The sequence below is a fragment of the Bacteroidales bacterium genome (assembly GCA_035342335.1).
In the GTDB taxonomy this organism is placed as follows: Bacteria; Bacteroidota; Bacteroidia; order Bacteroidales; family JAGONC01; genus JAGONC01.
In genome coordinates, this window is the sequence record DAOQWY010000004.1 from 115,343 (window position 1) to 205,900 (window position 90,558).

64 protein-coding genes and 1 tRNA gene (1 of these 65 running past the window's edge) are annotated in these 90,558 nt (G+C 49.8%); 36 read left to right on the forward strand and 29 right to left on the reverse strand.

The annotated features are described in order from the left end of the window. On the reverse strand, window positions 1–2,331 hold the 5' portion of the coding sequence (locus PKI34_03410) for a PEP/pyruvate-binding domain-containing protein (protein ID HNS16851.1). It extends 1,785 nt beyond the left edge of the window; only the first 2,331 of its 4,116 coding nucleotides appear in the window; it begins with the start codon at window positions 2,329–2,331; its stop codon lies beyond the left edge, outside the window. 183 nt (window positions 2,332–2,514) lie between these two features. Beyond that, a complete protein-coding gene (locus PKI34_03415; GenBank protein HNS16852.1) occupies window positions 2,515–2,913 on the reverse strand; it encodes a hypothetical protein in 399 nt (132 codons plus the stop codon). Between the two features lie 215 nt (window positions 2,914–3,128). On the opposite strand from PKI34_03415, the gene PKI34_03420 reads away from it, so the two are divergent. Further along, window positions 3,129–3,743 carry a hypothetical protein gene (locus PKI34_03420; GenBank protein ID HNS16853.1) on the forward strand — a complete coding sequence of 205 codons (615 nt, stop codon included), beginning with the start codon at window positions 3,129–3,131 and terminating at the stop codon, window positions 3,741–3,743. A gap of 297 nt (window positions 3,744–4,040) precedes the next feature. Here the strand turns inward: PKI34_03420 and PKI34_03425 are convergent, their stop codons facing one another. The 4 genes from PKI34_03425 to PKI34_03440 form a co-directional block, all read right to left on the reverse strand. After that, window positions 4,041–6,098: a tetratricopeptide repeat protein gene (locus tag PKI34_03425; protein ID HNS16854.1), complete on the reverse strand. Its 2,058-nt coding sequence runs from the start codon at window positions 6,096–6,098 to the stop codon at window positions 4,041–4,043. A gap of 113 nt (window positions 6,099–6,211) precedes the next feature. Next, window positions 6,212–6,967 carry a LytTR family DNA-binding domain-containing protein gene (locus tag PKI34_03430; protein ID HNS16855.1) on the reverse strand — a complete coding sequence of 252 codons (756 nt, stop codon included), beginning with the start codon at window positions 6,965–6,967 and terminating at the stop codon, window positions 6,212–6,214. 206 nt (window positions 6,968–7,173) lie between these two features. Further along, window positions 7,174–9,966 carry a T9SS type A sorting domain-containing protein gene (locus PKI34_03435; protein HNS16856.1) on the reverse strand — a complete coding sequence of 931 codons (2,793 nt, stop codon included), beginning with the start codon at window positions 9,964–9,966 and terminating at the stop codon, window positions 7,174–7,176. Between the two features lie 637 nt (window positions 9,967–10,603). Beyond that, complete coding sequence (locus tag PKI34_03440; protein ID HNS16857.1) at window positions 10,604–11,965, reverse strand: ATP-binding protein; 1,362 nt, start codon at window positions 11,963–11,965, stop codon at window positions 10,604–10,606. Window positions 11,966–12,765: 800 nt separating this feature from the next. Between PKI34_03440 and gap the strand changes: the two genes are divergently transcribed. The 16 genes from gap to PKI34_03520 all read left to right on the forward strand — a co-directional run bounded on the left by gap (window position 12,766) and on the right by PKI34_03520 (window position 30,738). Next, window positions 12,766–13,770 carry a type I glyceraldehyde-3-phosphate dehydrogenase gene (gap, locus tag PKI34_03445; GenBank protein ID HNS16858.1) on the forward strand — a complete coding sequence of 335 codons (1,005 nt, stop codon included), beginning with the start codon at window positions 12,766–12,768 and terminating at the stop codon, window positions 13,768–13,770. A 131-nt stretch (window positions 13,771–13,901) separates the two neighbouring features. Continuing rightward, entirely contained in the window at window positions 13,902–15,935 is a 2,034-nt protein-coding gene (locus tag PKI34_03450; protein HNS16859.1) for a Cache 3/Cache 2 fusion domain-containing protein, read from the forward strand. A gap of 1 nt (window position 15,936) precedes the next feature. Beyond that, window positions 15,937–16,575 carry a response regulator transcription factor gene (locus PKI34_03455; protein ID HNS16860.1) on the forward strand — a complete coding sequence of 213 codons (639 nt, stop codon included), beginning with the start codon at window positions 15,937–15,939 and terminating at the stop codon, window positions 16,573–16,575. Between the two features lie 369 nt (window positions 16,576–16,944). Continuing rightward, window positions 16,945–17,457 (forward strand): response regulator, encoded by a 513-nt coding sequence (locus PKI34_03460; protein HNS16861.1) that lies wholly within the window; start codon window positions 16,945–16,947, stop codon window positions 17,455–17,457. A gap of 54 nt (window positions 17,458–17,511) precedes the next feature. After that, window positions 17,512–17,982 (forward strand): NADH-quinone oxidoreductase subunit NuoE, encoded by a 471-nt coding sequence (nuoE, locus tag PKI34_03465; protein ID HNS16862.1) that lies wholly within the window; start codon window positions 17,512–17,514, stop codon window positions 17,980–17,982. An 11-nt stretch (window positions 17,983–17,993) separates the two neighbouring features. After that, on the forward strand, window positions 17,994–19,928 hold the full coding sequence (locus PKI34_03470) for an NADH-ubiquinone oxidoreductase-F iron-sulfur binding region domain-containing protein (protein HNS16863.1): 1,935 nt from the start codon (window positions 17,994–17,996) through the stop codon (window positions 19,926–19,928). Window positions 19,929–19,953: 25 nt separating this feature from the next. After that, window positions 19,954–21,678: an NADH-dependent [FeFe] hydrogenase, group A6 gene (locus PKI34_03475; GenBank protein HNS16864.1), complete on the forward strand. Its 1,725-nt coding sequence runs from the start codon at window positions 19,954–19,956 to the stop codon at window positions 21,676–21,678. A gap of 32 nt (window positions 21,679–21,710) precedes the next feature. After that, window positions 21,711–23,705: a [Fe-Fe] hydrogenase large subunit C-terminal domain-containing protein gene (locus tag PKI34_03480; GenBank protein HNS16865.1), complete on the forward strand. Its 1,995-nt coding sequence runs from the start codon at window positions 21,711–21,713 to the stop codon at window positions 23,703–23,705. Window positions 23,706–23,714: 9 nt separating this feature from the next. Further along, entirely contained in the window at window positions 23,715–24,101 is a 387-nt protein-coding gene (locus PKI34_03485) for a response regulator (protein ID HNS16866.1), read from the forward strand. Between the two features lie 18 nt (window positions 24,102–24,119). After that, the gene (locus PKI34_03490; protein ID HNS16867.1) at window positions 24,120–25,271 is read left to right on the forward strand and encodes a hybrid sensor histidine kinase/response regulator; all 1,152 of its coding nucleotides are present in this window, start codon (window positions 24,120–24,122) and stop codon (window positions 25,269–25,271) included. After that, window positions 25,268–26,698: a [FeFe] hydrogenase H-cluster radical SAM maturase HydG gene (gene hydG / locus PKI34_03495; GenBank protein HNS16868.1), complete on the forward strand. Its 1,431-nt coding sequence runs from the start codon at window positions 25,268–25,270 to the stop codon at window positions 26,696–26,698. The genes PKI34_03490 and hydG overlap by 4 nt, the downstream gene beginning before the upstream one ends. Window positions 26,699–26,807: 109 nt before the next feature. Then, window positions 26,808–28,028 carry a [FeFe] hydrogenase H-cluster maturation GTPase HydF gene (hydF, locus tag PKI34_03500; GenBank protein ID HNS16869.1) on the forward strand — a complete coding sequence of 407 codons (1,221 nt, stop codon included), beginning with the start codon at window positions 26,808–26,810 and terminating at the stop codon, window positions 28,026–28,028. Beyond that, window positions 28,012–29,094: a [FeFe] hydrogenase H-cluster radical SAM maturase HydE gene (gene hydE / locus PKI34_03505; protein HNS16870.1), complete on the forward strand. Its 1,083-nt coding sequence runs from the start codon at window positions 28,012–28,014 to the stop codon at window positions 29,092–29,094. The genes hydF and hydE overlap by 17 nt, the downstream gene beginning before the upstream one ends. A gap of 75 nt (window positions 29,095–29,169) precedes the next feature. Beyond that, the gene (locus tag PKI34_03510) at window positions 29,170–29,331 is read left to right on the forward strand and encodes a hypothetical protein (GenBank protein HNS16871.1); all 162 of its coding nucleotides are present in this window, start codon (window positions 29,170–29,172) and stop codon (window positions 29,329–29,331) included. A 46-nt stretch (window positions 29,332–29,377) separates the two neighbouring features. Next, window positions 29,378–30,139, forward strand: coding sequence for a class I SAM-dependent methyltransferase (locus tag PKI34_03515; protein HNS16872.1), 762 nt, complete (start codon window positions 29,378–29,380; stop codon window positions 30,137–30,139). Window positions 30,140–30,165: 26 nt separating this feature from the next. Further along, entirely contained in the window at window positions 30,166–30,738 is a 573-nt protein-coding gene (locus PKI34_03520; GenBank protein ID HNS16873.1) for a DUF4126 domain-containing protein, read from the forward strand. Window positions 30,739–30,965: 227 nt separating this feature from the next. Here PKI34_03520 and PKI34_03525 read toward each other — a convergent pair whose 3' ends face one another. Further along, window positions 30,966–33,563, reverse strand: a complete 2,598-nt coding sequence (locus PKI34_03525) for a gliding motility-associated C-terminal domain-containing protein (protein HNS16874.1) — start codon at window positions 33,561–33,563, stop codon at window positions 30,966–30,968. 141 nt (window positions 33,564–33,704) lie between these two features. Between PKI34_03525 and PKI34_03530 the strand changes: the two genes are divergently transcribed. The 3 genes from PKI34_03530 (at window position 33,705) to PKI34_03540 (ending at window position 37,806) form a co-directional block, all read left to right on the forward strand. Beyond that, on the forward strand, window positions 33,705–35,963 hold the full coding sequence (locus tag PKI34_03530) for a RelA/SpoT family protein (protein ID HNS16875.1): 2,259 nt from the start codon (window positions 33,705–33,707) through the stop codon (window positions 35,961–35,963). A 68-nt stretch (window positions 35,964–36,031) separates the two neighbouring features. Further along, window positions 36,032–36,478 (forward strand): transcriptional repressor, encoded by a 447-nt coding sequence (locus PKI34_03535; GenBank protein HNS16876.1) that lies wholly within the window; start codon window positions 36,032–36,034, stop codon window positions 36,476–36,478. Between the two features lie 23 nt (window positions 36,479–36,501). Continuing rightward, a complete protein-coding gene (locus PKI34_03540) occupies window positions 36,502–37,806 on the forward strand; it encodes an adenylosuccinate synthase (protein HNS16877.1) in 1,305 nt (434 codons plus the stop codon). Here the strand turns inward: PKI34_03540 and infB are convergent. The 4 genes from infB to PKI34_03560 all read right to left on the reverse strand — a co-directional run bounded on the left by infB (window position 37,801) and on the right by PKI34_03560 (window position 42,867). After that, on the reverse strand, window positions 37,801–40,869 hold the full coding sequence (gene infB / locus PKI34_03545) for a translation initiation factor IF-2 (GenBank protein ID HNS16878.1): 3,069 nt from the start codon (window positions 40,867–40,869) through the stop codon (window positions 37,801–37,803). The genes PKI34_03540 and infB overlap by 6 nt on opposite strands. 114 nt (window positions 40,870–40,983) lie before the next feature. Beyond that, window positions 40,984–42,222: a transcription termination factor NusA gene (nusA, locus tag PKI34_03550; protein ID HNS16879.1), complete on the reverse strand. Its 1,239-nt coding sequence runs from the start codon at window positions 42,220–42,222 to the stop codon at window positions 40,984–40,986. Window positions 42,223–42,236: 14 nt separating this feature from the next. Then, window positions 42,237–42,716: a ribosome assembly cofactor RimP gene (rimP, locus tag PKI34_03555; GenBank protein HNS16880.1), complete on the reverse strand. Its 480-nt coding sequence runs from the start codon at window positions 42,714–42,716 to the stop codon at window positions 42,237–42,239. 78 nt (window positions 42,717–42,794) lie between these two features. After that, window positions 42,795–42,867: transfer RNA gene (locus PKI34_03560), tRNA-Gln, on the reverse strand. A 207-nt stretch (window positions 42,868–43,074) separates the two neighbouring features. Between PKI34_03560 and PKI34_03565 the strand changes: the two genes are divergently transcribed. Next, entirely contained in the window at window positions 43,075–46,299 is a 3,225-nt protein-coding gene (locus tag PKI34_03565) for a DUF2723 domain-containing protein (GenBank protein HNS16881.1), read from the forward strand. Here the strand turns inward: PKI34_03565 and lgt are convergent. Further along, entirely contained in the window at window positions 46,292–47,086 is a 795-nt protein-coding gene (lgt, locus tag PKI34_03570) for a prolipoprotein diacylglyceryl transferase (protein HNS16882.1), read from the reverse strand. The two genes, PKI34_03565 and lgt, sit on opposite strands and share 8 nt — an antisense overlap. Window positions 47,087–47,203: 117 nt before the next feature. On the opposite strand from lgt, the gene dprA reads away from it, so the two are divergent. From dprA to dtd, 3 genes are read left to right on the forward strand one after another with little or no spacing between them, the layout of a single operon-like run. Continuing rightward, window positions 47,204–48,304, forward strand: coding sequence for a DNA-processing protein DprA (dprA, locus tag PKI34_03575; protein HNS16883.1), 1,101 nt, complete (start codon window positions 47,204–47,206; stop codon window positions 48,302–48,304). Window positions 48,305–48,352: 48 nt separating this feature from the next. Further along, window positions 48,353–49,279, forward strand: a complete 927-nt coding sequence (gene rsgA / locus PKI34_03580) for a ribosome small subunit-dependent GTPase A (protein ID HNS16884.1) — start codon at window positions 48,353–48,355, stop codon at window positions 49,277–49,279. An 11-nt stretch (window positions 49,280–49,290) separates the two neighbouring features. Continuing rightward, window positions 49,291–49,743: a D-aminoacyl-tRNA deacylase gene (gene dtd / locus PKI34_03585; protein ID HNS16885.1), complete on the forward strand. Its 453-nt coding sequence runs from the start codon at window positions 49,291–49,293 to the stop codon at window positions 49,741–49,743. A 9-nt stretch (window positions 49,744–49,752) separates the two neighbouring features. Here dtd and PKI34_03590 read toward each other — a convergent pair whose 3' ends face one another. Continuing rightward, window positions 49,753–52,077, reverse strand: coding sequence for a TonB-dependent receptor (locus PKI34_03590; GenBank protein HNS16886.1), 2,325 nt, complete (start codon window positions 52,075–52,077; stop codon window positions 49,753–49,755). A gap of 170 nt (window positions 52,078–52,247) precedes the next feature. Here PKI34_03590 and icd point away from each other — a divergent pair, with 170 nt between their 5' ends. Together icd and PKI34_03600 are read left to right on the forward strand one after the other, a co-directional pair. Continuing rightward, a complete protein-coding gene (gene icd, locus PKI34_03595) occupies window positions 52,248–53,618 on the forward strand; it encodes an NADP-dependent isocitrate dehydrogenase (protein ID HNS16887.1) in 1,371 nt (456 codons plus the stop codon). A 38-nt stretch (window positions 53,619–53,656) separates the two neighbouring features. Beyond that, window positions 53,657–54,994, forward strand: coding sequence for a citrate (Si)-synthase (locus tag PKI34_03600; GenBank protein HNS16888.1), 1,338 nt, complete (start codon window positions 53,657–53,659; stop codon window positions 54,992–54,994). Between the two features lie 209 nt (window positions 54,995–55,203). Here PKI34_03600 and PKI34_03605 read toward each other — a convergent pair whose 3' ends face one another. Continuing rightward, a complete protein-coding gene (locus tag PKI34_03605) occupies window positions 55,204–55,821 on the reverse strand; it encodes an ACP phosphodiesterase (GenBank protein ID HNS16889.1) in 618 nt (205 codons plus the stop codon). 156 nt (window positions 55,822–55,977) lie between these two features. Between PKI34_03605 and PKI34_03610 the strand changes: the two genes are divergently transcribed. The 3 genes from PKI34_03610 to PKI34_03620 all read left to right on the forward strand — a co-directional run bounded on the left by PKI34_03610 (window position 55,978) and on the right by PKI34_03620 (window position 59,716). Then, on the forward strand, window positions 55,978–57,606 hold the full coding sequence (locus PKI34_03610) for a thiamine pyrophosphate-dependent enzyme (protein HNS16890.1): 1,629 nt from the start codon (window positions 55,978–55,980) through the stop codon (window positions 57,604–57,606). Beyond that, window positions 57,603–58,196 carry an indolepyruvate oxidoreductase subunit beta gene (locus PKI34_03615; GenBank protein HNS16891.1) on the forward strand — a complete coding sequence of 198 codons (594 nt, stop codon included), beginning with the start codon at window positions 57,603–57,605 and terminating at the stop codon, window positions 58,194–58,196. Before PKI34_03610 ends, PKI34_03615 begins: the two co-directional genes overlap by 4 nt. Before the next feature lie 269 nt (window positions 58,197–58,465). Continuing rightward, complete coding sequence (locus tag PKI34_03620; protein HNS16892.1) at window positions 58,466–59,716, forward strand: peptidoglycan DD-metalloendopeptidase family protein; 1,251 nt, start codon at window positions 58,466–58,468, stop codon at window positions 59,714–59,716. A gap of 166 nt (window positions 59,717–59,882) precedes the next feature. Here the strand turns inward: PKI34_03620 and PKI34_03625 are convergent, their stop codons facing one another. From PKI34_03625 to PKI34_03670, 10 genes are all read right to left on the reverse strand, one after another. Beyond that, the gene (locus tag PKI34_03625) at window positions 59,883–61,316 is read right to left on the reverse strand and encodes a SusD/RagB family nutrient-binding outer membrane lipoprotein (GenBank protein HNS16893.1); all 1,434 of its coding nucleotides are present in this window, start codon (window positions 61,314–61,316) and stop codon (window positions 59,883–59,885) included. A 19-nt stretch (window positions 61,317–61,335) separates the two neighbouring features. After that, window positions 61,336–64,629 carry a SusC/RagA family TonB-linked outer membrane protein gene (locus tag PKI34_03630; protein ID HNS16894.1) on the reverse strand — a complete coding sequence of 1,098 codons (3,294 nt, stop codon included), beginning with the start codon at window positions 64,627–64,629 and terminating at the stop codon, window positions 61,336–61,338. A gap of 282 nt (window positions 64,630–64,911) precedes the next feature. Beyond that, window positions 64,912–66,384: a SusD/RagB family nutrient-binding outer membrane lipoprotein gene (locus tag PKI34_03635; GenBank protein HNS16895.1), complete on the reverse strand. Its 1,473-nt coding sequence runs from the start codon at window positions 66,382–66,384 to the stop codon at window positions 64,912–64,914. Window positions 66,385–66,433: 49 nt separating this feature from the next. Then, window positions 66,434–69,694: a SusC/RagA family TonB-linked outer membrane protein gene (locus tag PKI34_03640; protein HNS16896.1), complete on the reverse strand. Its 3,261-nt coding sequence runs from the start codon at window positions 69,692–69,694 to the stop codon at window positions 66,434–66,436. Between the two features lie 250 nt (window positions 69,695–69,944). Beyond that, window positions 69,945–71,471 carry an aromatic amino acid ammonia-lyase gene (locus tag PKI34_03645; GenBank protein HNS16897.1) on the reverse strand — a complete coding sequence of 509 codons (1,527 nt, stop codon included), beginning with the start codon at window positions 71,469–71,471 and terminating at the stop codon, window positions 69,945–69,947. A gap of 266 nt (window positions 71,472–71,737) precedes the next feature. Then, the gene (gene hisS / locus PKI34_03650) at window positions 71,738–73,105 is read right to left on the reverse strand and encodes a histidine--tRNA ligase (protein ID HNS16898.1); all 1,368 of its coding nucleotides are present in this window, start codon (window positions 73,103–73,105) and stop codon (window positions 71,738–71,740) included. Window positions 73,106–73,113: 8 nt separating this feature from the next. Continuing rightward, complete coding sequence (locus PKI34_03655; protein ID HNS16899.1) at window positions 73,114–73,470, reverse strand: DUF4870 domain-containing protein; 357 nt, start codon at window positions 73,468–73,470, stop codon at window positions 73,114–73,116. Between the two features lie 55 nt (window positions 73,471–73,525). Continuing rightward, window positions 73,526–74,752, reverse strand: a complete 1,227-nt coding sequence (locus tag PKI34_03660) for a glycosyltransferase (protein HNS16900.1) — start codon at window positions 74,750–74,752, stop codon at window positions 73,526–73,528. Window positions 74,753–74,830: 78 nt separating this feature from the next. After that, window positions 74,831–76,036, reverse strand: coding sequence for a glycosyltransferase family 4 protein (locus tag PKI34_03665; protein HNS16901.1), 1,206 nt, complete (start codon window positions 76,034–76,036; stop codon window positions 74,831–74,833). Further along, a complete protein-coding gene (locus tag PKI34_03670; protein ID HNS16902.1) occupies window positions 76,033–77,481 on the reverse strand; it encodes an LptF/LptG family permease in 1,449 nt (482 codons plus the stop codon). Before PKI34_03670 ends, PKI34_03665 begins: the two co-directional genes overlap by 4 nt. 418 nt (window positions 77,482–77,899) lie before the next feature. On the opposite strand from PKI34_03670, the gene PKI34_03675 reads away from it, so the two are divergent. Then, window positions 77,900–79,915, forward strand: a complete 2,016-nt coding sequence (locus tag PKI34_03675; GenBank protein HNS16903.1) for a T9SS type A sorting domain-containing protein — start codon at window positions 77,900–77,902, stop codon at window positions 79,913–79,915. Between the two features lie 121 nt (window positions 79,916–80,036). Here the strand turns inward: PKI34_03675 and PKI34_03680 are convergent, their stop codons facing one another. Next, window positions 80,037–81,614, reverse strand: coding sequence for a pyruvate kinase (locus PKI34_03680; GenBank protein ID HNS16904.1), 1,578 nt, complete (start codon window positions 81,612–81,614; stop codon window positions 80,037–80,039). Window positions 81,615–81,771: 157 nt separating this feature from the next. On the opposite strand from PKI34_03680, the gene PKI34_03685 reads away from it, so the two are divergent. Both PKI34_03685 and PKI34_03690 read left to right on the forward strand, forming a co-directional pair. Next, a complete protein-coding gene (locus PKI34_03685; protein HNS16905.1) occupies window positions 81,772–82,236 on the forward strand; it encodes a hypothetical protein in 465 nt (154 codons plus the stop codon). After that, entirely contained in the window at window positions 82,233–83,459 is a 1,227-nt protein-coding gene (locus tag PKI34_03690; protein HNS16906.1) for a pitrilysin family protein, read from the forward strand. The genes PKI34_03685 and PKI34_03690 overlap by 4 nt, the downstream gene beginning before the upstream one ends. A gap of 56 nt (window positions 83,460–83,515) precedes the next feature. Here the strand turns inward: PKI34_03690 and purE are convergent, their stop codons facing one another. After that, window positions 83,516–84,037: a 5-(carboxyamino)imidazole ribonucleotide mutase gene (gene purE / locus PKI34_03695; protein ID HNS16907.1), complete on the reverse strand. Its 522-nt coding sequence runs from the start codon at window positions 84,035–84,037 to the stop codon at window positions 83,516–83,518. A 107-nt stretch (window positions 84,038–84,144) separates the two neighbouring features. On the opposite strand from purE, the gene PKI34_03700 reads away from it, so the two are divergent. The 4 genes from PKI34_03700 (at window position 84,145) to PKI34_03715 (ending at window position 87,156) form a co-directional block, all read left to right on the forward strand. Then, entirely contained in the window at window positions 84,145–84,687 is a 543-nt protein-coding gene (locus tag PKI34_03700; GenBank protein HNS16908.1) for a phosphoribosyltransferase family protein, read from the forward strand. A 118-nt stretch (window positions 84,688–84,805) separates the two neighbouring features. Continuing rightward, window positions 84,806–85,387, forward strand: a complete 582-nt coding sequence (locus tag PKI34_03705) for an adenylate kinase (protein ID HNS16909.1) — start codon at window positions 84,806–84,808, stop codon at window positions 85,385–85,387. 66 nt (window positions 85,388–85,453) lie between these two features. Further along, window positions 85,454–86,449, forward strand: a complete 996-nt coding sequence (gene obgE, locus PKI34_03710) for a GTPase ObgE (protein HNS16910.1) — start codon at window positions 85,454–85,456, stop codon at window positions 86,447–86,449. A gap of 128 nt (window positions 86,450–86,577) precedes the next feature. Beyond that, the gene (locus PKI34_03715) at window positions 86,578–87,156 is read left to right on the forward strand and encodes a phosphatase PAP2 family protein (GenBank protein ID HNS16911.1); all 579 of its coding nucleotides are present in this window, start codon (window positions 86,578–86,580) and stop codon (window positions 87,154–87,156) included. On the opposite strand, the gene PKI34_03720 is transcribed toward PKI34_03715, so the two are convergent. The 3 genes from PKI34_03720 to PKI34_03730 all read right to left on the reverse strand — a co-directional run. Continuing rightward, window positions 87,153–87,614: a pyridoxamine 5'-phosphate oxidase family protein gene (locus tag PKI34_03720; GenBank protein HNS16912.1), complete on the reverse strand. Its 462-nt coding sequence runs from the start codon at window positions 87,612–87,614 to the stop codon at window positions 87,153–87,155. The two genes, PKI34_03715 and PKI34_03720, sit on opposite strands and share 4 nt — an antisense overlap. After that, a complete protein-coding gene (locus tag PKI34_03725; protein ID HNS16913.1) occupies window positions 87,611–88,003 on the reverse strand; it encodes a phage holin family protein in 393 nt (130 codons plus the stop codon). Before PKI34_03725 ends, PKI34_03720 begins: the two co-directional genes overlap by 4 nt. Next, the coding region (locus PKI34_03730) for a hypothetical protein (GenBank protein ID HNS16914.1) at window positions 88,000–90,558 on the reverse strand (2,559 nt) is incomplete at its 5' end. The genes PKI34_03725 and PKI34_03730, both read right to left, overlap by 4 nt.

Below are 90,558 nucleotides of genomic sequence, written 5' to 3' on the forward strand. Positions count from 1 at the left end.
CTTGTCGATGGTTCCTTTGACATCCTCCGCAATGAACTGGAAGATATTGATGTACTGATCCAGGGAAAAGCTTCGGGAAGTCAGGCTGTACCGCAGCATCTGGAGATTGGAGTTAAAACCCTGGCTGTGAACGCCATCCAGTTCCATGCCTTCCCTGAAGTACTCCAGGATGGCGTGAATCCGTAACAGGGTGGTGGCTGAAATGTAGTCAAGGTTGATGTTGTCAACCACTTTTTCCATCAGCCGCGTGGCCACTTTTTCCAGCCGGAATGTAAGCCCCAGCGCTTCAAATTTGCTTTCACGGTAGACTCCGTACATCGAGGGAATACCGATGGCAATGTGGCGCTTGTGGTAGATGTTCTCCCATCCTTCACTGGGCTCAGGGTTAAAGATGATTTGCTTGAGCTTTTCCATGAAGCCGTAAATCATCTTGAGTGACCGTTCGGTGTTGGTGCTTTTCAGGGCCTTTCCAAATTTTTCGATCTCTTTGGCTTCGAGAAAGGAATAACGTTTGAGGATGGCGACAATGTCGACCGTGTCGAATGAATACTTCTCTTTCAGTAAAAAATAGAGCTGATGAAGGTACTTGATCCGTTCCTTATCCCTCTGGTTTTTGCCTGCAGCTTCATCGATCAACTGGTAGAAATGGGTGGTTTCAAGGTCCAGAAGGTCATGGTAATCACAAGAGACAATGGTACAGGCTTTTTGGATGATCGCATGGACAGGAGCGAAATATTCTCCCTGCAGGTCGATCGATTCATAGACATCCCCGGGAAGGATAGGCTCAAGTGCCTTCAGGTCGCCATCATACCAGAAATTAAAGATCTTGTGGGCCAGGTCAATGAGCGTATTGTTGCTTTCGGTATGTACCTGTTTCCTGAGAAAATGGATCAGCCGATCCTGCCGTTTGGTAAGCTCATCCATGGAGGTCGTCACGTTGCGGATCTCGCCTTCAGCACCGATTTCATTGAAGAACACCGGGAAAATCCGGGTGAGCTGTTTGACCTTTTTAAAGAAAGGGGAGATGTTTGAGTTGAGGATACGGGTGATATCCCGTTGAAACAGGTCCGTATCATTGATGAATATTCCACCAAGCTTCAGGTTGACGATCAGTGTCGAAAGCAGGTTCTCCAGAATGGTATGCGGATATTCGATCAGCTCCAGCCATACCCGGATGTTCTTGATATGATTTTCATTTACGTTGATCTGCCAGTCCTGGTCGACGAAGACGATCCCGGGGTTTTCAAATCCGAAGTTGATCAGGTGGGTTTCAAAATTGCTCACCAGGTGCTGGTCTTCCGAATTGTCGATGTCGATCAGCCGTTTTCCGAGTGTCAGCAGGCAATCCAGAACCGATGAGACATGATCTTCCTTTAGCTGTGCGGCAAGTTCGAAGATGTTATCGGTGAAGTCCCTCAGGTCGTGGGAAGGGACCTCGTCGACGGCGTTGCGCATCAGTTTGTTGATGTTCCAGATCAGCCGCTCTTTCTGTTGCGACATACCCGGAAGGTTCAGCAGGTAGAACGAATAGTAAAATTTTGCTATGAATGTTTCCCAATGATCAATGAATCGGATGTGCAGGTCGGCAATGTCGTCATAGGTTGGGATACGTTCGGTCAGCTCCCTGAGGGTGGAGATCTGCTGAATTTTAGCTTTCAGATCGTTGAAGTACGAACGCCCGATCGCGTCAAGTTCACTGCTGTAGTCCCTGTTGAAAGCATTCTGACGACTTTGGTACCATTCTTCAATTCCGGATGTTCGCTCCCAGAAGTTTACGGTCCGGCTCAGGACATTGCGGACCAGGTGGAAGATTTGTTCATGGAAGGCTTCATCCTGGGCAGGGTCACTTAAATGCCGGATCAGGAATTTTGAACATTCGATATAACTTATCTCATTTGCAGGCAGGTTCCGGTCAAGGGTCTCCAGGGTGCGGTGGATCGTATGGGAGGGCTTTGTCTGCTGTTTGTTCAGCTGTTCGATGAATTCAGCCATCGTCTGAACGATCTGCACATCCAGTTCCTTTTTCAGCTCAGCGGCCAGGAGGGTGTCGAGTACGTTCAGGATGATCTCCCAGGCCTTTTCAGCCTCCGGCAGGGCAGCGTAGAACCACAGGTCACCCAGCAGGATCTGGCGCAGTTCTTCGATCACGAACTTACGGTTGGAGAAAGGATGGGAATACTCGATCAGGCATTCACTGGCCCTTTTGTTGATGCCATAATAGGAAGAGGAGAGCTGGATGAAGTTCTGGTGCTCTTCCGGGATCACGATATTTTTATAGCGTGTCTCCGCCAGGTTGGCCTCCAGGGCTTTGGATACGAATTGCTGGTCCATAAGGGTAGATTCTTAGCACAAAATTAAGCGATTTTCGCTAAAGAGGGTCAAATCCCAAATCCCAAGGTCCAAAATCCAAACAAATCCCAACATTCAAATTCCAACGCCAGGTTGCAGGTTACAGGTTGCAGGTTTTCATTGCCAACTGCCAACTGCCAATTGCCAACTTTATTAAAATGGTGCTTACTCTTTTATGAACCACTCCGGATCTATGTATTTCCGGGCACATTCCCCGTAAGATTCTACAGCTTTTCCATCCTCGATCTTGAAGGTGGCTTTTTCTCCGTACATTCGTGAAATGACGATTTTCGATTCGTTACCTGATTCGTCGATCCGGATGTAATATGCAAAATGGATACCACGTCTTGTATTCAGACTCTTATGGCACAGGGGACAGAAAAAATCAACGATATCCCCCGGCTCCACAACGAGTGTGGCACTAAAGCTGGATTTATAATTGCCCAAGTCCTCATGCAGCAACACAAGCCCGGTATTTTTTCTTTTTTTTCTTGCTGCCAGTATGATATTTTCAAGCGCATTGATCGCACCGCGGCAGTGCGGGCATAAATAGTTCACATTCATGGTGATTTATTTACTAAGGGCAGTTATATTCAGTTAAATGTTCTTCTGGTAATTGCACACCAGGATATTCAAAGATACGATAAATCAATTAAGTTTGAAATCAGAGATTTTGGAGATTAGGATTTTTTTCTATATTAGCCCACTGTAAATTATTGCCTCTAGTTATGAAATCTGGTATGTTTCTTTGCATATTTATTTTATTTTTTTCTGTGACAATGCGAGCGCAGGAGGATACGACTGCGCTGCAGAGAGGCACAATCTATCCCGGGTATATCATCACACAGGATAACGATACTGTGGAAGGCTGGCTCCTGAACATCAACTGCTGGCTCAACCAGCACCAGACTTTTTTTTACGATGATCCGGATAATCACAAGGGGCGGATTAAATACACGGCAAATGAACTCAAGGAGTACAAGGTCGGCAACAGGATTTACGAAAGTATCCGGTTTGAAGGACAATATAGTTCGCACAAGGACAACTTTTTCATGCGCATTATCACCGGTCCGATCTCCTATTACCTGTGGTACTATGATCCGGACAGAAGCAAGCTTTCACCGGTCAGCATGACGCTGAACGACATTTCTGATGCCTTGCTCTTTGAAGAGAATGAACTCAGCACTCAGGATCTCATCCGGAAGCTGGACGGAGAGATGACCAACCTGGGCCAGCTGAAATACCTGGTCAACTTTGATAAGAGTATGAGCAAACTGGTGAGCGATTACCCCGAGCTGGCTGAAAAGATCAAGAATAAAGAAGATGGCTACCAGTGGATCGACAAAGAAAAGATCATCCGGGAGTTCAACCAGTGGTACCTCGATAATCACTGAGCCATCTCCAAGAAAGATTTCATAAATTTTTATTTCTGATCCTTATCACTTATCTTACCGGGTGCACAGCCTAAGGAAAATACTACCTTGCCACAGGTATAGTGAAGACCTTGACTTTTTGTGAATGCCGATCCGGATCATTTGACCTCAGTACTAAAAAAGGTGGCTGATGACTTCCGGCTTGGACGGGTTAATTCTATGGGATTTGGGAAGCCAGACCTGGAAAAAGCAACACCGGAATTTTTATTGTAGCTGATAGTTAGCGGTCGGCGGTCAGCGGTCAACGGAATTTGGGATTTATACCGGTATCCCAAACCTCACCAGCGTCCCCCTTGCATTACCTTCATCATCTGCAAGATCCACGATCTCCAGCGTGATCTTTTGTTTCGCCCTGCGGTTCATCGCCGCGATCCGCTCCCGCGTGATTGCGGTGGCCAGCGATTTGTGGTCTTTATCCTGCTGCATCAGTATCTCCTGCGCCCGCTTTCGCCCAACTCCATCATCCTCCACTTCGAATATCGCTAAATCGTTACATCGCCTACATCGAATATCAATCCTCCCTTTCCCTTCCTTATGCTTTATTCCATGCTCGATGGCATTCTCGATCATGGGCTGCGCCAGCATCGGGGGGATCATCATGCTTTCCGTGTCAATGCCAGGATCGATATTGATCGTATAATCAAACAGATCTCCGTAGCGGACCTTTTGAAGCTCCAGGTAATTTTCAACGGTATCGATTTCTTCTTCCAGGGGAACGAACTCCCTGAACGAGCTGTCGAGTATGCTCCGCACCAGCTTTGAGAACCTCGACAGGTATTTTCCCGCTATCGCCGGCTTCTGGTTGAAGATGAAATTCTGGATGCTGACCAGGGAATTGAAGATGAAATGGGGGTTCATCTGGGAGCGCAGCAGTTTTTGTTGCAGGATCAACCTGTTCTGCCGTTCCCGCAGCCGGAACATGTAGAGGATGACCACGGCAAGACCAACGGTCAGGATCACCAGCCCGGCAAGACTGAACAACATGATCCGGGTCTGGTTGAGCCTGTAGGTCTTGAATTCATTTTCCCTTTCCAGGGAAGTGATCTGTTTCTCCTTCTGTTCGGTTTCATAGCGGGTCTGCAGTTCGATCATCGCCATGCTTTGCTCCAACCGGTTCAACGTATCCAAAGCATCCGTATGAGCAATATAGTATTTCAGCGCTTCATCCGATCTCTTTTTTGCTTCATAGAGCCTGTAAAGCATGTAATACATAGTGCTCCCATCCCCCCAGATCAGCATTTTCCATTGACTGGGCGACATTGGATAAAACAGTTCAAGGCCAAAGGTGACAATATGTTTCACTGAATCATGGGCATAAGATGAGTTTTTCAGCATGATTTCATTAAAAAATCCTTCCGCCTGCTTCAGGTATATTTCAGACCTGGCAATCTCATTTTTTTTGAAGTGAACCCATCCGATTTCCATAGCCATTTCACAGGCCCAGTATAACATCCCATGGTCCTTGTACCAGCTGAAGGCTTTCTGATAATAAAACAGGGCAGAATCCCACCTCCCTTCATACCTGTACATTTGTCCAAGCGTGAGCTCTGTGCGGGCCTTGATCCCCTGGACATTCAGGTTCTCATCAGGGAATGCAAGGGTCCTGTACATGTAGGTCCTGGCACTGTCCATTTCGTCTATACTCCAATAATCATATCCAATGGACCAGGTAATTATAGCATCGACAGCATGATCAAAGGGATTCTGCCGCATCAGATCCAATACCATCCTGAACATGCTGACTGCTTTCCCGGAATTGCCTGTCAGACGATAGGCCAAAGCCAATCCGCAATATGTCATTATAGTGTCTCTTGCATTTCCCACTGTTAAATTTCCACCGATACGCTCCCTGAAAACAGCCAGGGCCTTATATCCATATTCGATTGTTTTTTGACAATTTGCTGCCAGATAATGTGCCCTGGCAAGATCATAGTAAATCCATCCGATGGTGTGTTTATCATCTAACATTTCATAAATTGAAAAGGATTCCAGGAAATTATCCAGTGCTTTTGGGAAATTTCCCTGGTGTTGATAGATATACCCCCGGTTCCTGTACGCATCCGCGATCCCCCTTTCGTAATCCAGTTCCTGTGCCAGATCTATCGCCTCCTCCTCATAAGCCCTACTTCCGGCGGTGTCATTATAAAAAAGCATGACCGCCAGCCGGTTCAGAGTATTGACCTGCTCTTCTCCCCGCTGGTATGGCAACATCTGCCTGAGGCTGTCGACATTGTAATAAGGAAGGGTAAGGTATCTCTGAGGAAAGCAGGGTGTAGCAAGTAGTACAGCGAAGAGAAATGTTGGGGCAATTTTCATCCATTCATTGTTCTATTGTTCAATTGTCAAATTGTTATTCATTGACCAATTGTTCTATTGCCAACTGCCAACTGCTAACTGCCAACTACAAACTGCTGACTGCTGACTACTGACTATCCCCCCAGCCGATCGAACAGCTCCATCAGCTGCTCCCTCTTTCGGGAGGCTACCGGTACCCGGAAATTGCCCGTAAGAATGACTATTCCACCCTCTTTCTTGTCGAACCGGGAGATGTGACGCAGGTTGATCAGGTACGATTTATGCACCCTGAAAAATCCGAATTCGCCCAGCAGTTCTTCGTATTCCTTCAACCGGTTCGATACCAGGATCTTCTCACGATTCACAAGATAAAATTCAGTATAGCTGCTCTCTGTCGACTCGCAGTATATGATATCGCGGGTGTTGACCAGGTGGACGCTTTCGAAGGTCCGCAGCACGATCTTTTTCCCCATTTTATCACCGGGGGCCATATTGTCCTCGAGGGTGTCGAGCTGGATCTGGAGTTCCTGAGCGATCAGTTTCCTTGCTTTTGTCACTGCCTCGGCCAGTTCGTCCTCATCCACGGGTTTCAGCAGATATTCCAGGGCGCTGAACTTGAATGCCTTGACTGCGTACTGGTCGTATGCTGTAATAAAGATCACCTTGAAGTCGATGGGCTCCAGCAGTTTCAGCAGATCGAAGCCGGTGCCGTCGCCCATTTTGATATCCAGGAATACGAGGTCGGGGTGATTTCGCCGGATCGCTTCCACGCCGGTTCGTACCCCATCGGCCATGGCAGCGAGCTTTACGTTGGGGCATGCCGTTTTCAGCATCGTTTCCAGCGTTTGCCGCATCGGGGCTTCATCGTCGATTATGACCGCACGAAGCATCTCTGAGGGAAAATTTTTCCTAAAGATACGCATAGCGGGGCAAAATCCAAATAACAAAATCCAAAATTCTTAATTGGCTGCAAGCTACAAGCTACAAGCTGCAAGCTTTTGGTTTCAAGTTGCAGGTTACAGGTTGCAGGTTTTTATTGCCAACTGCCAACTGCCAACTGCCAACTGCCAACTGCCAACTGCCAACTGCCAACTGCCTACCGCATCACCACCATCTTCACCGTTTCCGTTTGCTCTCCAGCCTGCAGTCGGACCAGGTAGATCCCTGCGGGCAAATCAGATCCACCCAAACGGACCACATATTCACCTGCCTGTTGTTTTTCATGCACCAGATTCCTGACCATTTGCCCCTGAACATCATAGATCTCAAGTGTAACATATCTGATATCTGATATCTGATATCTGATATCTGATATTCCGGAGGTCGGATTGGGAAATACCTTCACTATCTTATTCGCAGATGGTTCAAAATCTTCAGTCCCGGTAGATAATCCCCATGTTTCATAACAACCCATGTCAATTTCGGATTGCATTATTCTATCATTGCCACAAAGGCATGCAGGTGGAATACTATAATTTTGAGGCAGGTATGTTGTATTTTGTGTTCCAACATTGTGACAGCAGGAGGTTGAATCCAATACGAACAGAAATCCATTCATTGGAATAAAAACAGGATCACAATTGATATTATGGAGGTACTCTCCCTGGAATCCAGGGGTAATTCCATTCATTCCATCCTCAACATCACTGTAATATATATTTAATACAGGAAGCGGGTTTAGTGTCAAAATACTGATCTGGTTAGCTTCAATATCTGCCGTATTTGCCCAGAATATACAATTGGTGAAAGTTGTTGTACCTCCGAATTCCAGTTCATAGGCTCCACCTTCACTCACAGAATGATTATCGGCAAAAGTGCAGTTCACGAAATGAGGGTTGCTGTTATCCCAGGATAATCCGGCGCCCCCACCTCCTCCTGCGTAAGTGGATTCGTTGTCATAGAACAGGCAATTATCAACAACAGGATTTGAATTGGTTCCTATCATGATGGCGCCGCCCCAGCTTGATGAATTATCATGGAAAATGCAGTGGGAAATATGAATGGAGCAATCGAACATGGCAAGCGCTCCCCCGGCCGGGTTATTCGTGGTGAATTTATCGGCGCTGTTGTATCTGAAAACACAATGACTGATATCAATGTTATTCACTAAATTAATACGAATAGCCCCGCCGCAGTTATAGCCAGTTTCCAGGCCATAAGCATAGCTGTATTCAAAAATACAATGCTTTAAAACCGAATTCGGGTTCGTTGCCGGTGTCTGATCCCAGACCATTCCACCCCATTTGACATCCGGGTCGCAGGCAGTAAACAATATTGGAAGCGCTTCGGTTCCTTCGGCATGCAGGCATCCCTGGATATCGAACCGCTCGGCTGAACTGAACTTAACTTCAACACCGGGTTCAATGGTCAATGTTTCACCATCGGGGATTTTGATATAGCCCATGATGATATAGGGCGAACCTGCCAAAGTCCAGGTGCCGCTGACTTCATTGTCCCAGATAAGAGTTTCGTCGGATAGCACCGGTTTGAGTTCTCCCAAGGTAATTTCATGAAAAACGCCGTCCCGTCCATTGGTAGTTATATTACCACTCACCCCCTGCCCTTCCATATAGGTTCTCATGGAATGGCCTGCCAGGTCTTTCAGAAATGAAGCGGCCACATGCCGGGCATTGGCCGTGGCATTTGCCGAAATATCGGTAAGGGTTGAAGGACTTGACTGGCTCGACCAGGTGTAATTTATTGTTCCCACATCGCGGGTTCCGTAATTCGTGTCGATCACGTATTCAAGGATAGGCTCACCTGCGATTTCCAAAGTAACTGCATTTCCGTAATGATGATACCAGTGCGTACTGCCATTCAGCCCCCAGTCAATGCCTTCGATGTTATTGCCAAGCGTGGAAAGTCCGGATTTTATTTTAAGCTGGTCAATGGTATATCCCTTGTATTCCAGTTGTGCGTTAAGGTTGGGAAATCCTGTTCCTGCACCTGTGAAGTGGCATAGCGCTGCTTCGGGATCCGGGTCAATGTTGTCGTAATCGCGCGAAGTAATATAATACGCCATCCACCAGTTGATACCATTGTATGTAAAGGTATGGCCATACGCCTGGGGCTCGGGACCCGAACCATCGGCATCCCATGCGACAACGCCTTCATGGTCTGTCACCAGACCGGTAAACGGAAGTATGGGAAAACCCTTTTCGAGGTATCCGTCAATCACATCGAAATATAATCCGTCAATCCTGCTGTTACCCGAAAAAAACACACCTGTTGAAGTCAGTTTACCTACCAGCCTCAGCTCCCAACCATCCATGTCCTGTAAAAAGGCTGCTGCAACCTCCTGCACTGGAATGGAACTGTTTTGAGAATGATCAAACGGACGGGTAAAACTGGTTTCAAACTGCCAGATGCCAGGATTGGAATGATCATAAGCAGTGAAGACATTTTTGCAATAAAACAAGATCATTGGTTCGCCATCCAGTTCAATGTAGCAATAACCGTCATATCTGTTCAAATAATGCTTGTTGCCGTCGGTAAACCAGTCCTCGCCTTCAATATCATTCCCTTCAATAAGCAACCCATGTTTTATTTTAACCTGTCCGGGCAAAAAGCCATAGCTGGACAGCGCTTGCTCAAAAAGCGGGAATCCGGTCATTCCTGGCAAAAAATGACAAAATGCCGCATTCGGTTCGGGATCGATGTCATCGTAATCCCTTGAAGCGCTATAGTAGCGTGAGCTGCCATAGCCGAAAGGATGAGGATGGCCTGCAGCGGCAGGTTCAGGGCCTGTGCCGTCGGCATCCCAAACGGCAATGCCTTCGTGATCTGCCGATAATCCCTCGAACGGGATCTGGGCATTTGAATACAGAATGGTCAGCACGATCATCGCAATGGCTAACCCTGTTGTTTGAAGTAATGTATTAGTTTTCATAAGAACCTCCTTTTTTTTGAGACCTTTTCATATGTTAAATTGTTAAACTGCTAATTGCTGATCCTTCGGGCTTCGCCCTCAGGACATGCTGCCAACTGCCTATTATCAGGCTGCCAGTATAAAATTACTGCACCAAAAAAGTGAAAATGAAACAGATGCATTGTCGCGCGGGAGAGATACAGGACCGGTGGGGATGGATACTTAAACGCTGGAAGCTAAAGCAAATCCTAAATTCCAAGCAAGTGATTGCCCTATTAAGATCCTGATTCATTCCTCCCTCCCTTACCCGTAGGGCATATCGTATTGTAGCAGGTAGGTGGCCGAATTCCCCTCCCTTGCCCGTAGGGCAAGCAGTATTGTACCATAATGGCATGAAATGATTCAATACCCCGTAGGGGTTCCAGATTTATGTTTATCCCCTACGGGGAATAAAATCATTGGATGATCCCATTGAGCTACAATTCTTTAACCGCTACGCGGTAAAATACAAATAAAGGAGTACAGATCAGTGTTTTACTGCATACAGTTTATTTGATAAGATGATATTTCTTCCGGGATTTGTTTTTGATTTGGATCTTGTGATTTGTTTGGATTTTGGAAGTTGGGATTTGGAATTTTTTTATGTGGTTGTTCGGATTTACCTTGCTAACATATCCGAAGGTGTAAAAACGTGGAATCCGGGAAGCGCTTTACCGGGTCTTTCTTTAAGAAATAACGCTTTAATGACAGATTTGCTTTCAACAAACGGGAATGCCGCAATTTTACTGTCAATTGAAGAGGCCAGTTCCCCGACAGGTACCTTATCCGACCATTTCACTTCCCCGACAAGCAAGCTGCTTCTATCCAGAGATTCTGATAAAAGGTCAATTTCCATCGCTTTTTTATCTGTTCCGGTACCCCACCAGCGGGAAGCCGGATTAAATTTTTTACCGTCGATGACCATCTCATGTATCATTTTTCTGCATAAATCTTCCCATAAACCCGACAGATATGAATTATACTTCGCATCAATCCCCTGCCAGACCTCTTCGATCATACCAGATTCGAGCCTGCTTTTATTGGGGATAAGGAAATTGAAGTAGAAATTCAGGAAGGGATCATCAATCTTATAAAGGCTTCGTTTGGCGGATCTCCCAGATTCTCCGAAGGGTACTTCACGACGAATGTATCCCTGGTTGATAAGGAATCCAAAAAGACGCGACAGCTGAGTCACCGGTTTTCCTAATCTTCTGGCAATTTCGGATGGTTTGTGCACACCGGAGCCGATCAGGCTCATTACGGAAAAAGCCTGCACGGATGTCCTCATCTCATCGGAAAATAGACGTTCAGGTTCCTCGTAAAGGATACCGTTTTGATCGAGTATGCTTTTTTTTACAGCTTCTGTAAAATCCTTGTATTCTTTCCTGATTTCCCAGTATCTGGGGACGCCACCCCAGGCACCATATTCCATGACAGCTTCTTCCGGACGGAGTGACAAGAAAGTATGCATCTCTTTTATTCCCATGGGTTTTACCCGGATGATTTCATCACATCGTCCATAGAGTGGTGAGCTGCTGTCCAGGACCATACTGTACATCATTTGCTGGGAGGATCCGCAGAGGATCAGATGAAAATTCCTCTTATCAGATTCTTCTGTTATTTTTTGTAAAATTGAAGGCAACTCCGGGCTGTTTTTAACCAGGTAGGGAAATTCGTCAATACAAATAATTGTCCTTGATTTCAGGACAGAATTCAGACTATGGAACAAACTTTCCCAGTCGGGATAGACAGGTCTGGAAAAACCGGGTGCAAGGGCATCCACCTGTTTTGCAAGCGCCAGGATCTGGAGGGGTGGTTCTCTTAAATCCGCAGAAAAATATAGGGCATGAGGGGGAAGCACCCGATGCAACAATGTCGACTTTCCACACCTGCGCCGGCCATAGACAACGATCAGCTGTGGTTTTTCCTTAACGAAAGCATTCTGCAGCCTTTCAATTTCCTTCTCTCTGTTGACAAACATATGACTATTCATTTTGAAAATTATGTTTGACAAAAATAATGCTTTTCAAGCATAAATGATGACGTTTCCTGTTATTTTTTCTTACAAAATCCTACAGGGAATAAATCCCAAATCCCAAGGTCCAAAATCCAAACAAATCCCAAATTCCAGGATCCAAATTACAAACACTGTGATTGCCCTATTTAAATCCTGATTCATTCCCCCTTCCCTTGCCCATAGGGCATATCGTATTGTAGCAGGTAGGTGACCGAATTCCCTTTCCTTGCCCGCAGGGCATATAGTATTGTAGCATCATGGCATGAAATGATTCAATACCCCGTAGGGGTTCCAGATTTATGTTTATCCCCTACGGGGAATAAAATCATTGGATGATCCCATTGAGCTACAATTCTTTAACCGCTACGCGGTAAAATACAAATAAAGGAGTACAGATCAGTGTTTTACTGCATACAGTTTATTTGATAAGGTGATTTGTTTGTGATTTGGATCTTGTGATATGTTTGGAATTTGGATGTTGGGATTTGGGATTTGCCTGGATTATGGTGCCTGGGATTTGGGATTTGCGAAAAGCTTGAAGATCCCGCCTTGCGGTGGGATCTTTGTGGAGTTTACCCCGCAGAATGCGGGGCTTCGACTTGCTGCTTGAAGCTATTAACCTGCAACATGTACCTTGCAACATGCAACACACGTCATAAAATCAACTTTCCCGCGTTAATAATCCAAATAAACCCTATTTTTGCACCCGCAAAGTTGTAGAGTGAATTTAATATTAAATAATTGAAAATCAAAATAGTAAGACTATGAACAAGATTAAAGTCGGCATCAACGGTTTTGGAAGGATTGGAAGAAACGTAATGAAAATAGCACTCGAGCGCGGCAACATCGAGATCATCGGCATCAATGACCTGACCAGCACAAGTGTCCTGGCTCATCTGTTAAAGTACGATTCCACCCAGGGAAAATTCAACGGAACGGTTTCCTTTGATGATACGAATCTTATCATTAACGGGGTCAGGATCCCTGTAACGGCCGAAAGAAGCCCGATCAACATCCGCTGGGCCACATCACCGGATGTTGTTGTGGAATCTACCGGTGTGTTCCGCTCCAAAGAGAGTGCAAAGGGAGGGTACGGCGACCACCTGAAGAACGGTGCAAAGAAAGTGATCCTAACCGTTCCTGCAAAGGACGACATTGACCGCATGATCGTCATCGGAGTGAACGACAATGACCTGAAAGAGACCGATCAGTGCATTTCCAATGCTTCTTGCACGACGAACTGCCTGGCACCGGTCGCCAAGGTGCTCAACGACCGGTTCGGCATCGAAAATGGCTTCATGACAACCATCCATTCCTATACGAATGATCAAGTGATCCTTGACGGACCTCATACCGATCTGCGCCGGGCGCGCTCCGCTGCCATCTCGCAGATCCCGACCACAACGGGCGCTGCCCGGGCAGTCGGCAAGGTAATCCCTGCCCTCAAGGGAAAACTGGATGGAATGGCTATCCGCGTCCCCACCCCTACAGGGTCCGTTGTCGACCTGGTAGTCAACCTGAAGGTGGAAGTGACTAAAGATGAAGTCAACAAGGCGATCAAGGAAGCTGCCGAAGGCCCGATGAAGGGGATCCTCGAATATACCGAAGACCCGATCGTATCGGTCGATATCATCCATAACCCTCATTCATCGATTTTTGATGCACTGAGCACCATGGTCATGGGCAAAACGGTCAAGATCCTTTCGTGGTACGACAATGAATGGGGCTACTCGGTGAGGGTCGTCGACCTCATTGAGAGAGCATTTTAATGATTTCAGGATAAGAAAAATTGGTGTAGCTTTGTGGCTGCACATTTTACCCGATGTCCTTTTTCTCACGCCGAATCCCGGTAAAAACGCGCTTTTACGTTCCTATTGTGACCGGTATCATCATTATGGCGATGATCATCACCATCATCACCATCGCGATGGTACGGCGTAATATTTACCGTTCCCTGGAACGTAATCTGTCGACGGAGGTCCAGACGATCGTTAAAATGTTTGAGCGTGAAAGAGCACTGAAACTGGACAAGGTCCATCGTGACCTGAAAGTCGCGCACGAGTTGTTTTACCAGGATTCACTGGTGATAGGACAAGAAACCTTCGAGGTTCCTGTCCTTAATCAGGTTTCCGGCACTCTGCATCAGGCCGGGCTTCAAAAGTGGTACCTGGCCGGCAAAGAACTTTATCAGAATTACGATTTCATCGATCGTGTTCATTTTCTTACCGATGCGACCGTTACACTTTTTCAGAAGATCGACAGCGGTTTTGTGAGGATCTCCACCAACGTGTTGAAGGAAGACAGCAGCCGGGCCATCGGGACATTTATTCCCCTGGACTCCAGCGTGGCAGACACGATCAACCGAATGAAAACTTTTTTCGGGCGTGCCTTTGTCGTGAATGACTGGTATATTACTGCTTATGAACCCATCCTGTCACAAGGGGAAATCGTGGGCATGCTTTATGTCGGGGATAAGGAAAAAGACCTGGACAAACTACGCGAAGTCCTTCGTGACCTTAAAATCGGGAAATCAGGATTTCCCTTTGTCATGGATGATCAGGGCACCCTGATCATTCACCCGGCACTCCAGGGAGAAAAATACGGTGACGATGACCTGTTTGAAAAGATTGCCCGAATGAAGGAAGGACTGATCATCAGCAGGGGTGGTCCGGGACGGGAGAAGAACATGATCGCCTTTGATTACTATGAGGACTTTAGGTTTTACATTGGCGTAACCCTGCCCGTCAAGGAAGAAACCGCCCAGATCCTGAACAAGATCATTCTCAATTCCCTGATCCTTTCCCTTATCATCATCCTGGCCTTTTCCATCTTTGTTTATTATCTCACGATTGAAAATGTCAGAAAATTCCTGGGAGAACTTGAAGTTTCACAGGCTCAGCTTGACAGTACCAAAAGTGCACTGGCTCAGTCGGAACAGCATTTCAAGACCCTGTTCAACAACAGCAGCGATGATATTTTTGTACTGGATATGGAGGGAAACTTCCTGGAGGTGAATCAGGTGGCCTGCGATAACCTTGGGTACAGCCCCGAAGAATTCAAACGGATGAACTTCAGGGATATCAAGACACCGAAATTCCTGGATAAAGTTGACCGAAACCTGGAAACCATCCGTATGCTTGGCAAATACCGTTATGAGTCGGAGAATGTGGCAACAAGCGGCAGGGTGATCCCGGTGGAAATGAACAGCAGGATCATTGAATACAGGGGAAAGAAAGTCATCCTGACCATTGCCAGGGATATTACGGAGCGCAAGGAGGTTGAAGAAAAGATCCTGCGAACGATCATCCAGACCGAAGAGCGGGAGCGAAAACGGTTCGTTGCCGACCTGCACGACGGGCTGGCACCTATTCTGTCGACCATCAAGCTTTATACGGATATCCTGAAGAAGGGCAACTTTAAAAAGATCGATAAAGGGGAAGCGATTGCCAACGTGGAAGAGCTGGTGGACATGGCCATCAAGTCAACACGGGAGATCTCCAACAACATCCGGCCTTCGCTGCTACAGGATTTTGGCCTGGCAGCTGCCATCCACGAATTCACCTCCTATGTCAAGGCAACGCACGCCGTTGACATTGAGGTGAATACACAGCAATACACGATCGATCACCGTGGAATCGAGGAAACCATCCTCTACCAATCCGTTCAGGAACTGATCAACAACACCCTGAAGCATTCAAAAGCGGATCATATCAAGATCGACCTGAAGAGCTTCGACAATCAGATCATCCTGTACTACCGCGATAACGGGATTGGTTTTGACCTCACTGCGGAACTGAAGAAAAATACCGGATACGGTCTCAACAATATCATCAATAAAATGAAAACCATCAAGGGATCCTGCGATATCAACACCGAAGTGGGGAAAGGGATGTTTTTGATCGCCTCGGTAAGGATCCCGGAAAACAATGCCTGACATGGATATCATCAAAGTCATGATCGTGGATGATCACATCATCTTTCGTAAAGGATTGCGGACCATACTCAATGAGATCGATGAACTGAAGGTGGTGGCGGAGGCTTCCAACGGCGTCGAACTGATGGATGCCCTGAAAAAAATCCAGACCGATGTTATCTTCATGGACATCCGGATGCCCATGATGGATGGGATCGAGGCCACTAAAAAAGTCACTGCGAAATACCCGGATGTCAAAATAATCGCACTGACCATGTTCGAGGAAGTGAGTTACTTCAACGAGATGATCGAGGCCGGAGCCGCTGGGTTCCTGCTGAAAAAGACCACAACGAAGGAACTCAAAACGGCCATTGATGCCGTTCTCCGCGACGATACCTACTTTTCTGAGGAATTTATCGCTTCTGCCAGCAAGTATCAGAGGATCAAGCCCAAAGGACCCGATGTCAGGCTCTCCGACCGCGAGTTGGAGGTGCTTGAACTGATCTGCAAAGGAAACTCCAATGCAGAGATTGCCAAATTATTAGGGGTCAGCCAGCGAACCGTGGACGGACACCGTGCCCACCTCTTCGAAAAAACCGGTGCCAGAAATGCCCCCAACCTGGTGCTCTATGCGGTGAAACATGGACTGATCAGGACCTGATGGCACATCACAGACCCCGGAACGGATAAATCCCAGCCAGATTCCGGGTGAGTGACGGAGTTTTACACTGTCTCCGGACGAAAATCCAATGTGTAAAACACCTATACCTCAAAAAATAATCTTTTTTTTTAATTTTTTTCTGTTTGCCGGTGGGTCATTTCCAATGCTTTCAGTCGAAGGATCCCGATGGAGTTCAGTTCTGCTTAGTGACTTTAAGTATTTGAAAAACAATATTATAACTATTGAAATATAGGTGTTTCCACCTGTTTTCCGCGTGCACCTTCCACTCTTGCAGGGTCTGTGTTCCCGCTCTAATTTTGCGACTGAATCGAAATAGCAGGTACCATCTTTATTTTAATAAGACAATTTATGGAAGCACAGAAAATTTTAATTGTAGATGACGACGTTGATGTGATCAATGTCATCACGACTATCCTCGAAAATGAAGGATATGAAGTTATTTCAGCCTTTGATAAGGATGAGGGGCTGCAGCTGGCCCGTGATAAAAAGCCTGATCTGGCTATTCTTGATGTGATGATGACAACCCATTATGAGGGATTTGAGATGGCCAAGGAATTGAGTGAAGATCGCACCTTCCGGACGATGCCCGTATTGATGCAAACTTCCATCGATGTTCTGGTAACCACCAAGGAAAGTGTCAGGGAAATGGCCCGGGAGTTCAGAGCCGATCCTCATTACAGTGAATTGCAGGTGATCCTGGTCCGGGATGTGGTTTCAGGTAACTGCGGGGTGGATTACCTTACGGAAGACGGACGCTCGATCTGGTTACCGGTGAACGGTTTTCTCAGAAAACCCGTGGATGCCCGGAAATTGCTCTACGAGATCAAAGCTCAGCTTGAGAAGCAGGCAGCACATTCTTAAACCTATCCAACTGCCACTGAGGGAATCCACGGAAACTTAATTAACCAGAGGATAATGAAAACAGATGTTAAAGAGGTACTGGAAAATCATCAGCAGGGTGGTCGCGACAGTCTGATACCCATCTTGCAGGAAATTCAGGAAAGAGAGGGTTATCTTTCGGAAGAAGCTGTGGTTGCTGTTGGAAAGCATTTGCATATTCCTTCAAGCCGCATTTATGGGGTAGCCACCTTTTATAATCAGTTCAGGTTTCAGCCTACCGGCAAATACCATATCCAGGTCTGCCGTGGCACCGCCTGTCACGTGCTTGGATCGGCCACGGTGCTGGCGCACCTGGAAAAGTTGCTGAACATCAAAGCAGGGCAGACCACGCGCGACGGATTGTTCAGCATTGAGATCGTTGCATGCATTGGCGCCTGTGGACTGGCACCGGTCATCAACATCAGCGGCGAGTTTCATGCAAGGGTTGACGAGGCCAGGGTAGCCGCCATTATTGAGGAATACAGAAAAAGGGAGGAAACGTTATGATCACTGAAACGATGACTGACGTAAGGCAAATACTGATGGAAAAGCTCCTCAACGGGGAGACGGAACCACATTCTCACTCTTCGGGGGATCTGCTTCGGGCATTGCGCCGGGAAACTCTTCTGAAACCGGTGATCTATATTGGATCCGGAACGTGCGGACTGGGTGCGGGCGCGGATAAGACACAGCAGGCTGTGAACCGTTACCTGGATGAAAAAGGTATTGATGCCGACATTGTTCAGGTTGGTTGTATTGGCATGTGTTCGGCTGAGCCGCTGCTGGATGTCCAGTTGCCGGGCAGGAACCGTCTTTGCTTCCAGAAGGTCACCGCGGATAAGGTTGTTAGTCTTCTGGATTCCGCTCTCAAGGGGGAGCCTTCCGAGGAAGACATCCTGGGGCAGTTTCGCAACGGGCATACCAGCGCATGGGACAGGATTCCCTTTTTGGATGAGCACCCGTTTTTTGCCCGGCAGACACGGATTGTTTTGAAAAACTGTGGGATCATTGATCCTGTCAGCATCCGGGAATACATTGCCCATGGCGGTTATCAGAGCCTGCTCACGGTTTTGCAGACCTGCACGTCCCTTGATGTATGCAACAAGGTGGAGATCAGTGGTTTACGTGGACGTGGTGGTGGTGGGTTCCCTACCGGAAAGAAATGGAAGTTTGCCAACCAAACGGAAGCAGATCAGAAGTATCTGATCTGCAATGCAGATGAGGGAGATCCCGGAGCATTCATGGACAGAGCAGTGATCGAGGGAGACCCTTACCGTTTGATCGAGGGGATGACCATTGCAGCCTATGGTATTGGCGCTTCCAAAGGATATGTGTACATCCGTGCCGAGTACCCGCTGGCCATCCAAAGGTTACGCATCGCGATGGATCAGGCCCGTAGCTATGGATTGCTGGGAAAAGACCTTGCAGGATCGGGATTCGATTTTGACATCACGGTCAAGATGGGGGCCGGTGCTTTTGTCTGCGGGGAAGAAACAGCCCTGATGCACAGCATCGAGGGAAAGCGCGGGATGCCGCGTCCCAGGCCTCCTTTTCCGGCTGTCAGTGGCCTTTTTGGCAAACCTACTGTCATCAATAATGTGGAAACCCTGGCCAATTTACCGGTCATCTTTGAAAAGGGTGAAGCCTGGTTCAGTTCAATGGGAACGGCCACCAGCAAGGGTACCAAGGTGTTTGCCCTGTCGGGCAAGATCAGTCGTACAGGTCTTGTGGAGATCCCGATGGGTACTCCGCTGCGGGATATCATCTTCACTATGGCGGGTGGCATACGCAACGGCAAGAAATTCAAGGCCGTGCAGATCGGAGGCCCCTCCGGCGGCTGCATAACCGAAGCAAACCTGGATATTCAGATCGACTATGAGTCGCTGATCAGGGCAGGGGCCATGATGGGAAGCGGAGGACTGGTGGTGATGGACGAGGATACCTGCATGGTGGATGTGGCCAAATTCTTCATGGACTTCATCCAGCGCGAAAGCTGTGGTAAATGTATTCCCTGCCGGGAAGGAACCCGAAGAATGCTGGAGATCCTGGAGAGCATCACTTCCAAACCAGTCAATACAGGAAATCAATCCCTGACACGCTTCAGGGGAATCATTCAACTGGAGAAACTGGCAAAAGTGATCAGGGAAACCTCTTTGTGCGGACTGGGCCAAACGGCTCCCAATCCGGTACTGAGCACGCTCCGCTGGTTCAGGGACGAGTATGAATCGCATATCTACGAACGGAAGTGCCCGGCGGGTGTCTGTACGGATCTGAGAACGTTCCGCATCGATGTGGACAAATGCACCGGATGTACGGTTTGCGCAAAGAAATGTCCTACCGGTGCCATCATCGGTGCCAGGAAAACAGCGCATTTCATTGTGGAGGAGAAATGCATCGGTTGCGGCAGCTGTGAGGAAGCCTGTAAATTCGGTGCTATTTTTATAAGGGAGTAATGCTCCGATAAAAAACCAAGGAACTATGGATTGTATGATAGAAGTCAATAACAAGAAGATTGAGGCAACGAAGGGAGAATTACTGATCGATGTCCTTTCAAGGAATGGCATCAGGGTCCCGACGCTCTGCCACATGAAAAATTATCTGCCCTCCGGCTCATGCCGGATGTGTGTGGTGGAAAACCTGGCGAATGGGAAACTGATCACCTCCTGTTCCTATCCTGTGGAGGAGGGTATGAAAATTCAGACCCACTCCCAGCGGGTGGTCGAATCCCGTAAGGTGATCGTGGAACTCCTGTTGTCAAATCATCCTGATGATTGCCTGTACTGTGTGCGTAACGGCAAGTGCACCCTGCAGGATCTGGCCGGTGAGCACAATGTGACTGAACGACGGATCAGCGGAAAGAAAAATGATTATCACAAGGATCTATCCAGTGCGAGTATTGTCCGCGATCCGGACAAATGCATCCTTTGCGGCAGATGTGTCAGGGTTTGTGAAGAGGTGATGGATGTGTCGGCCATTGATTACATCAACCGCGGAAGCAGATCCGTCATCGGAACGGCTTTCAACAAGGGACTGAACGTCTCCAGTTGTGTGAACTGCGGGCAGTGCATCCTGGTATGTCCAACCGGAGCCCTTTCCGAAAGGCCCCATATCAATGAAGTGCAGATGGCTTTGAACGACCGGGATCAGATGGTGATCGTGCAGTACGCGCCTGCGGTAACGGTATCCATTGCCGAAGAGTTTGGTCTTGAACCGGGCGCCGACCTGAATGGCCTGCTGAATGCAGCCCTTCGGAAGATAGGTTTTGACCGGGTTTTTGATACATCGTTCTCAGCTGATTTAACGATCATGGAAGAGTCGGCCGAGTTGATCCATCGCATCCAAAACAACGGTGTTCTGCCTATGATCACCAGTTGCTGTCCGGCCTGGATCAAGTTTGCGGAGGAATTTGCCCACGACATGCTCCCGAATCTTTCCACGTGCAAATCGCCACAGCAGATGCTGGGAGCCGTCATCAAGAGCTATATCAGCGAAAGGGAACACAAGGATCCGCACCAGATCTACTCGGTATCGGTGATGCCCTGTGTGGCCAAGAAATTTGAGGCGCAGCGGGAGAACATGACCCACCGGGGCATTACGGATGTTGACGCGGTATTGTCGACCCGGGAACTCATCCAGCTGATCCGCCTGTACGGTATTGAAATTGATAAACTTGAACCCCAGACAGCGGATTCTCCGCTGGGTGTGCGAAGCTCTGCCGGAAAGCTTTTTGGCAACACGGGGGGAGTGATGGAAGCTGCCATTCGTACAGCCTACTTCAAACTTACCGGAAAAGATCTGGTCAGTTTCAGGGTCCCTGAAATCAGGGGACTCAAAGGAAGGAAGGAAACGCGTATCCGGATCGGTGACCTGGAGCTGGGGGTGGCTGTGGTGAGTGGTTTAAAAAATGCCCGCCTGTTGCTGGATGAGATCCGCAACGGCAGAAACGACATTCATTTCATTGAAGTGATGGCCTGTCCGGGTGGGTGTGTGGCCGGAGGAGGGCAGCGCGTGGGATGCGGAGAATCAGATATTCTGGCCCGAATGCGGACGCTCTATGCCATCGACGATCAGGAAACGATAAAAATGTCGCACAAAAATCCCGAGGTTATTGAGCTGTACCAGGAATTCCTGGGAGAGCCTCTCGGGCACAAGAGTCATGAATTGCTTCATACAAGCTATATTGAACGTGATGTGATGTTGTAGCAATGAAGGAAGTAACAGAAAACAGTTAACCTATGCGTGGTTCGGTCAGGGATAAGTTGGTCTATACGGTCAAGGACAGATGCAGGGTGTGCTATACCTGTGTGAGAGAATGTCCTGTGAAGGCGATCAGGATCATCAACGGGCAGGCCGAGGTGATCAGTGAGCGCTGCATCGGTTGTGGGAATTGTGTGGTAGTGTGCAGCCAGCAGGCGAAAATGTATGTCACCCAGGTCGATTCGGTTCAGGAACTGCTTTCTTCTTCCGAAAAGGTCGTTGCCCTTGTTGCTCCCAGTTTTCCGGCTGAATTTACCGAATTCAGTGATTTCAGAGTTTTTGTGGGAAAACTTCGTGCACTGGGCTTTGACCACGTGATGGAAGTGGCTTTCGGGGCTGATCTTGTTGCAGGGGAATACGCCAGGTTGATCGACGAGGAGCACGTTCCCTCCATGATCAGTTCCGATTGCCCTGCCATCGTGTACTACATCCGTCACTATCATCCTGAGCTGGTTCCGTACCTGGCCCCCGTGGTGTCTCCCATGGAAGCTGCGGCCCGCGTAGCGAAAAAGAAATATGGCGGGCACGTCAAGCTGGTCTTTATTGGTCCCTGTATCGCTAAGAAGGCCGAATCGGATGAAGTGGACGAAATCATCACGTTTGAGGAACTCCGGCAGCTTTTTACACAGCATGACTCTGATCTGCAGGATGTGGCTCCCTCCGACTTTGATCCTCCCCACGCGGGAAAAGGAGCCATTTTCCCATTGAGCAGAGGACTGCTGCAGTCGATGAATAAAACGGATGACCTGTGCGATGGCAACATTCTCATCGCCGAAGGAAAACCCTTGTTTAAGGAAGCTATCCGCCAGTTCTCAAAAGAGTTGAAGGGAACCCATCATCTTCAATTGCTGTGCTGTGAAGGGTGCATCATGGGACCGGGGATGTCGAGGGACGGGCAACGGTATATCCGCCGGAATTTGATCAGCCGTTATGCCAGCAAAAAAATGTCGGATAACCGGCATTCACAATGGGTGTTGGACATGGATGCATTTAAGGACATTCCACTGAGTAAATCCTTTAAACCAGCCGACAGGCGTATTCCGCTCCCGAACCTGGAAGAAATTGACCAGGTGCTGCTCCGGATGGGCAAAAAGAGCCCGAGCGATCACCTCAACTGCGGGGCCTGTGGCTACGACACCTGCGAAGAACACGCCATTGCCATCCTGGAAGGATTGGCGGAAACGGAAATGTGCCTGCCGTATACCATTGAAAAATTACACAAGTCGATTGAAGAACTGAATTTCTCCAACGAAAAGCTCGCATCAGCACAGCAGGCATTGAAACAATCCGAGAAAATGGCCACCATGGGACAACTGTCGGCAGGCATTGCCCACGAGCTCAACAATCCTCTTGGCGTGATCACCATGTACAGCAATATCCTGATCGATGAATCCAAACCCGGTGACCCGATCCGGAAGGACCTGGAACTGATCGCCGAACAGGCAAGCCGGTGCAAGGGCATCGTCGGCGGATTGCTCAATTTTGCCCGCAAAAACCAGGTGAAACTGGAACTTACGAACATGAAAAGTTTCATCGAAAAGAGCTTCCAGTCCATCCTAAAAAACGATTCGGTATCCGTTTCGTTCGAATGCACAGCAAAGGATACGGAAGCCATGATCGACCAGGACCAGATGATGCAGGTTTTGACCAACCTGGAAAAGAACGCCGTGGAAGCCATGCCTGATGGCGGAAACCTGAAGATCATCCTGTCGGGCGATGATGAAAGCATTGAAATCAAGGTGGCTGATACAGGAACGGGCATCTCCCGGGAAAACATGGAAAAAATTTTCACGCCCTTCTTTACCACAAAACAAATTGGAAGAGGAACCGGACTGGGATTGCCCCTGATCTATGGAATCGTCAAAATGCACCGTGGACAGATCAATGTCACATCCAACGCTGATCCGGCAGAGGGACCGACAGGGACCGCTTTTACAATGAAACTGCCACGTGTAATAAACCAATTAAATTAACCAAATGCCATGACAAAAAAAGTATTGATTGTGGATGATGACCCCGATTACCTGAGTCTGCTGAAATTCCATGTGGAGGGTTTGGGATTTGAAACCATTACCGCTGAAAGCCAGAAGGAGGGAGAGGAGATCATGCAACAAATGAAACCCGATCTGGCTATCTTCGACCTGATGATGGAAAACAAAGACAGCGGATTTATTCTCAGCTATAAATTCAAGAAGAAATACCCTGATGTTCCTGTCATCATCGCTACCGCCGTAACGGCGGAAACAGGAATGATCTTCGGACTGGATACTGAAGAGGAAAAGAGCTGGATCAAAGCGGATCTCTACCTGGAGAAGGGCCTCAGACCCGATCAGCTCCACCGTGAGATCAATAAATTATTGCAACTATAATCAGGAAAGCTGTTATAAATGGAAAAACTTAAGGTACTTATCGTGGATGATGAACCCGGAATCCGATCAGGGATCAACAGGATCCTGCGAAACTATTCCGTAGGATTCCCCTTTATGGAAGAGGATTTCCAGTTCGAACTCATCGACGCAGAAACAGGTGAAAAAGCCATTGAGATCATTGAGTCAAGCCCGGTCGACATCATTTTGCTGGACAATAAATTACCGGGTATCAACGGGATTGACGTTTTGGAGTACATCAGCAAACAGAAGTATGATGTTCAGGTCATGATGATCACTTCGTATGCCTCCCTGGACCTGGCCGTAAAGGCCACCAATATCGGGGCATATAATTTCATTCCCAAACCCTTCACTCCTGATGAGTTAAAGACGGCCATGGAAGGGATCACCAAGCATCTTTACCTGAAACGAATGACACGTCAGCTTCACAAAGAGGGGAAAGAGATCCGGTTTCAGTTCCTTTCCGTGCTTTCACACGAGCTCAAGTCACCCATCAATGCCATCGAAGGTTACCTTCAGATCATGAAAGAAAAGCAGGTGGGTGACAAGATTGATGATTATGGTGTCATGATCAGCAGATCCATCGAGCGTTTAAAAGGAATGCGGACCCTGATCATGGACCTGCTGGATCTCACCAGGCTTGAGTCAGGAAAGAAACAACGGGAATTAAAGAAGACCGATCTGTCGGAAATAGCCAAAATGGCGATCCATTCCATGGAACCGCTGGCCATCCAGAAAAACGTCAGCATTTATTATGACAACGGAGAACCCTGTTATCTGAACGGTGACAGCGCCGAGATCGAGATCATCATGAACAACCTGCTGTCGAATGCCGTCAAATATAATAAAGAGGGCGGGCAGATCTATGTTCATATCAAAGGTTCCGACGATAAGGTAGTCATCAAGGTGGAAGATACAGGCATTGGGATGAGCGTGGAAGACCAGGAAAAGCTGTTCCGGGAATTTGTAAGGATCAAGAACGTCAAAACCAAGAACATCACAGGCAGCGGCCTGGGATTGTCCATCATAAAAAAACTTGTGGATCTGTACGCCGGTGACATAAAGGTTTCCAGCAAACCCGATGTGGGATCCACCTTTACCGTCACCCTGATGAAAAATGCCGATACAACGAATACCCTTCTGTTACAATGAAATTCACACCCGAAAAATACCGTATTGAAGATGTGTCAGGAACGCCCTTCATCGATCCCGGGGAGATCTGGAATTATTTGGATCATGCGCAGCCGACCATGGACCGGGTCAGGCAGATCATCGACCGGTCGCTGAGCAAGAACAGGTTGTCGCTGGAAGAGGTTGCCGTGCTGATCAAAGCCGATGACCCTGCGATGATCAGTGCCATTAAGGAAGGTGCACGGAAACTGAAAGAGATAGTCTACGGACAGCGCATCGTGCTTTTTGCTCCGCTGTATGTGGGCAATTCGTGCATTAATAACTGCAAATACTGTGGTTTCAAGGCATCCAACCGGCAGGCCGTCCGGCGAACCCTTACCCAGGAGGAGCTGATCGGGAATGTCAAAGCCCTGGAGGACCAGGGGCAGAAACGCCTCATCCTGGTTTATGGGGAACATCCTTCGTACACTCCGGAGTACATCGCCGGCACGGTTCGCACGGTGTATCAGGTGAAGAAAGGCAACGGGGAGATCCGAAGGGTGAACATCAACGCGGCGCCTATGGATGTGGAGGGATTCCGGACCATCAAACAGGCGGGCATCGGGACCTACCAGATCTTCCAGGAAACCTACCACCCGGAAGCCTACACCTGGTATCACCCCAGCGGCCGGAAGAAGGACTATGCTTACCGGCTCGTATCGCTCGACCGCGCCCAGGAGGCCGGTATCGACGATGTGGGCATAGGTGCGTTGCTGGGACTGTACGACTGGCGCTTTGAGGTAATGGCCCTTGTGAGGCATACCAGCCACCTGGAGGCCTGTTTCAATGTGGGCCCGCATACCATTTCTTTCCCAAGAGTGCAGGATGCATCGGATTACCAGATCGATGAGCGATACAAGGTTACGGATGAAGATTTTGTCAGGCTCATTGCCATCCTCCGCCTGGCTGTCCCCTATACGGGTATGATCCTGACAGCCCGGGAGCCTTCCTTTATCAGGGATGAAGTACTCCAGTTTGGTTGCTCCCAGATCGACGGCGGTACACGCCTGGAATTGGGTGCCTATGCGGAAGAGGATCGGAAAAAATTACAGAATTTAAACCTTGAACAATTCCTGATCAATGATAATCGCTCACTGAATGAAGTGATCGATGAGCTGATCCATCAGGGATATATCCCATCCTTTTGCACGGCCTGCTACCGCAAAGGCCGTACTGGTGAGCATTTTATGGAATTTTCGGTACCGGGATTCATCAAGCGGTTCTGTACCCCGAATGCCCTGCTGACACTGGCTGAATACCTGTGTGACTACGCGCCTGCTGCCACACGGGAAAAAGGCTGGGCACTGATTGAAAAGAACCTGGGTGAGATGGAAAAGTCGGCCGGCAAGGATGCCCTGCTCGAACGCATGGAAAGAATCAAAAAGGGGGAAAGGGACCTGTATTTTTAATAGTCGGCGGTCAGCAGCGGAGCGAAGCGACGTCCCGACGGAAGCCAGGATCAGCAGCCAGCAATTTGACAATTTGACAATTTAACAATTTATCATATACGATTTTAAGATGTCCAAAGGCATAGAGACCAAACCCCATATCGGGATCTTCGGACGTAGAAATACCGGAAAGAGCTCCTTTATCAACAGGCTGGTGAACCAGCAGGTTGCCATCGTCTCGGAACAGGCGGGAACCACCACCGATCCCGTCAGAAAGTCCATCGAGATCTTTGGGATTGGTCCGGCCATCGTCATCGACACGGCCGGTATCGACGATGTGGGTGAACTGGGAGCGATGAGGATCAACAGGACGATGGAAGTGCTCAGAACAGTTGATTGCGGCGTACTGCTGATCACCGGTAACGGGTTCGGCGAAGAGGAAGAAAGACTGATCCAGGGATTCAGGGAATGGGACATACCCTATCTGATTGTCCATAACAAAGAAGATCTGGAGCAGCTTCGCCCTGAAACGGAGAAAGCCCTGAGAGAAGGGTACGGATCGACGGTGATCAGGTTCAGTGCGGTTTTGAGCAATGATCTGCAGGAAGTGACCGAAGCCCTGAAGGATATCATTCCTGACACGGCCTACCGGTACGCAACGTTGATCGGCGATATTGTTCACAAAGACGACTACGTCGTTCTCATCACACCCATCGATCAGGAAGCGCCCGAGGGCCGAATGATCCTGCCGCAGATCATGGTGATCAGGGATGTGCTGGATAATGATGGCATCAACATCGTACTAAAGGAAAACCAGGTTACGTCATTCTTTCAGACATCGGGTATCCGACCATCACTGGTCATCACCGACAGCCAGGTATTTCACAAGGTCAAAGACCTGGTGCCGGAAACGGTTCCCCTGACCAGCTTCAGTATCGTTCTGGCACGCAGAAAGGGTAATTTTGAGCATTATCTCAAAGGTACACCCCATCTTGAAAACCTAAACAATGGCGACAGGGTACTGATCCTGGAATCGTGCACGCACCAGGTGAATTGCGACGACATTGGCCGGAATAAGCTGCCCCGCTGGATCCGCGAATTCACCGGAAAATCGGTTGAAGTGGATGTTGTGGCAGGACTTGATCCGGTTCCCGCAGATATCCGTGCCTACAGCCTGGTCATCCAGTGCGGAGGTTGCATGATCACCCGCAAACAGCTTCAAAACCGCCTGAAATTCGCCATCAATGCCGGGATACCGGTATCCAACTACGGACTCGCCATTGCCTATATGAATGGCATATTTGAAAGGGTGACCGCTCCTTTTATGACAAGCGATGGATCCAATCAATGACATTCTGCTGCAGCCCAGCCTGGACCGTGCCCAGATCATCAGGTTGCTTTCGGCTGAATCAGACACTGAAAAAGAACAAATTTTTGCCAGGGCCTGTGAGGTCAAAAAGGCCCATATGGGGGAACAGATTTTCGTCAGGGGCCTGATCGAATTATCCAATGTCTGCAGAAAGAATTGCCTTTACTGCGGTGTCAGGAGAGGCATCAGGGATGTCCACAGGTACGACATCCCCGATGATGAGGTGAATGAAGTGGTGCGGCAGGCACTGGAGCAGGGGTACACTTCGCTGGTCATCCAGTCGGGGGAACGGACCGACAGGAGCTTCATCGACCGGATCGGGCGGATGCTGAAAAAAATACAGAGCATCTCCAACCAGGGGATGAGGGTCACGTTATCGTGCGGTGAACAAAGCCTGGAAACCTACCGTTGCTGGGCTGACAGCGGCGCTCACCGATATTTGCTGAGGATCGAGACCACCAACCGTGATCTTTACCGCAGGATCCATCCGGCCGACGACCTCCATCGTTACGACAACCGGATCAGAGCACTGCAACATCTGAAAGAAGCCGGTTATCTTGTCGGAACCGGCGTCATGATTGGCCTTCCCGGTCAATCCGTGGAGGATCTTGCCGATGATCTGCTGTTTCTGAGTGACATCCAGGTGGATATGGTTGGGATGGGTCCCTATATCGAGCATGAGAAGACACCTCTTTTTAAAGAAAAAGACCGGCTATGGTCAACGCAGGAACGGCTGGAGAAAAGTCTTTTAATGATCGCCGTATTGCGCCTTCTTCTGAAAGACATCAACATTGCATCAGCCACTGCATTGGATGTGCTGAGCCCGGAGGGAAGAACACTGGCGTTCCATGCAGGGGCCAGCGTGCTGATGCCCAACATCACCCCTGTCCGTTACCGTGAGGACTACCTGATCTACAAGGATAAGCCGGTACTCCTGGAAGCAACGGATCTCATTAAAAGGATCAGCTCAGGTTTGCCGTCAGGAATGAAAATAGACCTGGCGGCGTGGGGGGATCAAAATAAAGGATTGTCCTCTGAGAAAGCCTGATCCCCAGACAGCCGGCTGCTCATACATGCGTATGCGCGGATATTTATTGTACCTTTGGCATCAAATACATTCCAAATGAAAGGTATCGGTAACAGGCAAAACAAATCGCAGCCTTCCAGGGTCCGAAAGAATTCTTTTTCCGGCCAGATCAAAGGAAAGGGAAGCACATCCGCCTCCTTCACCCGTCAGGCGAAAAGAATGAATACAGGCACCAAAAGAATGCAAGGCTCGAAATAGTGCATTCAAGCAGCACAATTCCAATGGTTCTTAAAACTCCAATGCCATGAAACAATGGTACGAATCCCTGTTTGAAAATTACGGACTGCAATACGACAGGGAGGTTTTCGTCCAGGGCACGCCGGGCGAATGTGATTTTATCGAAAAGGAGATCCTGTATAATAAGAACGTACGGGTCCTGGACCTTGGCTGTGGTACGGGCCGGCATACCATTGAACTGGCACGGCGCGGTTACAGGGTGACAGGGATCGATCTGTCGGAGGCCCAACTGAAAAGGGCACGGGAAAAAGCAAAGAAAGCTGGCCTGGTCATTGATTTTCAGCAGCAGGACGCACGGGAACTATCGTTCAGGAATGCGTTCGATCTGGTGATCATGCTCTGCGAAGGAGCATTTCCCCTGATGGAGACCGATGAGATGAATTTCCGGATCCTTCAGAATGCGGCCTGTGCCCTGAAGGATGACGGCAAGCTGATCTTCACCACGTTGAATGGCTTTTTCCCCATTTTTCATTCCGTCAAGGATTTCCTGGATGCCGGCCGGGTGGAGGGCAATGCAGTTGAGGAGAACATCACCTTTGACCTGATGACCTTCCGCGATCGCAGCACTCTGCGGATGAAGGATGATTCAGGCCAAGAGAAGGAGTTAGACTGTAACCAGCGGTATTATGTGCCCACCGAGATCACTTGGTTGTTAAAGTCACTGAATTTTCGAAAAATTGAAATTTTTGGCGCGAAATTGGGTGCATTCAGCCGCTCTGATCAGCTGACAACGGAAGATTTTGAGATGCTGGTCATTGCAGAAAAATAAAGTGATTCAATCAATTGAATGGTAAAATGGAAAAAGAAGTCATCACAGCCGTTGCCCTGGGAGTAGGCCTGGCTGCCAGTTGCGGATTCAGGGTCTTCATCCCGTTGCTTGTGGCAAGCATCGCTGCCCGCACCGGTCTCTTTCCCCTGAATGAAAGTTTCGAGTGGCTGGCCAGCTGGCCGGCGATCATCAGTTTCGGCACTGCAACCATCTTTGAAATATTTGCATATTATATTCCTTTTGTCGACAACCTGCTGGATACGATCACCACGCCACTGGCCATCGGAGCGGGTACGCTGCTGGTGACCTCTGTGTTGCCCATCGACCAGGACTTCCTGAAATGGATCACCGGATTGATCGTGGGCGGAGGAGCTGCTGCCACCATACAGGGCGGCAGCGTGCTGACACGGCTTGCCTCTTCAAAGCTGACGGCAGGCGCAGGGAATCCGGTCGTTGCCACGGGCGAACACGCCGCCGCCGTGGGCTCGTCGGTGCTCACCCTGGTGTCGCCGGTCCTGATCGCCATCGTGTTTTTCCTCTTCATTGTTTTCATTCTGGTAAAACTGCAGAGACGCCTCAGCCGTAAAAGGGCAACCTGAGTGTGCAACACCTCGTTACCTCCCCAAAGAATCCTGCCGCACGCTGCCATTTTGGCCTTCTTGTCGATCATCAGTTCTTGGAAGGGCTCCTTTTAACGGGTTTTCGGGTCTACGGGTCTACGGGTCTACGGGTCTTCTTTCTACTGATAGGGAGGATCGTGATTTGATTAAGTGGAATTTGTCTGGAATTTGGATCCTGGAATTTGGAACTTTCCGGTCCCTGGCCTCTACCGGTAAAGATGCACAACCCCTTGCAACGACCTTTTCCGGAGCCCTGTCAGGGTGATCTCATGAACATCGCAGACATAGAAGTAAACTCCCTCGCTGCACTCCTGATCCGTGTCCTGGTTCTTGCCGTCCCAGTTGATCTGTGGATCCGTGGTTTCAAAAACAACAGTTCCCCAGCGGTTAAAGATTTTTATATCAATACGTTCCACGGAAGTATAGGGGAAGGGAACCAGGCGATCATTGAATCCATCTGCATTGGGGGTGAAAACATTCGGTAGGGTGTAGATTGAACAGCTGTCGATGCTCACACAGACCACATTGCTGAAAATGCTCTGATTACCGGCGGTATCCAGGGCGGTGACAGCATAACACCCGGAGATGGACGTCAGGTTCTGGTGCAAATAATTTGTGTCGGCCGGATTCAGCAGTGAATCAAGGATGGTGTAATCCCCTTCCAGTGAAGGGGTGAAGTAGATGTAATATCTGACCACATCATCAGCACAAAAATTATTGGGATTGGTCCAGACAAGGTGATTGGCCACCAGATCACAATCGGTGTCCACCGTCAGTTCAGGGGGGCAGGGCGCCACGTTGTCCACGGGAATGTTGCACACAATCTGGGAATTGTTCAGGATCGGATCAATCACACCGGGTGAAGAGTAATGGCCGATGCTCCTAACAAAATAGCAATAGCTGACGCCGTTGACAAGTCCTGTATCAGCGAAGAACCGGGTATCGGAGTACCCGGCTGAATCGTACGTCTGGGATTCCGCATCAAGCTTGTAGATAATATAGTTTTCATTCTGCCACGGCACATTCTCCGACCAGTCAAGAAGGATACTGTTGTCAGAAGGTTCACTTCTCAGGTACACAGAAGAAGCCGGCTGGGATGACCCGATCAGGAAATAATTTCCCTGTCCGTTATTGTACAGATCGATCCTATAGCAGGATGGATGTTCACGGGTATTGATCCCGGAATGAAGGAAGATGGTGTCATTCAGGTCATCATAGGAGGCGATTTGTGACAGGCTGGATCCGCTTAAATCTGGGGAAAAATGAATGAGGTAGCGATACGGTCCGGGGGCCTGCACCGTATCAATCTCTGTAGGTTTTGACCAGACCACCCGGATGGCACCATCTTTTATCCCTGTGGATTCGACACTGACATTGGTGATGACAGGCACGTCCTTTTTCAACGAAGCACAGGCTTCATTGGATGCATAACTTTCAGCGCCGTCAGGAAAGATTGCAATGACAAGGTAACAATACTGCAAACCGTGCAGCAGTCCGGCTCCGCTGTTGTCGTCCAAAAAGGAGGTATTTTCCACGGCGTTCACTGTACCGATCAGTGCGTATCCGGTATAGGCCGGCACTCCTGTTTCACATGGCCCGGGAACGAAACCGTAAGGGCCGAACCTGCGGTAGATCTCGTAGCCTGCTGCATTGGAGCAACCCACCTTATCCCAGTTTAATTGAATGGTGTTACCTAACGGTTGGGCCGTTAGATTTTCCGGAGGTGGCCCGTTCACGGTAATATTCGTTGTCGTTATGTCAACCAGTTCTACCGGATAGCCATCATCTGTGGCTTTGAAATAAACTGAATAGGGCCGTTTCTGGACGTGTGCGCAGATGGGGCTCCAGGTAAAGGTACCCGATACCAGTCCGGAAGTATCCTCCGGTGCGATGAAGGTGGCAGGGCTTTGGTCAAGGATCAGCGGTCCTCCCGTCGCAGTCAGGGTGATGTTATCATTATCTGCGTCCGTAGCGTTAACGATGAACGTCAGGGTCGTCCCGGCTTTGACACACGTATCGGTGAGCACATCGATGACCGGCGGTGTATTGTCACAGGGTGCAATTTCCACCTGCATATCCCGCGTGATCGTGCCGATCAGCAAGCCGTTTCTCCATTCTTCGATCAGGAAGGCAAAGTTGTACTCTCCCTGCAGCGTAGGTGCATCCCAAACAATATCGCCGGTGACAGGGTTGATGGTGAATTCTCCGGGATCGTGGTTTGGATCCGATACATTGGGATACTCGTAGCCCGGAATGTTATTCCCTCCAACGGTTTTACAGACGGTGAACCTGTAGGAGAGACTGTCGCCTTCAGCGTCGTACGCACCGGCATTATGGATGAAAGGAATGCCGACACAACCTCTGTCGATGGGCGGATTCAGCAGGACGGGCGAGTCGTTAGGCCCCAGGAAGGGATTGATGACCAGCTTGGTCTGGATGTAAAAGGGAACATTAACGGAGTTGGGTATATTGATGATCCCGTAGTTCCGGTTGGGATCTTCCATGGAAAGGGTATAGGTGGATGCTCCACTGTACGAATGTTGTCCGATATAGACGTTCCGGCGGATGTCATTCGCCAGATCGGTCTTTTCCACACGATCCAGAATGCTTGATGTTCCGTCACCCCAGAGGATCTCAAGCTCAGGCCGGTCGGCAGGGCTGGGCGCGAAGGTATAGGTCAGGATTTTCACTTCGTAAGTCAGTCCGCTGATATGCCTGTAGGTGATCTCACCTGCTCTTTCGTGTGTGGCATGCACAACCAGGGAAAGCGTAAGGAGCAGGATAAGGACAAACGATCGTATCATGTGGCAATCAAAATGGGATGGTGACAAAATTACAAAAATCTTGCCTGAAACTTCTTTTTATGGTGTTCTTATCCTGTAAAACAAGCTTTTTAGTAATTTTGTTAAACAGCATAAATTATACAGTTCACCAGTTCTGCATCCATGTTCCAGGTCGATTATACGGTTGAGAATAAGGAAATTCTCCGGCGCTACCGGCAATTATTGTCGGCTTTCCGGCCGGGTGCAGGGAAAAAAGATACCAGGCTCATCAAGAAAGCTTTCCGGTATGCCCTGGATGCCCACAAGGACATGCGGAGGAAGACAGGTGACCCCTATATCTATCATCCCCTGGAAGTGGCCCGTATCGTAACGGGCGAGATCGGACTTGGTGAGATATCCATCGTGTGCGCTTTGTTGCATGATGTTGTGGAGGATACAGTGCATACCCTGTCGGACATTGAAAGAGTGTTCGGGCCTGAAGTTTCCCGCATTATCGACGGATTGACCAAGATCAAGGACATTTTTGATTCCAAGACGGATGCACTCACCTATTCTGCTCAGGCGGAGACGTTCAAAAAAATGTTGTTGACGCTTTCCGACGACGTAAGGGTTATCCTGATCAAGATCGCTGACCGGTTGCATAATATGCGGACACTGGATGCCATGCCGGCCGAGAAACAGCTGAAAACCGCTTCGGAAACCATCTACTGGTTTGCTCCGCTTGCACACCGGCTGGGATTGTATGCCATCAAGAGCGAACTGGAGGACCTGGCCCTGAAGTACACAGAACCAGAAATCTTCAGCAACATCAATGCGAAGATCATTGAATCGGAGAAGGACCGGAAACGTTTCATCACCCATTTTATCTACCCGATCAAAAAAGCACTCCGCGAGCAAAATTTCAACTTTGAAATAGAAGGGAGACTCAAGTCGGTATACTCGATCTGGAAAAAAATGAAAGAGAAAGAAATTCCTTTCGAAGAGGTGTACGATCTTTTCGCAATCCGGATCATTATCGACACGCCACTGGAAACTGAAAAGATTGATTGCTGGAAAGTGTACACCCTCATCACCCATCATTATGCTCCCCTGCGGAACCGGCTGCGCGACTGGATATCCACGCCCAAACAAAACGGCTATGAGTCATTGCACACAACCGTGATGAGCGATTCAGGAGATTGGGTGGAAGTTCAGATCCGATCGAAAAGAATGGACGAAATCGCCGAGAAGGGGTATGCCGCCCATTGGAAATACAAGGATAATGCGACCAGGACATCAGGTCTGGAGCAATGGCTTGGAAAGATATCCGAGATGCTGAAATCGCCTGAGCTGAATACCCTGGATTTTCTGGAAAACTTTAAAATGGACCTTTTTTCGGATGAGATCTCTGTTTTCACGCCAAAGGGCCATCTTCGCTCCTTACCTGTAGGGTCCACTGCCGTCGACTTCGCCTATTTGATCCATACGGAGCTGGGCAATCACTGCATCGGGGCTAAAGTGAACCACCGGCTGGTCGCCCTGCATTATGAGCTCAAGAATGGCGACCAGGTTGAGATCCTGGCCTCCAGGAAACAAAGACCAAAGGAAGAATGGCTGGATTTCGTCGTTACCGCCAAAGCCAGGTCGAACATCCGGGAGGCCCTGAAGGAGGAAAAAAAGAAATTCAGCGAAAAAGGCAGGCAACTTTTACAGGAATACTTCAAACAGCTGCATCTGGAAATGAATAATGCGAACCTCTTTCGTATGCAGAAATATTTTGACCTGCCGGTTCTGGTCGACCTGTATTATCAGATTGCAATGAAGGAGATTGGAATAAAGGAAATCAGGGAATGCTGCCAACCGACTGAACGAGGAGGCCTGCTGGGGCTCATCACCAGGCCTTTTACCAAATCCAGAAGTCAGGAAACTGCTTTGCTGGTGGAAATTTTAGCTGAAAAGGCCCGAAAGCAACCGGAGCTTTTTGTGATCAACCCAAACCAGGAAAACATACCTTATATCATTGCTTCCTGTTGCAATCCCATTCCGGGTGACGACATTGTCGGTTTCATGACGGATGGTACCAGAATTGACGTGCATCGCACCAACTGCCCCATAGCCGTCCAATTCATGACCAGCTTCGGCAACCGGATCATCAAGGCAAAATGGAAAACCCACGAATCCATCGGTTTCCTGACCGGCATGAAGATCACGGCACTGGATAAAAAAGGATTGATCAAAGAAATTACGGAAATCATTTCCGACCACCTGGATCTGAACATCCGTTCCTTCCATCTTGAAAGCCACGAGGGTGTCATTCAGTGCATGATCATGCTGTATGTGCAGAATGCAGGCAAGGTGAATGACCTCATTTCAAGACTGAAAGCACTGGATCACGTGAAAAAGGTTACCCGTATCAACCGGATGGATGAAAAAGAAGAATGAAATTATATTTATTTAAACTAAATACTAATAAATGAATATTCATTATCTTTAACGCAAATTCCTAGGACATGAAAGATAGTGATAATTCAAATTTTGAAGCGGTCAGAAAGATTTTTACCGATTATCTTGAGATGAACGGCCACCGAAAGACCCCGGAGCGGTATACCATCCTGAAGGAGATCTATGATACGGAAGGGCATTTCGACATTGAAACGCTCTATATCCGCATGAAGAACAATAAATACAGGGTCAGCAGGGCTACCCTGTACAACACCATCGATTTATTGCTGAACTGCAAGTTAGTGACCAAGCATCAGTTTGGGACCAATTCAGCGGAATTTGAGCGTGCGTATAAATTCAGCAAACATGATCATTTCATTGATCTTGACAGCGGTCAGATCAGGGAGTTCTATGATTCACGGATCCAGGAGATCCGGGAGGCGGTGGAGCAGCTTCTGAACGTGGAAATTTCACATCATTCACTTACTTTTTATGGGAAAATAAAGGATAGCTGATTCCGAAAACTGAAAACGAGCCTATGACAAAAGTTGATGTTCTGTTAGGCCTTCAATGGGGAGACGAAGGCAAAGGGAAGGTTGTGGATGTGTTGTCTGAGGATTATGATATCATTGCCCGGTTCCAGGGTGGAGCCAATGCTGGTCATACCCTCGAGATCGAAGGGGATCGGCATATTCTCCACCTCATTCCTTCGGGTATCTTTCATGAAAGCAAGATCAATGTCATCGGCAATGGGGTAGTGATCGATCCGTGCATCCTGAGAAGGGAGATTGCCGGCCTCCGAAAGAAACAGGTGGATGCCTCCCGGAATCTGTACCTGTCAAAAAAGGCGCACCTGATCCTGCCATCCCACCGGCTGCTGGATGCTGCATACGAACAAATCAAGGGTAAGTCAAAGATCGGGTCGACACTCAAAGGGATCGGCCCGGCCTATACGGACAAGACCGCCCGTAACGGGATCCGGCTCGGTGAAATTCTGTATTCAGGATTCTATGATCTGTACAAGTCGTTGAAAGATCATCACATGGGGATCGTTGCCCTGGCGGACTGGGATTACAAAGCCTGCCTGCTCGACGGGATCCCGTTTGAGGAGTATGAAAGTCAGTGGTTTGAATCCATTGAGATGCTGAAAAATTTCCGGATCATCGACAGTGAGTACTTCATCAATCAGAAGCTGGCTGATCATAAGACCATTCTCGCGGAAGGAGCCCAGGGAACGATGCTTGACGTTGAGTTTGGCACCTATCCGTTTGTCACCTCCTCCAGCACCGTCTGTGCGGGAGTCTGCACTGGTCTGGGCATTGCGCCCGCCAGGGTGGGGAACGTGTTTGGCATCGTCAAGGCCTATTGCACACGTGTTGGCAGCGGACCCTTCCCAACGGAATTAGACGATCCAACCGGTGAGCAGATGCGGGTGAAAGGGAACGAATACGGCTCGACCACCGGAAGGGCCAGGAGATGCGGCTGGCTTGACCTGGTAGCCCTGCGCTATGCGATCATGCTCAACGGGGTTACGGACCTGATCATGACCAAAGCTGACGTTCTCAGTGGTTTCGAGCGCCTGAAGGTCTGCACTCACTACCGCAGGAACCTTGACGTGATGGATGCGTTCCCGTACGGTATTTTACACGAACCGGTCGTACCTGTCTACCAGGAAATGGAAGGATGGGATCAGGATCTGCAGTCCCTGGGATCGTATGATGCAGCACCAAGCGCGTTTAAAGAGTATGTACGGTTTATTGAACAGGAAGTAAGGGTGCCCTTTTTGTATATTTCAACCGGAGCCGGCCGGAAACAGATTTTTAAGATCAGGAAGGCATCATAGCTTACGCTTGACTTCCCGTTGTTCATATCCTTCGATGATGTCACCCGCCTTGATATCGTTGTAATTTTCAATGCTCAATCCGCATTCATAGCCTGACGACACTTCCTTCACATCTTCCTTGAACCGTTTAAGAGATCCCAGCTGACCTTCATAGACAACAATTCCATCGCGGATGACCCTGATTTTCGTATTCCGTGTAATTTTCCCGTCCAGCACGATGCACCCTGCGATGGAACCCACTTTGGTTATTTTGAATACCTCCCGGACTTCCACGTTACAAAGGATTTTTTCTTCGATATCCGGTGCGAGCATTCCTTCAATGGCATCCTTGATCTCATTGATGGCGTTGTAGATGATGGAATACAGCCGCATGTCGATCTGTTCCTGTTCAGCCAGTTTCCTGGCGCTGAGGGATGGGCGCACGTTGAATCCGATGATGACTGCGTTGGAAGCGGAAGCCAGCAACACATCCGATTCCGTGATCTGCCCCACCGACTTATGAATGACGTTGACCTGCACTTCTTCGTTGGAGAGTTTAAGCAGCGAGTCGGAAAGAGCTTCTACCGATCCGTCGACATCGCCTTTGACGATCAGGTTGAGTTCTTTGAAATCGCCGATGGCGATTCTGCGGCCGATCTCATCCAGTGTGATATGCTTCTGGGTCCGCAGGCCCTGTTCGCGTTGCAGTTGAAGCCGTTTGTTGGCGATGGCTTTGGCATCCCGTTCGTCAGGCAGTACATTGAAGCGGTCACCGGCCTGGGGTGCTCCGTTCAGTCCCAGGAGCAGGATGGGTTTGGAGGGGCCGGCGACCTTGATGATTTGGTTCCGTTCGTTATACATAGCTTTCACCTTGCCAAAATGAGCTCCGGCAAGGACAATGTCACCAACTTTCATTGAACCTTCCTGTACCAGGAGTTTGGCAATGTAACCACGGCCTTTGTCGAGGGAGGATTCAATGACCGCGCCGGTGGCTGGTTTTTTGGAATTTGCCTTTAACTCGAGCACTTCAGATTCCAGAAGGACCTTGTCGAGCAGCAGGTCAATGTTCGTCCCTTTTTTGGCGGATATTTCCTGGCACTGGTATTTGCCGCCCCAGTCTTCCACCAGTATGTTCATTTTGGCCAGTTGTTCCCTGATCTTTTCAGTATTTGCGTTGGGTTTATCAATTTTATTGATGGCAAATACGATGGGTACGCCGGCGGCCTGGGCGTGGTTGATGGCTTCCACTGTTTGCGGCATGATGTTGTCATCGGCCGCGACGACAATGATCACCACATCGGTCATCATCGCACCGCGTGCCCGCATGGCAGTGAAGGCTTCATGGCCGGGTGTGTCAAGGAACGTGATGGATTTGCCGTTTTCCAGCATCACCTCATAGGCTCCGATGTGCTGGGTGATCCCCCCTGCTTCCCCGGCAATGACGTTGGCATGGCGGATGTAATCAAGCAAAGAGGTCTTTCCGTGGTCAACATGTCCCATCACGGTTACGATAGGGGCACGTTCTTCCAGATCCTCCGGCCGGTCGGTCTCTTCGGTATGGAGAATGGCCTCCTGTACCTCAACGCTGACAAATTCAACCTTGTAACCAAACTCGTCGGCCACCACGGCCAGTGTTTCAGCATCCAGCCGCTGATTGATGGATACGAACAGTCCCAGGGTCATGCAGGTGGAAATGATCTGCGTCACAGGAACATTCATCATGGTGGCCAGCTCATTGGCGGTGACAAATTCAGTGACTTTGATCACTTTCTTTCCCTCTTCAATTTTCTGTTCTTCTTCCATCTTGAGTTTTTGAACCATTTCCCTCTTAATTTTCCTGTATTTGGAAGCTTTCGATTTACCTGTAGCGCTTAAACGCTGAAGCGTTTCCTTGATCTGTTTCTGGATTTCATCTTCTGAAACCTCAGGACGGAAATGGTCACGGGGTATATGGCGGTCTTTGAACCGCGGTTTCGTTGTCTTTTCGGTCTTTCTCTCTTCGAAGCGGGTATCTTTCTCATCCGAAGGTTTCCTGATGCGTTTCCGCTTCTTTTTTGCTTTCAGCTGCTCATCCGAGGAAGATGCAACAGGTTTTTTCTTTTCCGGTTTTTTGACTTCCGGCAACTCGATCGTCCCCAGGATGGTGGGGCCTGCCAGTTTTTCTGTTCTTACCCTGATGAAGTTCACATCATCCCTGGGAGATTTTTCCACAGGCGGTTCTTCAGCTTTAACCTCTTTTTCCCCTGCATCAACGGCTTCCGTCTGAGCAGGCGTTTGCGAAACAGGTGTGCCGCTAACCTCAGCAGGAGCTGGTTCGGGGGATGGCTGGGCTTCTGCCTCTTTCTCCGCCACAGGTACTTCCTCGGCAGGCCTGGCGGGGCGATCCACTTTTTTCGCCCGTTTACCGGTAAGCTTATCAAGTTCCATCTGGCCCAGGATCTTAAGCTTCGGTTCCAAGCCTTTTTTTGCCTTGATGACCTCGGGTTCGGTTGTTTCTTCTTCGGTTGTTTTGGTTTTTGCCTCGCTAAGGTCAGCAGTGATCAGTTCTGTTCCGTCGGCAGGGGCTTCGTCAGCCGGCGGTACACCGGTCAAAACGCCGGCTTTTTCTTCCCTGGCTTCTTCAGCCTCTTTTTTTACGGTTGGTGGTGCTTCCGGAGCCTCTTTGGGTGATTCAGCTTCTTTTTTTGCAACCTTTCTGACCGGTTCGGCCGCCTTGCCAACCGACGGCCTGGTCTTTACATCTTCGTATCCGTAATCCTCATAATCGAAGGATATACTCTTGATGATCAGTTCGCTCTGGTCCTTAGAGCCTTCTTTGTCAACCTCTTTCAGCATCCTGTCATCGATGGAGATCGTATGATGATCCGAATAGTCCAGCCCGATTTTATCCGCTTCTTCCTTGACAAATTTCTCTGACTGGAATTCATTCATGAGTAAAGCGTACATCTCGGATGTAAGCTTGGCATTGGGAGATTCTTCCAGGTGGTGTCCCTTTTTCTTGAGGAATTCCACGATGGTGGTAATGCCAATGTTAAACTCCTTGGCGGCCTTGACTAATCGTATTACTTTACTCGTTTCTTCCATAAAGTGCTGAGGGGTGTGCCTCTTAACAGATTGCGAAAATAATCATTAATTTCATCCAACGGTTCAATTTTTGAATTACATGGTTGATTCTCAATTTATTGATTCAATTAAATTTCATTCAAATTCAGCTTTCAGTATTTTTATCACCCATTGAATGGTTTCCTCCTCAAGTTCAGTACGTTTCACCAGATCGTCGGTACTGAGTTCCATCACACTTTTTGCCGTATCACATCCTATATTTTTTAGTTCGTCGATGATCCACTGATCTATTTCATCGGAGAATTCCTGGAGATCCACATCGTCTTCCACATCGGTGTCGGTATCCCTGTAGACATCGATCTCGTAACCTGTCAGTTTGCTGGCCAGTTTGATGTTGAATCCGCCTTTGCCGATGGCCAGTGAAACCTGATCGGGTTTCATGTAGACTTCTGCCCGTTTGTTTTCTTCATCAATGATGATGGAGGATATTTTGGCGGGGCTGAGTGAACGTGTTATGTAAAGGGATGGGTTGGTGGTGAAGTTGATCACATCGATGTTTTCATTTTTCAATTCCCTGACGATGCCATGGATGCGTGAACCTTTCATCCCGACACAGGCACCGACCGGATCGATACGGTCGTCGTAGGATTCGACAGCGATTTTCGCCCGTTCACCGGGAACACGGACTATTTTCTTTATGGTGATAAGACCGTCGTAAACCTCAGGTACTTCTGATTCAAAAAGCCTTTCCAGGAAGATCGGCGATGTACGCGACAGGATGATGATCGGTGTATTGTTGCGCATCTCCACCTTCGACACCACAGCGCGGATCGTGTCGCCCTTCCGGTAAAAATCCGTCGGGATCTGTTCTGATTTGGGCAGGGTCAGCTCGATGTACTCATCATCCAGCACCAGGATCTCTTTTTTCCAGACCTGATATACTTCACCCGTAATGATCTCGCCGATCTTGTCCTTGTATTTCCGGTAGATGTTGTCTTTTTCATATTCCTGGATCTTGGAGATCAGGTTTTGCCGGATGGTCAGGATTTCCCTTCTGCCAAAGTCCTTCATTTTGATTTCTTCCGATACTTCTTCCCCCACCTCGAAATCCGGTTCGATCTTGATGGCCTCTGAGTAAGCGATCTGCGTATTGGGATCCTCAACAGCGCCGTCTTCAACAATCTCCCTGCTGCGCCAGATCTCAAGATCTCCTTTATCGATATTGACAATAATGTCGAAATTATCTTCCGAACCGAATTTCTTGGTCAACAGATGCGTAAAAACATCTTCCAGGATGCGCATCAGTGTCTCGCGTTCGATATTTTTGAATTCCTTGAATTCCGAAAACGTTTCAACTAAATTGATATGTTCCATAGCCCATTCTGATATTAAGCAACGTTATATTCATCGAAGGAGACGACTCCTTTTGTTTCCTTTATCTGATCGAAAGGCAGCCTGTAAGGTTCAACATCCTGTTCCTTGCCGCCTTTTTTTTTCTTTGGCCTGACCTCAATGAATTTTTCATCCACCTGGAGCAGCGCCCCCCGGATGATCGTTCCATCCTTTAGCAGGACCTGAACCTGGCGCCCCACGTTTTTACGGTACTGCCTCAGGTAAAGGTACGGGTGATCAATTCCGGCGGAGGATACCCTGAGCTCAAAATCCTCTGCATCCCGGTTGAGATGGGATTCAATATAACGGCTCAGCCCGGCGCAATCGTCAATGGTCACTTCCCGGTCGCCGTCGATGTAAACCAGGATCCTGTTACCCGGCTTGACCAGCACATCCATCAGAAACAACGGGCCGCCGGCAAGGTGGTCGTTGATCATGTTCACTATTTGCGTTTGCTCGATCATTGTTTGTGTCATGGTGCAGGAATAAAATAGGGGACGCCGGTCCCCTCCATTCCAAAGCACATACGTCTGTCGTTCCTTCGAAAAGAGCTGTTGTCCGACCAGGGCTCGAACCTGGACTCTTCTGAACCAAAATCAGACGTGTTGCCAATTACACCATCGGACAGGAACAGGCCTTTTCGAAAAGGTCTGCAAAAATACAAAAAAATTCACATATTGTTCCAGCAGGCCATTATTTGTTGGAACTTCGGCCATTTCTTTGTTTTCCGGATCATCTGTGAGAAAAATGGAGGCAGTCCGGTAAGGTACAGGTAAAATTCATAATTTAGCTCCCGGGTTTTATCGTTGACCTTAACTTAATTAATTCTGTTTAATGAAACCATATAACCGGTACAACACGATCCTGGGTTGGATCGTCTTTGCTGTCGCGACAGTTGTTTACTCGCTGACGGTAGAACCTACAGCCAGCTGGTGGGACTGTGGCGAATACATAGCCACAGCTTATAAACTTCAGGTCGGGCATCCGCCTGGTGCTCCGTTCTTTCAGCTGGCGGGCCGGTTCTTTTCCCTTTTTGCCTTTGGCGACACTTCCCGGGTTGCCCTCATGATCAACATGATGTCGGTCCTGTCAAGCAGTTTCACCATCCTGTTCCTGTTCTGGACCATTACGATGCTGGCAGAAAAGATGGTTTTCTGCAAAGGCGAAGAGATCACAGCCGGACAGGCCTACACCGTTTTGGGTGCCGGACTGGTCGGTGCGCTGGCCTATGCGTTTTCAGATTCTTTCTGGTTTTCAGCCGTCGAAGGTGAGGTTTATGCGATGTCCTCTTTTTTCACCGCACTGGTTTTTTGGGCGATCCTCAGATGGGAAAAAGTTGCCGGGGAGCCACACGCCTTCAGGTGGCTGATTTTCATCGCTTATATGATGGGACTTTCCATTGGTGTCCACTTGCTCAACCTGCTGGCCATACCTGCCATTGCATTCGTGTATTATTACAAAAAACAGAAAGCGACCTCAAAAGGGATGATCCTTACCGGAGTGATTTCCATTCTGCTGCTTGCTTTCATCATGTACGTGATCGTTCCTGAGATCGTTAACCAGTTTGCCACGGCGGAACTGCTGTTTGTCAACACGTTCGGATTGCCCTTCAACTCGGGTACGATCGCTTTCTTTATCATCATCATCGGATTAAGTGTCACCGGTATCCTGTATACCATCAAAGACCCCGTATCGAACGTACTCCGGTGGTCGATGCTTATCCTGCTGGGATGCCTGGTCGTTTTAATTCTGGCTGCAAGTTCTTCCGGGGGGAATTTTGTCATACGCCTGATCATCTGTGGCGTACTCCTGACCCTGCTCTACATGGCTCGCAACCGGAAAGCCCTGCTCAACACGGTCGTTCTCTCTTTTGTGTTCATCCTCATCGGCTACTCCTCTTTTCTGCTGATCGTGATCCGTGCCAATGCCAACACACCCATCAATGAAAATGAACCTTCCGATGCCATCAGCCTGTTATCCTATCTGAACAGAGAACAATATGGTGATTGGCCTATTTTCTATGGTCCGTACTACAATGCACCCCTGGATCCGGAAAATCCGTATAAAGACGGGAATCCGATCTATATAAAAGATTTAAATACAGGAAAATACGTTATTACAGACGATCGAAAGTCTTCGATTCCGAACTATGACAACCGTTTTTGCACCATTTTTCCGCGTATGTGGAGTAACCAGAAGGAGTCACATATTTCCGCCTACAAGCAGTGGGGCAGGGTGAAAGGTCATCCCATACGCTATACCAACCGGCAGGGAGAAGCCGAGGTCATCAACAAACCTACTTTCGGTGAGAATCTGCGGTTCTTTTTCAGTTACCAGGTAGGACATATGTACTGGCGCTACTTTCTCTGGAACTTTGTCGGGCGTCAGAATGATATTGAAGGGCACGGGGGGATCTCAGAAGGCAACTGGATCAGTGGAATCCCTTTCATCGACAAGATGCACATCGGCAGCCAGGAGTATCTGCCTTTCAGCATGAAAAACCCTGCCCGGAACAAGTTTTATGCGCTTCCTCTGATACTGGGACTCGCCGGGTTGTTCTATCAGCTGAAACGTGATAAGAAAAATACCTTCGTGGTGGCCCTGTTGTTTATCATGACCGGTTTTGCCATCATCATTTATCTCAACCAGTACCCGTATCAGCCAAGAGAGAGGGATTATGCCTATGCGGGATCATTTTATGCCTTTGCTATCTGGTTAGGGATGGGTGTCATGGCTGTTGCGGAGTTATTCAACCGTTTCTTAAAACAGCATCACGCTGCCATCTTTGCGACGGTATTGTGCTTTTTACTGGTGCCTTTCATCATGGCACAGCAGGGCTGGAATGACCATAACCGCTCCGGTAAATATGCAGCCAGGGATTTTGCTGCCAACTATCTGAATTCCTGTGCTCCGAATGCAATCCTGATCACAAACGGGGACAACGACACTTTCCCCCTGTGGTATGCCCAGGAGGTGGAAGGGATTCGGACCGACGTCAGAGTGGTCAATTTCATGCTGGCCAGCGGTGACTGGTATGTCCGCCAGATGATGAAAAAAGTGTATGATTCGGATCCCCTGCCCTTTACCCTGAAAGCAGAACAGTACAATAAAGGTGTCAACGAGATCATCCCTTATTACGAGGAATCCAGTATCAAGGGAAGATCCGAATTGAAAAAGGTGATCGATTTCATCGCCAGTGAAAGTCAGTCCACCAGGTTGCCTGTCCAGAGCGGCGAATGGATCAACTATTTTCCGACCAAAAGTGTCCGGTTATCCGTCGACTCGGCCAACGCAGTGAAAAACGGCGTTGTTCCTGCATACTATGCTGACCGGATTGAACCCTTTGTCGACTGGCAGATCAAAACCAATTACTTATACCGGAACGATTTGATGCTGCTTGATTTTCTGGCGACCAACAACTGGAAGCGCCCTCTTTATTTTGCCAACCCAAACAGCGTCAGCCAGGTACTGGATATTGACACCTACTGTCATCTTGAAGGATTTGTCTACAGGTTCATGCCGGTAAAAGCCGAACACCATATCCGGGGCCTTTCGGGGTTGAACACGCAGGCCTCATATGACATCCTGATGAATAAGTGTAAATGGGGTAACCTGAACGATCCGGGGGTTACTGTGGACCGTGAGAGTTTTCGCAATACCATGATTCCCAAACAGAATTTCATGCGATTGGTACAGGCCTTAATGGATGCTAAAAAGGCGGATTCGGCAGTCAGGGTGACCGACCGGGTGATTGAAATATTTCCCAACGAAAAATTCCCGTTCGACCTGTACATGATCCCCTTCCTGGAGATCTATTACCAGGCAGGAGAGATCGAGAAAGCTAACCGGATGAACGAGATCCTGCTCAATAATCACGAAGGGAATATCATCTATTACCAGTCACTTTCCGGCAAGTTCGCTGAATATTATTCAGAAGACCAGGAACAGGCGTTCATGGTCTTGAACCGCCTGGCGGAGCTTGCCCGTGAATATGACCAGAAAGAACTTGCCGACCGTATCGATGGGGTCATAAAATACCGGCTGGAACTTTTTAAGTAATTTCCCTGGTATTTCTCTTTTTAGAGCGCCAGACCATGAAGGTCCCCAGCAGTATGAAGGGAATGCTCAGGGATTGGCCCAGGTTCAGAAGGTACTTTGCCTCAAACTGCACCTGGGGCTCCTTCAGAAATTCGATGAAAAACCGGGACGCAAATATCAAAATCAGAAACATCCCAAAAAGAAATCCGGGCCGGGGGTGTCCTCCCTTATGGTCGTAGTGCCATAACAAATAGATAAAGATCAGCAGGTAGGTCAGTGCTTCATAGATCTGGGTCGGATGACGGGGAACCAGGTTATCCCTGACAAAGATAAATGCCCAGGGCAGGTCAGCTGGCTTGCCAAAGATCTCTGAATTCATCAGGTTTCCGAGCCTGATCAGTACGCCCGACAGGGCAACAACGATGACAATCCTGTCGAGGGTCCACAGAAAGGTCTGCGAGCTTTTCCTTGAAAAAAGGTAAATGGCCAGGATGATCCCAATGGCTGCCCCGTGACTTGCCAGTCCTCCTTCCCATATTTTGAGTATTTCCAACGGATGGCTCAGGTAGTAGGCTGGTTCGTAGAACAGGCAATGTCCGAGCCGCGCACCGATGATGGTGCCAACGACCATAAAGGTCGTAAGCCTGTCCAGCTCCTTGACGGGAACACCCTCCTTGCGGAAGAACCGGGCCATGATCAGGTACCCAACGTAGAAACCCAGCGCAAAGAGCAATCCGTACCACCTGACCGACAGAGATCCCACGTGAAATATTTCCGGATGGACATTCCAGGTAATGTAGTTTAAGATCATAAAGCAGAAATCAAAGATCAAAAGTAAAATTTTTTTCTGACCTGGAAATAAACATTACCACGACAGGGTACGTTTCGTGCCTTTTCCGGATTAACAGGTAAACCCATCCTTTCAGTGACCGATTCGCTTGTTTGTCAAATTGCACTAACCCTGGTTCCCGGTGTGGGGGGAGTCAACGGAAGGAAGCTGGTGGCATACTGCGGCGGAGTGGAGGCTGTTTTCAGGGAAAAGACCAAAGCCCTGCTCAGGATTCCCGGTATCGGCAACACCCTTGCCGGAGCGTTGCACAGTGCCGATGTGATCTCCCGTGCTGAAAAGGAAGCCCGGTTCGTGGAGAAAAACAGGATAAGGACTGTGTTTTATACGGACAAGGAATATCCCCGGCGGCTGCACCATTGTGCCGATGCCCCCATGATGCTCTATGTCAAAGGACCGGTTGATCTGAACAACGACAGGATCCTGAGCATGGTCGGTACCCGGAGCGCCACCGAATATGGAAAAGAGGTGGTCAGTCACCTGATCGATGGCCTGGCTGCATTTAATGTATTGATAGTTAGTGGTTTAGCTTATGGGATCGATTCCTGTTCCCATAAAGCAGCGCTGTTGAACAACCTGCCGACGGTGGCAGTGCTGGCCCACGGCCTCGACAGGATCTACCCCCAGGCCAACCGGTCACTGGCTGTCAGGATGATTGAATGGGGAGGACTGGTGACGGAGTTTATAAGCGAGACCAATCCCGATAGGGAAAATTTTCCGAAACGGAACCGGATCATTGCCGGACTTGCCGATGCAGTTGTGGTTGTGGAAGCCGGCAGGAAGGGTGGAGCCCTGATCACGGCGGAAATCGCCAATTCGTACAACCGCGATGTGTTTGCTGTTCCGGGGAGACTATCGGATGAATATTCGGTAGGATGTAACTTCCTGATCAGGACCAATAAAGCTGCCCTGATACAATCAAACGAGGATATCATTTACCTGATGGGATGGGAAAAATCCGGGGAATTCACCGGCAGCAGGCAGGCATTGCTGTTTCATTCGCTGACACAGGAGGAGGAGATGCTGGTGAAAATCCTGGATGCACAGGGGGAATGCACCGTTGATTGGTTGTCGCTGCAATCAGGTCTTACACTGGGGAAAGTGACTTCCCTGCTGCTGACCCTGGAGTTCAAAGGAATCGTTAAAAGCTTGCCAGGGAAGATTTATAAGATGGGATGAAGCTTACAGGCTCTGCCTTTTGTATCTTTACATCCTGAATAAATGCAGATGGAAGGGCTCGTTACAAAATCCACCGGCAGCTGGTATCTGGTCCGTTTACCCGACGGCACACATCTTTCCTGCACACTCAGGGGAAACCTCCGCCTTCGGGGGATCAAGACCACCAATCCCGTTGCCGTGGGCGACAGAGTGGAGGTGGAATATTCCAGCGACAGAGGAGTTGGCGTGATCAGGGATATCCTTAAAAGGCACAATTATATCATCCGGAAATCAACCAAATTATCAAAGATATCCCACATCATCGCTGCCAACATAGACCAGGCCTTTCTCATTGCCACCCTGGCCCAGCCCCGTACATCCACCGGGTTTATCGACCGGTTCCTGGTAACGGCGGAAGCCTATCATATTCCGGCCGGACTGATCTTCAACAAGCAGGATCTGTATGATAAGGAACTCCAGCAGCGTCACGATGAACTGGTCGCATTGTATTCGCACATAGGCTATGCTTGTTTTGGGACATCTGCCCTGACCGGGGAAGGCATTAGATCGCTGGCCTATGCTCTGCAGCATAAAACCACCCTTTTTTCCGGTCATTCGGGTGTTGGAAAGTCAGAAATAATCAATGTTCTGGAGCCGGGATTGAAATTAAGGACTGCCGAAGTCTCCTCCTACCACCTCAAGGGGGTTCATACGACCACTTTTGCAGAGCTTTTTGAGCTCTCCTCCGGAGGATTCATCATTGATACCCCCGGGATCAGGGAATTTGGGCTGATTGATTTCAAAAAAGAGGAAGTTGCCGAGCGGTTTCCCGAGATGCGTGCTCTGATGCATCAGTGCCAGTTCCATAACTGCACCCACGTCCACGAGCCCCGGTGCGCTGTCAAAAAAGCCCTGGAGGAAGGAACGATCGATGCCGGGAGGTATCGGAACTATTTACGCATCCTTCAGGGCGACTGGGATGAGATGATCATATAAATGTACAGGTTATGCGTGTCGTCATTCAGCGTGTTAAGAATGCTTCCGTGGTGATCAACGGAAAAGTAAAAGGACAGATTGGTCAGGGCCTGCTCATTTTGCTGGGTGTTGAACCGGCTGACACCCTGGAGGATGCGGAGTGGCTGTGCGGCAAGATCGTACGGCTGAGGATCTTTGATGATCCCGGGGGTGTGATGAACCTGGCTGTGACCGATGTCCATGGAGAAATCCTGGTCATCAGCCAGTTCACCCTGCACGCCAGCACAAAGAAAGGGAACCGGCCTTCCTATATCCGCGCTGCCCGCCCTGAAGTGGCCATTCCGTTGTATGATCACTTCATCCGGACCCTGCAGGGATTGATGGGTACACCTGTCCAAAGCGGGGACTTCGGAGCCCTGATGCAGGTGGCCCTGGTCAACGACGGACCGGTCACCATCCTGATCGACAGCCGGAACAAAGAATAGAAGCCAAAATTAAAAGCTATATTTCAGGCCCAGGCTGGGCATGATAGGTAACTGGTCCACCCGTTCGTTGGTGACACGGTCGATATAAAATACATTATCCCGGTTGTATACGTTGGTGGCTCCCAGGTTGATCTCCAATTTCGCGTGGTTCCCTATAAAGAAAATCTTTTTGAAGTTGATGTCCAACCGGTGAAAAACCGGTAAACGGCCCTGGTTGACCTCGCCATATTGGATACCCAGGTTTCCGTTTACAGTGGTGTAATCCGTGTTGATCCCATCATAAAACGTTATTTTTTCGTAAAATCCCTGGGTTTCCGTAAACGGGAACCCAGTGCCCAGATTCCACCGTGAACTGAATTCCCAGGTTCTGGCCGGACCAAGGGTATACGTCAGAACGAGATTCACATTGTGGCGACGATCATAGTGCGGGTAGTATCCGATGATGCCGTCATCCAGTTTGATGTATCCCAGTGAGTACACACCCCAGAAATAAAACCGCTCATATTCGGTCTTGACCGAAAAATCCATCCCTGTGGCATATCCCTTTTCAATGATGAAATCCTTCTTCAGTTCATCAGGCTTATCCGCATTGTCTTCGGAATCGTCATAGATCTTGTTGCGGTTAAGATTGGTCAGCTGGGAGAAGTTTTTATAATATCCCTCCAGGTTAAAGATGATATGCCTTCCCAGGTTATATTCAAATCCAAGGATGGCATGCTGGGCCTTTTGCAGTTTGTGGTTCACATCCTTGCCGTCGAATTCCTCAGGCAGGTTGTCGGGCCCTGACAGAAATCCGTAGAACAGGTTCACCACGTCGCGGTCCGACCGGGCACTGATCAGGTTCTGGGAGTATAATCCGCCAGCCAGCTTGATCCTGAAGTCATCCGTGGCATTGTATTTTAAGGCCAGGCGTGGCTCCGGTGACAGGTCTCCGAGCGATGCATACCATTGGACCCGGAAGCTCGGTTCGATCAGGAACTTCCCTGCGATCATCTTATACTGGATGTAAATTCCCAGTTCAGTGGTGTTCTCTTTTTGCTCGATCTTGCGGTTGAGGGAGTTGTAAAAATCAAACAATGTTTTAAATCCCATCATCTCAACACCATACTTTATCATATCCTTTCCCAGCAGATAGGTGAAGTCGAGGCCAAGATTGAATCCGTTGATCTGGCTCGACCGTGTTGGACTGGTACCTTCATCGAGGGTGATCTTATAGTCGGTATAGGCGATATATCCTTCCATCAAGGCCGGGGATTTCCCCGGAATGACCAGGAAGTTGGTGCCAACGCCATAGGAATCCCAGTGATAATCGGCGATCGACTGATAATCATTGACTCTGTCATCATACCGGAAACCAAAAAAATTGACCTTGCTGCCGTTGGCGGCATTCAGCGATATTTTCCCGTAGAGGTCGGTAAAGGTAAAAGGCAATCCTGCAGAGTCAATATACTGGTAAAATATTTCAGAGGATTTGTCCAGGTAGGAATGACGTCCGGAGAGGATGAAGGAGGAACTTCCCGAGCCGCCTTCACGTTGTTTTTTAATCGGACCTTCAATGAGCAGTTCTGCGCCGAATGTGCTGGCCCCCACCTTCCCGGCAAACCGTTTTTTATTGCCGTCGCGCGTTGTGATGTCGATCACCGATGAGATCCTGTCGCCATATTCAGCTCCGAAGCCCCCGGTGAAAACTTCCGTATTCCGGATGATATCCGTTTCGAAGACAGAAAACAGCCCAATGGAATGAAAGGGATTATAGATGGTCATTCCGTCAAGGAGCACCTTATTCTGGACAGGTGAGCCTCCCCGGATATAGAGCTGCCCCCCCTGGTCCCCTGTGAAGATCACCCCCGGAAGCACCTGCAGGTATTGCGCCAGGTCAGGAATTCCACCGATGGAAGGGATCTGGCTGATTTGTTTCGGGGTGATCTTGATGACCGATACCATGGTCTCTGTTTTTGATTCACTCCGCTCGGCCGTTATGTCAATGCCCTTCAGGACATAGGAAGCCTCCTTCAGATACAACTGTTTGGTTATTACATCATTGGGTCTGATGGTGACGGGCATGCGCAGTGTGTCATATCCGATGAAGGTCACCATCAAGGTATAATCACCGGGTGGAATGTGGGATATGGCAAAGTAGCCATTCTCGTCGGTGGCTCCACCATGGCTTGTCTGATAGAGATAGACATTGGTGTAAATGACGGGTTCCCCGTTGGTTTGATCGTAAACGAATCCCCTGATGGTCCCATCCTGGGCTGTAGCTTCCTTTACTGTCAGCTGTAAGACCATCAATAAAAGGAATCCTGAACTGAAAATCTTAACGAGGAACTTCATCAAATGTCAATTTGAAAGAAGTCACAAAATTATGGATTTTTTGGATTGGAGTTAGGATTCGAACCTTCGAAACATGATATAAAACCGACATTATCCTATGAAAAAAAGATTAACTTCGTACGCTTCAATGTATATCGAACTTTATATAGTTTGGATTGTTAATAGATCGTATGAAAGGTAAAAAAATAGCACTTCAGCAGGGGCGGCTGGTGGTCCCTGATCATCCCATCATTCCGTTCATAGAGGGCGACGGCACCGGTCCTGACATCTGGCGGGCAGCCAGGCGTGTATTCGATGCGTCGGTGGAGAAAGCTTACAGGGGCCACCGGCAGGTCATCTGGAAGGAGGTTTTCGCGGGCGAGAATTCGTTCAACCGCTTTGGGCAATGGCTCCCAGCGGAGACTGTTGAAGCCTTCAGGGAACACCTGGTGGGCATCAAAGGTCCCCTGACCACCCCCATAGGGGGAGGCATCCGCTCATTGAACGTCGCTTTGCGTCAGGAGCTCGACCTTTACACCTGCCTGCGGCCGGTACGGTATATTCCGGGAGTCCCTTCACCGGTGGTCAGACCACAGGATGTGGACATGATCATCTTCCGTGAGAATACGGAAGATATTTATGCAGGGATCGAGTGGGCGGCGGGTACACCAGAGGTTAAAAAGGTGATTGGTTTCCTTCAGAAGGAGATGGGGGTTGACCGGATCCGTTTTCCTGAAACCTCCGGTATCGGTATCAAACCCGTTTCCATGGAAGGGACCAAACGGCTGGTCCGTGCTGCGATCCGGTATGCGCTGGACAACGGAAGAACTTCGGTCACCCTGGTGCACAAAGGCAATATCATGAAGTTTACGGAGGGTGGATTCAAGAACTGGGGATATGAAGTTGCACAGCAGGAGTACCGGAATCAAACCGTGACCGAACGCGAAAGCTGGATCCTTTCCAACCAGGATGCCAACCCCGGTCTCACAGCGGAACAGAATGCGCAACGGATCGAGCCTGGATATTACCTGATGACTGATTCCCAGAAGGGTGCTGTGCGCAGGGAGGTGGAACAGGCTCTGACACTGGTGCCCACGCATGGCAATGGCCAGTGGAAGAGCAAACTGCTGATCCGCGACAGCATTGCCGACATCACCCTGCAGCAGGTTCTCACCAGGGCCACAGAATTCGATATCATCGCCACGCTTAATCTGAACGGGGATTATTTATCAGATGCCCTGGCCGCACAGGTGGGCGGCATCGGAATCGCACCGGGAGCCAACATCAACTGGGAAAGCGGACACGCCATCTTTGAAGCCACTCACGGGACTGCACCCAAATATGCCAATCTGGATAAGGTCAATCCCGGCTCGGTGATCCTTTCCGGGGGAATGATGCTCGGTTACCTGGGCTGGAAGGAGGCTGGAGAAATGATATGGAACGGGCTGGTAAGAACGATTGCACAGAAAAGAGTCACCTACGACTACCACCGGATGATGCCGGAAGCCACCCTTTTAAAATGTTCCGAATTTGCCTCTGCGATCATCGAAAATATGGAATGAGTTTTTACGTCCGATCATAATCCATCAACCATTGCCTTATGACCATCCTGAAACAAAAGTTACGCGAAAAGATTGAAGAATGGAGACCCAGGGTATCCCGCCTGGTTCATGAACATGCCGATGTTGTTGTCGACCAGGTTACGGTCGGACAGATCTTCGGAGGAATGAGGGGACTCAAATGCCTGGTGACCGATATTTCCTATCTGGATCCCTTGGAAGGGATCCGGTACCGTGGATTTACGCTGCCCGAGGTATTCGAAAAACTCCCAAGACCCAAAGGAGCAGAATCCCCTTATGTGGAGGGACTGATCTATCTTTTACTGATTGGTGAAATCCCAACGGAAGAACAGGTGGAGGACGTGATCGATGAATTTCACAAACGCAGGATCCTGCCCCGCTATGTCTACGACGTCATTGATCAGTTTCCCTGCTGCAGCCATCCGATGACCATTTTTTCATCAGCGGTGATGACCCTGCAGCGCGAATCGTTTTTTGCAAAAAAGTATGCTGCCGGGTTGAACAAGACCCTCTACTGGGAACCAACCTTTGAGGATGCGCTGAATTTGATTGCCAAATTACCGGAAATCGCTACGTACATCTATGCAAAACTCTACCGTGACGGAAAGCGTGTCCAATCGAATCCGGCACTGGACCTTGGCGGCAACTTCGCGCACATGATGGGCATTCCGAAGCCCTACGATGATGTTGCCCGTATGCATTTCATCATTCATTCCGACCATGAGAGCGGTAACGTCAGTGCGCACACCGGTCACCTGGTGGCCAGCACGCTCGCCGACGTTTACCTTGGTGTATCCGCCATGATCAACGGTCTTGCAGGTCCGCTGCATGGCCTGGCCAATCAGGAAGTCCTTCGCTGGCTTCACGAGCTGATGGACAGGATGGATCATAAGATACCCACGGAGGACGAGATGAAGCAATATGTTTGGGATACCCTGAATGCAGGGATGGTGATCCCTGGGTATGGGCACGCTGTTTTACGGAAGACAGATCCGAGGTTCCTCCTGCAACGCGAGTTTGCCCTGAAGCATATGGCCGATGATCCCATCTTCAAATACGTTGACCTTCTCTACCGGGTTGCCCCTCCAATCCTGATCGAGCACGGTAAGGCGAAAAATCCCTGGCCGAACGTTGACGCCCATTCCGGAGCCCTTCAGTGGTACTATGGGGTTAGGGAGTATGATTTTTATACGGTCCTGTTCGGTATCGGGCGGGCCATTGGGATCTGCGCCAATGTGATCTGGGATCGTGCGCTGATGTATCCCCTGGAACGTCCTAAATCCGTTACGACGGCCATGATCGAGGAAATCGTGGCGAAAGCCAAAAAGAAAGAGCCAGAGCAGGAGGTTGCCTCCTGACCGCATGGGGCTTGTGAGCTATTTAATGTATCGGGGTGTGTTAAAATACATTTTTTTAAACACGAAGGTACTCAAAGTTCTTCACAAAGGAACACTAAGTTTCTGATATCCAATAATAATACTTGGTGTCCCTTCGTGTAAACCTTCGTGTTCCTTCGTGGTTAAATACTTATGGCACACCCGTATATTTTACGGTTCTTTCCCCTAAATCAAGGTCCAGGACTTGTACCCGAGTCAATGCCAGTGATCTTTTCGATCTCTTGCCGCGCATAAAGGATCAGCTCCGGGAAAAACTCCCGGAATTCATCCCGGAAGGAGTCATAATGGTCGCGAAGATCGCTGACAGCTTTTTCCATTCCCGACCGGTAGGGTGTCCGGATGGCCATACCCCGGAGGCTTTGCTGGAGGAAATCCAGGTTTGCGTACGAAGCCAGCCAGTCGTCTTCCATCATATACGGAAGAATTCGCTTTGTGCGAGCGGGTAAAATATCAAAATTCTGCATCAGGATCGCATAGCTTCGAGCCGTAAATTCCGTCAGGTCCTGGAAAGAGTACGCCGACCAGCCTGTGGCCAGAAAATGGTCATAGAACATATCCGCCACTACACCGGCATATTTATGCTGGTTTCTGTACAGCCTTCTTTTGCTCCTGAGGTATACCGGATGATGGTCCGTAAACGAATCGATCCGGCGATGCAGCTGAATGCCCTGCACAATTTCCTCCCTGTAATGATCAAATGCATTTCCGGGAATGTGGTCAGCAATGAAATTCCCTACCAGGATATCCGGACGTTCTCCGGATAAGAATGCATGGGCCAGGAAATTCATCGTGATTTTTTAAGTGATGAGGGACAAAATTACTTATAATTGGTATAAATAAGCTTCCCGGCCGGAAAAGAAAAAGCAGTCCTGGTTCGACTGAAGGATTTTTTTTAAATTTGTCTGAAACCATTCCACTTGTTGATTTTTTAACTTTTTTTTATCATGGATCAATGGGTTTTATTGGGTGATGAGGCGATTGCACAGGGAGCCATCGATGCTGGCCTGACCGGCATTTATGCTTATCCCGGCACCCCTTCCACCGAGATAACCGAATACGTTGAACGCTCCCGGGAGGCTCGCCAGCGGCAGATCAAGGCCACCTGGTGTGCCAATGAGAAAACAGCCATGGAATGCGCCATAGGCCTATCCTATGCGGGAAAACGGGGCATGGCCTGCATGAAGCATGTCGGCCTGAATGTAGCTGCGGACCCTTTCATGAACTCAGCCATCACCGGAGCCAATGGGGGCCTTTTGGTGGTCAGCGCTGATGATCCGTCGATGCATTCTTCACAGAATGAGCAGGATTCGCGCTTTTATGGAAAATTTGCCATGTTGCCCATTCTTGAACCCGGCAATCAGCAGGAAGCATACGACATGGTCCATGAAGGGTTCAGCCTATCTGAACGGTTGAAACTTCCTGTTCTGATCCGCATCACTACACGACTTGCCCATTCCCGCGCCGTGGTGAAGCGCAGCCAGAAGGTCGTGGGTCAAAATCAGATCCGGTTGCCCGATAATCCGATGCAATACATTCTTTTGCCCGTCAGCGCCCGGAAACGTTATAAAGAGTTGCTTGCCAAGCAGGAAAAGGTGATCAGCGAGGCAGAAGGATCCAGGTTCAACCACTGGACCGACGGTCCTGACCGATCCCTGGGGATCATTGCAGCCGGCATTGCCTTGAATTATCTTCTTGAGAACTATGATGACCGAAAGTGTCCTCATCCGGTGGTGAAGATCGGGCAGTATCCCATGCCACGGACAATGATGGAAAAACTTTACAGTTCCTGCGAACGGATCCTCGTTCTGGAGGATGGTTATCCCTTTATCGAAGAACTTTTGAGGGGGTACCTCAATGACGGCAAGAAGATCGTGGGCAGGATGGATGGTACGCTCCCGATGGAAGGTGAGCTGAATCCCGGCAAGGTTGCCAGGGCCCTTGGACTGCCGTTGCAACCGGGATTGCCTGTGCCTGAAGGGATTGTTTCGCGTCCGCCGTCGCTCTGCAAGGGATGCCCTCATATTTTTTCGTTCAATGCCCTGAATGAAGCGGTGAGTTCGTTTTCGAAGGGCCGGGTTTTCTCCGATATCGGATGTTATTCGCTGGGTGCCCTGGCACCCTATCAGGCCATCAATTCGCTGGTCGACATGGGTGCTTCCATCACCATGGCCAAAGGCGCCTCGGATGCCGGCTTGGTCCCTTCCATTGCCGTCATTGGGGATTCCACATTCATCCACTCAGGCATAACCGGCCTGGTGGATGCAGTGAACAGCCGGTCACCCATCACCGTGGTGATCCTGGATAACCAGACCACAGCCATGACAGGAGGCCAGCCTTCCCTGGCTTCGCCCAGGATTGAAACCATATGTGAGGGAACTGGCGTTGAAAAGGACCATATCCATATCCTGAATCCCATTCCCAAAAACCACGAGACGAATCTGAACATCATACGGCAGGAGCTCGAATATAAAGGTGTTTCAGTGATCATACCCCGGCGGGAGTGCATCCAGACTGCCGCCAGGAAATTAAAGCAGGCCAGGAGTCAGAAGCCGGTCAGAGAGGAGATCGCATGAAAAAAGATATCATCCTTGCAGGCGTTGGAGGGCAGGGAGTCCTTTCCATTTCTGCCCTCATTGGGTTGGCCGCAATGAAAGCCGGTCTGTTTCTCAAACAGGCTGAGGTACACGGGATGAGCCAGCGTGGCGGAGAAGTCCACTCTCACCTGCGTATGTCCAATACCGAAATAGCTTCCGACCTGATCCCTGAGGGGAAGGCCGATCTGATCCTATCGGTCGAACCCATGGAAGGACTGCGTTACCTTCCCATGCTGTCAGGCGATGGTTGGCTGGTTACCAATACCCAGCCCTACGTCAACATTTCCAACTACCCTGATCTGGAAATGATCCTCAGGGAAATTGAAAAAGTACCCCGCCATCTGGCGCTCAATGCTGAGGAGATGGCTAAGGACCTGGGCTCCACCAGAATGATGAACACCATGATGCTCGGCGCTTCCGTACCTTTTTTGATGATCCCTTTCGAAAAATTCGGTGAAGCCATCGCTGATTTTTTTGCCTCTAAAGGCCAGGAATTGATCGATCTTAACCTGGCTGCCTTACGCAAAGGATATGATTTTGCAGTGAAATTCACTGATCCTTTAATCTAATTCCGTTACTTTTGCGACGGCGGACGGAAATAAGACTGTACCCCGGTAATGAGTTCTTTTAATTTTACCCTACCCCTGCACGGGGGTGTGTCATAAGTACTTAACCACTAAGGAACACGAAGGTTTTCACAAAGGGACACAAAGTAATATTACTGATTATCAATCCCTTAGTGTTCCTTCGTGAAGCACTTTGAGTACCTTTGTGTTTAAAGTATGTATTTTGACACAACCTCGACGGGGGAGGGGTATTAATATCTGCTGGTCACTGCATGAAGAGAGTACTTGAAATCGTCATACTGCTGCTGATATCGCTGGCAATTATTTTTCTTATTCGTTATTTCATACGGGATGAATACATGGAGGCTCCCCCTGCTGATCCCCCGCCTCCTCAGATGAAGTATGGGATCGTGATCGATTCTTTCAACCTGTTTAACCGTACCGTTTTGAAAGATCAGAACCTGTCGGATATTCTGACATATTATGGTGTTGATTATCAGACAGTTGATAATATCATCAGGCTCAGTCAGCCTGTCTTTGACCTGAGAAAGCTGCGGACGGGGAATAGTTATACGGTCATGTGCGGTGACGATGCTGATCAACAGGCACATTACCTGGTCTATGAGGATTCCCCTGTTTCCTATGTCGTTTACCGGCTGACCGATTCGCTCTGCGTGTACAGGAACGTGAAGGATATCAAGCGAATCGTGACGACCACCCACGGATCGATCAGTTCCTCCCTGTGGAATGCCATGATCGGGAGCGGTGCCGACCCTGCCCTGGCCATGGAGCTTTCGGATATTTATGCCTGGACGGTCGACTTTTTTGGGATACAAAAGGGGGATACCTACGATGTGCTATACGAGCAGCTGATTGCGGAAGGGGACACGATCGGCATCGGCAAGGTGCTGGCTGCCTGCCTGAACAATGACGGCCATCCGTTTTATGCTTTCCATTTCGTTCAGGACAGCGTGGCGGGGTATTACGATGAGCAGGCCAGGAACCTGCGGCGGGCCTTCTTAAAAGCACCGCTGGAGTACCGGAGGATCAGTTCCAAATTCTCGCACAGCCGTTATCATCCGGTACTGAAGATCCGGCGCCCTCATCACGGGGTGGATTATGCGGCACCTGTCGGAACCCCTGTCCGGACCATCGGCGACGGGGTGGTGGTTCAGATGTCGTACCAGAAAGGGGGAGGAGGGAGAATGATCAAAATAAGGCATAATACCACTTATACCACGATTTACATGCACCTTCACGGGTATGCCAAAGGCATGAGGGAGGGACTTCGTGTCAGGCAGGGGGACGTGATCGGGTATGTTGGCTCCTCGGGTTTATCCACCGGACCGCACCTGGATTTCCGGGTGTATAAAAATGGCACTCCCATCGATCCCCTGAAGATGGAATCCCCCCCGGCCGATCCGGTGAAACCGGTTTACAGGCCACAGTTCGACAGCCTAAGGATGGAATACACCAGGCAGCTTACACAAAAAAATCAGGGGATAACAAATGTTACCCCCTGATGAAGGATTTTTGACTTTACGAGGTTGTGTCAAAAGGGATTATTATAATGAAAACCGCAAAGACGCAAAGACGCAAAGTCCTCATAATCAATATTTTTTTTCTTAGCGGCTTCGCGGCTTTGCGGTGTAAAATGACTTTTGACACAACCTCGTAAAACAGTTACTCTTACGGAACCAATTCTGTTCCCCCAGCCCACCAAACCTTGTAGTTATAGACGAAGTTCTCGTCTCCGAGATACTGTGAAGGCACGTTATCGGGATTCGATGACACTTCGCTCAGTGCAAACGGGAACCTGTTGACGAAACCTTTTGTGGCGTTGTTTGGATTATGCATCGTCGGTATGCCTGTACGGCGGTAGTCGTTGTAGGCCTCGATCGCTTCAAATTCATAGAACGCAATGTATTTCTGCGTGATGAGTTCCTTCAGTTCATTTCCCGGTATCCTGGGTGCCACTTCGTTGAGGATGTAATCCTCTGCCCCTTCAACACCGTGGAAGGCAAAGTTGGCTGCAATGGCCTCGCCAAACGAATAGGCCCAGGATGCATCTCCCTTCATCAATTTCGCTTCGGCTTCAATGAACTTCAGCTCGTGATAGGTCATCAGCGGGATGGGAGCTGTACGTCCGTTTTCAGTGATCAGCGATGTTGAGTACGTCCCACCCTGGTTTTCTACGGCTGTGCCATTGGGTGCCGGATTGTAAGCATCCTCGATCTGAGTGAAATAGGCAGCGATACGCGGGTCGTTCCGTTCATTCATCAGGTTGAACAATGTTTGTCCAGCGGAGAGATGGGTCCTGTCGTTGAGGAACTGGTACCAGGGATTTTCGCCTGATGCAGTGGCCTCAAAGGCATCGAACAGGAAGTTATCATCACTGCTTTGAAAGCCATTGGCAAGATAATTCAGGGCTTCTGTTGCAGCAGCAGCGCCATTGATCTTTGACAGGCGCAGGGCATAACGTGCTTTCAGCGACCAGGCTGCTTTGATCCAGGCGTTTTGATCACCGCCGTAGATGTAATCGGCAGAAGGGATCTTGTTCACCGTTTTGCCCAGGTTCACAATGGCATCATCCAGCATGGCCTGTATCTTGGGATACAGTTCGGATTGCTTGTCGTATTTCGGCTGAAGGATTTCAGCGCCCATGAGGGCCTCTGTCCAGGGCACTTCACCCCACATGTCGGTGGCCACTGCCAGGTTATAGGCGGTCAGTACCTGGGCAATCCCTCTTGCCCAGTAGTTTTCAGGTTCCGTGCCATCCGGAGCGGTTTTGGTCAGAATGTCTTTCAGCTCATTCATAACATCATACAGACCGTTCCAGTTGTTGTTCATTAGCGAGGCATCGTTCTGGGCCTGGCGTTTGTCAGCTACGGCTGACTGGGCCCAGGTGCCGGCACTGTGTTCGATATACACGGTGGCATACCAGGCGATATCACAGCCGGTGGTTTCAAAGGCTGTTTTCAGGATGGCATCCGGAAGAATACTCCCGGCTTCCATATTCAGTGCATCGTTTCGCTCCATGTCGATTTCATCCATCTTTTCATCGCTGCAGGCGAAAAGACTGAGACCAAGAGCGGTAACCAGCAATATTTTTAGTGTTTTCATACGCTATCTGTTTTTTAGATTAGAAAATGATGTTTAAGCCGGCGCCAAAGGAAGTGGTCTGCGGCAGCGACATGTAATCCATGCCTCCCTGCATGTTTCCCATTCCCTGTGAGGCTTCCGGGTCATAGTTCGGAAGGGTTGTCCACAGGAGAATGTTTCGGGCAAACAGGTTGATGGAGAGACCCTGCAGAACAGGTGAAACGAGTTTCTTCGGGAAATTGAAGCCAAGGGTGATGTCCCTGATCTTTACAAAGGAAGTTTCCCAGATGTTGGATTCCGACATGCTTCCGAACACATCATTGTAGAGGTCCGGGTAAGCGTAGAAATCATCAACGCCACCTCTGACAATGTCGTTGGGTGTTCCATCGGCTTTCACCGCTTCCAGATCCGGGCAGATGTTGATTACGCCATCCTGTGAAGTCTGTCCGCCAAAGATATAGGGTGTTTCACGGTCTTCGGTTTCTCCGGAGGCACCATACAGCCTGGTCAGACGATTTGAACCGGAGTACATCTGGCCGCCATCCTTCCAGTCGAGCTGAACGCCCAGGGTGAGCATCTTGAAGAAGGTGAAGGTGTTGGTGAAGCTAAGGATGAAATTGGGCGATACATCGCCGATCTTTCCAAAGTCGCCGATCAGGGGCATGCCGTAATAGTAGCTGTCGGGGTCTTCATCCACCAGGACCTGATTCATAATGGGATCTCCATTTTCATCTTTGGGATGTGCATACTGATTTCCATAAATGGCCGGATAAGTATCGCCGGCGGAGGCACGGATGTTCGGTTCCACATACCCGCCCAGTGCGATGTTTTCAACACCTTCGGCGAGTTCTTCACAGACATTCTTGATCTTGGTGAAGTTTGCAAAGAAGTCCCACTGGAAATTGGAAAGTTTTACCGGTGTCAGGTACAGCACGATTTCGTGCGCTTTTGAGGTCATTTTCCCGGCATTGGTCACGTAGGAGGCAAATCCGGTAGATTGTGCCAGGGGAACGGCAAAGATCTGGTCTTCCGCAGTCTGGTCAGAAAAGGTATAATCAAGTCCAATACGGTCGTTGAATAATTTCAGTTCGATCCCGTATTCGAGTGTTCTGGTATTCTGGGGAACCAGTTCGGGGTCGTAGAGTGTTGTTGTGGGTTTATAACCTGTGACCCCGCCCAGCGGGAATAGGATCCCGTCGTTCAGGAAGCCGCTGCCTGCGCCTCCCTGGACATAGACCGGCTTATTGTAATTACCGGCCTGTCCGACTTCAGCATAGGATACGCGGACCTTGCCAAAATTCAGGATGGTACTGCCCTGCAATCCGGCCAGTTCAGTGAACACCCATCCCAGTGATGCAGAGGGATAGAAGAAGGAGCGGTTGCCGCTGGGCATGCTTGAAACCACGTCGTTACGTCCTGTGACATTGAGGTAGATCATGCCTTTGTAGTCCAGCGAAAGGTTGCCGAAGAATCCGACGGTCCTGTCCCAGTATTTCGACTCATCAGCTGTCTGAGTGGTCGTGTTCGACATGTTGTTCCATCCCGGGAGGGTGAAGCCCGTTCCGAGCATGGTCCAGTACCTGGATTTATTGTCGATGAATTCATTCCCCAGGATCAGGGATCCGCCAAAATTACCGAATTGCTTGACAAATGTCAATGTTGCCAATGAATTGATCACCGTACGCATCACGCCGTAATTATTGATGGATCCGCCGGTCGGTGCCCGATAACCGAAAGTGGTCTTATTGGGATTGGTATAATCGGCTGCCGTGGGCAGGGCCTGGCCGGTGCCTGCACTTCCCATCTGGTAGATATCTTCGTTATCTGTATTATAGGCATCAATACCGATCTGGTATTTGACCTTCATCCAGTCGATGGGTGCGTATTGCAGGTAGGTGTTTCCGAAGAAACGGGTTGTGCCTTCCAGGAACTTGTTGTTTTCCACCGCCCATCTTGGATTTTCACCCACGGCACCGCGGCGGTAGCTGATCTGGCGGTAATCGCCCAGCGGGCCTTCCAGGTGGTAGGGTGTGCCTACCAGGTCAAAGGAGGCAGGAGCACCATAGACTGTAAACAGGTAGCTGGAGTTCCCGGAGGGAATCTTGTTGAGGGTGACATCCGAGAAATTGGCTGAAAATCCGGTTTCCCATTTTTCTCCCATTTTGAAATTACCTGCTGCTTTGGCATTGTAACGGTCCATCCCGGTGTTTTTGATGATCCCGTTCTGGTTGTTGGCGCTGAAGCCCACGGAATAGTTGCCTGCATTGGTTGCACCGGCGATGTTGATGCTGTTGGAGAACGTGGATCCGTTCTTGTCATAGAAATTTTCAGGATTGTTGTAAGCAACAGGATCCTGCCAGCCTCCCTTGTAGGGATCCCACCATTTTCCTTGTTGCCCGAAGTTGTTTCCACCGTAGGTGGGATCATTGGGCAGATCCGTCAGTTTGGGTCCCCAGGAATAGGAGTTGGCCGCGTAGAAGTCGTTGTAGTATCCCTGTGCGTAGGTTTGCTGCACTTCAGGAAGGCGGGCGACCACATCGGAGGTAAAATTTGTGGAAAGAGTGACCATGACGGGTTTTCCTACCTGTGTGGTGGCGCCCTTCTTGGTGGTGATGAGAATCACCCCATTGGAAGCGCGCAATCCATAAAGAGCAGCAGCAGCCTGTCCTTTCAGCACACTGATGTTCTCGATGTCGTTGGGATCGATGTCGAGTGCCCGGTTGGAAAAGTAAGCCCCGGTAACATTCTGTGAATAGTCGGGGGTACTGGTAATGGGCATACCGTCGACAACGTACAGGGGTGTGTTGTCACCGTCGAAAGAACGGGCCCCGCGGATAAAGACGGTGGCGGGTGAACCCGGCATCCCGGAGGATTGCCGCACCTCAACGCCCGCAAACTTACCCGAAAGGGCCGTTTGCATGTTGGGATTAGCCGTTTTGGACAGGTCTTCACCGGTCACTTCCTGGACGGCATAGCCAAGGGATTTTTTCTCCCGTGGAATACCCAGTGCAGTTACGACAACCCCTTCAATGTCGAGGATATCCGGTTCCAGCGATGCATCGATGGTGTTCTCCGTACCCATCTGGACTTCCAGGGATACCCGGCCGACAAAGGAAAAAACAAGGGATTTTGCCTCCTGCGGGACGGTGAGTTGGTAATACCCATCTTCATTGGTGGTCGTACCAATGGTGGTGTTTTTCACCAGGACGGTGGCTCCCGGGATGGGTTGCCCATCATCGGAATTGGTTACTGTCCCGGAGATCGTTTTCTGTGCCTGCACGATGTTCATGCCCATAAAGAGCAGTAGTACAAGCAGTAGGGTAACTTTTTTCATAAATCACCAGTTTTTAGTTTGACATAGTTTGACTACTAGAAATTATTACTGTTAATAATTCTCTTAAGATAATGATTTACAATCGATTATAATATAGATTTTTCAAGTATGCAAGATACAAAATAAAATATAATTCACAACAGAAATTTTTTTTGCTTTTTAAAAGTTCACTTACCCCGGCCTTCAGGCCGGGAACTAACCTCGGGGTATTCGCTTCAGTGAAAAAAAAGAAGGCTGCCCCGGGATTCGGGGCAGCCTCCATTTGGCCAGCAGTCTGTGGGATTAGTTAACGCCTGTACGTTTATCCCACCACATCCTTTCGCCCCAGAATTGATCCACGACCTTGGCAGCTTCGGGCTCAAGGTTCGTTGCGTTGAGGTTGGCTTCTGTGGTCGGATAAGGATAGCGGAAAGGCTGCCGGTTATGAACACCCACATAGACGGATCCGGGTGCCACGTCAATTGCCGGCACATCGGTACGGCGGTTTTCGGCCCAGGCTTCCTGGCCCTGTTTGTACAGGCAGATCCATTTCTCAAGGTAGATCTGCTTCATGTCATTGTTCCAGGCAATGGCCGGCTGGGCCATATAGGTTTCAATATCGCCTGCTGCTACTCCATTTTCTTCCATGGAAGCAACAATGCCGGCTTCATAGGCACTCTGTGCTGTCCAGCCTGGTGTGCCCCATCCGTTCTTGGCAGCTTCGGCAATGATGAAGGCTACTTCGGCGTAACGCATGAAGGGGGTGAATCCCGCCGGGTCGTCCCTGTAAATTGCCCCGATACGGGAGGTTGTCGGGACGATTTCGGAGTCGTCGACCGCGCCGGGATCAACGCCTTTATATACACCATCCGGATTTGGATGGGCATAGACCGGTAACCGCGGATCATTGTTCGCCAGCTGGATGTCGACGAGCACACTGCAGACCCCGTGATCATCACGTGTTTCACTGTCTTCGTAATAGGGCTCCTTGTAGGGGGAGGTACCGGGCCAGTACATGAAGGCATTATCATCATTGCTTTGCATGACCGGGTATTTGCCGGCATTGCCCAGGACTTCTTCGATGACGGCCTTGGCTCCGCCGGGATTCACGATCGACATACGGATGGCAGCACGCAGCCGCAGGGAGTTGCAGAATTTCTGCCATTTGGAAACATCTCCGTGGAAAAGGAGGTCACCATCGCCCAGGTCATCGTCGTGGCCCTCGGCAAAGAGATCCGCTGCAGCCTTCAGTTGAGCAAGAATGTCATCATAGATCTGACTCTGAGGATCATAGGGGGGAAGGGTGACCTGGTCGTCCGGATCGGTACCTTTTAAAGCACTCCTCCAGGGAACGTTACCCCACTGGTCGGTGGTCATCTGAAGCAGCATGGCCTGGAATGTCATGGCAACCGCTTTCATGTTCGGTGTTCCTTCCGCATCGCTTTTATCCTGGATCACTTTCAGGTCGTTCATGGAGTAATAATAATAAGCCCAGGCATTGTTGACCACACCTTCACGGAATTCGTAGCGCGCTTCGTCAATGTACTGGATCTTGGAGATATGCCCTGCATAGCTGCACATTTCGTTCATGCCCTGCCAGGCGTTGAATAGGTTGTCACCGACATACCTCAGGTCAAAGGCGAGGATGTTGGTCGATGGCACATCCGAAGGCTGGTTGGGGTTGACGTTCATCTCTTCGAAATTTTTTGTACAGGAGATGGAAGAAAAGATGAGCACCAGAACCAGCAGAATATTTAAATTCACTATTTTTTTCATATTCATCGTTTTTAGTATTTATACAATGTAAAGAACTGAATTCGGCCTGCTAGAAAGAAATCCTGAGTTTCAATCCAAGATTCCTCACCGGAGGCAGCTGGTACTGTTCAAGACCCACACCTGTGTTGGTTGCGCCAAAACCAGTTTCCGGATCGATACGGATGTCATTGGTTTTATGCCTGTAGAGCAATCCCAGGTTTCTGCCGTAGAACGACAGGTTAAGCCCTTTGATGAAATTGGACTTTGCGAGCAGGTCTCTCGGGAAGTCATAAGCGAAGATCAGCTCGCGGAATTTAATGAAACTACCGTCGATGATGCTGGGTTCAGGCCATCCCCAATAGTTTTCATAATAGCTCTGTGCTGAAATGACGATATCATTTACCGAACCATCTTCTTTGACTCCATTGATGATCAGTCCGTTTTCACGCACCTGGCCGTTCACTGCCCTGACGAAGCCATCGTCGTCGTAGCTCTCCGCTGCTGATTCAGCCGAAATGCCTGCATAGGCGCCGAACCAGTCGGTCACGCTGAACACATCCCCGCCTTTGCGGAAGTCAAACAGGAAGGTGAGCATGAAGCCTTTCCAGTTGAATGTATTTCTGAAACCGCCAACGAAGTCGGGATTGATATTGCCGATATTGACAGGCAGGGAAGTCAGTTTGCGCTGTCCGTCCTCGTTAACGATTATGTTACCATCATCATCCCTGAGGGCGGCTCTGCCACGGATGACTCCCCACGGGTCGCCCGGTCTTGCCTCAATCGTAACGCCACCCCAGGAGGAAACGATGGTATACGCCTGCAGATCTCCGTAAAGCGTAACGATTTCGTTATTGTTTTTTGAGAAGTTGAGGGTCATTTCCCAGTTCAGCCCCCTGGTCGATTTCAGGATGGAACCGTACAGCATCAGTTCATGACCCCAGTTGTGGATCTCGCCTGCATTCAGACGCATGGAACCGTAACCGGTGGCATAGGAAATATTCACTGCCATGATCTGGTTCTTGGTGGTCTTGTCATAATACGTATAATCAATGCCGAAGCGGTTGTTGAAGAATTTCAGGTCTGTTCCAAACTCGAGGCTGGAGGTTTCTTCCGGTTTCAGGTTCAGCGGGGGTACCTGCCGGGCATAGTTATATTGCGGCACTCCAAAGATCGGAGAGGAGGATGCATAGGTGGGCAGGATCTGATAGGGATCCGTTGAGTTCCCCACCTGTGCCCAGCTAGCCCTGATCTTGCCGAAGGTCAGGATATTGGACGGGATGTTGAAGGTTTCGGTGAATACCCAGCTTAAACCCACGGAGGGGTAGAAGTACGACCATTCGTCTTTTGGCAGCGTGGAGCTCCAGTCATTACGTCCGGTGACATCCAGGTAGAGCATTCTTCTGAAGCTCAGTCCGATAGATCCGAACACGCTGTTGGTTGCCCTTTCTTCATCGTACTGGCTCACCTGGGGGTTCCCGTTCACGTTGCCGATCGTGTAAAGGTCGGGAACAGCCAGTTCACTTGCGGTAAGGGTGGACGAGTTGTATGTCCTTGTCATGTAGTTTCCTCCGAGCGTGGCCCTGATGCCAAAATCTTCCGAAAGATCCTTGTCTGCATTCAAATAAACATCCGCATTGGTCTCGGTAAATCTCATTTCGGTTTGTGTAAAGGATCCACCGAAGGAGGATTCAATGGAGCGGTCAGCGACAACATGCTTTCTGACTTCATTCCAGTAATCGGTTCCCACGCGTCCCATGATGCTCAGCCAGTCGGTCAGTTTATAGTTTAGCATCACATTTCCAAACAGACGGTTACGTTCCCTGGAGGTCGTGTTCTTGTTGACAGTCCAGTAGGGATTGTTGTGGTAGCTGGCGTTCCAGTTGTAAGGATTCCCCCATACATCATCCGTATCCCAGTTTTCTTCGAGCGTCTTCATATTGACCTGACGGCCGAACCAGGAACCGAGGGATTGCATGATGTTGTTCTCATCGTATCCGCCACCAGGAATGTTGTCACTCTGGTTGAGCACATAATTGGCAATCACGGTGGCCGTAAGTCGTTTTGACAATTCTGTCGTACCGCTGAAGTTCACCGTGTATTTATCCAGGTCTGTATTGGGGATGGCACCCCTGGTGGTCTGATAACCCAGTGACATACGGGCGGCTGATTTATCCGTACCGCCGGTGAGTTCCAGGTTGTTGTCCCAGGTATGTCCCGTATCAAAGAAATCCTCCACGTTGTCGGGATTGGATACCCAGGGAGTGGCTGTCCGGGTGTCGGGATCGTTGGGATCGGTCAGGGGGCTGTCGTATTGTGGAAGTTTCAGTCCAATATCCAGTCTTGGTCCCCAGGATTCATCGATCCCGTCGTTCACTCCACCCCAGTTGCCATCGTAGTAGGAGAATGCATTTTCCCTGGCCCAGGCTTCATAGGATGCCAGGTCAAAGGAGGTGGCTCCGGTGGATTCAAAATAAGCCCATTCGTCTCCGTAATATCCCTGGCCATAATCATTTTGATAGAGCGGGACATAGGCAATGTTCTCAATTTGGTAGGAAGTCGTATAGGCCACGCCGATGCCTTTTGAAGCGCCTTTCTTGGCCGATTTGGTGGTGATCAGGATCACGCCGTTGGCTGCACGGGATCCGTACAGGGCGGCGGCATTGGCACCTTTCAATACGCTCATCGACTCGATGTTGGCCGGATCAATGTCCATGGCGGCATTACCAAAGTCCTGTCCGCCATACTGATCAACGGCTGAAGAATAGTTGGAGATCGGAACGCCGTCGACGACAAACAGAGGCTGGTTTTCACCGAAGGAGCTGTTCCCGCGGATCACGATACGGGAGGAAGCACCAACGGCACCGCTGGCACTCACCACCTGTACACCTGCCACCTTGCCCGACAGGGCGTTCACAATGTTGTTTTCCTTGGCTTGTTCCAGATCCTCTCCTTTCACGTCCTGCACAGCGTAACCAAGGGCTTTTTTCTCACGTGTGATACCCAGGGCCGTGACAACCACCCCTTCCAGGTCCATGATATCTGACTCCAGAACGACATTGATGACGTTCTGATTACCGATCTCAATTTCCTGGGTGATCATCCCAACAAACTGGAAGACCAGGACACGGGCATCGCTGGGTACGGTCAGCTCGTAAAGCCCGTATTCGTTGGTAGTGGTCCCAATGGTCGTTCCTTTCACCAGAACCGTCGCACCGGGAATCGGAGCTTCGTCCGAGGCCCCGGTGATCGAGCCGGTGATGGTTCTTTGGGCCATCACTGCCTGCACTCCAATAAACATAAGGAGAGCAAGCAACATCGTAAATTTTCTCATAATCAATAGTTTTAGGTTAGTACTAAATTGCAGAAATTATTCGATATTACTATTTCTCAACTACTTGAAGGAAGAATGAAATTGAATGTTTCGTTTTTAATCGCTTTATTAATAATTTTTTTTTGAAAGTGACAGCCAAATTAAAAAGAAAACCTGGTTCCACCAAAAAAAAATTAACAAAAATTAACAGGAAGGTTTTTTTTATTGGTATAAACCAGGCGATCAGGAGGAACAGGGAACACATCAAGGGTTATTCCAGGCTTCCAATGACCTTTTCAACTTCTTCCAGGATCTCACAGGATTGGACCAGTGCTTTCATGGCGTTATGGTCAGGATAGAGTGGCCGGTCGACATCCAGGAAGGCCACGTGCTTGCGGATCACCTCTTTGGCCCTGGTGGTTCCCGTTCCAAAGGTGTACTCTCTGAAGTCCAAAGCCTGCGCAGCGGCCATCAGTTCGATGCCCAGGATGCCATAGGCATTGTCGAGGATCTGGAAGTTCTTCAGGGCGGTGTTCATCCCCATCGAAACAAAGTCCTCCTGGTCGGCAGCGGCGGGTATGGATTGAATGCAGGCTGGCATGGAAAGGATGCGTTGTTCCACGATCTGCATATCGGCCGTGTACTGGCTGAGCATCAAGCCCGAGAACATGCCGGCTCCCTTGGTCAGGAATGCGGGCAGGCCTACGCTCAGGGCCGGATTGTTCAGGCGGTTCATCCTTCGTTCCGACAGAACGCTGACCATGGTGATGGCTGCTCCTGCCATGTCCATGGGTAGTGCCACCGGGCTACCCTGGAAATTGGCCCCGGAAAGCTGCAGGTTCTCTTCCGGGAAAAAGATCGGGTTATCCCCCACGCCATTGAGCTCGGTCTCCACCTGGCTGCGTGCATAGGCCAGCGCATCGTGGGCCGCACCGATCACCTGCGGGGTGGAACGCATCGAATAAGCATCCTGCACCTTGCATTTGATCCGGTTTTCGGCCAGATCTCCGTGCTCGGCCACCTTGCGAATGGCGCGGGCCGACCGGATGGCCCCGGAGAATCCCCTTGCTTCGTGCAGCTTGGGCAGATAAGGCTTCATATTGGCCTTCAGGGCCTCCAGCGACATGGCTGCCGCAATCTCAGCCTGTTTCAGCCAGCGGTTGGCATCATAAAGGAAGATGGCGCTCATGGAGGTCAGCAGGTTGGAACCATTGATGGTGGCCAGACCGTCACGCGCTTTCAGTCCGGGTACGGGGATGCCGGCCCGGTCTAACGCTTCTTTGCCTTCCAGCAGTTCACCCTTGTAGTATGCTTTGCCCTCACCCATCATCAGCAGGGCGATCTGCGACATCGGGGCCAGGTCGCCGCAGGCACCCACCGAACCTTTCTGGCAAACATGAGGTGTTACGCCCTTGTTGAGCATCTCCACCAGTGTCTGCGTGATCTCAAGGCGACACCCTGAATGCCCCTTGGCATGAACGTTTGCCCTCGACAGCATGGCTGCCCTGACATGCTCCAGCGGAGCCGGGTCGCCAATGCCGGCCGCATGGTTGTAGATCAGGTAGCGCTGGAACTGGCTTACCTGTTCGTCGGTCAGGACCACCTCCGAAAACTCTCCGATGCCGGTGTTGATCCCGTACATGATCTCGCCAGCCTCGAGCTTTCGCTCTACCATGTTCCTGCATTTAATGATACGTTCTTTTGCTTCAGGATGAAGCTCCACTTTTTGACCCAGCCGGGCCACGTTGATAATGTCTTCTATGGTTAGTTTATTGCCTGTGATATGATATGGTTTCATTGATAAATTGTTAAATTGTCAAATTGTCAAATTGTTAGTCCTTGTTCTATTGTTCTATTGCTGACTGCCGATCCCTCGTCACTGAGTTCCTCGGGACAGGCTGCCGACTGGCTACCGGCTACCGGCTACCGGCTACCGGCTACTGGCTACCGGCTACCGATAAAGCGAGGTACGGTTGATCTTGATCTTGAATTCGAGGATGGAGTTACGCATGGGATGAAATAGTCATTTGCTCGGCCCTTCGGGCCTCGCGTCATTACTGGTTATTATTGGGTTTTAAGGTTATTCAGAAATGTTTCGAAAGAGGTGGAAAATTGTTCTCCCTTTTTCATATCCCTGATGCTGATGGTCCCAGAGGTCAGTTCATTCTCGCCAATGAGCACAACGTAGGGAATTCCTTTTTTATCGGCATAGGCGATCTGTTTCTTCACTTTGGCAAGGTCAGGGTAGATTTCGGTGTTGATCCCTGCATCGCGCAGTTGATCGGCCAGTTCCATGCACCGTAAGGCTTCCTTGTGTCCGAAGTTGATAAAAAGAACCCGGGTGGAGGTAGAAGCGGTTTCGGGAAACAGATTCAGTTCAAGCATCAGGTCGTAAATACGGTCAGCGCCGAACGATATTCCTACACCAGAAACCCCTTCCAGGCCGAAGATCCCGGTCAGGTCGTCGTATCTTCCACCGCCGCAGATGCTTCCGATGCTTCTGCTGGCGGGAACCACCTCGATGATGGTGCCGGTATAATAGTTCAGTCCCCTGGCCAGTGTAAGATCGAGCTGGAGTTCACCTTTCCGCAGCACCGGTTCACAATACTGAAATACCTCTTCTGTTTCCCGGATCCCCTGGAGGCCTGCGGGCGAATGAACGAAGGCTTCTTTCAGGTTGTCGAGCTTCTCCTGGTGGTCACCTTTCTGGTGCAGTACCCTGCGCAACCGGTCAAGAACGGATGGAGCTATGCCTTTATCCGACAGCTCTTTCAGCGCATTCTCCATACCCGTCTTGTCGGTTTTGTCCAATGCGGTGGTCAGGTCCTGGAACCGGTCGGTCAGTCCCAGGATTTCAGCCAGCCCGATGAGTATTTTCCTGTGGTTGATGCGAATGAGAACCCCGGTTCCCAGCCTGGAAAAGACCCGGTCGATGATCCGGATCAGCTCTGCCTCGTTTAAAAGTGAATGGCTGCCGATGATATCAACATCGCACTGATAAAATTCCCGGTAACGTCCCTTCTGGGGCTTGTCGGCCCTCCATACGGGCTGCACCTGGTACCTTCGGAAGGGGAAGGTCAGTTCGTTCTGATGCATCACCACATAGCGGGCAAACGGGACCGTAAGGTCATACCGCAATCCTTTCTCACAGATCTGAAGGGCCAGTTTGCCAGGTTCACAGCTGGCCAGGTTCTGATCCCCGACTTCTGAGAGAAAGTCCCCGGAGTTAAGAATTTTGAAAATGAGCCTGTCGCCCTCCTCGCCGTACTTGCCCAGCAGGGTCGACAGGAATTCCATCGAAGGAGTCTCAATGGGCTGGTAGCCGTATTGCTTGAATACAGCAGTGATCGTATCGAAGATCAAATTTCTCCTGATCATCTCATCCGGAGAAAAATCCCTCGTTCCTTTGGGAAGAGCTGGTTTCTCAGGCATAGGCAGTTTTAGTTGATAAAGCGGATGCACAGGGGATACCGGTAGGCAACCCCTTCATTGGCCTTGACACTGGCAAGGATGACCATGATCAGGCAGAAGACTCCCACAGCTGCCATCAGCAGGAAACCGATCAGCAAAAGGGCCAGCACCGCCGAAACGGCGAGGTATATTAGGATGGAGATCTGGAAATTCAATGATTCCTTGCCCTGGTCATTGACAAATGGAAATTGGTCTCTTTTCACCAGCCAGATGATCAGCGGTCCGATGATGTTTCCAAAGGGAATGATGAATCCGGCCAGTGCGGAAAGGTGGCAAAACATGCCCCAGTTGCGTTCCTCGGCGGAGGGTTGTGTAGGTTCGGTCATAAAGGTGATACATTAGAATTGTTAAATTGTCAAATTGTTAAATTGTTCTATTGTTCTATTGTTCTATTGTTCTATTGTTGACTGTTGACTGCTGACTGCTGATCCCCGCTTTCGTGGGGACAGGCTGCTCCATCACCTCTTCCAGCTTGCGGGTGGCCGATTCCCAGTCGAAATGTTTTTTCACAAAAAGGAATCCCGCCTGTGCCAATTTTTCGGCTTTTTCCGGATCCTCCAGCAGGCGGATGATATGTCCGGCAAAGTCCCCGGCTGTACTTCCGACCAGGATCTCCGTGCCATCTTCGGCTCCCAGCGCCTGGTTGGCCAGGGATGATGTGATGCAGGGAATTTTCATGGCCATGGCTTCGAGCAGCTTGTTCTGAAGCCCCGTACCGATGAGCATGGGCGCAATGAAGATCCTGGCACGGGCATAATACGACCGGATATCCTCCACCCACCCGGTTACAGTGACCGAATCCGACGCCAGTGCCTGTACCCTGGGGTGGGGACTGGCTCCGGCCAGAACCAGCCGTGCTCCCGGGATCCGTTCCTTCACCAGGGGCAGGATCTGAAGCGCCAGGTATTCCGCAGCCTGGATGTTCGGAGGGTATCCCATGTTGCCGATGAATACCACCTCGTATTCTTTTTCGACGGCCTGGGGACTGAAATAATCCGTGTCGACACCATTCGGGATCACCACGATTTTTTCATTGTCAGGCCGGGGGATCAGATCGCGGTCGGGATGGGAGATGATCGTTTTATGATCGAAACGGTCAAAAATGTCTGCCTCATACTTCAGCAGTCTTCTGTATTCCAGTTTCAGAACGGGCTTCAGATAGAAAGGGGACGTATGGATACGCCGCTCCACGCCCTTGGAAAAAACATCCTGATAGTCGAGCGTTTTCGGCAGGGGCAGGTCTTTTACGTATTCCGCAACCCGCAGCAGCTGGCAATAGATATGGTCGGGTTGGGCCACTGAGATGAGCTGCCGGATTTTTTTCCTGGCCTGCGGTGAATAAAAGTAACCGACTTGTAGCGGTTTACCGGTGAAGAAAGCGCGGAGGATGTTCATCAGGATCCCGGGCTTGGAAAGCCTGATCACGTGGATCTCCCTGCAGATCGGTCTGAGGGCTTCCAGTGTACCTTCAGGCAGCCGGATATCGTTCAGTGCGCAGAGGACAATTTCGTTGTTTTTCGACAAATAGCGCAGCTGATGATAGGCTCTGAGCTTATCTCCCTTTTCAATGGGGTAAGGTACCCGCGACAAGAGAACAAACAACTTCATTCTGCTACGCCATTAAATGGGAAAAGACTGTTTACCGGGCAAAAATAATAAAAACCCTGTTCCATTGCCGTGATGATTTCAATTGATGCTGAGCGACCGGTAAAAATCAGTAAGTTTTTCCATGAGCCGGTCATTGTTATGCTCCTGTTCGATCAGTCCGCGCGCATTGTTTCCGATCGTCCGGCATTTTTCCGGATCCTGGATGCAGGACCTGACTGCCTCCACGAATTCCTCCGGTGTGCTGGCAAACAGGATATTTTTCCCGTTCTCGCAGTGGATTCCTTCTGCGCCGACCGGTGTGGAAATGATCGTTCGGGCAGCGGTCATCCCTTCCACGATTTTGATGCGAATGCCACTGCCGGAGAACAGCGGCACGATCATGATGGATTTCGACCGGATGAATTTCATGGCATCTTCAACCTCCCCAACGATTTCCAGTTTCGGGACCCGGAGGCTGTACATCCACCCGGGGATATTTCGTCCTGCCAGTGTGAAGGTCAGCCCAGGAAATTCGCGGTGGATCAAGGGCCACACCTGGTCAAGAAACCAGCGGATCCCTTCCATGTTCGGATACCAGTTCATGGCTCCGATGTGGAACAGAGAAGGCGTTGAGCATTCAGCGGCCTGAGGTTTGGGATAATCCTGCAGATGAACGCCGAAGGGAATGTCGATCACCGGAGTCCGGGTGCCGGTCTTACGGAAAAAGGAAGCATCATTGCGGGTGATCGCAACGATGCCATCGAACTGTTCAAGTGCGCTGAGCTCATAACGTTTCAGTGTCCGGTAGATATGTCCCAGGTAGATCCGCTTCAGCGGATTCTTACAATTACAGGCAATGCGTTCCCAGATTCGGTGCTCGATGTTATGTGCACGAAGGACGATCCTCGCTTTGGAGTACCTCCGGATCGTTTTTAAATACGGAGTCAGGTAAAGCATCTCCAGCTGGATGATGTCAAATTCCTCCTGGCTGAGGATCTCGATTAGTTTTTGTTCAAATTCACCGGAGATGAATCGCTGGATGTGATACGACTGGCGGGAGAATAAATTCAGGAAGGCTTCGACAGGCCTGATCGACAGGTCGATGTAAACAGTTTCAATGCGTGTGCGCTCACGGTAGTCTCTCGGGATCTCATCCATTTTCACGAAGTACTTATTCGTATTGACCGCCAGCACCCTGACGCGGTGGCCCATCCGGATAAGTCCTTCAATGACTGCATTCATGGCAATGGGTCCTCCTTCCTTCGGAGGGAACGGTGATTTGTTGCACAGGATGAGTATGTTCATGAAAATGATTTGTTTCGGTAGACGACGGAGATGATTTTCAGGATCAGTTTTTTCCAGGAATCCGTATCCATCAGGGGAGAATCCGTAGTTGCCTTGTAGGTTAGGAAGATGCCGATGGGAAGAAAAACGGCGGAGGCGAGCCACATTCCTTCAAAAGGGGTCAGCACCCCTTCCCTGGCATATTTGAATCCTGTCGTGGAAATGATGTGGTACATCACAAAAAGGATGACCGAAACCACCAGCGGCAGCCCCAGGCCTCCCTTTCGGATGATCGCCCCCAGCGGCGCCCCGACAAAGAACAAAATGACGCAGGCAAACGAAAGGGTGAATTTGCGCTGCCATTCGATCCTGTGCTTGATGATGGAGAGGTTTTTCTCATCCACGTAATCCTTTTGGTACCCGATGTTGACCCTGATGTTCCGGGTGGCATTCAGGGCGTTTTCAATGATGCGAAGCTTTTGCTCGGGGGTGAACTGATCCAGGAACGCTCCTTCCCAATGATAAACTGAATCGGGCACGGGTGCCGTGGCTCCGGTTGTGTCATATTTATACCGGAAGTGGGAGTAATTGGACAGAAAGTTGGTTGCAAACTCACTGGTTTTACCGTTTTTCTGCATTTTCAGTGAATCCGTCGCCTCCTCCAGCTGGCGTATGTTGAGCATCTGGTAATTCTTTCTGAAAAGTTCCTCATCGGTTCGGACCATCGAAAAAGCAGACAGGTCAAACCTGTGCTTGCTTTCCGTGAATTTTATACGCCGGAAGGGACGTGATGATAACGTTTTCCGGTCCATGTCCTCGTAATAGTTTATGCCATCGAACAGGGTAAGCACCATATAGCGTTTGTCGGGGGTGATTTCCATCAGGCCCGAGTCTGCCATCGTCAGGCTGGTGTTTCCCGTTCTGTCGCTGTGGTCGTAGATCATGATGTCGTGGAGCGTCTTTTCATCCTTTTCCTTTTGCCCGACCCGGATCGTGTACCCGTCGATGCCGTTGTAATAGATCCCCTCCGGTATGTTCAGGGCCAGCTTCTGCTGACGCACGTCATACAGGATGCTTCGGAATTTCAGGTTGGCGATCGGGAGCATGATGTTGGAAAAGAAAAACGCACCGATGGCGATCGCCACCGAAAGAACGACCAGGGGCATCATGATCCTCCGGAGGGAAATACCGGCTGCTTTCATGGCCACAAGCTCATAGCGTTCGCCCAGGTTTCCGAAGGTCATCAGGGAAGCCAGGAGTATGGCCAGGGGAAGCGCAAGGGGAACAAAAGTGGCTGAAGCGTAAAAAAGCAGTTCCCCGACAATGTTCCATTCAAGTCCTTTTCCAACCAGTTCGTCGACCCATTTCCATAAAAATTGCATCAGCAGAACAAAGAGCGCAATGAAAAAGGTCAGGACCAGGGGCCCGGCATAGGATCTCAGAACCAGTTTGCTGACCTTCTTCATCTGAAAGGGGTGCTCGTGTTTAACAAAGTTAAAAATATTCCCGTGACAAAAAATAGAAACGCCAAAAATACCGAAATAGTCAGGTGATGATCAAAGAAAATAATCCAATGTAACTTACACCGTCCCCCTCCCCCGCTGGCAGGGGAGGGGGATTAAATTGATCCCCGGTGCTTGCACTTACTGAACAGTCCAGTCACGATAAATATCGTGAAGCGATGGGTTTGGGAATGCTATAAATATAACAAAAATATATTAAAATGTCAAATATTGACGACTTTAAAGCAATAAAATCATTATTTTTTCCGCTGAAGGCGGGATAAAAATTTTTGTAAATGTTATTTTTGTAGTTTTGTAGTTCATTGCTTAATCAATCATTGAACATATCGTTAATCAAATGTTAAATTAAAATTGAATGATCATGAAAAAAGTGTTACTCTTTAGTCTTGTTATGTGTCTTTCCTGTGCAGCCTTTGCGCAGACGGGCACCACGAAGCATTTGTACAAGCCGGATCCGTATATCGGGAAAGCCAACTATCAGATGATTCTGGCCCCTGAAAAGGAGTCGATGGGACCCGTCTACCACAATGAACCTGTGGTGTCGCGGAGTTCGGTAGCCGGACGGAACCTTACCTTCATTCCCATCGGGAAATCAGGCAATGCCTATGGCCTTTATAACCAGTCAAGGACGTATCTTTGGGTTGATCCCCGGATCAATTCCGTTGCCTTCACCCATCGGGCGATCGTTGAACCGGATACCTACGGTGCGGCGCGTATTTCCTATGATGTATCGTGGAACGGCGGAGTCAACGGAAGCTGGACCAATGACCTGCTGGTTTACGAACCATTGGGACCTGCACCGGCCGGACAACTCTATCCCCTGGCATCAGGACGTTATCCCCAGGGAGCCATTCTGAATCCCGACGGAAATACCGATCCGGATAATGCGGTCTATACCTATTTCATCCCGGTCATTGACTATTCCAATTCCTGCGATGGTACCTGGGGGGGTGTGGCTCACGGCGCCAACCTGCTCACCAACTGCTATCCGCCTTCACCGACCCAGACCAACTATTCTTCCGATTCGGAATGGCAGAATGAAGTCGGGAGCGCTTTTACCATTACGCTGGATGGCCACGCGTGGTTCGTTGACCAGAATGTTACGGTTTGCGAGGGAGAGGGCAGTGTGACCGACGGCAACATTCAGATCTGGCATGGACAGTGGGATGCCGGGGAAAATGATATTATCTATGAGCGGGAACTGCTGGAAGTCATGAGCGAAGGAGATGCCGTAAACGATGTGAAAGTCGCTTTCGGGCCCGATAACCAAACCGGATACATCTGCATCATGACCCCTTCGGAAGGCGATCCGCAGGAATCCAATAACTACCACCCCCTCCTCATCAAAACGACGGATGGCGGACAAACCTGGGAGGATCCTGTTCACGTTCTTTTAGGCGGATATGATGGCATTGACGCCATTAAAGGTGAGGGTTTCATCGCTGACACATCCCTCCTCAATACGGAAGATTATTCAGAAGGTTTTGACCGTGACACCGTTTGGTATTATATGGGCTGGGCATCAGGTCTGGCTGTTGATGCCTACGGTAATCCCCATATGACCGGCCTGGTCATCCTGGCCGCACCGGGTGGAATTTACGCCTATCCGGAATACTGGGCCACCTTCCATATCTTTTCAGAGGACGGAGGTGAAACCTTTGACGCAAAACTTCTCTACCGCAACAAGTCCTGGCAGGGCGATGTTGGTGTCACGAACACCGTAGGTGAAAATAACAGACCATATATTGCTTCCGATGTCACCGGCAAATACCTGTTCTTCTCGTGCAACGACACGGACTGGGAAAGCCTTGAAGACAACACCAATCCGGATATCTTTGTCTGTTCCTACGATGTGGATAAAAAGGAATACACCGATATGGTGAACGTCACGGTGGGCACCCAGGCCTGGGTGGCTGCCTTCGACGGCACCATGTCGCACTGGGTAGCTTCGGAAGTGGACGGTAACGTGATCACCTGTGAGATTCCGTTTGTTTATCAGGAGCTGGGTAAAAATGACCTTGGACAGCTTGATGCAGGACTGCAGGTTCAGTTCTGGTATATCAAGGGCTGGGAATATGAATTCATCGCCCCGGTCGGAATCGATGAACCCGAAACATCCATCGCATCCGTTTCACAAAACTTCCCGAATCCCTTCGGCAAAACATCGGAAGTATTTGTGACACTCCAGAAATCAACAACGTTGAGCATGGAGGTCTACAATCTGATGGGCCAGAAGGTGTATACCCAGGATCTGGGCAACGTCGGTGCGGGCCAGCACCGGATGGTGATCGATGCCAGGACCCTGAAATCAGGAGTTTACTTCTACACAGTTAAAGCCGGTGATGAAAAGATCACAAAGAAGATGGTCGTTGAATAAACGTGTAAAGATCCGTTAATAGTATACCCTACCCCTGCACCCCTCCCCTGCCAGCAGGGGAGGGGACGGGGGAGGGGTACTTTAAAAGAGAGGCTGTCCGGATTTCAGGGCAGCCTCTCTTTTATTTCAGCGATGTTTTCAGCTCGGGGGATAAGGGTGCCATTTTATCCTGGTAATTTTCCGTATCCCGAATGATGGTATCCAGCAGCCGGATGGCCTCAAAGATATGGTCTCCTTTGTTCAGCATCACACATTCGGCCTGTTGCGACAGGGCAGCGTCAGTGATCTCCGCCCGGGAGGGCAATCCCTTTTTGGCCAGGTTTTCAAGGACCTGTGTGGCCCAGATGTCAGGAAGATGGGCTGCCTCGCAGATGCGCAGGATCTCCTGCTGGATGCGGGCCATGTTTTCCCACCCGCATTCAATGGCCAGGTCACCCCGTGCAATCATCACACCAACCGGATAGGTCTTCATGGCAGTGAGCAGGATCCCGGGAAGGTTAGAATACCCTTTGCGGGTTTCGATCTTGACGATCAATCCAATTTCGGCGTGAAGTCCGGCCAGCGCATCCAGCAGCCGTTGAACGGCGGAAGGATCGTTCACAAACGAAAGATTGACCATGTCAGCATAGTGTGCAATGAATTCCAGATCCTGCCTGTCCTTGCCGGTCAGGCCGCTCAGCGACAGGTCGCTTTCCGGAAGGTTGATGCCGCGGTCGGCCCGGAGCTTGCTGCCGGCAGGCTTGGCACGTGTGATCCGCAGGATGATCTCCCCGTCAGAGACCGATTGGATGGTACCGGCTATTTTCCCGTCATCAAACAGGATAGGCTCGCCGGCCTTTACACGCTCAAAAATGGAGGGGAAGGTACAGGAAATGTGAGCCGGTTGGATCACCGTCCCGGTATCGTCCGTCCGGGCAGGCTCTCCCGGGGCCGGATCCCTGTGCAGTACCAGGGTGTCGTCTGTTTTCAGGAGGATGTAAGGAGTAGCTGCAGCGATTCCAGCCCTGGTTTCCTCCGGTGTGCAGGCTCTGTGTGGATCGTTCTGCTCCGGCGTGTGTTCAGCGGCAGGTGGAGCGACAATGGATCCGGTCCGTAATTTAGGACCTGCAAGGTCCATAACGATCTTGCACGACTTGCCTGTTTCCCTTTCTGCCTGATGGATGTTCACGATGATCCCCTCCCAGACTTCGCTGGTGTCGTGGGCACAATTGATCCTTGCAACATTCATCCCTTCCTGGAGCAGCTGCAGTACAAGAGGATAATCCGTAGAAGCTTCCGCAGGAAGGGTTACCATGATCCGGGTTCGCCTTCCCTGCGGCCTGTTGCCAAACAGAGCCCTGGTATTGGACCGCATCAGTTTGATGCTTTTCTTGATCGAAATGGCCTGCTTGCCCGGGATGTCATCCAGATTGCCTTTCAGACGGTTCAACATCAGGCGGGTATGGTTCAGACTCGCCATCACGTGCGGCTCCGTTTTGGCCATCCGTGATAAACCAAGATACCCGAGTTTTTTTTGCAGATCCCGGATATCGTGATTCCGTAAGGCAAGATAGTGAACAAGGTTCAGTGCGCTGTATTTATAGTTGGGATGGACGGCGGCTAATTCACTGGCGTACTTCTTCTTAAAAGCCGTGGTCTCTTTAACGATCAGATCAAGCCTGGATATGAGCTCATCGATCTTTTGGGCTTTGATTTTCATAGGTTTGAAGGGAAGTAAAGTGAACTTGCTGTAAATATAAGAATTTTATCCAAATTTGCGCTTAATACATCCCTGCATTATGAAACAATCATTGTTTACGATTTCATGTCTTTTGACATTATTTATCATATCATGCAATCATTCTCAATCGCGTAAAATGGTCCTCATCACCGAACGGATCCAGTATGACGTGGATATTAAAAGTCCGGATCCGGATTTTGACTGGTGGGTCCAGAACATTGAAGGTTCCAAAAGAGAAGTATTCATCCGGCAAGTGATGGATGCCGCTTATGAGGGGAAGGTGAGAACCTTCAGTTATTTTAACGAACCGCTGACTCCGCAGCAGGTGAGGGAAATCGGATTTCAGGCCGACACGCTTACGTTTCAGCGGACAGTGCCACCCTACGACTTTTATGACACTGTTGTCGAGCGCAGGATCAATTTTCAGGATATAACCCGCTTTCGATTCCTGGAAGAATGGTACATGGATCCCAAATCCCTCGGGATCACCAAGAAAGTGGTAGGTATTGCACCGGTCCTCCGCAGGTACACAGAAACCGGTGAGTGGATGGGTTACATGCCGCTTTTCTGGATTTATTTCGATGAAAATTACCCCCGATGAATTATTTCGAATACAGATTACCCAATGGGATCAGGCTTGTTCACGCACCGGCTGACAGTCCGGTGGCCCATTGCGGCATTTACATAGGTGCCGGCAGCAGGGATGAGGATGAAAAGGAACACGGACTGGCTCATTTCATTGAGCATGCCATCTTTAAGGGTACCAAAAAGCGCAAGGTCTACCATATCCTCAGCCGCCTTGAAAATGTAGGGGCTGACCTGAATGCGTTCACAACAAAGGAAGAAACCTGCATCTATGCCTCCTTTCAGAAAGCATACTACGAGCGTGTACTGGAGCTGATCTATGATATCACGTTCTGTTCGGTTTTCCCGGATAAAGAGCTGGCCAAAGAGAAAACGGTCATCATGGATGAAATAAGCTCTTATAAGGACGCTCCTTCGGAACAGATCTTCGACGATTTTGAAGAGCTGGTCTTTGCCGGTCACCCCCTGGGAAGAAATATTCTGGGAACGAAGAAGAACCTGAAACGGTTCACGCAAAATCACATCAGGCAGTTCATCCACCACCATTACCTTCCTGACCAGATGGTCATTTCTTCTGTCGGGAACATCTCTTTTTCCAAGCTGATCAGGATCGTCAGCAAATACTTTGAGAACCTACCTTCAGGGGATCAGCCCCTTCAAAGGAGGGCTTTTTCAGATTACAGACCGGTGGCCAGGCAGGTCAGGAAAAGTACCTATCAGACCCATTGCATCATAGGAAACCTAGCATACGAATTCAGTGATCCCCGCCGGACGCCGATGGCATTGCTGAACAACATCCTGGGCGGGCCCGGGATGAACTCAAGGCTGAACCTCTCCGTCCGTGAGAAGCATGGCCTCACCTATAATATCGAATCAGGCTACACGCCCTATACCGATACGGGCCTGTTGACCATCTACCTGGGGATAGAGAACGGACTGCTCGACAGGACCCTGCACTATGTTGACCTTGAACTGGAAAAGCTCCGGAAGATCAGGCTGGGCCCCAGCCAGATGAACATCGCCCACCGGCAGTTTGAGGGACAGCTGGCCATTGCATGGGAATCCAACCTGGGCAGGATGTTGTCGATGGGCAAGAGCATCCTGGTGATGAACAGGGTGCAATCGCTTGAAGAAATGTGCGGCCAGATTGAATCGGTCACGGCAGGTCAGCTGCTGGACATTGCCAATGAAGTGTTCGATCCCGGCCGTATGAGCCGCCTGACCTTTCTGTCGAGATAACCGGAAGCCTGTAATGGTTCAGGGTCCGTGAACGGATCATTCCGTTCCGGCCGGACTCAGAAATTTTTTTCGGAAGCGCACTTAAATTTGAAATTCACTTTTTGCAGTTCCTGATTGGCCTGCTCGATTTTCTTTTTCAGATCCTGTTTCAGGAGGGTGATCTTTTCCATAAGATCACTGTCGCCGGTGGCAATGATCTGGGCGGCCAGTATTCCGGCATTTCTGGCAGCGTTGATTCCCACCGTTGCCACGGGAATGCCCGGAGGCATCTGCAGGATGGAGAAAACAGCATCCAGTCCTTCCAGGGTGACTTTGATGGGAACGCCAATGACGGGCAGCGGTGTCAGGGCAGCAACGACGCCCGGCAGATGGGCCGCCATTCCCGCACCTGCGATGATCACTTTTACTCCGCGATGGCAGGCGCTTCGTGCAAAAACTTCGACCAGCTCAGGTGTCCGGTGAGCCGACAGGGCATTCATTTCAAAGGGGATCCCCAGCTCATCCAGGACCCTGGCAGCCTCTTCCATCACCGGCAGATCGGAGGTACTGCCCATAAGGATACTCACCAGTGGTTTCATTTTCTGTTGCATTTTGGACGAACAAATTTATGTTATTTTCTTGTCTGGTCATTCTTAAGTCCTATATTTGTAAGAAATGTTCCTGAACGTTCAAACCCTCCTGCTCCATGAAAACGATCAAGGTCAAGGACAAGGAATTCAGCCCGTTTATTCCTGAGGCAAAGATACAGCGGGCTGTCAAATTAATCTCCAGGCAGATCAACCGGGACATGACCGGAAAAGTACCTCTTTTTCTTGTCATCCTGAACGGCGCATTCATCTTTGCCTCCGACCTGTTGAGAAGGATCAACCTCGACTGTGATATCACCTTTGTCAAACTGGCGTCTTATGAAGGGACGACCACCACATCAACGGTCAGGGAGCTTATCGGACTGGGAGAAGTGGTTAAGGACCGTACCATCATCATCGTGGAAGATATTGTTGATACCGGTATCACCATTGAGCACGTCATCCAGATGCTGAAAAAGATGGAAGCAGCAGATGTCAGGGTTGCTGCCATGTTCTTCAAACCTGACGCGTTCCGGAAAGATTTCCGGATTGATTACAAGGGAATGGATATCCCGCCGGATTTTGTGGTGGGTTACGGACTGGATTATGATGGATTCGGACGAAATCACCCGGCATTGTACCGTTTAATCCGCACGGAATAATGATAGTTCATGTTTCATAGTTCATGCTTCATACTCATTAAATGTCATTCATGGTCATTCATGGTCATTGTTGGTTATTTATAGTTATTTGTAGTTATTAATTGATAAACAGGAGATTATGTTTAATTTAGTGTTATTTGGACCGCCGGGAGCGGGAAAAGGGACGCAATCCATTCAGATTGCAGAAAAATATCATCTGGCGCATATTTCAACCGGCGATATCTTCAGACGTGAAATTAGAGATGAGACGCCTTTGGGATTGCGGGTAAAGGGCATCATTGAAAAGGGTGAGCTGGTTCCGGATGAACTGCTCATCGATCTTCTGCGTTCGGCCATGCATAAATATGATGGTGGCAGGGGATTCATTTTTGACGGATTTCCGAGAACGCTTCGACAGGCTGCTGATCTTGACGACCTTCTGGAGGAGGATGGTGAAAAGGTGAACCTTACGCTTGCCCTGGAGGTGGAAGACCAGGAACTGATCACCCGGCTGCTGATCCGTGCGGAGCGGGAGGGAAGGAAGGACGATACCCGGGAAGTTATCGCCAACCGGCTGAATGTTTACCAGACACAGACCAGGCCACTGATCGATTATTACAGGAAACAGGGAAAATTCCGTGCGGTTGCAGGGCAGGGGACGATTGAGGAGATTTTTGGCAGGCTCTGTAAGGAGATTGATGTATCTTTGAGTAGCCGGTAGCCAGTCAGCGGTCGGCATTTTCAATAACCTAGTACTGCTGACTGCTGACTAATAACAACCCATCCCATGTCAAATCCGAACTTCGTGGATTATGTAAAGATCTGGTGCCGTTCGGGGAACGGAGGGGCGGGATCTGTCCATTTTTACCGCACCCGGGTCAATCCGCGCGGCGGACCGGATGGCGGTGATGGTGGCAGGGGAGGCGACATCATCCTCAGGGGCAATCGCGATATGTGGACCCTGTTGCACCTGCGGTACACGAAACATCTCAAGGCAGGTGATGGCCAGCCCGGTGGCCGGCAGCTCTCCACCGGCGCCAGCGGAGAGGATGTGGTCATTGACGTACCACTGGGTACGGTGGCACGCAATACAGATACAGAAGAGATCGAATGCGAGGTCACACAACACGGCGAGAAAGTGATCCTGCTCCGGGGCGGACGGGGCGGACTGGGGAATGATCATTTCAAATCCCCGACCCATCGGACCCCACGGTTTGCTCAGCCGGGAGAACCGGGGATTGAAGGGTGGAAAATCCTGGAACTCAAAATACTGGCTGATGTCGGACTGGTCGGATTCCCCAATGCCGGAAAATCAACTTTGCTTTCGGTACTCACAGCGGCCAAGCCGAAAATAGCTGACTACCCTTTCACGACCCTGCAGCCAAACCTTGGAATCGTTCGTTACCGCGACCACCGGTCATTTGTCATGGCCGACATACCCGGCATCATCGAAGGGGCACACGAGGGGAGGGGACTGGGTTTGCAGTTCCTTCGCCACATCGAACGCAACTCCGTCCTGCTTTTTATGATCCCGGTAGATTCCCAAAATTCAATCTCAGAAGAGTACCGCATCCTGCTTCACGAGCTGGAGCAATATAATCCCGAGTTGCTTGATAAATCACGCATCCTGGCCCTGACCAAGAGCGACCTGACTGATGAGGAGCTGATCCGGGAACTGAAAAGAGAGCTGCCCGAACTCCCTTCGGTTTTCATATCTTCATTCACCCGAAAGGGACTGTACCGGCTGAAGGATTTGCTCTGGAGGGAGTTGAATCAGGAGTAGCAGGGTCTTCAGGTTCTCAGGTCTGCAGGTCTGCGGAAAGCTGGTTTGGAATTTGGGTCTTGGAATTTGTTTGGACTTTGGGATTTTGAGTATTGGGATTTATTTGTTCAATAATGATTATTAGTATCATGATTGAAAGAATAAAAGAGATCGACAAGGATCTTTTTCTCCTTATCAACGGCTGGCACAGCCCCTTCTGGGATACAGTGATGTACTGGCTGAGCGACAAATTGATATGGATCCCGCTGTACCTGCTGCTGATCTATTTCCTCATCAGGTACTATAAGAAACAAACAATAATGATCATGCTGTTCGTGGCCATCCTGATGTTTCTGAGTGATCAGTCATCCGTACTCCTGTTCAAGAACATCTTTCAGCGGCCCAGGCCCTGCCATGATCCCGCACTGGCATTCATTGTCCATACCGTCAACGGCAAATGCGGCGGACAGTTCAGTTTTGTGTCTTCCCACGCCACGAATCATTTCGCCATTGCTGTTTTCTTGATCCCGTTTCTGGGACAGAAATGGAAATATTTCACGCCCCTGATCCTGTTCTGGGCAGCCATCATTTCCTACAGCAGGGTCTATCTTGGGGTCCATTATCCCGGTGACGTGGTGGCAGGAGCGATGCTGGGGACGATGCTGGGACTGGCAGTGGCCATCATCTGCCACTACGCTTTAAAAATTCCAAATAAATCTGGGATTTAATAACCGTAAACTTTTCCCTCAAACCGCTCCACAACACATTTATATACCTTTACGTTCACCAGGGCCGGCTTGTTGAACGCAAACTCCTTCCCGGCATATTTTTGCATGATCAGGTTGAGGATCCGCGTTTTTTCCACAAGGTCTCCAATGAATTCGATACGGCCGTATGCCAGCACGCTGCGGTATTTCATGCTCCAGCTGCACGCTACCTCCAGGTGCTGGTAACGCAGCACATAATCGGTGCTGAAGGCAATGCAGACATTGTTATTCTGTTCGAGAATGGTTATTTTTTTCCCTTCCGGGGCAGAATGCAAATAGATAATCCCGTCCTCGTAACCAAAATTGAACGGTAAAACATATGGCTTGTTTTCCGCATCAACCATTCCGACGTGGCAGACCTCGCATTTATGGATGATCTCATTTATAGCTTGTCGGGAATCAAGGGTACGGCTTTTCATGTGGAATGCTTTTTCCAGGTGTTGATCAGTGAATTGATAGCAGAAATAATCAGGCTGAACAGCAATGCCCACCAGAATCCGTCCACCTCGAAACGCGCTCCGATCAGGTGGTCCGCTATCAGAATAATGACAGCGTTGATCACCAGCAGGAACAATCCCAGGGTCAGAATGGTGAAAGGGATCGTCAGAATGATGAAAAGCGGCTTCAGGAAGAAATTCAGCAGAGCAAGTACGACAGCCACAAGAATCGCTGTCCAGATGGTGTCAACATGCACGCCAGGCAAAAGGTAGGCGGTCAGCAGGATGATCACCGAAGAGATCAGGATTTTCAGGATGAAACGCATGGTCGTATTCAATTTGGTTTCAAAGGTAGTGGTTTCAGGGATCACTCCTTATAAAATGAGTTGACATCCATTGAAAACAGGAACTGAAACTGAAAGTCCGACGCCTCGGGGATGTAAATGGTTCTCAGCCCCAGGTCAAAAGGTGCCAGGAACCGCAGGATATGCATATCGGCTGTCAGGTCGATCCCCACGGACTGATAATCTTCCTTGACCACCTGCTGCTTGCTGCCGGTATGCTCCCCTTTCGCATAATCCCAGAAAACAGCCGCTTTCAGCCGTTTGAGGTAGACAACCGGACCAAGTGACAGGTCGGGATACCAGAACGGGAACTTATAACCTGCAGAGAAGCTGAAGGCTTCATCCAGGTAAATAGCTGAATACCCACGGGGATAGCTGATCAGGTCGGCAAAGCGGTATTCACCGGGATCTTTCAGCTGTAAACCGGTATAGAGCCTTATGCCGTGGTGCTTTACAAAACCGGGCAGATACACAAAGGCTTCGGCTGAACCGATCGTACCCAGCGAGCGTCCTCCGAAAGGAGTGTGCCTGAAATTCACATCGAGGGTCAGTCCCCAGCGTGGATACAGGTCACGGTAGGAAGATTCTGTCTGCCCGTAAAGGAGCAACCGGTATTCCATCACCTGGAACGTACCTGTGGGAAACCGGGGCGGAATGTTTTCCCCGTGATTGATATGCATCAACGTAACTCCGGCTGTGGGCTGCCACCCGAAGATCCACCTTGAAAGCAGGTACTGGAAAGGTATCCTGATCAATGTCCTGAGATTATCCTCTCTCCACGAATATTCAACCTCGTTCTCCTGCGTGTCCAGGTAAGAGCTTTTCCGTTTGCCGATTTCATAGGTAAGATCGAATACAGGGTAGAGACCCCGGTAGCTGAAATCAGCGAACCAGGTTCCATCTTTTTCGTTCAGATCATAACGGTACCCCAGCGTCGTGAACGTCGTACTGAGTTTATTCTGGGACATTACGGATACGCCCGGGTAAGCCTCCTGATTATCCACATCGATGGAAAAGGGACCCCAGCTGTGGATATTGAACAGGTTCGCGCCATCCCGGTAAGGTTTGGAAATATAATGTGAATCGGCAAGAGGAGCGTAATCGAAAACATATTCTTCCATGGCTGTCAGCGAGTCGGCGACAGGGGAAAGGATACTGGCCGGCATTTCAAGGAGCATCCATTCATCAGGGTTCAGTGGCAACCGTTCGATCTGGTATCCGTCGCCCGTATAACTGGAATAGTACAGAGTGCGGTTATCTGCCGTAACGAAGGCATCCGTGGCACCCAGGGATGCCAGGGTTACCTGGTAGATCCCTGAACCGGAGGTGTCCAATGCATAGATTTGATCGATCCCTGAGTAACCTCCCGTAAAATAAACGTACTGTCCGGCCGGGTGAGGCTTATAGAGTTCTGTGAACGACCAGGGGGTGAGGTTTGTCCAGGTGGCGGATGACAGATCGCAAACAAGGACCGCTTTACCTTTTTCAGAAACGCCGATCGTGACGATTTTCCGGTCGCCTTCCATCCAGCACGGCGTCATCAGGAAGGTATTTCCGGTTGCGGGGATTCGCTGGAGGATCTCCCCCGTGGCTGCATCCAGGATGACCAGATGGCTGTCGTCCAGGGCATCCAGCTCCACAGCGCCCACCTGGCTGGCGCTGTGAGACAGCGAAGGGGCAAAGATCCGCGTGCGACGGGTCAGCTCCCGGCATTCCCCGGTGCGGATGTTCAATAACCTGACCACGGAATAGCTTCGGTTGTCCCAGCGCGGATCCAGCTTCAGGGCCGACCAGACCACCAGGTCACCTGAGGCGGAAAGAGTCTGGCTGAAATTAAATCCGGGGGTATGCAGTACCGACTCGTTTCCTTCCGGGTCAATGACGACATAGCGGTTCACATCGTCCAGGCTGCTTTTCTCTGCCAGGATGCCCCTTCCCGGAATTTCAGCCGGGTGGCGGTAGTTCGTGTAGGTCGGATGGCTGGCGGAGGCTATTTTGGTTATGGATGGTGATTCATGGTTATTTGTGGTGATTGGCCCGCTACGTTGTGCTTTCTGTAATTCAGAGTCAATCGGATTGAGGCTGTCGGATTTCCATAATGAATCAAGACCGGCGAGGATGGAACGGTACAATGCTGCCTTGGGCATACCGGTGATCTTTTTCAGTGTGTAATTGAACGGGACGAGCATAAAAGGCCTGCGTGCCACCGTGTTCAACGTCTGGTCCCAGAGTTCCGGTCCATACCGGATCCTTGAGGTGCTCACCAGGTGGTAGCCAAGGATATAGTGGTCAGGAACGAAATCTTTATAAGAGCCATAGACGGCTTTATCATACGAATAGATCCCGTGGGCCGCAAGCTGACCCCGCAGCGGCATGGTAAACGAAGGATCCCTGCCTCTGCCGGAGTGAGACCAGCCGGTTTCAACGGCCACGGCATCACCTTCCAGGAACCAGAAGGGAACGAACAGGCCGATCATGGCAGCCGCAGCCTGCTCACCCAGAAGGTAATAAAGCCCCCTGGTAAATCCCTGGTGCATTTTTTCGATTTGCTGAACGTGCCGGTACTCGTGCAGGATCAGTTG

Excerpts from the sequence above, each read along its gene's own strand:
- PKI34_03415 (HNS16852.1), bottom strand. The coding sequence starts at position 2,913 with ATGAATGTGAACTATTTATGCCCGCACTGCCGCGGTGCGATCAATGCG.
- PKI34_03420 (HNS16853.1), top strand. The coding sequence starts at position 3,129 with ATGCGAGCGCAGGAGGATACGACTGCGCTGCAGAGAGGCACAATCTAT.
- PKI34_03425 (HNS16854.1), bottom strand. The coding sequence starts at position 6,098 with ATGAAAATTGCCCCAACATTTCTCTTCGCTGTACTACTTGCTACACCC.
- PKI34_03430 (HNS16855.1), bottom strand. The coding sequence starts at position 6,967 with ATGCTTCGTGCGGTCATAATCGACGATGAAGCCCCGATGCGGCAAACG.
- PKI34_03435 (HNS16856.1), bottom strand. The coding sequence starts at position 9,966 with ATGAAAACTAATACATTACTTCAAACAACAGGGTTAGCCATTGCGATG.
- PKI34_03440 (HNS16857.1), bottom strand. The coding sequence starts at position 11,965 with ATGTTTGTCAACAGAGAGAAGGAAATTGAAAGGCTGCAGAATGCTTTC.
- gap (HNS16858.1), top strand. The coding sequence starts at position 12,766 with ATGAACAAGATTAAAGTCGGCATCAACGGTTTTGGAAGGATTGGAAGA.
- PKI34_03450 (HNS16859.1), top strand. The coding sequence starts at position 13,902 with ATGATCATCACCATCATCACCATCGCGATGGTACGGCGTAATATTTAC.
- PKI34_03455 (HNS16860.1), top strand. The coding sequence starts at position 15,937 with ATGGATATCATCAAAGTCATGATCGTGGATGATCACATCATCTTTCGT.
- PKI34_03460 (HNS16861.1), top strand. The coding sequence starts at position 16,945 with ATGGAAGCACAGAAAATTTTAATTGTAGATGACGACGTTGATGTGATC.
- nuoE (HNS16862.1), top strand. The coding sequence starts at position 17,512 with ATGAAAACAGATGTTAAAGAGGTACTGGAAAATCATCAGCAGGGTGGT.
- PKI34_03470 (HNS16863.1), top strand. The coding sequence starts at position 17,994 with ATGACTGACGTAAGGCAAATACTGATGGAAAAGCTCCTCAACGGGGAG.
- PKI34_03475 (HNS16864.1), top strand. The coding sequence starts at position 19,954 with ATGGATTGTATGATAGAAGTCAATAACAAGAAGATTGAGGCAACGAAG.
- PKI34_03480 (HNS16865.1), top strand. The coding sequence starts at position 21,711 with ATGCGTGGTTCGGTCAGGGATAAGTTGGTCTATACGGTCAAGGACAGA.
- PKI34_03485 (HNS16866.1), top strand. The coding sequence starts at position 23,715 with ATGACAAAAAAAGTATTGATTGTGGATGATGACCCCGATTACCTGAGT.
- PKI34_03490 (HNS16867.1), top strand. The coding sequence starts at position 24,120 with ATGGAAAAACTTAAGGTACTTATCGTGGATGATGAACCCGGAATCCGA.
- hydG (HNS16868.1), top strand. The coding sequence starts at position 25,268 with ATGAAATTCACACCCGAAAAATACCGTATTGAAGATGTGTCAGGAACG.
- hydF (HNS16869.1), top strand. The coding sequence starts at position 26,808 with ATGTCCAAAGGCATAGAGACCAAACCCCATATCGGGATCTTCGGACGT.
- hydE (HNS16870.1), top strand. The coding sequence starts at position 28,012 with ATGGATCCAATCAATGACATTCTGCTGCAGCCCAGCCTGGACCGTGCC.
- PKI34_03510 (HNS16871.1), top strand. The coding sequence starts at position 29,170 with ATGAAAGGTATCGGTAACAGGCAAAACAAATCGCAGCCTTCCAGGGTC.
- PKI34_03515 (HNS16872.1), top strand. The coding sequence starts at position 29,378 with ATGAAACAATGGTACGAATCCCTGTTTGAAAATTACGGACTGCAATAC.
- PKI34_03520 (HNS16873.1), top strand. The coding sequence starts at position 30,166 with ATGGAAAAAGAAGTCATCACAGCCGTTGCCCTGGGAGTAGGCCTGGCT.
- PKI34_03525 (HNS16874.1), bottom strand. The coding sequence starts at position 33,563 with ATGATACGATCGTTTGTCCTTATCCTGCTCCTTACGCTTTCCCTGGTT.
- PKI34_03530 (HNS16875.1), top strand. The coding sequence starts at position 33,705 with ATGTTCCAGGTCGATTATACGGTTGAGAATAAGGAAATTCTCCGGCGC.
- PKI34_03535 (HNS16876.1), top strand. The coding sequence starts at position 36,032 with ATGAAAGATAGTGATAATTCAAATTTTGAAGCGGTCAGAAAGATTTTT.
- PKI34_03540 (HNS16877.1), top strand. The coding sequence starts at position 36,502 with ATGACAAAAGTTGATGTTCTGTTAGGCCTTCAATGGGGAGACGAAGGC.
- infB (HNS16878.1), bottom strand. The coding sequence starts at position 40,869 with ATGGAAGAAACGAGTAAAGTAATACGATTAGTCAAGGCCGCCAAGGAG.
- nusA (HNS16879.1), bottom strand. The coding sequence starts at position 42,222 with ATGGAACATATCAATTTAGTTGAAACGTTTTCGGAATTCAAGGAATTC.
- rimP (HNS16880.1), bottom strand. The coding sequence starts at position 42,716 with ATGACACAAACAATGATCGAGCAAACGCAAATAGTGAACATGATCAAC.
- PKI34_03565 (HNS16881.1), top strand. The coding sequence starts at position 43,075 with ATGAAACCATATAACCGGTACAACACGATCCTGGGTTGGATCGTCTTT.
- rsgA (HNS16884.1), top strand. The coding sequence starts at position 48,353 with ATGGAAGGGCTCGTTACAAAATCCACCGGCAGCTGGTATCTGGTCCGT.
- dtd (HNS16885.1), top strand. The coding sequence starts at position 49,291 with ATGCGTGTCGTCATTCAGCGTGTTAAGAATGCTTCCGTGGTGATCAAC.
- PKI34_03590 (HNS16886.1), bottom strand. The coding sequence starts at position 52,077 with ATGAAGTTCCTCGTTAAGATTTTCAGTTCAGGATTCCTTTTATTGATG.
- icd (HNS16887.1), top strand. The coding sequence starts at position 52,248 with ATGAAAGGTAAAAAAATAGCACTTCAGCAGGGGCGGCTGGTGGTCCCT.
- PKI34_03600 (HNS16888.1), top strand. The coding sequence starts at position 53,657 with ATGACCATCCTGAAACAAAAGTTACGCGAAAAGATTGAAGAATGGAGA.
- PKI34_03605 (HNS16889.1), bottom strand. The coding sequence starts at position 55,821 with ATGAATTTCCTGGCCCATGCATTCTTATCCGGAGAACGTCCGGATATC.
- PKI34_03610 (HNS16890.1), top strand. The coding sequence starts at position 55,978 with ATGGATCAATGGGTTTTATTGGGTGATGAGGCGATTGCACAGGGAGCC.
- PKI34_03615 (HNS16891.1), top strand. The coding sequence starts at position 57,603 with ATGAAAAAAGATATCATCCTTGCAGGCGTTGGAGGGCAGGGAGTCCTT.
- PKI34_03620 (HNS16892.1), top strand. The coding sequence starts at position 58,466 with ATGAAGAGAGTACTTGAAATCGTCATACTGCTGCTGATATCGCTGGCA.
- PKI34_03625 (HNS16893.1), bottom strand. The coding sequence starts at position 61,316 with ATGAAAACACTAAAAATATTGCTGGTTACCGCTCTTGGTCTCAGTCTT.
- PKI34_03630 (HNS16894.1), bottom strand. The coding sequence starts at position 64,629 with ATGAAAAAAGTTACCCTACTGCTTGTACTACTGCTCTTTATGGGCATG.
- PKI34_03635 (HNS16895.1), bottom strand. The coding sequence starts at position 66,384 with ATGAAAAAAATAGTGAATTTAAATATTCTGCTGGTTCTGGTGCTCATC.
- PKI34_03640 (HNS16896.1), bottom strand. The coding sequence starts at position 69,694 with ATGAGAAAATTTACGATGTTGCTTGCTCTCCTTATGTTTATTGGAGTG.
- PKI34_03645 (HNS16897.1), bottom strand. The coding sequence starts at position 71,471 with ATGAAACCATATCATATCACAGGCAATAAACTAACCATAGAAGACATT.
- hisS (HNS16898.1), bottom strand. The coding sequence starts at position 73,105 with ATGCCTGAGAAACCAGCTCTTCCCAAAGGAACGAGGGATTTTTCTCCG.
- PKI34_03655 (HNS16899.1), bottom strand. The coding sequence starts at position 73,470 with ATGACCGAACCTACACAACCCTCCGCCGAGGAACGCAACTGGGGCATG.
- PKI34_03660 (HNS16900.1), bottom strand. The coding sequence starts at position 74,752 with ATGAAGTTGTTTGTTCTCTTGTCGCGGGTACCTTACCCCATTGAAAAG.
- PKI34_03665 (HNS16901.1), bottom strand. The coding sequence starts at position 76,036 with ATGAACATACTCATCCTGTGCAACAAATCACCGTTCCCTCCGAAGGAA.
- PKI34_03670 (HNS16902.1), bottom strand. The coding sequence starts at position 77,481 with ATGAAGAAGGTCAGCAAACTGGTTCTGAGATCCTATGCCGGGCCCCTG.
- PKI34_03675 (HNS16903.1), top strand. The coding sequence starts at position 77,900 with ATGAAAAAAGTGTTACTCTTTAGTCTTGTTATGTGTCTTTCCTGTGCA.
- PKI34_03680 (HNS16904.1), bottom strand. The coding sequence starts at position 81,614 with ATGAAAATCAAAGCCCAAAAGATCGATGAGCTCATATCCAGGCTTGAT.
- PKI34_03685 (HNS16905.1), top strand. The coding sequence starts at position 81,772 with ATGGTCCTCATCACCGAACGGATCCAGTATGACGTGGATATTAAAAGT.
- PKI34_03690 (HNS16906.1), top strand. The coding sequence starts at position 82,233 with ATGAATTATTTCGAATACAGATTACCCAATGGGATCAGGCTTGTTCAC.
- purE (HNS16907.1), bottom strand. The coding sequence starts at position 84,037 with ATGAAACCACTGGTGAGTATCCTTATGGGCAGTACCTCCGATCTGCCG.
- PKI34_03700 (HNS16908.1), top strand. The coding sequence starts at position 84,145 with ATGAAAACGATCAAGGTCAAGGACAAGGAATTCAGCCCGTTTATTCCT.
- PKI34_03705 (HNS16909.1), top strand. The coding sequence starts at position 84,806 with ATGTTTAATTTAGTGTTATTTGGACCGCCGGGAGCGGGAAAAGGGACG.
- obgE (HNS16910.1), top strand. The coding sequence starts at position 85,454 with ATGTCAAATCCGAACTTCGTGGATTATGTAAAGATCTGGTGCCGTTCG.
- PKI34_03715 (HNS16911.1), top strand. The coding sequence starts at position 86,578 with ATGATTGAAAGAATAAAAGAGATCGACAAGGATCTTTTTCTCCTTATC.
- PKI34_03720 (HNS16912.1), bottom strand. The coding sequence starts at position 87,614 with ATGAAAAGCCGTACCCTTGATTCCCGACAAGCTATAAATGAGATCATC.